This is a genomic window from Marinobacter sp. L-80, assembly GCF_056859395.1.
Map to the genome: position 1 here is coordinate 114259 of NZ_JBSXOI010000056.1, position 87970 is coordinate 202228.

An 87970-nucleotide genomic window follows, 5' to 3' on the forward strand; every position below is an offset into this window, starting at 1 on the left:
GTACCTGCCCTCCCCCGCGCCCATGCTAGGCGCTATTGATCGCAGAATCCCGGTGCCCCTCAAGCAGCTGGCTGCAGAAGCGCCGCTGAATGGCATTTTTGCCCAGGCCATTGATGACGGAGAATTCGATGACTTCGAAGGCCGCCGGATTCGCCTAGAGGTGAACGGCGGACAACCCGGCATCACCATTGGCTTCTGGGCCGGCCGACTCCGGGTGATCGACGGCCCCGGGGAGGCAACCATCCGGGGCTCGCTGACCGCCTTCAGAACCCTGGCGGAACGTCGACAGGACCCCGACCAGCTGTTTTTCCAGAGGAGGCTGGTTATTGAAGGCGACACGGAGCTGGGCCTGGGCGTAAAAAACCTGCTGGATAGCCTGGAGTGGTGTCTCAGTCTGCGAAATCTATTGCGGCAATAGCTCTCTTGCGTTAGCGATGTTTTAGCCATTCGGGAAAGGGCCGCCAACTGGCAACCCATGCTGGCAGCTTTTCGGGCTCCATTGGCGGCGAGATGGCATAGCCCTGTGCGACCTCACAACCAAGCTCCAGCAAGATTTCACCCTGACGAACCGTCTCCACACCTTCCGCAATAAATTGTTTGCGAAATACCCGGGACAACTCGATAACACTCCGGAGTATCGAGTGGTTTTCCAGATCATTTTCGGCGCCAGAAACGAATTCCCTGTCGAGTTTCAGAGTTTCTACTGGCAGCTGTTTAAGATACGACAATGAAGAGTAGCCGGTTCCAAAATCATCGAGTGAGAAAACCACACCCAGAGCCTGGCACGCTGAGATGGTAGCCACGGCCTGCCCCAGATCACCCAGCGTTGCGGATTCAAGAATCTCAAGATCCAGTCGAGAGGGATTGATGTCCGGAAATTCCTTGAGAATATTTGTCAGGGTCTCAGGAAACGCCTCGGACTGCAGATGCAAGGCAGCAATGTTAACGCTCACCTTCAGTTCGAGGTTCTGCTGATCCCAACGTTGCATTTGCCGCAGCGATTCCCGCAGAACCCACTCCCCAACTGAGATGCTCAGATTGTGGTGTTCAATTGCCGGCAGAAACTTGCCCGGAGACATCAACCCTTTGTCCGGGTGTTGCCAGCGTATCAGCGCCTCAGCCCCGACGATCTCGCCCGTTCGCAGGTTAACTTTGGGCTGATACAGGAGCCGGAAATTGTTTCTGGGAAGGGCCTCACGGATTCCTGACAGAATTATCTCTCTGGCACGGTAACGGCCCTGTTCTTCAGCATCCAGATATAGCCAGTCGCCTTTCGCTTCGTGCTTGGCAAGGAACAGTGTCTGGTTCGCTTTGCGAAGCAAACTATCAGCATCCGAAACCGTCTGCTCCACGACAAACACGATACCGGCCGTGAATTCGACGATCACTTGCTGATCATTCAAATGAAAGGCCTGCAGGCCCGATAGGCGCAGAGCTTCGAGCGTGGATTCTATTTCGCTCGTATCTGGTAGTAGCAGTATAAACTCATCGCCCCCTGTTCGGGCGAGGCGGGCTCCCGACGGGATTGAATCAAGCCAACGTCGCGTGAGAAGCTTGAGGAAATAATCGGCGGTGTCTTCGCCGAGCGTGGCATTGATCATCACAAAATCATCAAGATCAATAGCAACCACAGCACCCGACCAGCCCGACCCACTCTGACCTATTCCTTGTAACTGCTTCCTGAGTGCTTGAACGATTCCATTTCTGTTTAACAAGCCTGTCAACGGATCCTCAAATGCGAGCGCTTCCAGTTGTATTTGATATTCGCTGGCCTGATTATCCAAGGCCTCCTTTATTTGCTCTTGCTGAAGACGGTGCAGTTCATCTTCGGTTCGCAGTCGCGCCATTTTTTCCCGCATCAACTGAATGGTGCTTGCAGACAATTTGCCATAGATTTCGAGCAGCGCGCTGACCAGCACAGAAATGGAACCGCTCAACTCGGAATCCACCTTCTCGCTCGCCTCTCCGACCGTTAGCCCCTGATCCATCGCCCGAATGGTAAGCGCCATACGTCGGTCTGATTCAAGAATATGAAAAGCCAGCCACTTGGTAAGATAGTCAAATAGCTCGGTCAGTTTTTCTTCGTGGGATCCAGGCCCTTGCTTGAGCATCTGAATTCGCGCAAAAAACATTTGGTGGTTGTCGTGGTGATTCTTGGCCATTTCCGAATCGCCCAGGGCGCGATCCCAGATCTGCTCTTCAAACTGGAAGTGATAGGATGCATAAGACAGCAGTTCGTCCATTACCCGATCTGCCGTCATTTCCGAAGCATCTGAGGCAAAATGCCACGCTAGTCGATTCAGAATCTCCACCAGGGCTTTATGTTGATCATCAATATCCCCAAACCCGGTCTCAAAATTCCTGTTCCAGGGAAAAATCTCGAAAGTCGTTGATCCGTCAAACTGTGATTTCGCCAACTGATATCACCTCTATCGAAAAGCCGGTAGTCACAGAATAGCGCAAGACGCAGACAACAACCTGCCGAATCGTTCAGCGCGACTAGTCAGTTAAGTCTGCACTTACCCATGATTAGGTGGACCTGTTATGGGTATCGCAACGACGCTGATAGTGGGCGAAAATTAAACAGCAAACTCTGGAACTCAATCTCGTTGAACCGATGAACAGCCTATCCCAAAACTCCCACAGGACGTTACAACCACCCACTTTGGTGGCTGACCGATTACAAACCCCACTCTGGGTTTTTGATATACAACATCTCAACATTGTCTGGGCCAATGCTGCTGGCGTGAGCCTCTGGGGCGCTCTGCTTTTGGCAGATGCTTTGCGAAAAAGGATTAAGGAAATGTCGTTTCCCCTGGTCGGCCATCAGACGATTAGTCTGGGGGTTGCTGAAGTTTCCCCCAATGAGCTGCCGTGCCAAGCTTTAATGCGAGCGGATATGGCGTTGTTCAAGGCCAAAGCCAATGGGCGGGACCGAGTAGAAGCCGCAGCCTAATCTCGCTGAACACTGGTAATTTCTCTGAAAAATTGCAAATAAGCCGCCAACACGAATAGTTGGTCGATTAGCATGTGCAAACTGACGCTATTGACGCCTGGATACGGCAGAGGCTGCATTATCTGAATGCATTTACCGATTCTATAATCCTGCAATGTCAGGTAAGGTTTTCGTTTAATATCAGAATCTCTTCACCGGTGAAACCGACCACGGAGGCTTGGCGGAACCCGCAAACGAGGCAATCAAATGAATAAACACGACAGCGAACTCCCCAAAACTTTCGTTGCCTTCAGCGAACGGTTTCCAGAGCTGCAACAAGCGCATAAACAGCTTGGTAAAGCCCTCGCCGATGCTGGCCCTCTGGATGAAAAAATGCGCGCTTTGGTAAAGCTCGGCGTTTGCGTTGGTGCGGGTCGCGAATCCGCGTTGAAGTCCCACATTCGTCGTAGTCTGGAACTGGGCCTCACACGTGAGGAAATCGAGCACGCGCTGGTGCTGGGCATGAATTCGATAGGCTTTCCGGCGACGGTTGCCGCTTGGCAGTGGGCTCAGGAAGCGCTCAGCCAGGAATAAGGTTCGCCGACAGACCAAGAAGGTGCGAGCGTTTTCAGCAATCTGGACGGCCCAACGGGCCGCCATTCTCCAATGATTCAGAGTTGGTCATTCAAAATATAATCCCGGAGCGCCACAGCATTGTTGTGCTCGGTATCCTTCGCAGCAAACACGAGCGTTATGCGGTCATGTTGCTCAAGCAGCTTCTTAAGTGCCTCAAGATCCTCGCTGGCATCACCTGATGTCAGCTCTTCAAGGTACCGCTCCCGAAACTCCGGCCATTTTTCGGGATCGTGACCGAACCACTTGCGCAGTTCAGTTGACGGCGCCAGACCCTTCAGCCAGTGAGCTATATCCGCATCTTCTTTGGCCACTCCCCGAGGCCAGATACGGTCAACAAGCAGCCGTGGGCCATCTGAGGTTGAGGGTTCTGCATAAGCGCGTTTCAGTCGGATATCCATAAGCGCATTCCTCCCGGATTTTCCAGAGAATAAAACTCGGGATATAGAGCAATCTCAGCAAACGACGCTAACAAAAACCAGCAAAAGTCGCAGGGGCGGTTTATCTATATCAAGTCGGGATCAGGTCCATCCCCGGCTTGCCATACCAGTACCCGTTGCACGGCGGTGCCTCCACCAGTTGCAGCGGGTCGGAGGCTGGCACTTCTCCCCGGCGGACCTGATCAAAGCGTCTGACCACCTCCTCCATGCCCTGATGTTCCGGGCTCAGGCGCACGGTGCTTACCCCCATACGCTCCATATCCGGCAACTCCCGCATCAGGTCGTAACGGGAGCCAGACAAGGTGGAAATGCCGTTGATGCGGAACAGCTCCTGGCTTTCCCGGGAGCGCAACTCCATGCCGTCCGGGTGCTGCAGGCAGCGGAACTCGCAGTTGTCTTTGGGCAGGTTGTAATGGCGGGCGGTAAAGCAACGGGAGGACCAGGCCAGGGGCAGGAAGCCCCAGGAAAACACCTCAGCGGGCAAATCCAGTTCCTCGCCTTTCAGCTCCTTGATGAGTTGCTCGAGGGTTTCCTTGCCCAGCTCCACTGGCAGATTCCAGCCCTGCAAGCCCTGCTTTGCCAGGATTTTCAGGGTAGCGGTATTGTAGATGTTCATGGACGGGCCGGTGACAAACGGAATCCTGTTCCGGATGGCCACCTGCAGGGCGCTCTGATCGTTGGCCTCTACCAGGAATTCATTCTGCTCACAGAACCGGCGCAGGCGACGCAAATCGGCCTCCGACTCAATCAGCGTGAGCGTGGAGAGCACCACATTCTTGCCACAGGCTTTCAGATCACGGGCCAGATCCAGCCAGTCATCCGGTTTCAGTTCCCGCCGGCGGGAACACACCACTTCGCCCAGATAGATGGTATCCACCGGCCACTCGGCGGCATTGACATAGAAATCGAAAACGGTCTGCCTGGACCAGAACCACAGGATCGGCCCCAAGGATAACTTCAGCATGGATGGTGAAACCTTATTTCCATTTGCGATGGTAGGCGCCCAGTGTGGTCAGGCCGCCCTCGGAAAGCCCCGCCAGCGTCTGCTGCCACTGAGGCTCAACAGTAAAGCCGTCGGTGCCGGCCTCAAGATTGTCCAGGGCATGGCGCCAGGTTCTGGCTACGTCTGCGATGTAGGCCGGGCTACGCTGACGACCTTCAATCTTCACGGCACTGATACCCAGTGCCTGAAGCTCCGGCAACAGGTCCAGGGTGTTCAGGCTCACCGGCTCCTCAATGGCGTGATAAACATGACCCTCAACCTCAAAGCGGCCTTTGCACAGAGTCGGGTAGCCGGCGGATTCGCCCTGGCCATAACGGTCAATCAGGACATTGTTGAGGCGGGATTCAAGCCCGTTCGGAGTCTCCTGCCAGCGGACCGCCTTGGCGGGAGAGCAGGCGCCACGGGTATTGGGGGACTCATCGGTCAGATAGGAAGACAGGTAGCAGCGGCCCTCGGCCATGATGCACAGACTACCGAAGGCAAACACTTCCAGTTCCACCGGGCTGTGTTTTGCCACACCACGAACCTGGTCCAGCGACAGAACCCGGGGCAGCACGGCCCGGCGGATATCGAAGTTATCCTTGTAGAAGGAGAGCGCTTCGTGGCTGGTGGCAGACCCCTGAACCGACAGATGCCGGGGGATGTGCGGATATCGTGTGGCGGCATAATCCAGGAGGCCCATGTCGGCCAGGATAATAGCGTCGACGCCGAGATTTGCGGCGCGGTCTACCGCTCCTTTCCACTGCTCCCAGCCATCTGGCTGCGGGTAGGTATTGATGGCACAGAAAACTCGCGTGCCCCGGAGGTGCGCGTACTCGATACCCTCGGCAGCGCGTTTGTCGTTGAAGTTCAGGCCGGCAAACTGACGGGCGTTGGTGCTGTCTTTAAAACCGAAGTAGACAGCGTTGGCACCGTTATCAACGGCGGTTTTCAGGGCCGGGAGGCTGCCGGCCGGGCACACAAGTTCCATGGTTTTTTCCGCCTTGAAGTAACGGCATCGACCATATCGGACACGTCGCCCGGCTACCTTGACCTTTGTCAGCAGGATACTCCCAATCTGCTGAATACCTCTGTGGTAGTACTCTACGCGGTAGTACGGACCCTGTTTTTAATTGATATTTATCAGAAACTTAACAAGCAGAAACATAAGCTTACCTGCCCGTAACTACCTCCACTGCTACTCCTTCACGCTGATAGAGAGCGACCTTGCTATGCCGGGATAATAGCGGCATATCCGACACGGACAGCCAAGGCAGAACGCTATGAAATTTATCAACAATCTCTCCATGCGGGGCAAACTGATCACTCTGGTGGTGCCGGCCCTGCTTGTTATCCTGTTTTTCGCGGCAGAAAGCGTCGTTCTGAATCAAGGCAAACTGGACGACATGCAACAACTGCTCGCAAAGATCGAACTGGCTGAAGCCGGTGATCCTCTCACCGAAGCCCTTCAGAAAGAGCGTGGTCGCTCCGCGGTTTTCCTTGCCAGCAGCCCGGGAAGCGATGCCGCCCGGCAGGCCGAAAGAGATCTTGCGGAACAGCGGCGACAAACCGACACGCGGATTTCAGACTATCAGCGCCACATCAATGCCCTGATGACAGATGCATCGTTTGACAGGACGGTTGAAACAAGCATTCAGTCCGTTCGCCAGGAGCTCGACAACATCGACGCCCTGCGCCGCTCCGTTGACAACCGCAGCGACGTTGCTCCCCGCTACACCGCGATGATCATGGGATTAATCGACCGGATTGGCCTTATTGTCCGGCGCTCAACCGATCCGGAATTGACCCGCGAGGTTAACGGTTACTATGCCCTCGCCAAGGTTGCCGAGATGGCCGGCCGCGAAAGAGCCGCGGGCGCCTCCATGATTCGCGGCGGTGACTTCGATCTGCCCACCATGGCCCGAATTGCGGGTCTCGGCGGGCAGCAGGAAGCCTTTCTCAACGAAGCCATAACAATGCTGGCCGCTGACAATGAGATCCGGGCAACCCTGGAAAACCAGAGCCTCAGCGTTGCAAGCCAGGCGCTGGCGCAGCGTCGTGAAACGCTGTTCAGCAGCCCGTCAGGCATGTATGCACTGGACGCTTCTGACTGGTTCACAACCACCACCCAGCGAATCGGCAACCTCAATCAGGCGAGAAAGGAGATGTTATCCGACGTAATGAGCCTGGCATCAGAAGGCGTTGCCGACGCCCGGAACGACCTGAGGCTGGCCTCCGGCATTTCCACAGGTGCCGTTCTGGCTGTACTGGTGCTGATGCTGGTGATTATCCGTGCCATCAATCTCCAGGTCGGCCGCCTGCTTGATGGCGTTCGGTTTGCCATGGACAACAAGGACCTGACCCGCGAGATTGAAATCTCCAGCCATGATGAGGTGGGCACCATTGGCAAGGCCATTAACGACCTGTTCGGACGCTTTGGCAATGCCCTGCTCCACATCGACAAATCCAGCGTCCAGCTGGCCACTGCTACGGAAGAGACCAGCTCTACGGCCGGCCAGAACGCCAGCCAGGTGAAAAACCAGCAGCAACAGATTGAGCAGGTGGCTGCGGCCACCGAAGAAATGTCGGCCACCTCCGAGGAAATCTCCCGGAACACCCAGCAGGTGGCCGATGCCGCACGCAGCGCCATGGAGAAAAGCCGCAGTGGCGAGCAGGTGCTGCACGGCAGCGTGAAGAGTATTCGCTCCCTGGCGAAGTCGGTTCAGACGGTGAATGAGGTAATCGAAGAACTGGAGAACCGCAGCTCAACCATCGCCGACGTGGTGGACGTAATCCGGAAGGTTGCCGACCAGACCAACCTGCTGGCGTTGAACGCTGCGATTGAAGCCGCCCGCGCAGGCGAGCACGGCCGGGGGTTTGCCGTGGTTGCCGACGAAGTCCGGACCCTGGCACAACAGACTCACGAGTCTACGACCCAGATTGAGGACATTATCAACGGGTTCCAGAGCATTACCGACAGTGCCAGCCGTTCGATTGTGGAAAGCCACAAACTGGCGAACGCCACCAGCGAGCAGGCATCAGAACTGGAGCAGACCTTCGCCGATATCCTGACCGATGTGAACAGCATCTCCGATATGGCCAGCCAGATTGTCACCGCCTCCGAAGAGCAGGTCGCGGTTACCCGGGAACTGGCGGGCAATATGGAATCGGTCAGTGAAGCGGCGATCCTGACCCTCACCGGCTCCCAGGAAATCACCCAGGTGACCGGCGAGCAGGCACGGCTGGCCAGGGTCCTGCAGGACCTGGCCAACGAGTTCAAGGTGCCGGCCTACAGCTGAAACCTGCAAACGAAAAAAGGGGCTGTCCGGTAACGGGCAGCCCCTTTTTTTACTCTGGAAAATAACTGGGGGTCAGAAGAAAGCTTTCTTCTGACCCCCAGTTCGCTATTCCCGTCAGATAATCCGGGAGAACCGCTGGCTGGCACCTTCTTTGCGGTACAGGTCAAAGATCTGGCAGATGGCCCGGATTAGCAGCCGGCCGGCGGGCTGAACCTGAAGGGCATTGCCATCATCAGCAATCAACTCATCCTGAACCATGGGCTTCAGACGGCTGAGCTCATCGGCAAAATAACGGTTCAGATCTTCGTTCCAGACGTCTGCGAACAGCTGGCGATCCAGACGGAACTGGCAGATCAGCTGGCCGATCACCCAGCGGCGGATGCGGTCATCCCGGGTCAGGTTCACGCCTTTGGTGATCGCCAGTTGGCCGGCATCGATGGCCGCTTCCCAGGAAGGCAGGTCGTGATTGTTCTGGAAATAGGCGTCGTCGGTCTGACCAATGGCGGAAACACCCAGGGACACAAGATCGCACTCGGAGTGGGTGGTGTAGCCCTGGAAATTCCGGTGCAGGCGTCCCTCCCGTTGCGCAACGGCCAGGCTGTCATCCGGCTTGGCGAAGTGGTCCATACCGATGTATTCGTAGCCGGCCTCCAGAAGGCGGTTGATGGTGTTGTGCAGGATGGCCAGCTTCTGCTGGGGGCTGGGCAGGGTGTCGCCCTGAATCCGGGTCTGCGGATAGAAACGCTCCGGCAGGTGGGCATAGCTGAACACAGAGAGCCGGTCCGGCGACATCTCGATCACCGCCTCCAGCGTCTCCGCAAAGCTCTCCGGCGTCTGGTACGGCAGGCCGTAGATCAGGTCCAGGTTAATAGAACGGAAGCCGATGCGCCGCGCCTCATTGAGCACGGCTTCGGTCATGGCCCGGGGCTGGATGCGGTTGACCGCTTTCTGAACCTCCGGGTTTACATCCTGTACCCCCAGACTGATCCGGTTAAAGCCGAGGTTCCAAAGGGTTGGCAGGGTATCCTGATCCACTTCCCGCGGGTCAATCTCCACACTGTAATCCCGCTCTTCACCGGTTTGCAGGTTGAACAGCTCCCCGTAACCCGCCATCAGGTGTTCCATCACATCTTTTGGCAGGAACGTGGGAGTACCGCCGCCCCAGTGCAGCTGGGTAACTGGCCGGTCGGCCCCGAACAGTTTTGACTGAATGGCCGCCTCTTTCAGCACCCGCTCTACGTAAGGCATGGCTTTGTCACGCTTTTTGGTGATGACCTTGTTGCAGGCGCAGTAGTAGCAGAGGTGCGCGCAGAACGGCAGGTGGGTGTACAGCGACAGCGGCCGGCCACTGGCCTTGCTGCGAGCTGCGGCTTTGACCATGTCCTCAATCGGGTAGTTCTGGTTGAATTCGACGGCCGTGGGATAGGAGGTGTATCTCGGGCCGCTGAGGTCGTAGCGGCGAATCAGGGCGTCATCCCAGATGAATTCTGGCAGTGTTGAGTCTTGGGCTTTGAGTGCGGGTGTGGAGGTCATAATAGGCGCTCTGGGGTAAAACGGGGGCATCCAGGATTTGCCGGCATTTTAGGGCAATCCTTTGACTGGTTTTTTGATTCGGGTCAGGTGACTGATGGTTTCAGTTTACCAGTCCGGTTACTGAACCACCCTTGGGCTCTTGGCGTACTTGGTTTACCCCTTTGTGGGCATAGCCCGCAGCATACTGACTGGAGAACTCCTCACCATGGCCAACCTGATTCTGATCCTCGGCGACCAATTAACGAGAGACATCAACGCACTCGAAAACGCCGACCGGGACCGGGATCTGGTGGTAATGGCGGAGGTACACGACGAGGCCAGCTACACCAACCACCACAAGAAGAAAATCGTGCTGCTGTTCAGTGCCATGCGTCACTTTGCCCGGCAACTGGAGAGCGATGGCTGGCAGGTTCATTACCAGGCCTATCATCCGGACAACCAACACCAGAGCCTTGAGGCCGTGGTTGGCGAACAGGTGAAGCGGCTCAATGCGGAAAAAGTAATCACCACCGAGTGTGGCGAATGGCGACTGCATGAGCAGATCAGTGGCTGGCACGAACGCCTCGGGGTGCCGGTGGAGATCCGGCCGGATACACGGTTTATTGCATCCAAACAGGAGTTTGCCGACTGGGCAGAGGGCCGCAAGCAGCTGCGGATGGAATTCTTCTACCGGGAGATGCGGCGCAAGACCGGGTTGTTGATGACATCTGAGGGTGAGCCCGAGGGCGGGCAGTGGAACTTCGATGCGGACAACCGGAAGAAATGGACCGGCAAACCGCCGGCGCCGGCGCCATTCCGGATAGAGCCGGATGCCATTACCCGGGATGTGATCGGTCTGGTGGACGAGCATTTCGGCGATCATTTCGGCACCACCGGCGATTTCCATTTTGCTGTAACGGCCGAGGACGCAGAAGCTGCGCTTGAGCACTTCATCGATTTCGCTCTGCCCTGTTTCGGGGATTATCAGGACGCGATTTCCGATACCGAGGACTGGCTGTTTCACTCCATCCTGTCGCCCTATATCAATTCCGGGCTTCTGGACCCTTTGGCCATTTGCGAAGCGGCAGCTCAGGCGTGGTATTCGGGGCGGGCGCCGATCAACGCGGTGGAGGGCTTTATACGGCAGATCCTTGGATGGCGCGAATTCGTGCGGGGCATTTACTGGATGAACATGCCGGGATATGCCAAAGAAAACCGTCTGGGCAACACCCGCGCCCTGCCCTGGTTCTACTGGACCGGGGACACGAAAATGCGGTGCATGCACAAGGCCATTGATGCCACCCGCCGCAACGCGTACGCCCACCATATTCAGCGGCTGATGGTTACCGGCAACTTCGCGCTGCTGGCCGGCATCAAGCCGGAGGAGATCTGCGACTGGTACCTTGCGGTATACGCCGATGCCTACGACTGGGTGGAACTGCCCAACGTGCTTGGCATGGTGATGCACGCCGATGGCGGCTACCTGGGCTCAAAGCCCTATGCCGCCAGCGGCAAGTACATCCAGCGCATGTCGGACCACTGCGCCAACTGTCATTATAAGGTGAACAAGGCCACCGAAGATGACGCCTGCCCGTTCAACGCCCTGTACTGGCATTTCATCGATCGCCATCGGGACGACTTTGCCAAAAACCCGCGTATGGGCATGATGTACCGGAACTGGGACAAGCAGAAGCCCGAGAAACGGGAAGCGCTGCTCAAGCGTGCGGAGAATCTGATCGCCAATATTGAAAAGCTCTAGGTCAGAACTTTGGCGTCCTGATCTTTTGCTCAGGGCGGTCCGACTTCACAGGCCAACACCAGGGCCCAGAACTCCGAGAAGTCATTGACCACCACATCCGGCTTATCCGGGTGTTTGTGGGTACCCGGAAAAATCTTGTTCAGCCAGGGCAGATCCCACTGGGCCCCGTTGAAGAATACCGAGGTCAGGCCCGCGCGCTTGGCGGCAATAACGTCAGTCGTGCTATCGCCCACGTACCACACACTCGGGTCGGGCGGGTAATCCAGTTTCTGGACCGCCAGCAGCAGTTGATCCGGGTGGGGCTTGCGCAGGGGTGTATCGTCGCCGCAGACGTCGACATCAAACAGATGCGTCCAGCCGGTATCCTCCACCGCCGCCAGTTCGTGCTCGAAAAACTCGCGGTCCCGGTTGGTAATGACACCCACCTGGATGCCCAGCCGCCGTAACCCTTCCAGAACTTCGCGCACCTTCGGCTCAAACGCCTTCACGGTACCGTAGTGTTTCCGGTAGTGGTGGTTGAACGCCTGGTGGGCAATCTGCTTGGCTTCCTGGTCATCCCCGAACAACACCTCAAAGATATCGGTTCGGGAAATCTTGCGGTCTGCCTTCACCTTCGGATGCAGCTTCGCAAACTCCCGCACGTAGGCCACCAGCTTCACATCTTCCGGGGTTTTGCTGTCTTCCGGCGCCACCATACGGTCCATAAGCTGCAGCTTGTGGAAATCCGGCAGCATGTCGTCCACCGCGTGGTACATGGCGTCGAGGGTATCTACCAGGGTGGCGTGCCAGTCGAACAGGATGACTGCCGGACGGATGAGCTTGACCACCGCCGGGTGCCAGTCCGGCTCAATTCTTGGCTCGGGTCGCTGTGGCGGCGGAAACGGCCGGGGGCGAACCTCGGCAGGCGTTTGTTCGAAGGCCTCCGGCTGGCTCCGCTCAAGCAGGGCTAAAAGGTCCATGAGGTCCTCAAAGCTGTCCAGAATGGCCGCGGGCGCGTCCCGGTGCGAAAACCAGCTGTCGATCCGGCCGGATTCCCAGCAAGCGCCGTTGTAGAACACGCCCGAGACGCCGGCCTTGTTGGCGGTGAGCATGTCGACGTAGCTGTCGCCGACATACCAGGCCGTTTCATCCGCTGGCAGACCGAGCTTTTCAAGCGCTTTGAGAATCACCTCCGGATCGGGTTTATACTCGGTTACGTCGTCGGCACACACCGTGGCATCAAACAGGTTCCGCCATCGGCCTTCGTCCACCGTCTGTAATTCCCGATCCAGAAACTCCCGGTTCCGGTTGGTGGATACCGCCAGCCGGATACCCATGGCTTTCAGGGCGGAGAGATACTCATAGGCGCCGGGCTGGAACGGTTTTACCTGCCCGAAATAGCGGCGATAGGCCTCGTTGTAGGCCTTGTGAGCGATCAGCTTGGCTTCTTTGTCATCCCCGAAGATGGCGTTGAAAATATCGGTCCTCGACACCCGGCGCTCCGCCAGAATGCGCGGATGCAGGCGCCGGAAGATACGGATGTAACGCACCAGGCGGGCATCATCCGATGTTCGGCATTTATCCTCCGGCAGCAGCCGCTCCACCAGCCCCAGATCCTCCAACTGCGGCAACATGTCTTCCATAGCACTGAACATGGCATCGTGGGTGTCTACCAGGGTGCCGTGCCAGTCGAAAATCAGCACTGACGGCGCTGAAATGGAATCACAGAATCGGGCCATGCTCCGCCTCCATCAGAAGTTTCCTGAAGCCGGCCTTGAAATCCGCCGCCGGGCCGGCAAAACTCGGCGGTACTGACAAGAAAGATAAACCCGGTTTCCAATGCGTGCACGCATCGAGTCTGATCCATGCCAGTATCGAGCTACCTGCTGCCCTATGATTTTTCACCGCTGACCCTGCTCAGTTATATGCTGGTGCTCGGGTTTTATGGTGTCGGGCTACTGAGGATGCCGGAGCAGGACCGGCCGGGATCGGGCCGCATCATCACTTTCACGCTCGGGGTCATGCTCTGTTACGCGGTGATGCAGACCCGATTTGATTACTACTCCCAGTACATGTTTTTCGTCCATCGGGGCCAGCACCTGATTCTTCACCACTAGGGGCCGAGCCTGATTGCGCTGTCCAATCCACTGCCCGTGATGCGATTCTGGTACCAGAAGATCTCACTTTCTGTTCGCTACTGGCTGCAGCCGCTGGGCTGGATTTAGGCCGTCCATCCATTTTGACGCCATGCTCAGCCGGCAGCTGTACTGGATCATGAACTGGAGCATGCTGCTGGACGGCCTGCTGTTCTGGTGGCTGATCTTCGATCCCCGCTCCCCGGCCATCACCAGTGCCCTGGGCTACGGCAAACGTATACTCCTGCTGGCGCTGGTGGCGATCCCCCAGATGATTCTCGGGGCCTGGATCGTGTTTTCCCGCGGCATGGTTTATGACGTCTACGAAGTCTGCGGCCGGGCCTGGCCCATGCCCCCGGAAACCGACCAGTTACTGGGCGGTCTGCTGACCTGGATTCCCCCGGCCATGATGAGCATCATTGGCATCCTGATTGTGCTCCGCCGGGCCATGCATGAAGATGGCAAATTCCCCAAAAGCCGCTCGATGGCAGGAGGAAACGCATGAACAGAACGCTGCCACTATGGCCTGTTTTCGTTGCCCTGATGCTCGCCGGCTGTGCCGGGAATGAGGAAAGCTGGCATGGCAAGGACATCTCGGGCCTGATGCCCAGGCTCCAGTTCCAGCTCCAGGGCACCGACGGAAACACTGTCACTCCCGCAGACTCGCAGGGCAACATCCGCCTGGTGTATTTCGGCTTCACCTCCTGCCCGGATGTCTGCCCGACCACGCTGACTGATCTGCGCCGCTCGGTTCAGCAACTTCCCGAAAAGTATCGGGACGACGTCACCACCCTGTTCGTAAGCGTTGACCCGCGCAGGGATACCCCGGAACGCCTGGCCAGTTACGTGAATTTCTTCGGCGATCGGGTCGTTGGCCTGACTGCAGAAGAACCCGCGCTTCGAAAACTCGCCAAACGCTACCGGACCACCTTCGGTTACGACGAACCCGACGCCAGCGGCAACTACAACGTTTCACACAGCAGCGCCGTTTACGTTTTCGATCGCGACGGCAACGCCCGGCTGCTCCTGCGACCCGGACTGTCGCCAGAGCAGATCAGTGAAGATCTGGCCCAGCTGGCACAGGGATCACGCTCCTGATACCCATACCTGTCGCCGCCTCGGGCGCTGATCCCGCCCTGCGGAGCAGACGTAGAAAGCCCTACATCCCGAATGGAAGACACTGGTGCCCCATAAGAAACTCAATCTCCCGGAGAAAACCTGCCCGGTCTGCCAGCGCCCGTTTGCCTGGCGCAAAAAATGGGCGAAGGACTGGGAAAATGTTCGCTACTGCAGCGAACGTTGCCGGCGCGAGCGGAACGCACTCTCATGACCACCGTGGTGTGGTTCAAGCGCGACCTGCGTACCCGGGATCATGCCCCCCTGGTGGCAGCGGCCAGCCTGGGCGAACCGGTCATACCGCTGTATGTGATCGAGGACGAATACTGGCAACTGCCGGACACCAGCGGCCGTCAATGGGCGTTTATCAGAGACTCCCTGGACGATCTTGACCGGCAGTTGCGAAAGGCCGGCAGCCGGCTCCTGGTGATGAGAGGGTCGGTGATTGATACGCTGAAACAGCTTCAGGCCAGGCAAGACGTCAAACGCGTGTTCTGCCACCAGGAAACCGGCGGGCACTGGACCTTCGAGCGAGACAAGGCAGTCATTGGCTGGTGCTCGGAAAACCAGGTGGAATTCCGCGAGTGGAACCAGTTCGGTGTGGTTCGCCGCTTGGGCGACCGGAATGTCTGGGACAGAGCCTGGACCGAGCTGATGCGTCAGCCGTTGCTAGAGGCCCCAGCAAGAATACCGGAAATGAAAGGCATCGAGGGCGATGCCAGTGGCTACGACAGCCGGGACTTCACACTGCCTGATAGCTGCCCGGACCGTCAGGCCGGAGGCAGCACCCGAGGAGAAAAACTGCTCGCTTCTTTCCTCGACCGCCGCTGCGTCGGCTACCAGTACAACATCTCCAGCCCGAATACTGCGGTCAGGGCCTGCTCGCGCCTCAGCCCGCACATTGCCTACGGCACCGTCAGCCTGCGGGAGATTTACCAGGAGGCCAAGGCCACCGGCAATCACCGCAACACCCTGCCCCGGAAAAAGAAAAGCCTGACCAGTTTCCGGTCGCGATTGCACTGGCACTGCCATTTCATCCAGAAACTGGAGGACGAACCGGAGCTGGAATTCCGGGCCATGCACCGGGAAATGGAGGCGCTAAAAACCGGGCCCAATGATACCGAACGCCTGCAGCGTTGGCAGGAAGGCCAGACGGGCTGGCCCCTGGTGGATGCCAGCATGCGTGCACTTAATCATTCGGGCTGGATCAACTTCCGGATGCGGGCCATGCTGATGGCAATCGCCAGTTATCAGCTGTGGCTGCACTGGCGCGATCCCGCCCTTCACCTGGCCCGGCTGTTTACCGATTTTGAGCCTGGCATTCACTACTCCCAGACCCAGATGCAGTCCGGCCTGACCGGCATCAATGCCCTACGAATCTACAACCCGGTGTTGCAAAGCCGGAAACTGGACCCCGATGGCGAGTTCATCCGGCGCTGGATACCCGAGCTGGCTGGCGTGCCCAGTGAAATGATCCACACCCCCTGGTTAATGACACCGGCCCAGAAAGAGCGTTACGGCGGCAACACCTACATCTCGCCGGTGTGCGATCATGAACAGGCGGCCCGGGTTGCCCGTAAGGCGGTTGGCGACTTTCGCAAGCAGCGTGTTAGCAAGACAGAAACAGATCGGGTGCTGCTACGACACGGCAGTCGCAAGGGACCTGTTCAGAAACGCCCCCGCGTGCCATCGAAGCAGCAATCCGATCAGCTGTCACTGTTCGACTAGACCGCTTACCCGCATCAGTTGCGGTTCAGTTGCCGCTGATGCTCCAGCATTTGCTCCATCATCATCTGCATCTGGTTCATCCGGTTTTCCATCATTTCCAGGCGCTGCTCGTTGTCCATCCCCGGACCACCAGAACGGTTGCCCTGGGCATGGCCAGACTGCTTTTTACCCTGGCCTTGATTGTTCATCATGCCCTGGTTGTTCATCATGCCCTGGCCATTACCCATCATTCCCTGACCATTGCCCATCATGCCCTGGCCCATCATCCCGGGGCCCATCATGCCGCCACGCATCATCTGCATGTGCTCCTGCATGTATTCCATGTGTTGCTCGCGCAGTCTCTGGCGTTCAGCGTTGGAGTCGGCGTTTCGCATTTCCTGCATCATGGCCTGCATGCGTGCCATGTTTTCATTCATCTGCTGCACTTGTTCCTGATTCATCATGCCAGCACCTGGCATTTGCCCGGAGTTGTCCTGAGCAAAAGCAAAGGCAGGCAAGGCGACGAACACGGAACACGCAACGAAACGACCTAATCTGTTCATGAGATCCTCCTTATTGGCTGCAACATTGTGCATCACCATCAGTAAGGACCATGAAACTGAATTGAGGCTGAAAAAGGACTGCGTAATCCGTTTAAGTCCACGCATGTTGATCTGTGTCATCTGAGGTGGGCAGCACATACCAGAAGGTATACCAGGCGTGATTACTGATTTTTTCTGGGGGTTGCTGCTCAACGTAAAGCCAGATCATCGCCAGCACGGTTACCAGGGGCAGGGCTGCAATCAATGCACCCAGTTTGTCACTGCGCTTGGCAACCTCAGAGATCAGGACCACCAGCGCGGCGGTTATCGCGTATTTGGTAATAAGCCATGTCATTTACACTTCCTCTGGCCAGGAAACATTTATTTGTTTTAATTCCTGCAAAACCGAACCGAAATGGTATTCTCTCTTCACAAACTATTCCAATACCCTCTTGCGGGTTAGTGCACGCGCAGAGCCTTTGTTCGAAAGCTGGTTTTTATGATTACGACCATCAAGACCGCCACTCTCATCATGACTCTGGCAACCACTCCCACGAGTCTGCAGACCGGTTGAAAATGCCGGTATTCTCCAACCTGACACCTTCACTCCGGCGCCCTGTTCCCTTTGCTGGAGAGAATCCCCGCAGTTTTCGTTACCGGCTCGACCGCCCGCCGAAGCTCTACAGGATTGTCTGAGCAATGCTGCCTTAGCAGCTGAACGAGAACCCATTCTACGGAGTTACTATGCTGTCAACTTTGCTTGGCAAACCTCGCCACTGGGCGCGGGTTGCTGCCGGCGGAAACCGTTTTTTCTGGATATTCCTGACACTGGGCCTGCTCGGTCTCAGCGCGGATGCGTTGGCCCATGCCGTCGCCCAGGGCGACAAGGGGCGCTGGTACTGCTGGTTACCGTTGTGATGCCCGCGGAGTACGCGCTCGATCCGACCGGAGCCGGTCGCTTGCTGGGATTGACCGAAATGGGTGAAATCAAGGAACAGCTGGCCGAGGAAGCCGCCGCCGACGCGGAGGCCGAGATGGTTGCCGCTCAATCTTCGAGCGCACAAGGGCCTCAGGAAGTCGCGGAGCCGAAATTTTCGTTGACGAACTTGAAGCGGACCCGCTCGCCATACTGCAGGACGATGGGATCGGCGTCCTCATACTTGATGCCGTTGATCAGCGCGGTGAAACCCTGCACATCTTCGATATCCGCTTTCATCATGCGCATATCGCCCCACATCATCCGATCCCGCAACGCTGCCATGAAACCTTTCTCGCCAGACTCCGCGAAGAAATCGCCCACGGTCTGCCATACCTGCAGCAAGGGGACACACATGCGTTTACTGCTCGTCGAAGATGACCGGCTGCTTGCGGACGGGCTGACCAGCCAACTGGAAAGGCGGGATTCAGCGTGGATACCACCTCCTCCGCCAGAGAAGCGTCGCCGCTGGCCCATCGAAGAGCACGACTTGAATGAGGTTCTGGGCAACCTTCTGGACAATGCCGGCAAGTGGTCCGCCAGGTTCGTGGAACTTGGTCTGCACGAGGATGGGAAAGGATTTGCCATCACCGTTGAGGACGATGGCCCCGGAATTCCTCCCGACGCGCTGGACACCCTCGGCACCCGCGGGCTGCGTCTGGATGAACAAACGCCGGGGCATGGCCTGGGGCTGGCCATCGTGCGGGAGATTACAGACCGCTATGGTGGTACCCTGAATTTCAGCTCCGGCTCGACCGGAGGATTCAAGGCAACGGTCCATTTTCCGGGTACTACCGGGGGTATCAGGCAGTGAAGATCGGTGAACTCGCAAAGACAACGGCCATTCCTGTTGAAACCATCCGCTACTATGAAAAAATCGGTTTGCTACCGGAACCGGACAGGGACGCCAGCGGCTACCGCTCGTATCGCAACGCCCATCTGGAACGCCTTCTCTTTATCAAACGCTGTCGCAACCTGGACATGGCCCAGGACGAGATCCGCGAGCTGATCCGGCTGGCCGAGCAACCGGAAGCGGATTGCAGCGAAGTCGATGCCTTGCTGGCTCGCCATCTGAATCACGTGCGCGAACGGCTGAAGGAGCTGGCGAGCCTTGAAGAAACTCTCGAGCAGCTTCAAAAAGCCTGTACCGATGGGCGCACTGTGCGCGAATGCGGCATTCTTGGCGGGCTTAGCACGGAGCTGGAGACTCCAGAGCCCGAAGACCGCCACAACCACGTTCCCCGCACCCATGGGACTCGCCAGAACTGACGAATCTCAAAAATTTCTGCAGCAACTGTTGACCCTGTAGCTACTACAGGGTTTTCAATAAGATCATCTGAACCAAGGAGGTCTTTATGGCGTGCAGTTGCTCCGCCCCCGAACCCAAATCCCCTGCCCCGGGCTTTCGTAAAGCGTTATGGATTGCCTTGTGGGTGAACCTGGCCATGTTCGTGGTGGAAGGCATCGCCAGCCTGTCATCCGGCTCGGTCTCTCTGATGGCGGATGCCATCGATTTCTTCGGCGACAGCGCCAACTACGTTCTGTCTCTCACGGTCCTCTCCATGGGTATGCTCTGGCGCGGTCGCGCAGCCATGGTCAAGGGCATCACCATGACAGTGTTTGGCCTGGTGGTATGGGCCCGTGCCGTCTGGGTGGTTCAGGCGGGCATTACCCCGGAGCCCCTGACCATGGGAGCCGTCGGCCTGCTGGCGCTTGCTGCCAACATGAGCGTGGCCGCCATGCTGTTCAAATTCCGTGAAGGCGATTCCGACATGCGGTCTGTCTGGCTATGCAGCCGCAACGATGCCATCAGCAACATCGCTGTTATGGTAGCCGCCCTTGGTGTGTTCGGCACCGGGACAGCCTGGCCAGACCTGATTGTAGCCGCCATCATGGGCACGCTGGCTATAACGGCCGGTATCAGTGTGGTGCGCCATGCCCGGAGCGATATCGCAGAAGCCAGGGCCAGCGAAGCGGAACCGACGGCGACGCCCTCGAGCAGCCGCTAGTAACCCGACACTAGAACGCCAGCGAAATCATCACCGGGATAAAAGCCAGGGCGAACAGCGTGGTCAGCAAAACGGTGCCCGCGGCCTGCCTTGGCGAAGTATCCAGCAACGTGGCGATAACCACGGTATTGGCGGCAATCGGGGTGATTGAGATCAGGAACATGGCCTTGTGTACCGCCGGTTCATATATGCCCAGAAGCGTTGCATCAACCCACCAGAACACGATGGCAACCAAGGGCCAGACAACGAACTTCCCGAAGAACGCCAGGGCGGTGAAACGGACATTGCCCGCCAGGCCACGAAAGCTGGTGATGCTCATACCGATAATCATCATGCCCAGAATGCTGTAGGCGCCGCGCAGGTTATCGAACAGTGGCACGAAGATATCCGGAATTCCGATGCCCGCGAGGTTCAGGAAAACCGCCGCCAGGAAGGCGTACACAGAGGGAAGCTTCAGCACCCGCCAGACCGAATCCTTGATGCTGTAGCGTCCTCTTGCCGCCAGATAGAAACCCACGGAGTTCTCAAACAGTGTGGTGCCCAGCATGCACACAATGTAGAGCCCAAGGCCTTCTTCCCCGAACAGCAACAAGGCTACTGGCACCCCGAAGTACCCGGTATTCCCGGAGCCCACACACAGGGGAATGATGTTGGCACTGCCGTCAGTGAGCACCCTCTTTGCCAGCTTTAACTGCACAATTCCCAGAACGGACGAGATGCCGAATACCAGAAAGGGCAACAGGATGACTTCCGGAGAAAGCGGTGCGGCCATCACCCCTGAGAACACCACCGATGGTGTCACGATATAAAGCATGATGCCGGCGATATGACGGCCGCTGGCCTCAAGATAGCGACCGGCAAACCAGCCCAGGGCGACCGTTACATAAAGTGGAATAAGCTTGAAGAAAAGGGCAAGGGCTGCGGCCATCGGGGCTCCATGAGGCAAGGGAAAACTTCCAGCGATAGGTGCGGGAGTCTATCACCTACCCCTCCGGAGGTAACTCCCTGGCGCAATGGTGAAATATCCGGCCATGCTTGACAATGATCAACAGTATTATGGATGAATCTTTATATCCTAGCAGGGCAGTCAGGTATTTCACAAAGACCAAGGAGAGAGACCCATGGCCGAGCGCTTTACCAAAAGCATGGCCAGGAACATTTATCTGGGGGGAAGTGCATTCTTCGTCCTGTTGTTTCTGGCACTGACTTTTGACACTCAGGTTCGGGCAATGCCCGAACGGGATAACCGCGACCAACTCACTGACCAGGTGGTGCGCGGCAAGCATGTCTGGGAGAACAACAACTGTGTGGGTTGCCACTCCCTGATGGGTGAAGGTGCGTACTTTGCACCGGAGCTTGCCAATGTATTCGACCGCCGCGGTGGTGGTGACAGCGAGACGTTCAGGGCGTATATGAACGCCTGGATGAACGCCATGCCCACCAATGTGCCGGGGCGCAGGCAAATGCCCAACTTCAATCTGACAGATAAAGAGATTGATGACCTCTCTGCCTTCCTGGAGTGGACATCGAAGATCGACGATAACGACTGGCCGCCCAACATCGAAGGCTGAGGGAACCTACATGAAATACGAATCGCAAAGGGTAGCAATGCCCTACTTCATTTTTGCCCTGATTCTTTTTGTCGGGCAGATAGTATTTGGCCTGATTTTGGGCCTTCAGTACGTGGTCGGTGATTTCCTGTTTCCGGAAATACCGTTCAACGTCGCGCGCATGGTTCATACCAACCTGCTGATCGTCTGGTTGCTGTTCGGCTTTATGGGAGCAACCTATTACATGGTACCGGAAGAGGCGCAAACCGAGCTACACAGCCCGCTGCTTGCGTGGATTCTGTTCTGGGTTTTCGCGGCGGCCGGCACCTTGACCATTCTGGGCTATCTGTTTGTGGACTACGCCACCCTGGCCGATGTCACACTGAATAAACTGCTGCCAACAATGGGTAGGGAGTTCCTTGAGCAGCCCACCATAACCAAGATCGGTATAGCGCTCGTGGTCGTCGGTTTTCTCTACAACATCATGATGACAGCCCTGAAGGGTCGTAAAACCGTCGTCAATATTGTATTGATTACCGGCCTTATCGGCCTGGCCGTGCTGTGGATGTTTTCTTTCTACAACCCGGGCAACCTGGCTCAGGACAAGTACTTCTGGTGGTTCGTGGTACACCTCTGGGTTGAAGGCGTCTGGGAACTGATTATGGGTGCCATCCTGGCCTACGTTCTGATCAAACTGACCGGTGTGGACCGGGAAGTTATCGAGAAGTGGCTGTACGTGATCATTGCCATGGCACTGATTACCGGCATCATCGGCACCGGCCACCACTTCTTCTGGATCGGGCCGCCGGAGTACTGGCTGTGGCTGGGTTCCGTATTCTCTGCCCTGGAGCCTCTGCCGTTCTTCATGATGGTGATCTTCGCCTTTAACATGATTAACCGGCGACGGCGCAATCACCCCAACAAGGCTGCCCTGCTGTGGGCAATGGGGACTGCCGTGATGGCGTTCCTGGGAGCTGGCGTGTGGGGCTTCCTGCACACCCTGGCACCGGTAAACTATTACACGCACGGCAGTCAGATTACCGCGGCCCACGGCCACATGGCCTTCTACGGCGCCTATGTAATGATTGTGCTGACCATTATTTCCTACGCTGTACCGATTCTTCGCGGCCGTCCCTACGGCAACAGCAATACCGCACAGATCGTCGAGATGTGGGGATTCTGGCTGATGACGGTTTCCATGGTGTTCATCACCCTGTTCCTGACAGCGGCCGGCGTACTGCAGGTGTGGCTGCAGCGAATTCCGGAAAGTGGAGAAGCACTGTCGTTCATGGCCACCCAGGACAACATTTCTCTGTTTTACTGGATGCGCACTGTCGCAGGTACCTTCTTCATGGCCGGCCTGATTGTTTACCTTGGTAGCTTCTTCATCAAGGGGCAGGCCGCCCCGGCCGAAGAAGTCCGCGGCCCTGCTCCGCAGGACGCGTAACACTCGCAGGCCGGGGCCATTCGCTCCGGCCTGCCTAACCCTTAACGGATGTTTACCGTGCATGAGCAGAAGCTCCCGAAAAAAGACACCCTTCAGACGAAACGATTGCTGACACGCACCGCTTTCTTCGCTCTGTTTCTGCTTGCGCCGGTCCTCAACATTTTCCGATATGATCTGACCGAAACCCATTTCGTACTTTTCGGATTTCCCCTGTCTTTCAATCTCGAACTGGCCTGGGTCACCCAGAGCTCACCGGCCGAAGTGGCCGGGCAGATCCTGTTCTGGTTCGTGCTGCCAATCACCCTGCTCGTTCCCCTTGTGCTCTGGATTGCCTGGAAGTGGGGACGAATATACTGCGGCTGGTTATGCCCGCATTTCTCTGTAGTGGAAACCATCAATCATCTGATGACCCGAATTACCGGCCGGCCGACTCTTTACGAAGCACTCCGGAAAGGCCGGAGGGGCAAAGCGCTGCACTGGGTCGGGCTGACACTGGCATGTGCGCTGATCGGTTTTTCCTGGGCACTGGCCATGCTGTCTTACCTGTTGCCACCGATCCCCCTGTATACCGATCTTGTCACTGGCAATCTGACCCTGTATCCGGCGATTTTCCTTGTGGTGGCTACATCACTGTTCACCCTGGACTTCCTGTTTGCCCGGCATCTGTTCTGCAAATACGGCTGTGCCTTCGGGGTTGTGCAAAGCATTGCCTGGATGACCAACGGTCGAGGCCGGGTGGTCACGTTTGACGCCAAGCGCGCCGCCGCCTGTCGCGACTGCACCAAAGCCTGCGACGAGGCGTGCCCCATGCGCCTGCCAACCCGAAGCCATAAACGGGCCAAGTTCACCTGTACCCAATGCCTGCAATGCGTCAGCGCTTGCCGGGAGGTACAGAAGGATAACCCGGAGGGCTCCCTGCTGAGCTGGGAACCGGGCGAGCCTGGCAAACAGACGGTGCTGATTCCGGTGCGCCAGGTTGACCCATCTCCACGACGCAAAAGCGCCTGAATCCGGGTGTCTGAAATGGAAAAAGAGTTGAAATGGAAGGAGAGCTAGAATGGAAGAGTGGGTAGGCTTCAAATGGCATGAATACATCACTCGCCAGGCTATGGGCGAGTTCCCGGAGCATGCGGTCCATCTCAAGGATGAAGCCCGCACCCTGGGTGTGTTGTTCCGTGCCATGGGTGGTGACCCGGCATTAAGCCTGGTGACCGCAGAGCCCCGCCATTTCCGTACACGGCGCCGGTTTTTGCAGAAACTGGCAGGTACCCACAAAAAATTCGAGCTGGCCTGGCGGGATGAACAGAGCCTGCGGTTGCCGGAACGCCTGGCGCTGTTTCCCTCGAAACAGGTCAATCGGGATCTGTACCTCTGGCTTGCAGCACTGGCCTCCCACGGCGAGCTCACCGACGCTGACTGGCTGACCGGCAACCAGGCCATGGTTCAGGCCCTGCTGGCCAAATGGCCTGGAATGGAACCGGTCTATCAGCGACTGGTGCGCCATACACTGCAATGGCGTCCGGATCCGGAGAGTTTACCCCCGGCGGAAAGTCACCGCGAGAAGGCCATTCGCCAGGCGCTGATCTTCCCCGGAAGCGTAGAGACACTGCCGCCGGCAGAATCAGACCCCTGGCCGGTTGTGATCTGGCTATATCCTACTGTCGCTTTGGGCAAGGTAACCGGCCAGATCATCGGCGACGATAACCTGACATCAACGCCTGGCGGCCTCGCGAAGAAGCGCAAGCGCCGCCGCGCCGAGCGGGTGGACGCATTCGATAAAGATCAGGGCCTGATGCTGTTTCGCCTGGAAAGCCTGTTCTCGTGGAGCGAATTCATTCCCGTGGACCGGGCCGGTGACGACACAGAGGAAGACGACGCCGACTCAGTGGCGGATGACATGGACATGATTTCTGTCTCCAAGGACCGCAGGGAAGCCTCTTCCGCCATCAAGTTCGACCTGGACCTGCCATCGGAAGAAAACGACGACCTGTATCTGGGCCCGGGCATTCACTTGCCGGAATGGGACTGGCGCAGCAGGAGTTACCGGGAAAAGTTCTGTTGTCTGCAACCCATGCTGAGCAAGGATTCGATGCCGACCGGGCTGCCAGACCACTTGTCCAGGTCTGCCATGCGGTTACGCCGCCAGTTCCACGCACTGAAACCCCTGCGACAATGGGAGCGCCGGCAGACCGAAGGCGAAGAACTGGACCTGGACGCCTGCATGGAGCGGGAAGTCCAGCATCGCAAAGGCACCGGCGAAATCAACCAGAAGCTGTTTCGCCGCTGCAAACAGAACCAGCGTGATCTGGCCTGCCTGATCCTGGCGGACATTTCCATGTCCACCGATACTTTTATCAACAACAGCCAGCGTGTGATCGATATTGCCCGGGATGGCTTACAGCTACTCAGCGAAGCACTCCAGGCCAGCCGCGATCCTTTTGCGATATTCGCATTCTCGTCACGTCGACGGGACCATATCCGGTTTCACCACATAAAATCGTTCGACGAGCCTTACAACGACGTCAGCCGTGGCCGCATACAGGCACTGGAACCGGGTTACTACACGCGCATGGGCGCCGCTATCCGCCAGGCAACAAACCTGCTGAAGGGGCGCCACGAACACCAGAAAATCCTGCTCCTGCTCACCGATGGCAAACCCAACGACCTGGATCTGTACGAAGGCCGCTACGGCGTGGAAGACACCCGCATGGCTGTCCAGGAAGCCCATAAGGCCGGACTGACGCCCTTTTGCGTCACCATTGACGACGACGCCAATGAGTACCTGCCCTATGTCTTTGGCAGCAACCATTTCGTGGTCATCAAGGACCCGACCCAGCTGCCCCTGCAACTACCCAAACTCTACATGAACCTGACCCGCTGACACTCATGGAGACATCAGCCCCGACACGCCATCACCTGCCCGGCGATCTCGCTGTCTGGTTCTTCATTTTCGCGGAACTGGCAGTATTCGGCATCCTGTTCATCGGCTTCGGCGTTGCCCGCAGCCTTGATCCGGATACCTTCAATACTGGCCGGCAGGTATTGCATCCCTGGACCGGCCTGATCAATACCATCGGTTTGATCACTGCCAGCTACCTGGTAGCCGTCGCCGTCCACCGCCTGCGCTACCGCCAGGCCGGTGTCGCACCGCTACTGTGGGCAGCAATTGCGGCTTCGTGCATCTACAGCTTCGGCAAGGTCTGGGAATACGTGGACCTTTATGGCAAAGGCTACAACCTGGGTACCGACACCTTTTTCATGTTCTATTTCTTCCTCACCTTCTTCCACTTCATGCACGTACTACTGGGCCAGATAATCCTGGTGGTTCTGGCGGTAAAGGTGAAAAACGGAGACTACAACGGTGACGACATGAACGGCATGGAGTCCGGTGCCTCCTATTGGCATATGGTCGATCTGGTGTGGCTGGTGTTGTTCCCGATGCTGTACGTTCTTGCCTGAGGAGGCCCGATGCTTGCTGTCTACATCGCATTGATGGTTTGCACCATGACGCCAGTGATTGCCATGCAGGCAGGCGCTGATGCTTCCGTTCTGGTGTGGCTGGCGTTTGCGCTGATACTCGTGAAAGCCGTGCTGCTGGTCGATCATTTCATGGAAATGCGACACGCACCTTGGGGCTGGAGACTAGCTTCGCAAGGCTGGGCCGCAGTCATTGTCGCTGCCTTGGCAGCAATCCGCGGAATCCACTGACAAGCCTGCCCCGACCACGACTTCCACCTAAGCTAACAAATTCAGCAAAAACGTCGCGGAAAGTACGGCGGCTTATCGCCGATCGCCTGGGCCAGCGCAATCATTCCCCAAAGTACAAACGAAGTGTGCAGAACGATGGACCAGACAATAGCACTGATCCAGAAGTTACCGGTGTTGCCGAATACCAGCCAGAACACAGCCACGCCGCCCCCTATAAGCGCCGCTCCCAGTAACGACATGCAGACCGCCGCTTTGGCATGCAGCTTCCGCAAGGAGGACGCATTCTCCGAACGGAGATAGACCCAGAGCAAAGCAGCAAACCCGACAAACGGCAGTAACAACAGATTCAACAGATACCAGGCGACAGGCACCACAGCACCGCTACTGGTTTTCATCTGACTTCCGGAATACGGCATACACCACCTCCATAAGTGCGCTGACGGTTGCTTCGTCATCGGTCAACGGCTCTATCATTCCGGCCCGACAAGCCTCAGTAACCGGCACACCGGCGCGAACCAGGTGAGCGGTGTGAATCAGAAGACGTGTCGATGCCGCCTCCTCCAGATCATGGTCCTTCAGGTTACGAATGGAGCGGGCGAGATTAACCAGTTGTTCCGCCATTTCCCGGTCGGAACCGGATTCCTCGATCACGATGGCCTGTTCGGCGGCCGCCTCGGGGTAATCGAAACTCAGAGATACAAAGCGCTGACGGGTGCTGGGTTTCATGCCCTTCAGAAGGCTCTGATAGCCGGGATTGTACGACACCACAAGCATGAACCCGGGCGCCGCTGTCAGCACCTCGCCGGTTCGCTCAATCGGCAATTCCCGACGATCGTCCGCCAGCGGGTGCAGAACCACGGTGGTGTCCTTGCGGGCTTCCACCACCTCATCAAGGTAGCAGATACCGCCTTCGCGAACCGCCCGTGTCAAAGGCCCGTCCTGCCAGTAGGTTCCATCAGGACCTATCAGGTGTCGGCCCACGAGGTCAGCAGCGGTAAGATCGTCATGGCAGGCTACGGTGTAAACCGGGCGCCCGAGTTTTTCCGCCATGAAACGGACAAAGCGGGTCTTGCCGCAGCCGGTCGGGCCCTTGATGAGAACGGGAAGGCCGTTATCTGCGGCGGCTTGAAACAATCCAATCTCGTTGCCAACCGGTTGGTAAAACGTCATTGAGTTACATCCTCTGAATACTGACTGTTGGGCACGGCAAAGCCATATACCCATTCGGGGAAGATCCTGAACATCTGGGGATCGTCTGCCCGCTGTGTTCTGACCAATGCCTTTTCACAGGCCGTGACTGCCCTGCCCCAGCCAGCCTGGCGGTACCAGCCGGCAGCGTTGACCGGCTCACCGTGCCAGCTCACCACCAGGCTGTTCCTGGCCAGAAAAGGCTTAATAAACCCCAGCTCCGAAACGGCAGCGTGGGTGTTGTTGTGCAGCAATAAACCCAGCGCTGAACTGAAGTCACCGGCTTCATAGAACTGCCCGGGCTCCGGCGTAACGCCTTCATTCTTCAGAGCGGCCAGTGGCAGATCCGCGCCCAAGGGGTCCCTGCCCGCAACCGTTGCGAGGTCACGCCCGTGCAGCTCACTAATGCTTCTCACACCCGCCGGTCTTCGCGTCACCCAAACCGGGACCGGAAGATGGCCATTACGGTTCACCGCTGCCAGCACCGGCGCCGCTGCGAAATCATCCGGAGTGCCCGTAACAAACGCCAGCGCCAGGTCCGATGCTGTGACGTCGAGCCGGATATCCGCATTGCATCCCTGAGCCCGGAGAAACTGCATCAACCGGTAGCGGGCTGCCACGCCGGTGACATTGGCCGCCGGCTCAATCCCGATCTGAACCGGGGTTTCGTCGGCACTGGCGTGCGCGCCTGACAGGATACCCGCCAGCACCACGATACAGAGCGCCAGCCCTGGCTTACAAACCGAGTGCATGAGCCCGGCTGGTGAAGAAAATACCACTGGGCTTTTCCGCGCTGATCTGTGCCACCGGCTCCAGTGTGCGGGTGTTATAAACAGTTACCCGGTTGCTGTCCCGGGCGGACACCCAAACCTCCTCGCCCCGGGGCGCGAACTCCATGTGCAATACTGCCTCGCCCGGCTCCAGAGTGCGGATAATTTCCCGGCTTTGTGAATCAATTACCTGTATCACATCGTTCTGGGGATGGGCAAAGCTTACCCAGATCCTGCGATTATCGGGGCTGGCCATCACGAACACCGGTTGGCCCTGCACAGGAATCCGGTCGGTCAGCGACCAATCGTTCATATCAGCCACGAGCACCTGATGGTGACCAACCGCGGGAACGAAAGCGCGTCCATCGGCGATGGCCCAGCCTTCCAGGTGAGGCATCTTATAAACTGGCAGTTGCTGCTCACCCCGGCCGTAATTTCCCAGAATTTCCGTCACTCCCTGGTCCGGATTCCAGAGATCCAGCAGTGACAGCCCGTCCTCACCGAACAGGCCGGCGATGTAGTAACGACCGTCCGGGGTGATCAGGGCGTCGTAGGGTGATTTGCCCGCCTGAAAACGAGTAATTTCCGCCGTGTCATTGCTCATGTCCAGAGTCCAGATCTCGCCGGCCTCGAACAGACTGAACACAAACAGGTTCCCCGGGGCATCCACCAGGCCGACGGTTTTGGACTGGCCCTGCTCGCCATCTCCGCTGGTGAAAATGGCGGGTACATCTGCCACCAGCTCCAGAGTCTGGCTGTCGAATACCTTCACTCCGCCCGGCTCATAATTGGACACTGCCACGTAGCGACCGTTTTGGGAGATGGCACCACCGATACTGTTACCGGACTGAATAACACGGGCAACAACGGATCGGGTCAAAAGGTCCACCTTGGTAAGGCCACCATCCCGACCGAACACGAAGCCGTAACGGGCATCCCGGGAATAGACTACTGAAGCATGGGAAAGGTCTCCCAGCCCCTCGATACGCCCCAGTACCTCATGACGGGTGGTATTGATAACCAGCACCGACCCGGTCGCCCGCTCGACGATCAGACCAAGGTCGCCGGTGCCCATGAGTTCAGGCCGGGCATCTGTTCCGGAAAGGCTCTGGCAGCCACTCAGGCCCACAACCAAAAGCACAGCAAGTATCAGATTAGCGGGCACCTTGAATGTCAGCTCCATGATTGATTATTCCTCCAGGTCGCCCCTCAGGGCGAAATCAGCGCTCCGGATTTCAGTTGCCGGCTGATCCAGTGAATTTCCTCAGGAGCCAGCAGGGGCTTCCAGGGCGGCATGGCGGAGCCCGGAACACCTTCGCGGATAATCGCTGCGATGGCGTCGACTGGCAGATGGTCGAGGTTCTCCGGCCGTAATGGCGGGCCGAGACCACCACGAAGAGTCAGGCCGTGGCAGGAACCGCAGTCCTGAACGACCAGGTTGGACAGATAGGGCTCATCAACAGGCTGGTCACTGCCGTCGCTGCCAAGAAGTGTTCCGGGGGCTGCGAGTAGCCCGAAAAACAGCGCAATGGCAACTAGCTTTCGCTTTTGTACTTCCAGCCAGAAAGTGTTCAAACGCCCCGTCCTCCCCAGTGTTACCGACATCGTGACGCCCCTTATAAACCCCATCCTTGATATTGGTTAAAAGGAAACTGTAATGCCAGAATTCTTTGTGCATACCCCTGTTTGGGTAGACGCCAGACAAAAATCATACATATGACATTAATCAATGTTCATCAGGTTAAAGAAGAGAAACCTAGAGGCACTCTTAAATCCAAGGAGAGAACCTGATGAGAGTAACCAACCTGTTTTTCAAACCTCTGGCACTGGCAGTGGTTGTTGCGTCCTTCGGCGCACTGACAGCTCATGCCGCCCCCAAGGATCCGGACCCCTCGTCCACAGCCTATAAAGGTACGGCCAGTGCCGTAGACCCCGAATCGGCAAAAGTGGTTCGCAGTCCCGGTGCACCGGACCTGACCGACGCGGAATTTCAAAAAGCCAAGCAGATCTACTTTGAGCGTTGTGCCGGATGCCACGGCGTCCTGCGCAAGGGCGCCACAGGAAAACCACTGACACCCGACATCACCCAGGAACGGGGCATCGACTACCTGAAGGCCTTTGTCAGTTATGGCTCGCCGGCAGGCATGCCCAACTGGCTGACCTCCGGCGACTTTACCGAGGACGAGGTGGAGCTGATGGCGAAGTACATCATGCACGAACCGCCACAGCCCCCGGAATACAGTCTTGAGGATATGAAGGCAACGTGGGAAGTGGTGGTTCCTCCTGAAGAGCGCCCCACCAAGCCGATGAACGACCTCAACCTCAAGAATCTGTTCAGTGTGACGCTGCGGGACGCCGGCCAGGTGGCCCTGATTGACGGCGAGACCCATGAAATCGCCCATATCATCGATACCGGTTACGCGGTGCATATCTCGCGCATGTCGGCTTCCGGCCGTTACGTCTTCGTTATTGGTCGGGACGCCCTGGTCAACATGATCGACCTGTGGATGGAAGAACCCGGCACTGTGGCCAAGATCAAGGTCGGAATGGAAGCCCGCTCGGTGGAAACCTCCAAGTACAAGGGCTGGGAAGACAAGCTCGCGATTGCCGGCACCTACTGGCCGCCACAGTTCGTGATCATGGACGGACAAACCCTGGAGCCAAAGAAAATTGTCGGCACCCGGGGCATGACCGTGGACACCCAGGAATATCACCCGGAGCCCAGGGTTGCCGCCATTGTGGCCTCCCACAAGCATCCGGAATTCATCGTCAACGTGAAGGAAACCGGCAAGATCATGCTGGTGAACTATGAGGATCTGGACAACCTCTCTATCACCAATATTGATGCAGCCCGCTTCCTGCACGATGGTGGCTGGGACAGCAGCATGCGCTACTTCCTGACGGCCGCAAACCAGTCAGACAAGATTGCCGTGGTGGATTCCCAGGACCGTAACCTCGAAGCCATGGTGGACGTGGGCAAGATTCCCCACCCCGGTCGCGGCGCTAACTTCGTGGATCCGGAGCATGGGCCGGTCTGGGCAACCAGCCATCTGGGCGACCCAACCATCCAGCTGATTGGCACCGACCCTGAAGGTCACCCGGACAAGGCCTGGAAAGTGGTCAGAACCCTGAATGGCCAGGGCGGCGGCTCACTGTTCATCAAAACCCACCCGAAATCCACCAACCTCTGGGTTGATACCGCCCTGAACCCTGCTGAAACAGTGAGCCAGAGCATTGCGGTATTCGACATCAACAACCTGGAAGCGGGATATGACGTGCTCCCGATCGCCGAATGGGCCGATCTGGGAGAGGGCCCGAAGCGGGTCGTGCAGCCGGAGTACAACGTTGAAGGCGACGAAGTGTGGTTCTCGGTCTGGAACAGCCAGGACAAGAAATCCGCCCTGGTGGTTGTCGACGACAAGACCCGGAAGCTGAAGAAAGTGATCAAGGACGAACGACTGGTAACACCTACCGGCAAGTTCAACGTCTACAACACCCAGTACGACGTGTACTGACCGGTTCCGGCCCGGGGGAGAGCACTGATGAGACTGGATACCACTGACAAACAACTGATCAACCTTTACCAGCGGGACCTGCCCGTCTGTGACAGGCCCTACCAGGCCATGTCCCGACAGCTGGGCATCGCCGAAGAGGAGGTCATTGAACGACTTCAGTCACTCCAGGACAGCCAGGTTCTCAGCCGGGTCGGACCGGTTTTTGAGCACAGCCGGGCAGGCGCGAGCCTGCTGGCTGCCCTGGCGGTGCCGGACGAACAGATCGATCTGGTGGCCGCCCGGGTGAATCTCGCTCCCGGGGTGAATCACAACTACGCCCGGGAGCACACCTACAACCTCTGGTTTGTCATGACCGCGCCCGATGAGGACACCCTGGAAGAGCGGCTTGATGAACTGGAACACCAGCTCAGGCTCCCCATGCTTCGACTGCCGATGGTGGAGGCCTACCACATTGACCTGGGCTTTGAGATTGACTGGGAGGCCCTGCCGTGAACCTTCGCCACGCCCCGGAATATCTGGCGGTGGTGCCGGAAATCGCCGGGGCCGGGCCGGTCAGTGCCTGGGGATTGCTTCGGCTTCGGCGCCAGCTGGAGCTTGGTCTTCCGCTAACACCACGGCCCTATGAGAAACTGGCTGAGATGACCGGGCTCTCCGAACAGGAAGTGATGACAGCCATCAGACAGTGGCAGGCCCAGGGGCTCATCAAACGACTCGGGCTGGTGGTCCGGCACCGGACGCTGGGTTACGCCGCCAATGCCATGGTGGTCTGGGATGTCCCGGACAGTCAGGTTCAGGATCTGGGCCGCACACTGGCCCGCAAACCCTTCATCACCCTCTGCTATCAGCGCCCTCGCCGACTCCCGGATTGGCCCTACAACCTGTTCTGCATGATTCACGGCGTTGACCGGCAACGGGTCATTGACCAACTGAACATGTTGATCGCAGAGCATGGCCTGGAACAGACACCCCATGCCGTACTGTTCAGCACCAGGGCCTATCTGCAACGGGGAGGCCGTTATGTCAGCAGCAACTGAGCAAACTCAGGCAACTGCCGAATTCACAGAGATGGAACGGGCGGTCATTAACCGTTTGCAAACGGGGCTACCACTGGTGCACCGACCCTATGCCGCGGTCGCCGGCGAACTGGGCATAACCGAGCAGGCGCTTCTGCACACCCTTGAGGACCTTCTGGACCGTCGAATTCTTACCCGTTTCGGTCCCATGTTTCACGCCGGAGAAATGGGCGGCGGCCTCACGTTGGCCGCCATGCGGGTCCCGGAGCAGGACTTTGAAGACGCCACCCGAAAGGTTAACGCCTTCGACGAAGTAGCCCACAACTACCGCCGGGAGCATGAACTGAACATGTGGTTTGTTGTGGCAACGGAGAATCCTGACGACATAGCCCGGGTCATTGCCGGGATCGAATCCGCAACCGGCTATGCCGTCTACAACATGCCGAAAGAGGAAGAGTTCCATGTCCATCTCCACTTCCCGGTCTGACCAGGAATACGTGCTCTGCGAGCTGGACCGGAAACTGATCCTGGCCACCCAGGGCGGTTTGCCCCTGGTGCCGGATCCCTGGGGCACCCTGGGCAAGGAACTGGGGCTGCCGGCCGACGAGGTTCTGGCCCGTTTTCAGCGCATGCAGGACGCCGGCGTTATCCGCCGGGTGGCGGCCGTGCCCGATCACTACCGCCTGGGTTATCGCTTCAATGGCATGACGGTCTGGGATGTCCGCGACGACGCCATCACCGACATGGGCCGGCAGGTGGGCGAGTTGCCCTTCGTCAGCCACTGTTACCGGCGCCCGCGCCACTTGCCCTACTGGCACTACAACCTGTTCGCCATGGTTCACGGCACCAGCCGTGACGAAGTCGAGGCCAAGGCTTCGCAGATTCAGTCAGTGCTCGGAGACACCTGCCGGGGGCACACCATTCTTTACAGCTCGGCCATCCTGAAAAAAACCGGTCTGCGGCTGCGGAAATCATGAGAGAGGAAGCACCATGTTCAGAATGACCCGCTACATCAAGAGCCTGATGAACCCGGCTCCCGTGCGCCCGGTCCCGAAACCGGCCGGGCCGGTGGTAATCTGGAACCTGATTCGACGCTGCAACCTGACCTGCAAACACTGCTATTCCATCTCCGCCGATGTGGATTTCAAGGGCGAACTGAGCACTGATGAGGTCTACACCGTGATGGACGACCTCAAGGCCTTCGGCGTGCCCGTGCTGATCCTGTCCGGCGGCGAGCCGCTGATGCGCCCGGATATCTTCGACATCTCCCACCGGGCCAAAGCTATGGGTTTCTATGTCGGTCTTTCCACCAATGGCACGCTGATCACCGAAGAGAATATCCGGCAAATCGCCGAGGCCGGCTACGACTACGTGGGTATCAGCATCGACGGACTGGAACAGACCCACGACGAGTTCCGCCAGAAAAAAGGCGCCTTCGCGGCCTCCATGAAAGCGGTTGAACTGTGCAAGCAGGCGGGTATCAAGGTCGGCCTGCGCTTCACCCTCACCCAGGACAACTTCCCCCAGCTACCGGACATGCTCAGGCTGCTGGACGACCACGACATCGACAAGTTCTACCTGTCGCACCTGAACTACTCCGGCCGGGGCGGCCGCAACCGTAAGCGGGATGCCTGGTACGAGATGACCCGGGAAGCCATGACCCTGCTGTTCGATCACTGCCACGACGAGCTCCGGCGCGGCATCGAACGGGAATACGTCACCGGCAACAACGATGCCGACGGCCCCTTCCTGCTGCAGTGGGCCGCGGAACACTACCCCGATCAGGTTCCGGCCCTGGAACAACGATTGACGTACTGGGGTGGCAATGCCTCTGGCGTGAATATTTCCAATATCGACAACCTCGGCGAGGTTCATCCGGATACCTTCTGGTGGGACTACAACCTGGGCAATGTCCGGAACCAACCTTTCTCCCGGATCTGGTCCGAAGCCAGCGACCCGCTGATGACGGGTTTCCGCCAGACACCAAGGCCGGTGAAAGGCCGCTGCGCCGACTGCCGTTACCTGGCCATCTGCAACGGCAACACCCGGGTACGGGCCTATAATATTTCCGGTGATTTCTGGGAAGAGGATCCCGGCTGTTACCTCACCAATGACGAAATCGGTGTCCTTGATATGCCCCGGCGCGTCGCCGCCCCGGTTACCGAGATTCCGGTTCACAACCTCTAAGGACAAGCATCATGACAACCAGTCAAAGGAAGAAGTGCCTGGTGGAGTTCCAACTGGCGGAACAACCCTTACGGGCCGGAGAGGTAGCCATCGTGGGAGCCGGCCCGGGAGACCCCGGCCTGCTGACCCTGCGGGCGCTGATGCTGATACAGCAGGCCGATGCCATCGTGTATGACCGCCTGGTGTCGCCCCAGATCATGGAACTGGTGAACCCGGCTGCCGAACGCATCCACGTGGGCAAAGCCAGCGGTTGCCACTATGTACCCCAGGAAGACACCAATGAACTGCTGGTGCAACTGGCCGTAAAACAGCGCCGGGTTGTGCGCCTCAAGGGCGGTGACCCATATATTTTTGGCCGTGGTGGCGAGGAAGCGGAGTTCCTGGTGGACAACCACATCGATTTTCAGGTGGTACCAGGCATCACCTCCGCCGCCGGCTGCGCCTCATACTGTGGCATCCCACTGACGCACCGGGATTACTCCCAGAGCGTGACCTTCGTAACCGGCCACCGCAAGGCCGACCAGTCCCTGGAACTGAACTGGCGTGTGTTGGCAGCGCCGGGCCAGACCCGGGTATTCTACATGGGGCTTCACAATGCCCCGACCATTGTCCGGGAACTCACTGCCCATGGCCTGCCGGGAGACTGCCCTGTGGCCCTGGTGGAGCGGGGAACCACGCCACAACAACACATGGCGGTCACCACCCTGGCAGACCTGGAAGCGACCATTCTCCGTGAAGGTTTCCAGCCCCCGACACTGATCATTGTCGGTGAGGTTGTCCGTCTTGCCGACAAACTGGCGCAACCCTCCACAGCAGGCTGGCATTGCTGCCAGAGTGAGGCCGCTGCAGCCAGTGCGGGGGCCGGCTGACATGATGAACCGAAAAAACGCCCTGCTGATTCTGGCCGCCAGCCTGTTGATGCCAGCCTTGTTACAAGCAGCGCCCTCACCGGAAACCGAGTTGCTGTATCAGCAACACTGCGCCAGTTGCCATGGCCAGGATCGTCTTGGTGGCATGGGCCCGGCCCTGCTGCCGGATAATCTGTCACGGCTGAAAAAGCCCCAGGCCGAAGACGCCATCCGTAACGGCCGGCCTGCCACCCAGATGCCAGCCTTTGCCGATGTTCTCGCCGGGGAATCCATAACGGCACTGGCCGACTTTATTTACCGACCTCTTGCCAGACCGCCGATCTGGGGCCGGTCCGAAATTGTGGGCAGCCATTTACTGCCCCACCCACAAGGCACACTGCCGGATGAGCCGGCTTACCAGGCCGACATGATGAACCTGTTTTTGGTGGTGGAAATCGGCGATCATCACGTCACCCTGCTCGACGGTGACAGGATGGAACCCATCCACCGTTTCCCGAGCCGCTACGCCCTTCATGGCGGACCGAAATACAGCCCTGACGGACGTTACGTCTACTTTGGCTCCCGGGACGGCTGGATAACCAAGTACGACTTGTTCAACCTGAAAGTGGTCGCGGAAGTGCGCGCTGGTATCAACATGCGCAACATCGCCATTTCGGCCGATGGCGACTACGTTATGGCAGCCAATTACCTGCCACACACCCTGGTTCTTTTCGACGCCGGCAATCTCGAACTCATGGACATCATCCCGGTAGAAAACAGCGCGGGCGAAAGCTCCCGGGTCAGCGCCGTGTATGCCGCTCCTCCCCGGAACAGCTTCATTGCCGCCCTGAAGGATATTCCCGAAGCATGGGAAATCAGCGTGCAGGACGGCAACGCAAACGTCCGCCGGATGCAAACCGACACCTGGCTGGATGACTTCTTCTTCGACCCTGGTTACGACCACCTGATCGGCGCTGCCCGCGACGGCAAGCACGGCGTGGTCATCAACCTGGACACCGGCAAAACCGTCGCCGACCTGCCCCTACCCGGCATGCCACACTTGGGCTCAGGTATAACCTGGGAGTATCAGGGCACAAGGGTAATGGCCACCCCACACTTCCGCACTGGTGCGGTTTCCATTATCGACATGGACAACTGGCAGGTGATCAAGACCCTTGAAACAGAAGGTCCCGGCTTCTTTATGCGAAGCCACGTAAACTCCCGCTATGCCTGGGTCGACGTTTTTTTCGGTCCCAACAAGGACAAGGTCCACATCATCGACAAACAGACCCTGGAAATCGTCAAAACGTTACAGCCGGAACCGGGTAAGGTTGCTGCCCATGTAGAATTCGACCGCTACGGTGAAAAACTCTTGCTGAGCATATGGGACAAGGAAGGTGCGGTAGTCGTCTACGACGCAGACACCCTGGAAGAAGAGAAACGGATTCCCATGAACAAACCCTCCGGCAAATATAACGTCTGGAACAAGATCAACTACGAAGAGGGAACCAGTCATTGAGCGTTATCGACTCAGTGAAAAAGCCTTAATGATTTAAGTCATTTCAAAAGATGCTTCTCTGATACCATAATTGACCCGACACTCATAACAGGGTCAATGCCATGAACAGCATCCTCAGGCCAGACGTTTCCTCCGCCCCATGCATGTTGGGGGAAGACAACCCGGAGATTATCCGGCAGGATGCCGCGCCCGAGTCGGCGGCCCTACTGAATGGTCTCAGCCGGGTCTTCGGTATTCGCCTGGCCGGGCACGAAAACGATCCGGACGCCCGGTTTCTTGCCGACCTGGCCCGACTGTTTCATCTTCGAAGGCTTGACCCCGAAACGGCCATGGAGAAGCACGACAAGCCCTGGGCAAACGCTTACCTGGTTCAGTACGGCATCCTGCGCCTGTTCCGGGAAGCCCCAAGCGGCAAGGTGTCGGTGCACCACTTCTTTTCCGAGGGCGATATGGTCTGGCCGGTTTTTGGCCGTAGCCGTACCGTTCGCAACACCCTGTGCCTCACGACAGTAACGCCGGTCACCGTCTGGGTGGCTGACTTCACCGCGTTCCGTTCTGCAATCCAGTCCCACGGGGAAGGGCTTTGGCCCAAGTTCGCCCTGGCCCTGACCGAGGAGCTCGCAGAGCTCACCAGCATGAGAGAGTTCCGCAAGCACACGATGCCAGCACGAGAGCGTTACAAGCTATTGCTTGAGGAATACCCGGAGCTGGTCAAACGGGTGCCGGACAATCAACTGGCATCATGGCTCGGTGTTGTGCCGGCAACCTTCTCCCGGCTGAAAACCGGAGCAGCGAATAACCAGCCGTAAGGCCTGGCAACTGAACATAAAAAAGGGCAGCAAGCTTTCGCCTGCTGCCCCGAAAAACGCTCAACGCTTCGTAACTACCTCAGGTTCAGCCGTGCAGCTTTACCGACAGCTTGGCCACGTGCCTGCCCTGATAGCGGGCAATCGCCAGCTCTTTCTTGCTGGGCTGCCGTGAACCATCACCACCGGCAATGGTCGACGCACCGTAAGGTGTTCCGCCGCTGACCTCAGAAATATCGAAAAACTCCGGAATGCCGTAGCCCAGAGGCACGATTACCATGCCGTGGTGGGCCAGTGTGGTCCAGAAGGAGCTGATGGTGTGCTCCTGTCCGCCACCAGTACCGGTGGAGGTGAACACGCTGGCGACTTTGCCGTGGAGCTTGCCTTCAAACCAGAGCTTTCCGGTCTGGTCGAGAAAATTACGCATCTGGCCGGCCATATTGCCGAAACGGGTCGGTGTGCCAAAGATGATGGCATCGTAATCTGCCAGCTCTGCCGGGTCGGCTACCGGCGCTTCCTGTTCGGCTTTGCCACCTGCGCTCAGGAACGCCTGATCCGCCATGGTTTCCGGAACCCGCTTGATGGTTACCTCGGCGCCGTCGACATCTTTGGCACCTTCTGCAACCGTGTTCGCCATCGTTTCAATATGGCCGTACATCGAATAATAAAGCACAAGTACTTTTGCCATCGGGAGAACCTCCTCTGTCTGTCATCTGATACCAATAGACTAACCAGCGAGGCAGAGAAGCGAAACCGGAAGATTTCAGAGAGGTTGTTCAGTATTTCTGAACAGGGTCACAGGATGTTCATGTCCTGCCATTGCGTACACCTGTACGCTGAAGTATTTTATGGGCATGACTGATACGGACGAACGCTCGATGACGCCAGCACCATCTCCCGCGCAAAACATGCACCATCGCATTGAAGAATGGCTTAACAGTGCCACCCATGGTCTCGCCGCGCTGCTCAGCGTTGTCGGAACCATCGCCCTGATCGTGGGTGCCAGTCAACATGGTGACGCCTGGAAAATTGTCAGTTTCAGTATTTTTGGCGCGTCACTGATTCTCCTGTACATGGCCTCTGCCCTCTATCACGGAGCCCGGCGACCGGAACTGAAGCGAGCCTTCAAAACCCTTGACCACTGCGCCATCTTCTTGCTGATTGCAGGCACCTACACGCCATTCCTTCTGGTGAACATGCGGGGATCCGTTGGCTGGACGCTGTTTGTGGTGATCTGGGCCCTGGCTATAACAGGCGTGGTGCTGAAGGTTATTTTCAAGAACCGCTTCAAGCTTGCCCGTGTCGGCATCTACGTTGCCATGGGCTGGCTGATCACCTTTGCATCTTCAGATCTGGTGGCCAGTCTGAGCGAAACCGCGCTGCATCTCACAATCGCCGGCGGCATCCTGTACACCGCCGGCGTCGCGTTTTATCTGGCGGATCGCATACCCTACATGCACGCTATCTGGCATCTGTTCGTAATCGGTGGCAGCGCGTGTCACTTCAGTGCCATCTATTTTGGCGTTCTGCCCTATACGGTCTGATCAGAACGCCCAAACCATCGCCATCAAGACGCCCCATGCCAGTAGGGAAGATGCCATCACCGTGTAAGTAGCAGACATGACCACCACATCGTTATCGCTTCGTTCGCAGAATGAGCGAACGCCCTGGTAGACCAGCGCACAGGACAGAAACAAGGCGGCAAACACCGCCACCCACGCCAGGAACGGAATGGACAGGTCAAGGCGCCGCAACTCCGACCAGGCTCCATTGCCGGAAAATGGTAGACGGGCAAGCTGTGTAATATTCATGATGCACCTTTAAATTGTTTCCCGCGTTATTTTTACTGATAGTTTCGGTGCGCCGAACGGTCAAGGACACGAGATGACTTCGGACAACTCGGGTAAATCCCGCAAAAACGTTCACGCGTTCTGGCTGTTCTTCCCGGCGGCTGCACTTCTGGCCGCAATAGTTGTCCCCCTCTCCGTTCACAGCGTTCTCTCAGGCTCAGGCTGGCCTCCGGGCTTTCTGGGAGCCGGACACGGACATGAACTGATTTTCGGCTTTGCCCTCGCCCTGATTGCCGGTTATACACTTGGCCCCCAGCCCCGACGTGTTCTGGTGACGTTATTCCTGCTGTGGCTCCTGGCCCGGGTCACCTGGATGCTGGCTCCGGGCAGTTTCGTGGCCCAACTGCTCAGCCCGGCTTTTGCGATTTTGCTTGCCCGCTATGCCGTACCCAGATTCCAGGCCGCCAAGAAATGGCGCAACCGCATGGCCGGCCCGCTTATCCTGGTTCTTTGCCTCCTGTCACTGGCTTTCTGGCTTGCCAATAGCTCCCTGACAGAAGGCCTTCAGCCAGTGCCGGAAACCCGCGTGGTGATGATGGCGGCCATTGTTGGCCTCCTGATGCTGATGACGTTCATCGGGGGCAGGCTCATTGCGCCGGCTGTGGCAGGAACACTGGAGAAACGAGGCATTCCCCTGGCAGCAAGGGTGCAACCGCAGATTGAAGGGGCGCTGCTGATCATTCTGCCGCTGGCACTGGTTTTGATAGTTTTGATGTTTGTGCCGTTCGCGGAACCGGCCGCAGGACTTCTGTTGCTGGTGTCGGCCATTCTGATCGTGGTTCGCACGACTCGCTGGAAACTGTGGCACTGCGCAAACCGGCCGGATCTGCTGGTTCTCGCCCTCGGGTATCTCTGGCTGGCGGTAGGCGCCGGTGCCACCGGTTTCAGTCTTTTGCAGGGAACTGACCCAATTCCCTCCATGCACCTGATCACCATCGGGGCTCTCGGAACGCTCTCCGCCAGCGTAATGCTCCGCCTGGCCTGGCAGCGCGCCAAGAAGACCACGCCACCCTCCTGGCAGGTTGTCGGGATCGCCATCGGCATGACCATCGCAGCGCTCGCCCGGTTTGCTGCAGGCCTTACCCCTTTCGCGAAACCCGGCCTGCTCTGGCTCTCAGCCGCAAGCTGGTCCTGTATCTATTTCATCGTCGCCTTCCAGCTCATCGCTCTATTCCGGCACAGCCAGAATCGCCGGAAATGAATGGCTACCTCCACTGCGCTGACGACCGAAATGCCTACCCATTCCGGGCTATCACCATCGCATCTTATTGAATTAAATACGTTTTAAGAACTGAAAACGCGAAGAAAAAACCACCCAAAAACCGGCCGGAGCGGGCGCCATTTTGTCCTTGAGAAATATCAAGAATGCTCGCCCACCTCGCTTAGCACAATAGTGTCGAGAAGCCCGAGCGCCACCAGAAACGGGGCCGGGGGTACGTTAACCGAGGGAGTCAAAAACATGGCCAAAACCAACGCAGACATCGAAAACTGGGATGTCGAGAGCGAAGAATTCTGGGAGCGGGAGGGCAAGCGAATTGCTTCCCGCAACCTGTGGATTTCCATCCCCAGCCTGCTGATGGGGTTTGCCGTCTGGCTGATGTGGGGAATGATCACCACCCAGATGAAGAACCTGGGTTTTCCTTTCACCATTGATCAGCTGTTTACCCTGTCTGCGATTGCAGGGTTGTCCGGCGCCACCCTGCGAATCCCGGCCTCGTTCATGATCAAAATTGCCGGCGGGCGCAACACGGTGTTCCTGACCACCGCCCTGCTGATGATTCCTGCTGCCGGTACCGGCATCGCCCTGATGAACCCCGACACGCCGTTTATCGTGTTCCAGGCCCTGGCGCTGCTCTCCGGTATCGGTGGCGGTAACTTTGCCTGCTCCATGAGCAACATCAGCACCTTCTACCCGAAAAGCAAACAGGGCTATGGCCTGGGCATGAACGCCGGTCTCGGTAACTTCGGCGTCACTACCATGCAGGTGGTCATCCCACTGGTCATGACCGTGGGTATCTTCGGCGCCCTGGCCGGTGACCCTATGCAGCTGCAGAGCCCCAGCGGCACGCTGATTGGCCGCATTGAGGCGGGTACCGATACCTGGATCCAGAACGCCGGGTTTATCTGGCTGGTGTTTCTGATTCCGCTGGCGTTTGCCGGCTGGTTTGGCATGAACAACCTGAAAGTGGTTACCCCGAATCCGGGCAACCCGCTTTCGGCCTTCGGCAAGATTCTGGGGCTCTATGGCGTGGGTATTCTCGCCTCCATCGCAGGCGTCTGGGCCCTCAGCGTGCTGAACATGTGGCTGGCCCTGCCCCTGACCATCGTGCTCACACTGATTCTTCTGCGGCTGATCCCCGGCGATATCAAGCCCAACATCCAGGCCCAGTTTGCAATCTTCAGCAACAAGCACACCTGGTCCATGACCGTGCTCTACATCCTTACCTTTGGATCATTCATCGGCTTCTCCGCTGCCCTGCCGCTGTCCATTACCGTTATCTTCGGCAACATGATGGAAGTGGCAGCCGATGGCACGGTAACCCGTGTGGTCAACCCTGATGCGCCGAGCGCACTGACCTGGGCCTGGATGGGGCCGTTTGTTGGCGCGCTCATTCGCCCGGTGGGCGGCTGGATTTCCGACAAGGTGGGTGGATCCATCGTTACCCAGATCATCTCGGTTGTGATGGTCGCAGCCTCCGTGGCCACCGGCTACGTGATGATGCTGGCCTACAACTCCACTGATCCGAACGCCTACTTTGCACCGTTCCTGATCCTGTTCATCATCATGTTTGCGGCCAGTGGTATCGGTAACGGCTCCACCTTCCGCAGCATCGGTTTCATCTTCAACCAGCAGCAGAAAGGCCCGGTTCTGGGCTGGACCTCCGCGGTTGCCGCCTACGGCGCGTTTATCGCCCCCAGGGTGATGGGCCAGGAAATCCAGGCCGGCACCCCAGAGGTGGCCATGTACGGCTTTGCGGTGTTCTACGCACTCTGTCTGGTGGTTAACTGGTGGTTCTACCTGCGCAAGGATGCGTACATCAAGAACCCCTGATACAGGGTTCAAGTAACAGCCGGCGTCCGTGAAGGGCGCCGGTTTTTTTATGCCTGCTTTCCATCAAAGGCTACCTCCTTACCTGCACAAAATGACGCGCACGCTGGCAAATGCTAGATTCAGGATATTGGATTTAATCCCAAGAGAACCAGGGAGCCTGCCATGTCCTTCGAAGAGCTATTCGACGCGAGCTACGAGCGTGTCCTACAGACCCCACCCGAGGTGCCTGACTTCTTTGAAGGCTTCTATCGCCGGTTCCTGATGTCTTCTCCCGAGGTCCGGGCACTGTTTCGCAATACCGATATGGCCGTTCAGCGGAGTATGCTGAAGAAATCCTTTTTCAGCCTCGTAGCCTTTTACGCCAGCGGCAACGTTGACGATGTCCTTCATCGAATTGCCTGCCTGCACAGCGCCCGCCATCTGAGCATCAAGCCCTACCTCTACGACCTCTGGCTCGACTGCCTGACGGACACCGTAAGAGCCTATGACCAGGAGTGCAGCGACGATATCGAACTGGCCTGGCGGTTGGTTCTGAGCCCTGGAATCACCTACATGAAATTCGGCTACGACCACTTCTGATCCGTGGTCATAGTAAGACAGGCCTGGCCCCCAAAATGATGTCCCTTCAAACGCAAAAAAGCCGCCGGGCAATGCCTCGGCGGCCTTTTCTTCAACCGTTCCGGGTTAGCTGGTAGCGGCAGCCTGCCGGCGACGCTCTTCCTCTTCGATCTGGAGATCCACAGAGGACACCTGGTATTCGTCGGCAAAGCCTGACTCCGGCTCTTTCAGCCACATGATGCACAGCAACCAACTGACAAACGCGCCACCGGCGATGATGTAGAAGAACTGGGTCGGGGTTACAAAGGTGAAGATAGTGAGGTAAACCACCGCACCCACGTTGCCATAAGCGCCCGCCATGCCGGAAATCTGGCCAGTCAGGCGCCGCTTGATGGAGGGTATGATGCCAAAGGTTGCGCCCTCGGCACCCTGCACGAAGAACGAGGTGAATACGGTAATGCCTACGGCGATAATCAGCGGCCAGTTGGAGTTCATCAGGCCCATCAGCGCGAAGCCCACGGAGATGCCAAACATGTAGCTGAGCATCACAAACCGGCGGTTGCCCATACGGTCTGAAACCAGGCCACCCATTGGGCGCGCCACCAGGTTCACGAAAGCAAAGGAGGCAGCGATAAGGCCGGCTGCGGTCGCACTCAGGCTCCAGGTTTCCTCGAAGAACATCGGCAGCATGGACACCACCGCCAGCTCGGCACCAAAGTTGGCGAAGTAGGTGCTGTTCAGAGCTGCAACGCTGTTGAACGGGTACTTGTCGTCCTCGGGCACACCCTGTTTCAGCAAGGGAATATTAACCCGGAGAATCTGGATAATCTGATAGCAGACAATGGCCACAATCACCGCGTAACAGATGGCGGCTCCGGTGGCACTCAGGTATCCCATGTTCTCGATGCGCCAGACCAGGATGCCAAGCACACCCACCAGGGGAATGGTCCAGAGGATCAGCTTGATCATGTCGCCCCAGCTGCTGACTTCCAGTGCCACGGCCTTGCGCGGCTTGCGATGAACGGTGCCAACAGGGCCGTCGGTAATCGCGAACCAGTAGTAAACGCCGTAAGCCGCCATCACGATCGCGCTTTGGGCGATGGCCCAGCGCCAGCCATCTTCACCGCCATACATTTGCAGGGCGATGGTCGGCAAGGTGATTGCCGCGGCAGCGGAACCGAAATTGCCCCAGCCAGCATAGAAGCCTTCGGCAAAGCCGATGTCTTTCGGTTTGAACCACATGGCGGTCATGTGGATACCCACCACAAAGCTGGCACCAATGGAGCTGAGCACCAGGCGGCTGACCAGGAGCTGGGTCATGGTGTTGCCGAACGCAAATACCAGGGCAGGGATGGCCATCAATACCATTAGTACCGAAAACACCCGGCGGGGGCCGAAGCGGTCCAGGGCCATGCCCACGATAATCCGGGCAGGTATGGTCAGCGCTACGTTGGCGATGGCAAACAGGCGAAGATCATCCGCGGTGAGCCAGTTGACGCTTTTGAGCATACTGGATGCCAGCGGCGCCATGTTGAACCACACGTAGAAAGTTATAAAGAATGCGATCCAGGTCAGGTGCAGAGCCCTGACTTCCGGATTTTTGACGTGGAAAACGTCTGCGACTTTCATGTCAGCCTCCCTGGGCTTTCAGATACAGAAACGGTTATGGCCAGACTCAACGGCTGGGCAGAATAAGAAGCGGGCACTGGATGCGGCGGGCGAGGAAGGAACTCACGCTGCCGAAGGTCATGTAATCCAGTTCGTCCACGAAATAGGTCAGTGAGCGGGCAATGAAGCCACCGTCGGGCTCGTGGCTGTGGCGTGCGATAACCAGCATGTCCGGGTGGACCTTCTTTTCCGCGGCGAATAGCAGCATCTTTCTCGGGTCACCCTCCAGAAGCATGCTTTCGGCGGAGACCTGTTCCTGTTCACACACCTCCATCGCCTCGGCGATGTGCTTTTTCAGATCGGCCACTTCTTCCTGGAACATGTCCTCGTTTCCCGAGGTGATGTCCCGCGGATTCTCGGCAACGGCAACCAGGGTGATCACAGGCTTGAGATCGCGAAACATGGTGATGGTCTGAGCCAGGGCCAACCTGGCATTTCGCGAGCCGTCGTAGGCAATCATGATTTTCATTTTGGGTTCTCCCAGGGCGTTTCGGGCGCCCTTTCAAAGGCCATTTCAAGGGGCATCCATTGATATCTGTCAGCATTAGCCCACACTCCGGTGCCGCCCATAATTGACGTAAATCAACCCTGGCAACGCGTACCCCACGAGAGAAATCAAGGGTCTATCCCCTGCGCCTTAAAAGCCTCGGATTGCCTACCACCACTGCACCCAGCAGGAGGTACCTCCAATGCCCCGCATGGAAAAACCCTGTTTTTGGTATGGTTTAAGAGGTGCTTTCAGACAGCACTCGATGGATATCTGAAAGGAGGGGAAACATGGCTATTAGCCCATCAAAACCCGAGCAATATCGCGCGCTGGGTTTATCCACTTTCGCCTTCACCCTGTGCTTTGCGGTGTGGACCATTTTCTCCATCATCGGGATTCGCATCAGCGAGGATCTCGGGCTGTCGGATACCCAGTTGGGTCTGCTGATGGCCACCCCCATTCTTACCGGCTCGATAAGTCGACTCTTCCTGGGCATATGGACAGACCGGTACGGCGGCCGCTGGGTGTTCGGCATTCTGATGCTCACTACCGCCGCCTGCGTGTACCTGCTCACCTTCGCGACCACGTACCTCATGCTGTTGGCAGGCGCTCTGGGCGTTGGCCTGGCAGGTGGTGCCTTTATCGTGGGGGTGGCTTACACGGCGGCCTGGTTTGAACCGGAGCGGCAGGGCACAGCCCTGGGCATTTTCGGTGCGGGCAACGTGGGCGCGGCAGTAACCAATTTCGGGGCCCCGTTCCTGCTGGTGGCATTCGGCTGGGAAAGCACCGCGCAGATCTACGCCACGGTGCTGGCGATCATGGGTGTTGTTTTCATTCTGCTGGCCAAGGAAGATCCCCTGGCGGCAGAGCGGGCTGGCAGCAAGTCCAAAACCTTCCTGGAGCAGATGGAACCCCTACGGGAGCTGAGGGTCTGGCGCTTTGCCCTGTACTACTTCTTTGTGTTCGGCGCCTTTGTGGCTTTGGCCCTCTGGCTGCCGCACTTCCTGATTGGCGTCTACGGCCTGGACATCAAAACCGCCGGCATCATTGCCGCGCTCTACACCATCCCTGCTTCCCTGTTCCGGATTCTGGGCGGCTGGATGTCAGACCGTTTCGGCGCCCGCCGGGTGATGTACTGGACCTTCGGAGCGTCGGTTCTGTGCACATTTCTGCTGAGCTATCCGCCCACCGATTACGTGGTTCAGGGAATTGATGGTGATATCCGCTTTACCCTGGCCATGAACCTGCCCATGTTCGTGGCGCTGATCTTTATCCTCGGATTCTTTATGTCCCTGGGCAAGGCAGCGGTGTACAAACACATTCCGGTTTACTACCCCATGCATGTCGGCGCCGTAGGCGGTGTAGTTGGCATGATCGGCGGGCTTGGAGGATTTATCCTGCCACTGACCTTCGGCGTACTGAACGACCTTACGGGCATCTGGCAGAGCTGCTTTATGCTGATGTTTGTGATCGTCGCAGCTGCCCTGGCGTGGATGCACTACGCGATCCGCTCTGCCGAGCGGGTGGAGTGGGCCGCCAACGAGGAAAGAACGGATTTGCCGGAACTGGCCTCGCCACAGCTGTTTTATCCACTGAACCGCAAAAAACCCAAAGAACCTCTGGCGCCACCGCCAACAGCCGGCCAATCCTGACGCCGCTTGATTGATTGCCCCTCGTTGCCCCGCACTGCGGGGCTTTTTCGTATAATCGCGGGGACTGGAATGAGGCTGATTCGGTAAATGGGAGAAACATCATGGCCAAGTGGCTGGTTAAATCAGAACCTGCAGAATGCGGCATAGAAGATTTTGCGAAAGCCCCGGACGGTGTGATCCCGTGGGACGGAGTGCGTAACTACCAGGCCCGGAATTTCCTGGCCCAAATGGCGGAGGGCGACGAGGTTTTCCTCTACCACTCCAGCTGCAAGCACATCGGGATTGCCGGCATCGTGACGGTTATTCGCAGCGCCTATCCGGACCCAACCCAGTTTGACCCGGAATCGCCCTACTACGATGGCAAGAGCACCAGGGAAAAGCCTCGCTGGCAGGCTGTCGACATGAAGTATGTCCGCACCCTGCCAAGTTTGATCCCGCTAGAGGAGCTGAAATCCATGGCCGGGCTCGAAAACCTGCCTCTGGTCCGGAAGGGTTACCGGCTCTCTGTGATGCCCGTGGGCGAGGAGGAATGGCAGATCATCCTGAGCCAGGCGGGCTGACACCAGGGATCTGCCATCGGCGCGTCACTCGTCGTGGGGAATTGGATCCGGGCTCCGGTCCCAGCCCACCAGTGCCAGGGTAGCCACCACGCCAATCAACAGCCCCATCCACGGCTCAAAGAACGCCAGCGCGGCGCCAATCAGAACCACCGTACCCCGGGACGCGTTATCCCTCGGAATCGACATGGCGATGTAGGCGCAGGCAAGACCCGTGGCAATTGGCTGCTCAAGCAGAAAGCGTTCGGCGTCATCCACGAAGACCCGCTTGAGCGCCGCAATCGAGGCAATCAGGGAGGCGTGAATCATTGAGAGTGCAACGGCTTCTTCAAAACTCAGGCCAAAGAAGGCGGTCATCACGGGGATCAATGCCAGGCCTGTGGCGGCAGAAACAAACAGCCCCTGCAGGAACTCGGACCAGCACAGGCGCGTGTGGTAAAACGGCACGCGGAAGGTGAACAGCCCCAGCGCCAGCCGGCTAACTCCGGTCTGTCTTCCATGGAATGTCACTCGCTTTTGGTATTGTTGTTTGTGACCTGATTGTGGGAAGGGTTTGCCCATCGCACGAATGAATATTTCTGATCAAGCCGAATAAATCATGCTTATTACTTACGGCCGCTTCGCTGTCAGGGGCGTCCGACCATCATTCAGGCTATCCAATTCCGTCGCAGCCCTTTAGAATTCCGCCCTCCCCCCGAATTATCTGGAGCCGAAGTCTGCCATGTCGTCCCAAATAAGCCCCGCCTCCGGTTTCGAGAAACTCCGCCGCATTGAGTCCAGCAAGGTTTTCCAGGGCGCAGTCATCACCATCATCATCCTGTCGGCACTGACCATTGGCGCCAAAACCTATGATCTGCCGCCCCTGGTGGAGAAGTCGCTCATCGTGATGGACAACGCCATCACCCTGTTTTTCCTGCTGGAAATCCTGTTCCGATTCGGTGTGTGCGCCAACAAGAAACGTTTTCTGTTCGACGGATGGAACCTGTTCGATACCCTGGTGGTCATCGGCAGCCTGATTCCTCTGGATAACTCCGAAGCGGTTCTGCTGGGACGTCTGTTGCGGGTTTTCCGGGTGTTGCGCCTGGTGTCGGTGGTTCCGGAGCTCCGGTTCCTGATCAACTCGCTGCTAAAAGCGATTCCGCGCATGGGCTACATCGCCCTGCTGATGTTCATCATTTTCTATATCTACGCGGCCATGGGGTCGATGTTCTTCGCCAGCGTGGATGAGGAGCTCTGGGGAGATGTGGCCATTGCCATGCTGACCCTGTTCCGGGTGGCTACCTTCGAAGACTGGACCGATGTGATGTACGCCACCATGGAGCAATACCCGCTGAGCTGGGTTTTCTACATCACCTTTATTTTCCTGACTGCGTTTGTTTTCCTGAACATGATGATCGGGGCAATCCTGGAGGTCATGAGCGAGGAGCAGAACGCCAAGCAGGCCCAGAAAGCCCACGATGAGCGGGATGAGATCGCCCGCCAGCTCCAGGCCGTTCAAGTGCAACTGGCGGAGCTGACGAAGCAGATCAGCAATAAGCGCTGACTCAGAATGGCTTGGTCATGGCCAGATGCAGGATGGCGCTCACCTGCACCAGGGCAAGGACCGCCGCGGAAATTCGAACGGGCTTTCCGAGGGTGGTTTTCAGAGCGAACACGCCAGCAATAATGTAGCCGACCAGTAAGACAATTTTGGCAATCAGCCAACCCGGCATGGCCGAAGCGTACCCGGCCACAAAAACCAGAGAGATCGCCGCCACCAGCAAAATGGTGTCGTTGATGTGGGGAATAAACCGCAGCGGTGTCTGTCGCCACCCAGGTCTTCCGACGGCGTCCAGGAGCAGACGCAGGGCAAAGAGTGTGATGGTGAGGTACGCGGTGGTCACGTGCAGGTGTTTCAGAATCATGTACGCGGTCATGAAAGTTCCTTAGTTAACAGGCGTTTTGCCGCATTGTACGCAATCTACCTACAAGCAGGTATGGTTAACGCGGTTGTCAGGGTTTAACATATACACAGAATACATGTATATGGGAGACATCTATGCGGGCCATTCCTACTTCCCCTGAACGGGCGCCGGTCAGCGTCAGCCAATTATTTTCCTACCCCTTTCGGATTTTCTTTCTGTCCATGACCGTTCTGGCCCTTGCCGTCATTCCCCTCTGGGTGATGCAGGTCAATGGTGTTATCAGTCTTCCACTGGCCATGCCCGGGTTATTCTGGCACCAGCACGAGATGTTGTTTGGCTTTCTGTCGGGAGCGATCGCGGGGTTCCTGTTAACCGCAGTGTGTGTTTGGACCCAGACAGAACGAACTCATGGATTCAGATTGGTGCTGCTCTGGGGCATCTGGCTGGCCGGCCGTGTACTGCTGGCAACCGGTGCTGACCTGCCCTTTTGGCTGGTTCAGGGAGTAAACCTGGCATTCCTGCCCCTGGTGATGGTGGATGCCGGCTGGCGTATCTGGCACGCCCGGCAAAAACGACAACTGATGATCATGGTGGTACTCGGCCTGCTTTGGCTGATGCAGATCGGCTTTGTCACCCGCCTCGACATGGCCTTCAGCTATGGTGCCCTGATCATGGCCATGGCACTGATCAGTATTGTCGGTGGCCGCATCACTCCGGCGTTTTCCACCGGCTGGTTGCGCCAGAGGGGACTCGACAGCAACGCTGTAAAGACCATTCCCGCGCTGGACATGGCAACTGTATTCAGCCTGATTCTGCTGATGGCATCCCTGGTGACTGGCTGGCAAACCGTTACTGGTTTGCTGGCGCTGCTGTCCGGTGGGCTTATGCTGGTGCGTCTGGCGGGATGGAAGGGCTGGCTCGTACGCCAGGAGCCCCTGCTCTGGATTCTGCACCTGTCCATCCTGTGGGTGCCGGTGTCCCTGTTCCTGCTCGCGGGCACACTGTTCGCGGGCTGGCCGTCCAACGCGTGGAGTCACGCCGCCGGAACCGGCGCGGTCGCGTGCCTGATTCTCGGGGTCATTGCCCGGGTCGCCCTCGGCCACAGCGGCAGACCATTGGTGCTGCCCAAAGGCATGGTGCTTGCGTTCGTTGCAATTCATCTGGCCGCACTGATACGGGTGCTTACCGCCTTCGAAATCATTCCCTGGCACCCCGGCATTGGCAGCAGCACCCTGCTCTGGTTGTTTGCCTTCGGTATGTTCCTGTACCGCTACACCGGCATCCTCGCCAGCCCCAGACCCGATGGTCGTGAAGGCTGAACCGCTGGTCAGGCAGCCAACTCCTGCCTGACCAGCAACTCGAACCTTGCCCTTGCCTGGCGGAACCGGCTGGCAGGGAAGTGAATACTGATTCCTTCCAATGCCGCCAGAAGCATCTCAAGATGAGCATCCCAGCCCGCACAGGCAATCGGCACCACCTCATCATCAGGCAGTAATAATGTCAGCGACAGGCGGGTTCCCTCGTCGATGGGATCAAGGTCCCATATCAACGGACGCTCAGGGGAATCACCCGAACTCCAGGAATAGGCCAAGCGACGATTCGGCTGGCAATCCGTGACCCGACAATCGATCGGCATACCACTGTTACCGAAATCCAGCTGAACCCGACCGCCGAGCCTGGCATCCAGCTTTCCAGGCGCCAGCCACTCCGCCAGACACACCGAGTCTGTCAGCATTTTCCAGACTCGTTCAGGCAAGTGCCCGGTTTCTCTTTCAAGACGTACCAAAACCCGGTCACCCTCGCGCCGAACCTTGCCTGCGATAATTTCCTCATTCCCGGACATACGCCCTCCTTGCCAGTCTCGAATCTCCGGATGTCACAGAACGGACTTCTGATAGATGATTGTATTCGCGGGGTCGCACAAGCACCTTGATGACCATCAAACGGGATTAACAGACGAGTTCGGGGAACTTCAAACCGGCAATCATCCACTAAAGGTCAATAGCAGCTCCCGAAATTCGAGCTAAAGTATGAGGAAATCATTTTGTAACAGAGACACTGGCACTATGAACCCGGATCATTTTGATAAAGAAGACCTGATCAAATGCGGCCATGGCGAGCTCTTCCCCGGCTCCATGCGCCTGCCCATCAACGAGATGCTGATGTTTGACCGCGTCACGCACATTGCGGACGACGACGGCCTCTACGGCAAGGGCAGCCTGGTAGCGGAGCTCGACATCAATCCGGACCTGTGGTTCTTCAAGGTGCACTTCGTTGATGATCCCGTGATGCCGGGCTGCCTCGGCCTCGATGCCATGTGGCAGCTGGTAGGCTTCTTCCTCGCCTGGGGTGGCGGTGAAGGGAAAGGCCGCGCATTGGGCGCCGGTGAAGTGAAGTTCACTGGCCAGGTCTTGCCGACGGCCAAGAAAGTCACCTACCGTCTGGATCTCAAACGCGTGATCAGGCGCAAACTGACCATGGCAATTGCCGATGGCCGGATGGAAGTAGATGGCCGGGAAATCTACACAGCCAAAGACCTGCGGGTCGGCATGTTCACCTCGACCGATGATTTTTAGGAGTTAACAGGATGCGTCGTGTTGTAATCACCGGTATGGGCATTGTTTCCAGCCTTGGTACCAACCAGAAGGAAGTCGCACAGTCACTCAGGGAATCCCGTTCTGGCATCGGCTTTAGCGAAGAAGCCCGGGACAATGGTCTGCGCAGCCACATCTGCGGCCAGATCAACCTGAACCTGCCCGAATTGATTGACCGGAAACTGTGGCGTTTCATGTGCCCCGCTTCCGGTTACACCTATCTGGCGATGCTTGAGGCTATCGAGCAGGCCGGGCTGACCGATGAGCACATCAAGGCCGACACCACTGGTATCATCTTTGGCCAGGGCGGCGCCTCGACGGTTGAGCTGCTGGATTCCATCGATACCCATCGCGACCGCGGTATCCGCCGTGTCGGGCCCTATCGCGTGCCGCGCACCATGGGCAGTGCGATCAATGCGTCACTGGCAACCGGATTTGGCATTCGCGGCATCAACTACGGCATCACCTCTGCCTGCGCTACCAGCGCGCATTCGATCGGCCATGCCGCCGATCTGATCGCTCTCGGGCGCCAGGATGTCATGTTTGCCGGCGGTGGCGAAGATATCCACTGGACCCTGAGCCTGCTGTTCGATGCCATGGGCGCCCTGTCGACGAAATACAACGACACGCCTGAACTGGCGTCACGCACCTATGACGCGAATCGGGACGGCTTCGTGATTTCTGGTGGTGGCGGTGTGCTGGCCCTTGAAGCGCTGGAGCACGCGGAAGCGCGGGGCGCAAACATCCTGGCAGAGCTCGTCGGCTTCGGTGCAACTTCCGATGGCGCAGATATGGTTGCCCCGAGTGGCGAGGGCGCAGTGCGCTGCATGAAGCAGGCAATGAAGAACCTGGATGGCGAAATCAGCTACGTGAATACTCACGGCACCAGCACCCCGGCCGGAGACATCACCGAGCTGAAAGCATTGAAAGAGACGTTTGGCGACAAGATCCCGCCGCTGAGCTCCACCAAACCCCTATGCGGCCACGCTCTTGGCGCGGCGGGCGTACATGAGGCTATTTACAGCCTGATCATGCTGCGTGAAGGCTTTATTGCTCCATCGGCAAATATCCAGGACCTTGATGAAGGGGCCGAAGGCTACCCGATCGTTCGGGAACGCATGGATAACCAGAAACTGGACCTGGTGATGAGCAACAGCTTTGGCTTTGGTGGTACCAATGCCTCACTGGTGTTCAAAAAAGTCTAATCCGGATCAGGATAGCCTGACAGAGCGGTATTCAGCCGGGGATGTCCCCATCCAGCGCTTGAAAGCCCGGCTGAATGCGCTCAACTCCGAAAAACCGAGCTGCTCGGCAATCTCCACCAGCGGTTTGGTCCTGTCCTGCATGTAGGTCAGCGCCTGCCTGCGGCGAACATCCTCCAGCAAACGGGCAAACGTCAGCCCTTCCCGCTTCAGTTTCTTGTGCAGCGTGTAACGGCTCATATGCAGCTGCGACGCCACGACTTCCACACCAACCTTGCCACGGGCAAGCTGTACACTGATCAGGGAACTCACCCTGAGACTCAGCGAAGCCCGCGCCACCTCTGGCGTCAGAGGCTTTGATCCCATCTGGAACTCCTCTTTTCCGATTCTGTGGCCATATTGGCCGACGCTGTGAGCGTACACTTGTTAGCTGAAAACAATCAATACTACCTTTGAGCAGGATCAAGGGAGCCTCCGGCAGCATACGGCAAAATGCCCCGCTTTCAGAATCGCCCGGAGCCACTATGAACACCCCGGAACTGCTTGCCCCCGCGGGCACCCCCGAACACCTGGAAACCGCCTTCGCCTATGGCGCCGATGCGGTTTACGCCGGCCAGCCCCGCTACTCACTCAGAGTAAGAAACAACAGTTTCAAAGACGTTGCAGCCCTCGGCGCGGGCATTGAACGGGCCCACGAACTGGGTAAACAGTTCTACCTTGTCTCCAACATAGCACCTCACAACGACAAGGTGCGGTCCTATCTGAGGGATCTGGCGCCAGTACTGGAACAAAAACCCGACGCGCTGATCATGTCGGATCCCGGCCTGATCATGCTGGTGCGGGAAAAATGGCCAGACCAACCCATCCATCTTTCAGTACAGGCCAACGCGGTGAACTGGGCCACGGTAGAGTTCTGGCGGCGTCAGGGAATCAGCCGAGTCATCCTCTCCCGTGAACTGGCCCTGAATGAAATTCGCGAGATCCGCGAACGGGTCCCGGAGATGGAGCTCGAAGTCTTCGTTCACGGCGCCCTGTGCATGGCTTATTCTGGCCGCTGCCTGCTCTCGGGTTACATGAACCACCGGGACGCCAACCAGGGCGCCTGCACCAACGCCTGCCGCTGGAACTACAAACAGGTCCAGCACGGCCACGACCAGACCGGCGACCTGATCGCCACCTGCGGCGGCGGCGATGTACAGGAGGTGGCACCGAAAGAAATCCTGCTGGAAGAGCCCAACCGCCCGGGCGGATTCATACCCGCCTATGAAGACGAGCACGGCACCTACATCATGAACTCAAAGGATTTGAGAGCCGTTCAACACGTCGCTGAACTGGCAAAGATGGGCGTTCATTCCCTGAAAATTGAGGGCCGCACGAAGAGCACCTACTACGTGGCCCGCACCACCCAAGTCTACCGTCGCGCCATCGACGAGGCGGTGCAGGGCAAGCCGTTCGACATGAACCTGATGGACGAATTGGAAGCCCTCTCCAACCGGGGCTATACCGAAGGCTTCCTGCGCCGCCATATGCCCCGGGAATACCAGACCTACGAACAGGGCTCCTCATTCCTTGGCACCCAGCAGGTGGTTGGCACCATTACCGGCAAGGATGACCAGTGGCTGACCATAGACGTGAAGAACAAATTCGCCCCCGGCGACCAACTGGAACTGATCAGCCCGGCCGGCAACATCCGGTTCTCGGCTAATGTCATGGAGAACCGAAACGGCCAGGCCATGGACTATGCGCCGGGCAGCGGGCATATCGTGCGGATTCCAAAACCGGCTAATCTTCCACAAACTCTGGAGCACAGCTACCTCACCAGACTCCTGGCTACCGGCGACTAGCAATTAGTCTGAGGCGCCAAGCGGGATTGCCTCCCAAAACCGTGCATTGCCATGGATGGCAATGCCGAGCCCCCAGGGATGGGTTCACGGCGTGTTTTGGGAGGCAATCCCGCTTGGCGTCCTTCTCAAAAACTCCAGTCCTGCAAGAACCTGACTATCAGCCTCATTACCACCCTCTTAGTGCCCCAAAGGCCGATTAAGGTATAATCACCCCACGTTCAAATTAATACCTGACTATTTTACTCTGGTATTGTATAATCGCTGCCCAGAAGCGATGGATTCAAGCTGCTTTTCTGCTTAATTATCAGCATCAGCTTTGGAAATCCGTCATCCAAAAAGCGATTGCAGGGCGTACTCACAGGATGAGCGATCACTGCAACACCCAAACTGATGACATCCGATCGACAGCCCATTCATGAGGCTGCCGGCGACACCAAGGGCACAAGCCCGCGATGAGAGAATACGGAGCGACGATCATGGCGACCACCGACACCGAGGTGAACGAGCTGATCAAACGGGAATACGAATACGGATTTGTAACAGACATTGAATCCGACACATTCGAACCCGGCCTTAATGAAGACGTTATCGCCCGCCTTTCCGGCCTCAAGAAAGAACCGGAATGGATGCTGGAGTGGCGTCTGAAAGCCTACCGTCGCTGGCTCGAGATGGACGAGCCGGACTGGGCCCACGTGGGCTACCCGAAAATCGACTACAACTCGATTTCGTACTATTCCGCGCCCAAGCGGCCGGAAGACATGCCCCAGAGCCTGGACGAAGTGGATCCGGAGCTTCTGAAAACCTACGAAAAGCTGGGCATTCCCCTGCACGAACGTGAGAAGCTCGCGGGCGTGGCGGTTGATGCAGTATTCGATTCGGTTTCCGTAGCAACCACGTTCAAGGAACCACTGGCCAAAGCCGGCGTGATCTTCTGCTCTATCTCCGAAGCAATTCAGGATTACCCGGAGCTGGTCAAAAAATACCTGGGCTCGGTAGTGCCGGCCGGTGACAACTTTTTCGCCGGGCTGAACTCCGCGGTCTTCTCCGACGGTACGTTTGTCTATGTACCCAAGGGCGTTCGCTGCCCCATGGAGTTGTCCACCTATTTCCGCATCAACGCAGCCAACACCGGACAGTTCGAGCGTACTCTCATTATTGCCGAAGACAGCAGCTACGTGAGTTACCTTGAAGGTTGCACCGCGCCCATGCGGGACGAGAACCAGCTGCACGCTGCGGTTGTTGAACTGGTGGCCCTGGACGACGCCCAGATCAAATACTCCACCGTGCAGAACTGGTACCCGGGTGATGAAGAAGGTAAAGGCGGCATCTTCAACTTCGTCACCAAGCGTGGCGCCGCCATCGGCAAGAACTCCAAGATTTCCTGGACCCAGGTCGAAACCGGCTCCGCGGTCACCTGGAAGTATCCGAGCTGTGTCCTGCGTGGCGAAAACAGCGTTGGTGAGTTCTATTCCGTGGCACTGACCAACAACTACCAGCAGGCCGACACCGGCACCAAGATGATTCACCTGGGCAAGAACACCTCCAGCACAATCATCTCCAAGGGTATTTCCGCCGGCAAGAGCTCCAACGCTTACCGCGGCCTGGTGAAATTCGGCCCCGGGGCGGAAGGTGCACGTAACTTTACCCAGTGCGATTCGCTCCTGATCGGCGACCGCTGCGGCGCCCACACGTTCCCTTACATTGAAAGCAAGAACAAGTCGGCCATCGTAGAGCACGAGGCAACCACCTCGAAGGTCAGCGACGAGCAGATGTTCCTTTGCCGCCAACGCGGTATCGACCCGGAACAGGCGGTCTCCATGATCGTGAACGGCTTCTGTAAGGAAGTGTTCAAAGAGCTGCCCATGGAGTTCGCTGTCGAGGCCGGCAAGCTACTTGAAGTTAGCCTCGAAGGGTCCGTTGGTTAACAGGACGGCAAGCACAAAAGTATCGCAGAAGCCGTCGGGCAGGCCCTTCCGGGATCGTCGAAATCAGGGATGATTTCGTCGAGCGTACAGGGATGTATTTACAGCGTATCCCGGAAGGGCCTGCCCGATGGCTGACTCCGCCCAGTTAGGGGCAGGCAACAGAATTCAGACGGTTAAATGAGAGAGACGCTACAAATGCTGAGCATCAAGAACCTGCACGCATCCGTTGAGGGCAAAGAAATCCTCAAGGGCATCAACCTGGAAATCAAGGCCGGGGAAGTTCACGCCATCATGGGCCCCAACGGCTCTGGTAAGAGCACCCTGTCGCAGGTGCTGGCAGGCAACGAAGCATTTGAAGTTACCGAGGGTGAAATCACCCTGAACGGCGACAACCTGCTGGAACTTGAAACTGAAGAGCGTGCCCGCGAAGGCATTTTCCTGGCGTTCCAGTACCCGGTGGAGATCCCCGGGGTGAGCAACCTGCAGTTCCTGCGCACCGCCGTGAATGCCATGCGCCAGCACAAGGGCCAAGACGAGATGAACGCGGCGGAGTTCATGAAGCTCGCCAAAGAAATTTCCAAGCAGGTGGATCTGGATCCGGCGTTCCTGAAGCGGGGCGTCAACGAAGGCTTCTCCGGTGGTGAGAAGAAGCGTAATGAGATCATGCAGGCCCTGCTGCTGCAGCCGAAGCTGGCAATTCTCGACGAGACCGACTCCGGGCTCGATATCGACGCCCTGAAGGTTGTTTCTGACGGCGTGAATGCTCTGCGCGCGGAAGACCGCGCCATCCTGATGGTGACCCACTACCAGCGTCTGCTGAACCACATTGTGCCGGACTACGTGCACGTTCTGGCGGGCGGCAAGATCATCAAATCCGGTGGCCGCGAGCTGGCGCTGGAGCTGGAAGAACGCGGCTACGGCTGGCTGGGCATCAAGGATGAAGAAACTGCCGACAGTTCAGCCAACTAAGGAGGTCGCGGAATGAAACCAGCACCCACTCTTTCCACCGCGTTCCTGCACCCGGCCGGGCAGTCCCTGCCGGAGCCCCTGCTCGCCCTGCGCAAGCAGCGTGGAACCGCTCTGGTCGACATGCCCTTGCCGACCCGGAAAACCGAAAACTGGAAATACTCCAGCAAGTACCTGAAGCTGACCGACGACATGGCCATCTCCCTGCCGGCGGATGGCAAGACCGGCAGCGGCCTGGCAGTGCCCGGCTACAAGGTTGCGTTCCTTAACGGTGTAATGATGCCAGAGGCCTGCGAATATCCGGATCTGGACGGCATCAGCATCAAGAGCTTCGGCGATCTGAGCGATGAGGAAGCCAGCGATCTGGCGGATCGCCTGGACAGCACCCTGGACAACAAGGCGGTTCAGATGGCCCGGCTGAATTCAGCCCGTTTTGAAGACGGCCTGCTGATTCGCCTGAAGCCGGACGCAGTGCTCGACCAGCCGCTGTTCATTGTTCACGAGGTAACGGCCGAGGCCAGCGGTTCGGCTTTCCCGCGCATTTTCGTGGATGCCGGCCGTCATAGCCAGATTACGCTGGTGGAGGAGTACATCTCCAGCGGCTCGGCCCAGGTCATGGTCAATACCGTCACTGAATTCAATGTGGCCGACGGCGCCAACATCACCAGCATTCGCCTGAACATGGAAGGCGAGAACGTCCAGCACATTGGCTCCACCGGCGTCCTGCAACAGCGCAGCTCGCGGTTTGAAAGCCATACCGTTGGGTTTGGTGGCCCCCTGCGCCGGCACGATCTGCAGGTTCGGCTTGAAGGTGAAGGCGCTGAGTGCAAGCTCAACGGGGTAGTTGTTACCCAGGGCAAACAGCACTACGACAACCACACCACCATCGAGCACGTGGCTGCCCACTGCAACAGCGAAGAAACCTATCGGAATATCGCAGCGGACCAGTCCCACGCCGTGTTCAATGGCCGGATTCATATCCATCAGGACGCCCAGAAGTCCAATGCGGATATGAACAACAAGAACCTGCTGCTGTCCAACGGGGCAGAGATTGACACCAAGCCGGAACTGGAAATCTATGCCGATGACGTGAAATGTGCCCATGGCGCGACCATCGGCCAGCTTGACGAAATCTCGCTGTTTTACCTGGTTTCACGGGGTATCGGCCGGCGTCAGGCGAACGTTCTGCTCACCATGGCCTTTATCAACGAGCTGGTCGAGCAGATTCCGGTTGAAGCAGTGCGGGAGACGGTCCAGGGCCGTCTGAACCACTTCTTCGAACAGACATTTCAGGAGGCGTAACCGGTTATGACCGATCTGTCCGTGGCAAGCACCGCCAAGCGCACCACCTTCGACGTGGACGCGATTCGCCGGGATTTCCCGATCCTGTCCCAGCAGGTAAACGGAAAGCCCCTGGTGTATCTGGACAACGGTGCGTCGGCCCAGAAGCCGGAGGCTGTGCTGGATGCCATGGATCGGTATTACCGTGAGATGCACTCCAACGTCCATCGGGGCGCCCATACGCTGGGAGACCGTGCGACCTCCGCCTTCGAGGGTGCCCGCGAGACGGTTCGAAACTTCCTGAACGCCGAAAGCACCCGGGAAATTATCTGGACCCGCGGCACGACCGAGGCCATCAACCTAGTTGCCAATGGGCTCGCCCCGCGCCTGAAGGCTGGTGACGAGATCCTGGTGAGCCACATGGAACACCACGCCAACATCGTGCCCTGGCAGATGATTGCCGAGCGCACGGGTGCGAAAGTGGTGCCTGTTCAGGTGACACCGGAAGGCGAGCTGGACCTCGAGTCCTTCACCAGCCTGCTCAATGAGAAGACCCGGGTGCTGGCAATCACCCACGTTTCCAACGTGCTTGGCACGGTGAACCCGGTGGCGGCCCTGATTGAACAGGCCAAGGCCCACGGCATCATCACCCTGGTGGACGGGGCCCAGGCGGTACCTCATTACCAGCCGGACGTTCAGGCGCTGGGCTGCGACTTTTACGTGTTCTCATCGCACAAGCTGTTTGGCCCCACTGGTATTGGCGTGCTTTACGGTAAGGCCCAGTTGCTGGAGGAAATGCCTCCCTACCAGGGCGGCGGCGAGATGATCGAACGAGTGTCCTTTGAACGGACCACCTGGAATACCCTGCCCTACAAATTCGAGGCAGGCACCCCGGCCATTGCCGAGGCAGTCGGACTGGGAGCCGCCATCGACTACCTGAACGGCCTGGATCGTTCCGCCATGGAAGCGGCCGAGACCGGCCTCCTTGAGCGGGCCAACCAGCTGGTGGAAACCGTACCCGGCATGGAGATTATCGGTACGGCAAAAAACAAAGTGCCGGTTATATCCTTTAAAATTGCCGGCCTGCACCCCAGTGATATAGGCACGCTGCTGGATCAGCAGGGAATCGCAATCCGCACGGGTCACCATTGCGCCATGCCGCTGATGGATTTCTATGGAGTTCCCGGTACAGCCAGGGCTTCATTCGCGTTCTACAACACTCTGGACGAGGTGGATACATTGTTTACCGCCCTGCAGAAAGTCCAGCGTCTGTTTGCCTGATGGAGGTGGAATTATGACAGCCGAAGTCTTCACCCCGACCGTCGCCGTCACCATGACGCCCAGCGCGGTCAAGCACGTGCGCAAACAGCTGGAGAAAAAGCCGGACGCCAAGGGCATTCGGCTGGCCATCAAGAAAAGTGGCTGCTCCGGCTTCAAATACGAAACCCAATGGGTGGAAGACACCGCCGCCGACGACAAGGTGTTTCACATTGATGGCGTCGATGTTTTCGTGAAAGAAGAGCATCTGCCGCTGGTGAACGGCATCGAGATCGATTTTGTGACGGAGGGCGTGAACTCCATGTTCCAGTTCCGCAATCCGAACGCCACCGCAGAGTGCGGTTGCGGCGAGAGTTTTACCGTCGCGTAATCCGATATAAAGATTGAAAAAAGCGAGGCCCGAACAGGCATGCAAGAACGGGAAGTGGTCCTGACCAAACGCGAGGTGGAAGCCCGCCTTGTTCCTTCCGGAACCGAAATCATGATTCCGTCGGACACCTTTGTGACCATCACGCAGTCGCTGGGTGGCACCTTTACGGTCGCTGTTAACGGTAACCTTGCCCGGATTGAAGGCCACAATGCCGACGCGCTCGGCAAGAAACCCCTGGAAAGCAGCTTTGAAACCCCGGAAGACGGCACCGTCAACGAAAACCAGGTCTGGGAAGCCATGCAGAACTGCTACGATCCGGAAATTCCGGTGAACGTAGTGGATCTGGGCCTGATTTACGAGTGCAGGATTGAAAATGGCACCGAAGACGGCAACCATGTGTACGTGCTGATGACGCTGACTGCCGCCGGCTGCGGCATGGGCCCGGTGATAACCGAAGATGTGAAAACCAAGCTCGAGCATGTGCCCAATGTGGACAAGGTGACCGTTGAACTGACCTTCGATCCGCCCTGGAGCAACGAAATGCTCACCGACGAAGCCAAACTCGAACTGGGAATGCTGTAAATGACTGCCAGTGAACAGGACTTTCTGAACAACCCCTTGGGTAAAGACACCACCCTGGATGACGTTCTCGATGGCTTCGAGCTGCTGGACGACTGGGAAGAGCGCTACGCTTTTATCATTGATCTGGGCAAGCAGCTTCCTGCGTTTCCCGAGGAATCCCGGGTTGAAGAAAACTATGTTCATGGCTGCCAGAGCCAGGTCTGGCTGATTCATCATTACGATGAAGACAGTGGCCGGCTGTACCTGTTGATTGACTCCGACGCCATGATTGTTCGTGGACTGGCTGCCATCATCCTGGTCGCCCTTAACGGCAAAACCCCGAGGGACCTGCTGGCCACGGACATTGATGAGTTATTCGAGCAGCTGGACCTGTTCCGGCACATTTCCCCGACCCGCGGCAACGGGCTCAGGGCGATGGTTGGCAAGATCCGCGACATTGCGGCCGCCGAGGTGGCCAACGCCAGCAATTGATGCCCGTCAGCCCTACCAGATAATCGCTATATCATCTCTCTGGATATTCACGATGCCGCCCAGTTGCGGCATGGTACCCCGGCTAAAATGCGGCTGAACTTTTTCGAGCGTCACTGACAAGTCGCTGTCCTGCAATTCTGGTGAGTCATCTGGTGATTCCAGGTAGCGCTTGCTGCGATAGATCTTCAACTCATCACCCGGCCTGAGGCCTGCTGTAGCCCCGGATTCCAGCGTTACAGAAAAGTCGTCTACCCGCGCAATTCTGGTCATGAAGGGCTGACACGCCAATGCATCCGTTACTGCCATCGCCATGTCTGCGATAACATCCTCGACAGCCTGACCGTAGGCGGTTTTCTGGAAGCCGGCAGAGCCGAACCCTGCTGAACTGCCAGGCCCGGCATCCCAATCGGCCGCGGCTTCAAATCTCTGACGATAGACCGGCGCGCCACTGAAGCCGTCGAAGATAACGAGATCAGCCGCAAACCGGCGCCGTTGATCTACCGCCCCGATGCCCCGCTGCATTTTATCCAGCACGGAGGTGCCCCACGCTGACGGATCCGCAACGCCAAGATCCCGGATAACGCCTGTCACTACGAACTGAACGCCCATTTCACGGGCCAGTTCCAGTACATTGGTCAATCGATTGTCGCCCTGTTGTACCGTAGGCGCGTTCAGCAGATCCGTGAACATCCGTGAGGTTGTCGCACCAAAGACCTGCAATCCGCCCTGAGCCACCAAACGCTGCTGGAGTTGTTGCGGCAAGATTTCGCCGGCGTCATCAATCCGCCCGACTCTGGCCTGGTCCGGATACAGGACAGGAAACCCGGTCACTGCGACGCGCTTTTTCAGGCGTCCGGAATCTCCAGATCCACACTGGCTGCGACTCTCGCTGATATCGCCCCGGACAATCACCCGCAACAGATTGCCACTCTGGTACTCATCAATTACCCGCACATTCCGGGCTCTGGCGCTTGACGCCAGATCCATCCGTGACTCAGTGATCACGCCGTTTTTCATGGTGTCGTGCGTGCTAACCCTGGCTTCATACTGCAGGGAAAGGTCCCGGATTGCGGCCTTGCGGGCCTCAGCCCGGGCGGCTTCCAGGTTGCCATTGTGGATATTGGCATGGCCCACGCCTTCCAGAACCACCGCATGGGCGGCAGAAACCACGAAGAGCGCCAGAGCTCCGAGCACAGCCAGTGACAGCAAGCGTTTCATAATTCTCGATACTCCCTACACTCTCTATACTCTCGATCAATCAAGGTAATACAGGGAATCCACGCCTTTGCTCTGCACATCGCCCACGCTGTCATTTTCCTGCGGCATGGGAATCGGGCAGAGATCCTGCACCTGATCATCAGCAACCTTGGCCACACAGGCCCGGAAACGTGGCTCGAGCTTCAGTTCCATCACCGTTTCGAAGACACCGTCGCTGTGCTCGTTGACCGCGACCAACTTCGCGCCGCGAATGTAGCTGTCCACATAGGTTCTGAAGGTGTCGTTGCGCAGCACAAAATCATTAACGGTGGAACTGCCGTACACGACAGTACCGTAGACCCGTTCAACGAGATTCCGGTAGGCGTCCAGCTGGGAGGCCCGCCGGGCCATCAGACGTTTGCGGATATTTGAACGGTCGGCCGCAACATCCTCATAGGTCCCCAGACCGCTCACCCGCACAGTAATTGGCTCCAGCATCGTATCCTGGCGGGACTGGTTGCCGTTATCCCCCTGATAACTGCCAACCGGCGCACAAGCAGCCACCGTTGTTGCCAGCAGAGGCATAAGTATCCAGCGAAGGTTCATTGCGTGTCTCCAGAAAACGTCATTTCCGGTTTCCCATGAAAAAACTACGCCAGTTTTTCTAACTGCCTGATATTCCGATCAACAACTCCCAACCGTATTGTTTTGCAATCCCTATGCGGCAAAAAACTGCCTCTGTTTACACATCAAAAACAAACCGTTACCCCATGCGTCATGAGCTGGATAAGGTTCTGCCTTACCCTTTCAGGTACGTAACATCTATTTTGCCTTTTTACCTGACAGGATTCTTCATGACCGGATATCGCCTGACCAAACTTTCTCTGGCTATTGGTCTTTCCATTGCCACCAGTTCTGCACTGGCCAGCCCGCAGTCGTTTATGTCTGCCCGCTCTTTTGCCATGGGTGGCACTGGCGTCGCTGTAGCAACACCATCATCAGCGCCGATGGATAACCCAGCGATGATGGCCTCCGATCACCACAGCTGGAACGATGATTTTGGGTTGATGCTGCCCTCGGTGAATGCTCGCGCAGCGGATGAGGAAGAAACAGTTGACCAGGTGGATGATATCCAGGATGTAATCACTGATCTTGAATCGCTGGTTTCCGGTTTTGATCCCAATACCGACGACCCACAAAGTATTCAGGACGGCGCCGCCGATCTCAGCGACCGTTTGACCGAATTCGACAGGGACACCATGCGAGTGAACGCCGGTCTAGGGCTGGGCCTGGCTGTGCCGGGACAATCTCTGGCTGTCGGCGTGTTTACCAATGCAAACCTGACAGCAACCGTTCGTGGTGACGTGTCCGATCAGGATATTACCGCACTGAATGCGATTGCCACTGCAGCAACGGCCCAGGACGTTCAGAATGCCGTCGACCAGATCAGTACGAATGGCACCCTGAACCTGACATCACAAGGAAAAATACTGGCATCCGCCGTCGGGGAAGTGGGCATCAGCTTCGCACGGGCTTTTGAGCTACAGGATGGCAACAGCTTCCAGCTTGGCCTGTCGCCGAAATACGTGGAGCTACGCACCTTCCAGTACACGGAAGCGGTTTCCGGTTTCGAAGATGACGAATTCGACGATGACCAGTATCAGACTGAAAAGAGCGGCTTCAACCTCGACGTGGGCGCAGCCTACAGCTTTGGTGATTCCAACCAGTGGAACACCGGAATTGTCGTTAAAAACCTGATCCCCATGGAGCTCGACTCCGCTGCGAGCCGGCCTTTGCTCGGAGAGGAAGTTCGCACATTAAAGCTGGACCCGATGGTTACAGCGGGCATCGCGCACAAGAGCGAATACCACGTTATCACCGCGGAAGTGGACCTGACCAAAAAGGAAGCCTTTGGCTTTGAGGACGACACCCAGTGGGCAGCCCTTGGCGCCGAATTCGACGCCTTCCGTTACGCCCAGTTGCGGGTGGGTGTTCGCCACAACCTGGCCAGCAACGATGACAACGACGGCATTGAAGAGAAAACCCAGTTCACGGCAGGTCTCGGACTGAACATTGTCGGCGTCCGCCTCGATATCGGCGCCCTGTACAGCGATGCAGATGCCGGTGCCGCCCTGGAGCTTGGCACCGCGTTCTGATGGAAAGCTGAAAGTGGGGTCAGATGAAGATTTCATCTGACCCCAAGCTCCAATCAAAGCCCGCCCGGGCAATCCGGGCGGGCTTTTTTATGGCCCTCATGCGTCACAGGTTTGCCTGCCCTGCCCGGGAACCGGATAATCCACCGACACACTCCCGAAAGGAATCAGCGATTTCATGCAGGCCTATCTGGTTGGCGGTGCCGTTCGTGACGAATTACTCGGCCTTGAGGTCAAGGACCGGGATTGGGTGGTGGTCGGCGCAACTCCAAAGGAAATGCTAGCCAACGGCTTCAAGCAGGTGGGCGCGGACTTCCCGGTATTTCTGCATCCCCGAACCCGGGAAGAATATGCCCTGGCTCGCACCGAGCGGAAACAGGGGCGCGGCTACCACGGCTTCACTGTTTACAGCGCGCCCGACGTCACCCTTGAGCAGGATTTGAAGCGCCGGGACCTGACCATCAATGCGATGGCAAAAGCTGAAAACGGCGATCTGGTCGACCCCTTTGAAGGCCGCAGAGATATTGAAGATCGCAAGCTTCGGCATGTCTCGGAGGCCTTCGCCGAGGACCCCCTGAGAATTCTTCGCACAGCCCGGTTCGCAGCCCGCTTTCACCCGCTGGGATTTTCCGTGTGCGACCAGACCATGGCCCTGATGAAGCGCATGGTGGATAGCGGAGAAGTAGACCACCTGGTGCCCGAACGGGTCTGGCAAGAATTCCAGCGGGCGCTGCATGAACAGGCGCCCGAGGCCTTTTTCGAAGTTCTTCGTGACTGCGGCGCCCTTGAGGTTCTTGTTCCGGAATTAGCTTCGGAAAAAGTCTTTCAACTCGCGATGGCGGCACTTGGCTGCGTCCACCGCCGCTTGCACGCCGAGACGGAGGAGCGTTTTGCGGCCCTGCTCTCCCCCCTGGATGCCCCTGTTGCAAAGGACAGGGGCAAAGCCCTGAAGGCACCCAATGACTGTCAGAATCTGGCGCGACTGGTTACTGCCTTCACACCCCAGATCCGGGACATTGATGCGCAAAGCCCGGAAGCCGAAACGCTTCTGGACCTGCTCGACCAGGCGGACGTCTGGCGCCGCCCGGAACGTTTTTCGCAACTCACGAAGGTGCTCGAGTGCGCCTTGCCGGGCGATTCCCTCACACTGGACCTGCTGCGAACCGCCTCGGAAGCGGCGACCGGCGTTGAGCCGAGAACCCTCCTGGCGCAAGGGTATAAAGGCAAGGAACTGGGCAGCGCAATCCGGACTGAACGCCTGAAACGCATCGGCGACGCCGTCGCCCCGACCAACCACTGAGGAGGCACCATGCCGTCCACAACGCCTGTTGCCCTGATCACCGGCGCAGCCCACCGTCTTGGCGCACAGACTGCCCGGACACTTCACGAAAGAGGGTGGAACCTGGTGATTCACTACCGGACCCGGGAAGAGCAGGCGAACTCACTGATTGCGCAGATGAACCGCCAACGGCCCGACTCCGCCTGCGCCCTGCAGGCGGATTTGAGCCAGTTAACTGGAGTGGACCGGCTGGCCAGTGACGCCATCGCACAGTGGGGCCGACTGGACGCGCTGGTGAACAATGCATCGGTCTTCTACCCCACCCCGACCGCAGACGCCACCGAAGACGACTGGAACACAATCCTGAACACCAACCTACGGGCCCCATTTTTCCTGCTTCAGGGATGCCTGGCCGAACTTCGGCGAAACCGCGGCAGCGTCGTAAATCTGATCGATATTTACAGTGAAAGGCCTATCGATGATCACCCGCTGTACTGCGCCACCAAGGCCGGCCTGGCTGCCCTGACGCGCTCCTGGGCAAAAGACCTGGCGCCGGACGTGCGCGTGAACGGCGTATCGCCAGGCGCAATCCTCTGGCCAGAGGGCGAAGCCGAGATGGATCAATCCGCCCAACAGGCAATCCTTCAGAAGACGCCACTGGCCCGCACCGGCAACCCTGACGATATTTCCGAAACCATTGCGTTCCTGATCTGCGATGCGCCCTTTATCACCGGGCAAATCGTCTCTGTTGATGGCGGCCGAAGCCTGAACATGTAGTACAACCCGCGCATGACGGACCTGATCTTTGGCCGGTGACCGCTTTCCGGATACAATGCCAGCAGTTTTCAATCCTGTTCGCGCCGGCCCCAATCCCGCGCGCGCCACTGATCCGGAGAATTCCCATGCGTGATGTCGTTATTGTTGCCGCCCGCCGTACTGCTATCGGAACCTTTGGCGGAGGTCTTTCCAGCCTGAGCGCAGACCAGCTGGGAACCGCCGTCATCAAGGCACTAATGGAAGAAACCGGCGTTGCCGGTGACCAGATCAACGAGGTGGTACTGGGTCAGGTTCTTACCGCCGGTGTTGGCCAGAACCCGGCTCGCCAGTCTGCCATTAACGCCGGCATTCCAGCGTCGGTGCCCGCCATGACCATCAACAAGGTCTGCGGCTCAGGGCTGAAAGCGGTTCACATGGCGGTACAGGCCATCCGCTGTGGCGACGCCGAGATGATGATCGCCGGTGGCCAGGAGAGCATGAGCCAGGCGCCCCATGTGCTGCCCAACAGCCGGAATGGCCAGCGGATGGGCAACTGGTCCATGGTGGATACCATGATCAAGGACGGCCTGTGGGACGCCTTCAACGATTACCACATGGGCATCACGGCCGAGAACATCGTCGAGAAATACGGCATCAGCCGGGACGAGCAGGACGAGTTTGCAGCGGCGTCCCAGCAGAAGGCCGCCGCCGCTCGCGAAGCCGGCTATTTCGATGGGCAGATTGTTCCGGTCTCCATTCCCCAGCGTAAGGGCGACCCGATTGTCGTTGACCGCGATGAAGGCCCCCGTGACGGCGTGACTGCCGAGGGACTGGGCAACCTGCGTGCGGCCTTCAAGAAAGACGGCACCGTTACCGCCGGCAACGCCTCATCCCTCAACGATGGCGCCGCAGCCGTGATGGTCTGCAGTGCCGAGAAAGCGAAAGAACTGGGGCTGACTCCGATCGCCACCATCAAGGCCTACGCCAACGCAGGCGTGGACCCGACGATTATGGGCACCGGCCCGATCCCGGCCAGCCAGCGGTGTCTGAAGCTTGCCGGCTGGAGCACGGAAGATCTGGACCTGGTGGAAGCCAACGAAGCCTTCGCAGCCCAGGCTATTTCTGTAAATCGCGACATGGGCTGGGACACCGGCAAGGTTAACGTGAACGGCGGCGCCATTGCCCTGGGCCACCCCATCGGCGCATCCGGCTGCCGCATTCTGGTCTCCCTGCTGCATGAAATGGTTCGCCGCGATGTTCACAAGGGCCTGGCCACACTGTGCATCGGTGGCGGCATGGGCGTTGCCCTGGCCGTCGAGCGCTAAGCTTCATGCTCCACGTTGTGCTGTACGAGCCGGAGATACCGCCGAACACCGGCAACATCATCCGGCTCTGCGCCAACACCGGTTGCCAGCTGCATCTGATTGAACCGCTGGGTTTTAACCTGGAAGACAAACAGATGCGGCGGGCCGGGCTGGATTACAGCGAGTACGCAACGGTCAGGATCCACAAGAGTTACCAGGACTTCCTGGCCAGCGAGCAACCCGGACGCCTGTTCGGGTTCACCACCAAAGGCAGCGCCCATTACCACGAAGTGAGCTACCAGGATGGCGACTACCTGATGTTCGGCCCGGAAACCCGCGGCCTTCCCGCTGATGTCCGCGAGGGGTTGCTGCCTGAGCATCGCCTGCGGGTTCCCATGCAACCGCATAGCCGCAGCCTGAATCTCTCCAATACCGCAGCCCTGGCGGTTTACGAGGCCTGGCGGCAGCTGGGGTTTAACGGAGCGACATAAAAAAACCGGCCTGAGCCGGTTTTTTTATATCTGATCACAGTGGTTCGGATCAGTGAGTCTGCTGCTCTTCGCTTGCCTCGCCAGCAGCTTCTTCCTGCTTGCGCTTGAGCGCCTGGGCATAGATGGCGTCGAAGTTCACCGGCGCCAGCATCAGGGCCGGGAAGCTGCCCTTGCTCACAATACCGTCGATCGCTTCGCGCGCATACGGGAACAGGATGGTCGGGCAGTAGGCGCCCAGCATCTGGCCCAGCTGCTGGCCTTCGATGCCCTGCACCAGGAACACGCCGCCCTGCTGGATCTCGACGATGTAAGCTACCTTCTCACCCACTTTCGCGGTGACGGTCAGGGAAAGCACAACCTCGTACTGGTTGTCGCTGACCTTGTTGTGAGACGTATTCAGATCCAGATTCACCTGCGGCTTCCACTGCTCCTGAAATACCAGCGGAGAGTTGGGTGACTCAAAAGACAGGTCCTTCACATAGATGCGCTGAAGGGCAAACTGGGGTTGGTTCTGGTTGTCACTGCCTGCTGCGGCTTGCTGATTCTCAGCCATTTTCAATCCTTTCGTTCTCGATCATGGGCTCGGGGCCCGCTGTTATGGGATGTTATGAAGTGTGCTGCCGGGACATTTTACGTTGGCGCCGGGCCGGCTTATGTGAAACAGTGCGGCAGAATGATCTTCAGATCAAGGGCCGCTCTATTTCTTCACCAGCGGAAGATTGCTGGCTTTCCAGTCGGCAACGCCGCCGTTCAGGCGAACCACATTGCTGAAGCCTTCCGCGTTCAGCTGTTTAACCGCCATGGCAGAATGCTGGCCCATCTTGTCGGCAACGATGATCTGTTTGTCCTTGAACTTGCTCAGCTCACCAACCCGGCTCTTCAGGCTGTTCAGGGGAATGTTGATCGAGCCGGTAATGCGGCCCTCACCAAACTCCTTGCGGTCCCGGATGTCGACTACAACGGCTTCATCCTTGTTGATCAGATTGACCGCACCCTGGGCCGAGATCTTGGCACCGCCACGACGGGACTCCAGAATGAGAATGGCAACCAGGAATGCCACGAACAGCGACACAAGAATGTAGTGGTTAACGACAAATTCAAACAACCGGTCCATGAATTTACCCTGATAATGAGTTTGGCGGGATTATACACAGCCTGCTCCCCGGACAGAAGGTGACGAAAGTGGCCAGTAAATGCGAAAATAGATAAACTTGGTTTTCGTTTTAGTAAATTTACTAACATTTTACTTCCGGACTTAATGATGACTGCAATGCGCAAGCCGACTGCACTGATTATCCTGGACGGCTGGGGCCATCGCGACCCGGCTGAAGACAATGCCATCAGCAATGCCAGCACCCCGTTCTGGGACAAACTCTGGCAAAACCAGCCCAAAACCCTGATCAATACATCGGGTATGTTTGTTGGGCTGCCGCAAGGGCAAATGGGTAACTCGGAAGTTGGCCACATGAACCTGGGCGCAGGGCGCGTGGTCTATCAAAGCCTTACTCGTATCGACAAAGATCTGGAAGAAGGCACTTTCCAGCAGAACGAAGTGCTCTGCTCAGCGATCGACAAGGCTGTCCAAAGCGGCCGAGCCGTTCATCTCATGGGTCTGATGTCGCCCGGTGGTGTACACAGCCACGAAGACCACATTATTGCCGCTGCCGAACTTGCCGCCGCACGTGGCGCGAAGGAAGTTTACATCCACGCCTTCCTCGATGGCCGTGACATGCCGCCCCGCAGCGCAAAACCATCCCTGGAGAAGGCCGCGGCCAAATTGAAGAGCCTCGGCGTCGGCCGCGTTGCCTCGATCGTGGGCCGCTACTATGCCATGGATCGCGACAACCGCTGGGACCGCGTGGAAGCGGCCTACAACCTGATGACCCAGGGCACCGCGGAGTTCACTGCGGCCGATCCGGTATCCGGGCTGGAACAGGCTTATGAGCGCGGGGAAAACGACGAGTTTGTAACGCCAACCCGGATCCACGCTCCGGGCGAGCCCGAGGGAACGATCAACGATGGTGACACGGTGCTGTTCATGAATTTCCGTGCCGACCGTGCCCGGGAAATGACCCGCACCTTTGTGGAGAAGGACTTCGACGGATTCGAGCGCAAGAAGCACCCCGAACTGGCCGACTTCGTGATGCTGACCGAGTATGCGGCGGACATCAAAACTTCCTGCGCCTACCCGCCCGAACAGCTTACCAATGGCCTTGGCGAATACATGGCGAAGCAGGGCAAGACCCAGTTGCGCATCGCCGAAACAGAGAAATACGCCCACGTAACCTTCTTTTTCAATGGCGGCCTGGAAACACCGTTCGACGGTGAAGAGCGCATTCTTGTGCCCTCCCCCAAGGTGGCGACCTACGATCTGCAGCCCGAAATGAGCGCACCAGAGGTAACCGACAAGCTGGTGGAAGCGATCAAGAGCGGCAAGTACGATCTGGTTGTTTGCAATTATGCCAACGGCGACATGGTTGGTCACACCGGCAAGCTGGACGCTGCAATCAAGGCGGCCGAATGCCTGGACGAATGCGTGAAACGCGTTGTCGAGGCCCTGGATGAGGTAGGCGGCGAAGCTCTGATCACGGCTGACCACGGCAACTGCGAACAGATGACCGATCCGAATTCAGGCCAGGTTCACACTGCCCACACCATCGGCCCGGTGCCACTGGTATACACCGGCCACCGCAAAGTTGTGTTGAAGAACGACGGCAGCCTGAGCGACGTTGCGCCCTCTCTCCTAGCCCTGATGGGAATGGAGCAACCAAAGGAAATGACCGGGCACAGCCTGGTCGAGATCGGCTGATCCGGGAACGGAACCAACCTTTGCGATTTACCGCAACTCTGGCGCTCACCCTTCTACTGGGTGCAGCGCCGGCACTCGCCCAGCAGGAGGTCACCCCGGCCCAGATCGAGGAACTCAAGGAACGCATTGAGGACATCGACGACTGGCTGGAGGATGCCGAAGAAGACCGCTCCGCCCTGGAGCGGCAGCTTGCTGCGACCGAAAAGAACATCAGCCGCCTGACCCTTGAACGCCGCTCCCTGCGCCAGCAGGCAGAGCGACAGCAGCAAAGACTCCGGGAGCTGGAGAAAGAAGCCCAGGAGCTCACCCGCACACTCAACCGCCAGCGGGACAGCCTCAAGACGCAGATCCGCGCCGCCTGGATGGAAGGGGATGCACCAGCCGTAAAGGTTCTGCTCAATGAAATTGATCCGGACAAGATTGCCCGGACCATGACCTACTACGAATACCTTAGCAAGGACACAGTCGACCGCCTGGAGGCATTCAGGCAAAGCCTGCAGGAACTCAGGAGCACCCAGGCTGCGGTTCAGTCGACCAGGGTTGAACTGGCAAGAACCGAGGAAAACGTAGCCAAACGCCAACAGGACCTGACAGCGTCCAGACAGGAACGCCAGCAGACGCTGGCCGCCCTGAATGCCGATATCCAGAACCGTCGCAGCGAACGGGAAGAGCTGGAATCGGATCGCAAACGGCTGGAAAACCTGCTTGAGGAAGTCCAGCAGGCGATCAACAACATCCCCTCGCCCAATGAATCCCAGCCCTTCGCGTCATTGCGCAACAAGCTGCCCTGGCCAGTGAAGGGCCAGGTGTTGAGCCGCTATGGCGAGCGCTATGCCGACGGCAAACTCCGGCGCAACGGCCTGCTTATAGCCACCGGAGACGACGCGGAAATTCGCGCCATACACTACGGTCGGGTCGTGTTTGCCAACTGGCTGAGGGGATTTGGCCTGATCACCATCATTGATCACGGCGACGGCTACATGACACTGTATGGCCACAGCAGCAGCCTGTTCACCAGCCCGGGAGACTGGGTGGCCGCTGGTGAGCCCATCGCCCAGGCCGGCCGCACCGGCGGCACCGATTCCCCGGCGCTGTATTTTGAAGTCCGGCACAATGGCAAGCCCGACAATCCGGGCCGGTGGCTGGCAAACTGAGAAGCCCCGGGAGGGCTGACAAACGCCGCAGGTAACGCCATACTGTTCGGAGTCAGGGAAACCAGTCCAACTATCGGAATAAAAACGGGATATGTGAATGAAACGGGTCAGAAGTACACTCCACGCCTTGCCATTACGCAGCATTGCTCTCGCTACCTGTTTCGCAACCGCTTCCGGACTGGCCTGGGCCCAGGATAAAGACGCCGCCACCGAGCAGCTGCTGGAAGGCATCCAGAACGGCGAACGCGTGGAAATAAGCCTGCCGGATCCGGAGAAGCAGCTGCCACTGGAAGACCTCCGCAAGTTCACCGAGGTATTCAGCCGCATCAAAGATGCGTACGTCGAGGAAGTAAGCGATCGCAAACTCCTCGAAAGCGCCATTAAAGGCATGCTGTCAGACCTCGATCCTCACTCCACCTACCTGGCACCCAAGGACTACGAAGAGCTCGAAGAGAGCACCTCCGGCGAGTTCGGCGGGCTGGGCATTGAAGTGGGCATGGAAAACGGCTTTGTGAAAGTGATTGCCCCCATCGACGACACGCCAGCGCAGAAGGCAGGGGTTCAGGCGGGGGACCTGATCATCAAGCTGGATGAAAAACCGGTTAAAGGCATGAGCCTGGAAGAGGCTGTCCAGCTAATGCGGGGCAAACCCGGCTCGATCCTGACGCTCACCATTATGCGTGAGGGGGAAAGCGCTCCCATCGAAATCGAAGTGGAACGGGACGTTATCAAGGTCACCAGCGTGAAATCCCGAATGCTGGAAAATGGTTACGGTTATGTTCGCATTACCCAGTTCCAGGCGGATACCGGCTCGCAGTTCAAGGATGCCCTCAACGGACTGGAAGACGAACTCGGACGCGATCTTGACGGCCTTGTTATCGACCTGCGCAACAACCCGGGCGGGGTGCTGCAGGCGGCCGTAGAGACCGCAGATGCCCTGCTTGATGACGGACTGATCGTCTACACCGAGGGCCGCATCCAGAGTTCCCGCCTGCGCTTCAGCGCGCGATCGGGCGACATCATGGAAGGCACGCCTATTGTCGTGCTGATCAACGGCGGCTCCGCCTCTGCTTCAGAAATCCTCGCCGGCGCGCTTCAGGACCATGAGCGCGCTGTGGTGATGGGCACAAAGTCCTTTGGCAAGGGCAGCGTCCAGACGGTCATTCCGCTGGATGAGACCCACGCCATCAAGATGACTACCGCGCGCTATTACACACCGGATGGCCGCTCCATCCAGGCCACCGGCATCAAACCCGATATTGAAGTACGGCCGGCGGAACTCAAGGAGCTCGACAGCAAGCCGTTCTTCACCGAAGCGGATCTGAGCGGGCACCTTGAAGGGCAGAACGAGGGGCAGGACCAGGATGGAAACGATGATGCCCAGAACGCAACCGGTTCTCTTGCCGACCGGGATTATCAGCTACGCTCGGCACTGAACCTGCTCAAGGGAATCAGGATTCTGAACCCGAACAAGAGCGCCAAGGCAGAAGGAAGCGATCAGTGAGAGTAGTCAGTACTCTGCTGGCCGTAGCATTCTGTTTTACCGCCGGCACGGTGTCCGCGGAGCCGGCCCGAAAAGCACTGCCGCCCACCATTGCCATCATTATTGATGACATGGGCCACAGCCTTGTTGAAGGTGAGCGACTGGCAAACCTGGATCAGCCGCTCACGCTGGCTTTTCTACCGTACCGTCCACACACGGACAGCCTGGCCCGGCTCGCCTATAAGCAGCACAAGGAAATCATGCTGCACGCCCCCATGGCCAACACCCGCAACTATGGCCTGGGCCCGGGCGGCCTGACCCCCGAGATGGACGAACAGAGCATGGTGACCACCCTTCGCCGTGCCTTGCAGTCGATTCCCCATGTCCAGGGCGTGAACAACCACATGGGCAGCCTGCTGACCCAGCAGCTGCAGCCCATGGACTGGGTCATGAAAGAGCTGTTCCGCTACCCCGTGTACTTTATCGACAGCCGCACCATCGCCTCATCCGTGGCCGGTGATGTCGCAGCGGCGTACCGCATTCCGACCATGACCCGGGACGTGTTTCTCGACCACGAACAGACCGAAGAGTTTGTGGACCGCCAGTTCAAACTGCTGATCAAGCGCGCCAAAGAAAACGGTAGCGCCATCGGCATTGGCCATCCTCACAAAGTCACCGTGGATTACCTGGAGAAGCACCTACCCAAACTGGATGAGCAAGGCATCGCCATTGCCACGGTCAGCGGCCTTTGGGCCATGCGCAACGGCAATCGGGAGATGTTTGCGGAAGGAGAAAAGCAGGCCATTCGACCTGCTTTTGCAAAGAAGGATTAATCGCGGACTTCTATGCCCTGAGCCTTCATGAAGGCCTTCGCTTCAGGAATGGTGTGCTGTCCGAAGTGAAAGATTGACGCCGCCAATACCGCATCGGCACCGCCCTGAGTCACGCCATCAGCCAGGTGCTGCAGCTCTCCGACACCGCCTGAGGCAATCACCGGCACAATCACAGCATCGCTGATGGCTTTGGTCAGCCCGAGATCAAATCCGATCTTGGTGCCGTCCCGGTCCATGCTGGTCAGCAGTAACTCACCAGCGCCCATTTCCACCATCTTGCGGGCCCATTCCACGGCATCCAGCCCTGTGGGCTTGCGGCCACCGTGGGTAAAGATTTCCCACCGGGGCTCCTCGCCCTGTTCACTCACCCGCTTGGCATCAATGGCCACCACGATGCACTGGCTGCCAAAGCGGTCCGCCGCTTCCCGGACAAACTCCGGGTTGAACACGGCTGCGGTATTGATCGACACCTTGTCTGCGCCGGCATTCAGGAGCTTGCGTATGTCATCCACGGTACGCACACCACCGCCGACAGTCAGCGGAATGAAGACTTCCGCCGCCATTCGTTCAACGGTCTCGTAGGTGGTGTCACGGCTCTCATGGCTGGCCGTGATGTCGAGGAAGGTGATTTCATCGGCACCCTGCTCATTGTAACGACGGGCCACTTCCACCGGGTCGCCGGCATCGCGGATATCAACGAAATTGACGCCCTTCACCACGCGGCCTTTATCGACATCGAGGCAGGGAATGATGCGTTTCGCCAGAGCCATAAGCCGCCCTTACCCCTTCAGACCGTCGCAGAAAGCCTGCGCTTCAGCGACATCCAGGGTGCCTTCATAGATCGCACGGCCCGTGATGGCACCAAGGATGCCCTTGTCCGCCACGGTAGCCAGGCGTTTCAGATCATCCATATTGGTCACGCCACCAGACGCGATAACCGGAATACCACCCTCTTCTGCCAGTGCAGCAGTCGCCTCCACATTGACGCCCTGCATCATGCCGTCTCGGCTGATATCGGTGTACACAATCGCGTCCACGCCATCGTTGGCAAAGCGCTTGGCAAGATCGGTAGCCATCACTTCCGAGACCTCCGCCCAGCCATCGGTGGCTACGCGGCCGTCTTTGGCGTCCAGGCCGACGATGATGTGACCCGGGAATTTTTTGCACATCTCAGTGACAAATTCCGGCTCTTTCACGGCCTTGGTGCCAATGATGACCCACTGCACACCGGCCTTCAGGTAGGCTTCGATGGTTTCTGCCGACCGGATACCGCCACCGATCTGGATGGGAAGATCCGGGTATTTACGGGCAATGGCCTGGACAATCTCGCCGTTGACCGGCTCACCGGCAAACGCGCCGTTCAGGTCAACCAGGTGCAGCCGGCGGGCGCCGGCTTCCACCCAGCGAGTGGCCATATTGACAGGATCGTCACCAAACACCGTGGAGTCGTCCATCCGGCCCTGACGCAGGCGTACACATTTACCGTCTTTCAGATCGATTGCAGGAATTATCAGCATTTTCCAGTCCAGTTTGTAAAATTCTCGAGCAACTGCAGGCCCGCCCGGGCACTTTTCTCCGGGTGGAATTGCACTGCAAAAATATTGTCTCGCGCGACTGCTGCCGCAAGGTCCACCCCATAGCGGGTGCGGCCTGCCATATCGGCGTTGCCCTCGGCTTCTGCGTAGAAGCTGTGCACGAAGTAGAAACGGTCACCCTCGGGAATGTTATGCCAAAGGGGGTGATCAATGGTCTGCTGCACCTGGTTCCAGCCCATGTGGGGCACTTTCAGGCGCTCGCCGTTTTCCGTGAGGTGGTCACCGAAATAGCGTACTTGCGAAGGAAACAGGCCGATGCAGTCAACGCCGCCGTTCTCTTCACTGCGGGACATCAGGGCCTGCATGCCCACGCAGATGCCAAGAAACGGGCGATCCTGAGAGACCTCACGAACCAGATCCACTACCCCGACACGATGCATTTCGGCCATACAGTCGCGAATGGCACCAACGCCAGGGAGGATGACACGATCGGCTTCACGGATTTTTTCGGCGTTGTCGGTGACCAGCACGGTGGTGTCCGGGGCAACGTGCTCAACTGCTTTTTTGGCAGAGTGAAGATTGCCCATGCCGTAGTCGATAATGGCAACGGTTTTCATGGTTGTTGCGGTGTCCTTGATTGACCGGTCAAACATGACCGGTTAAAGCGAGCCTTCTGACGACGAGGCGTTTACAGCGAACCCTTGGTAGACGGTGTAATACCGGCCATCCGCTCGTCCATTTCAATCGCCATACGCAGGGCACGGCCGAAGGCCTTGAACACGGTTTCAATCTGATGGTGGGTGTTTTTACCCTTCAGATTGTCGATGTGCAGGGTCACCATGGAATGGTTCACGAAGCCGTGGAAAAACTCCTCGAACAGGTCGACGTCAAAGCCACCCACGGCACCGCGAGTGTACGGCACATCCATCATCAGGCCCGGGCGACCGGACAGATCGATAACGACTCGGGAGAGCGCCTCATCCAGCGGGACATAAGCGTGGCCGTAGCGGCGAATGCCCTTTTTGTCGCCAACCGCCTGTTTGAAGGCCTGGCCAAGGGTTATGCCGATGTCTTCCACGGTGTGGTGGTCATCAATGTGCAGGTCGCCCTTCGAAACGATATTCAGATCCACCAGACCGTGGCGGGCGATCTGGTCCATCATGTGCTCCAGAAACGGCACGCCGGTATCGAAACTGGATTTGCCGGTTCCGTCGAGATCAATCTCAACGGTGATCTGGGTTTCAAGGGTATTTCTCTCTACCCGAGCCTTGCGTTCGGCCATGGGGACTCCGTGACAATTGAGCGGCATAAAGCCGGAAAAATTCGATCCGGCGATTATACCTTTTATGTCGGCTGGAGTCCCACAACCGGTTTAATCGCTACGATAGCGAAGTGCAGGTATATGGCAGAAAGGGCTGCGTCAGAACGCCTTCTTCAGATTGTTCATGTAAGTGTCTACGAGGCTGTTGAACTCGTGCTTGATAACCGGGCTGATGGCCAGCTTGAGCAGGCTGGGCAGGGGCACAGTCAACTCTGCGCTGGTCTGGAACTTCACGGCGGTGGCATTATCGCCCTTGGACTTGATGGTCCAGGAACCACTCACGACGCCATTGCCCTCGCCCTTCACCGGCTCCCAGGTAATCTTGCCGGCGTCTTTGTCCGAGTGATATTTGCAAGCGTACACCGACTGGATGGCATGTTTGTCGACGCCCACTTTTTCCATTTCCCAACGGTAGGCGTTATCGCCAAGGTCGGTAAGTTTGTGGACTTTCGGGAAGTGACTGGCTGAACGTGGCACATCCGCCAGCAAATCGAACACTTCATCATAGCTGCCCGGAATCTCAAGTTCGCGGTTCAGCTCAATCGAAACGGTAATAGCCACGGCCAACTCCTTCTTGTGTTTATAGGTATCAATGTAGTCCGAAAATCAGGGTCGTGTATTTTGGCCCAACACTACCGCATTGTCATACTCCCGCGCTGTTAATTTGTTAACCCTGCGTTATCCTTTGGGTCATTAGCGTCGGTATTCACAGCGAATACTGCAAGCTCCTAAAAATAGGAAGGAAGCCTGAATCATGAAAGCCGTCCGTTATGTGCTGATTGCCATCGTTGCACTGATCGTTCTTGCCGTGGCTGCCGTTGCCATCGCCATGGCCGTGATCAACCCCAACGATTACAAACCGCAGATTGAACAGGCCGTTGAGGATGCCACGAACCTGGATCTGGTCCTTGAAGGCGACATCGGCTGGTCTTTTATTCCACTTGGCCTTGAGCTGAATTCCGTAGAGGCCACCCTGGAAGGTGACCGCTTTGTTGCCCTTGAGCAACTGGTGGCCCAGATTGATTTCTGGTCACTGATTGCCATGTCCCCGAGGGTGAATACCTTCGTACTGGACGGGCTGGACGCCCGACTCGAAGTGGACGAACAGGGCAACGGCAACTGGACCCGCATTATGCCCGAGAAGGCGGCGGGAGCGGCAACCGAGGAAACGGCCGGAACCCAGGATGAACAGGCACAAGAGAGCGAGGGCGCCGGCGGCGAGCCTCTGAACTTCAACGTTGAAAACGTTCAGATCAGCAACGCCCAGGTGCACTACACCGACAAGAGCACCGGCCAGTCGGTCACGCTGGAGAACTTCACCGTCAACGCCAGCAACATTACTCTGGGCTCCGAGTTCCCGCTGGAAATCGGGTTCCGGGTAGCCACCACCCAGCCCACGTTTGAAGTGGATGGCAATATCAGCGCCCGCCTCGCCGCCAACGAGGCTCTCAACGAGTTCGCCGTATCCGGTCTGAATGCCGTGTTTGACATGACCGGAGAGCCGTTCGGTGGCAAAGAGGTCACGGCTGAACTGGCGGGCTCTGCCAGGGCGAACCTGGAAAACGAGACCGCTAACCTGAGCGGCTTTACCGCCAGCCTGGCCAACCTGAACTTGTCGACCGATCTTGACGTTACCGGATTCGGCGACAAGCCAACCCTGAGCGGCGAGATCTCCATCGCCGAGTTCTCGCTGAAGGATCTTCTGAACAACCTCGGCCAGCCCCCGGTGGAAACCAGCGATCCGGACGTACTTGAAGCCATCGCCTTCTCCACCGGTATTGGCGGTCCGGCCGGCAAGGTGGAGCTCACCGACCTGACCATCAAACTGGATGACACCACCTTCACTGGTTCCGGCAGTTACAACCTTGCCGACACAGGCGTTGTCTTCCAGCTCCAGGGCGACCAGTTGAATGCCGACCGATACCTGCCACCAAAAGCGGAAGGAGAGGCGGAGGAAGCACCCGCATCCCAGGAAACCGCTGCAGCCGGACCCGAAGGCGACCTTCTGCCCCTGGAGACCATTCGCAGCCTGCTGCTGGATATTGATCTGGGACTCGGCCAGCTGATCGTCAGCAACCTGACTATCAACGAAATCAAAGCCAGCACCACCGCGAAAAACGGCCTGCTCAAGGTTGATGAGTTCAGCGGCAAACTGTACGAGGGCAGCTTTGGTGCCAACGTGACCATCGACGCCCGCAGCGACAATCCGAAATGGACCGTTGGCTCAGACGTAACCAATGTACAGACCCTGCCTTTGCTCACCGATCTGGCAGAAGTGGATATGCTCGCCGGCGGGGCAAATCTCAAAGTGAACGCCAACACCTCTGGCAACCGGATCTCGGCACTGCGCAGCAATGCTGACGGACAGATCAGCTTCAACCTCGCAGAGGGCGAGTTCCGCCGAATGAACCTCACACGCATGGCCTGCCAGGGCATCGCTCTGGTCAACCAGGATGAGCTGACGACCACCGATTGGGGCACTACCACGCCGTTCAACGACATGCGCGGCACCCTGGAAATCAACGGCAACAGCCTCAACAACACAGATCTCGTGGCGGCGCTGGCCGGCATGCGCCTCGAGGGCAATGGCACGGTGGATCTGACCCAGAGCGAACTGGATTATGAGGTTGGGCTAAGAGTCGTTGGTGAAATCCACCGGGACAACGCCTGCCGCGTTACCGAATATGTAGAAAACGCGGTTATTCCCGTGGAGTGCCGTGGCAACTTCGCCGAGGATCCGGCAGGACTTTGCTCCTTTGACGGCTCCCGCTTCCGGGACACCCTGAAGACCATCGCCGAAAATGCCGCCAAGGCGAAAGCCCGTGAGGAAGTGGACAAGGCAAAAGCCAAGGCGGAAGAGAAGGTTAAAGAAAAGGTGCAGGAACAGATCGGCGACAAACTCAAAGGACTGTTCAACTGATGCCGGACAGCTTCGCCAACAAACTGCTCCAATGGTACGACTGCCACGGCCGGCATGACCTGCCGTGGCATCACAACCGGAATGCCTACCGTGTGTGGGTTTCCGAAATCATGCTGCAGCAGACACAGGTAACCACGGTTATCCCCTACTTCGAAGCGTTCATGGAACGCTTCCCGGACGTTCATGCCCTGGCCGAAGCGCCGGTGGATGATGTGCTCAGCCACTGGTCCGGCCTTGGTTACTACGCCAGGGCCCGCAACCTGCAGAAAGCCGCCCAGACGGTGGTGCGCGAGTTCGATGGTGAGTTCCCGCAAACCCAGGAGGAGCTTGAATCCCTGACCGGCATTGGCCGCTCCACAGCCGCCGCCATATTGGCCCAGGCCTTCGGCATTCGCGCCGCCATACTGGATGGCAATGTGAAACGGGTGCTGGCACGCTACCATGCCATCCCCGGCTGGCCCGGCCAGACAGCCGTGCTTAACCAGCTGTGGCAACGGGCCGAAGAGCACACTCCGGAACAGCGGGTGCGCGACTACACCCAGGGCATTATGGATCTCGGCGCCATGGTGTGTACCCGCAGCCGCCCGGCCTGCGAGAGCTGCCCGCTGCAAGAGGGCTGCAGAGCCTACGCCCAGGGTGAAACCTCACTCTACCCCGGCTCCAAACCGAAAAAGGCCAAGCCGGAGAAATCCACCTGGATGGTGATTCTTGAGGATGGCGAGGGGCGCATTCTGCTTGAGCGTCGCCCGCCCAGTGGCATCTGGGGCGGCCTCTGGAGCCTGCCGGAACTAGACCCGGCCTACGGAGCCGATGAGCTTCAGGAAGCCTGCGAACAGAGCCTGGGGCTGGATTGCGCAGAACCAGAGCTTATCAACGGCTTTCGACATACCTTTTCCCATTACCACCTGCACATACAGCCCGCCCGACTAAACGTCACCGGCGGCGCCAACACCGTTGCAGACAAGGATCATCTGAAATGGCTACACCGCCATGAAGCCCTGAACCTCGGCCTGCCTGCTCCAATCCGGTCGCTGCTTACCGAACCGGAGCAAGCAGCTCTGCTTTGATCCAGTGCGCTGGCCCCCTCAGCCGCAACGATCTGTTATCATCACCGCCAGCAACATTTGCCAACAGGAGCCATCATGAGCCGTACTGTTTTCTGCCGCAAATACCAGAAAGAACTGGAAGGCCTGGACTTCCCGCCCATGCCCGGCGCCAAGGGCCAGGACATTTTCGAGAACATCTCGAAGCAGGCCTGGGAAGAATGGCAGGCCCAGCAGACCATGCTGATCAACGAAAAACACCTGAGCCTGATGGACCCCAACACCCGCAAGTACCTGCAGGCGCAGATGGAACATTTTTTCAACAACGAACCGTTCGACAAGGCCGAGGGCTACGTTCCACCGGAACAATAACCCCGGATTGATCAAAGCCTGAGCATGCCTGAAAAGATTCAGAAATTTTTCCGGCCTAGCCTTGACTCAAAACATCGAAACCGGTTTAATAGCGCCCCGTTGCACAGCAGTAGCGCAACATGCCCGGATAGCTCAGTTGGTAGAGCAGGGGATTGAAAATCCCCGTGTCGGTGGTTCGATTCCGCCTCCGGGCACCATAAGATTCAATGACTTAGCCCGCTTTTAAGCGGGCTTTGTTGTTTTTGGGGAATACTGCGGGACACTCATGGGGCATTTAGGCAAAAACTTTCTCGCAGAAGCGATTCCAGCCCATGCCAGAAACAATTCACCAGCTCACAGAGAACCTTTGAACCGGAAAGCTACATTCGACGCTTTTTGGAAACAGTTGCCTTTAGGGCAACAGCGCTCCATTTCTCAAAAAGATCAATCGACCCTTGCTACCCACCCCTTCAATTGAAACTCCGCTGGCGAGCCAGTAAATCGATCATGCACCTCTTGATGGACAGCTAAAGCTTTTTTGCGCATTTCTTCGAGCTCAGAGAGATACTCAGGTTTAGCACCCAGACCTTCATAGATTCGCGCCACTTCGCCTAAGCTACCAAACAGCCTGGGAGGGCTCTCTCTAATTCTGAACATTTCCTGCTCCATGAGTTTATCCATTACGAGCTTCAAATCCTCCCGACCTTTTTCTCCGACTTCGTCCTCTATCATTCCTTTAACATCAAGGAGTCTTCTGGCGCGAATGACCGCATTAATGTCCATCGGCAAAAGGCCAAGAAGTTTTTCGCTGTATCGCCCCTTTCCGAGCCAGAGAATTATGTCACGAGGCTCTTCGAGGATACCTTCAAGCAGCTCATTTATTCTCAAGAAAAAATCATCCAACCGCTGTAGCGTCTCAGCCCTCTCAAATACCTTCTGCCAAGCCTGCCCCCGCCAATCCCCAACTCGTGAAATCTTAAAATCTAACAGTTTCTCGAACGCACTCTCCAAGCTTGCGTCGGGAAGTTCTTCGACGACTTTCGCCAGCTCATTCTCTTTGTCAAGGTTTGCGACTTCATAGAATGCAGCCGGATGCAAGGGATGCTCTGGCTCTCTAGCCAACTCTCGAATTAGCCTCTCCCAATGAGGATTACCCGAATGGTGAGTTCCATACCACCAGAGCGGTTGAGGCCATCCCAAATACACATGAACGCAAGCACTCAGCAATTCTTCGCCTAATATTTTCTCTATCTCATCAAGCGGAAAATCAAGTAAGTTACCCGGATAATCAAACTCTTCGAGTATTTCGGCAGGTATAACTCGCCTGGTCAGTACCGACGCCAACAACCAATTTCTATCCTCACCAGCGTTTCTTAGCTTTTCTTTCAGAAGCTCCCGCTCTGGATTTTCAAGGTCGTCCCAGCTCATCACTAGCCATTTAATAAAAACAACTTTCGCTCCAGTGTCTCGGACCTTTAGGAGCTTCCCAAGAATTGGCAGCCGAAACTCAATACCCCCGCTTTTCATAAGTGGTTCGATAATACTCAGCTCAAACTCATCCAACGTATAGCTATCAATGCGCTGCAGTAGCCGATCAGCCCATGCTTCGATTACAGGAAGGAGCTGTTCAGCTGAGACTTCCTGACTAGCATCATCAATAACGGAATTTAATCGCCCATCATGAAAGGAAACACTAATCGGGAGATGAGCTATTACGATTGGCATTAGTTTGCTGAAAATTTCCCAGGGCGGGTTCTCACCGTAGCTTTCCGAACGATTGAAAAGCACCAGACGGCTAAACAGAATAGTTGCAGAGCTCAGAGAGTTGCTTTGTTTAGCCAAAATGCCCAGAACCCTTTTTCTTCTCGAAAGAGATATTTCGCCCCAACATCGGACAAGACCGTACAGAAGAGCTTTGGCCATGCCTGGAGCAGAGTCATTGCTAAGCAGTTCTAAGATATCGTCGTCTTTTTCTCTCGGAAGCATTGTCCAAAGCTCAGCGGCCTCTGCACGAACTAGCGCCTCATCAGCACGCATAAAACGTTGCATCGCAGAGCTCGTCAAAGCCCCAGGATCCCTCCTAAGGCTCTGCAAGAGACGACGGGATAGTGCAAGATCGAGAGCCAAATCGTCTCCCCTTTCAATGGCGTCAAGGTAGGGCTGCACTTCCTCTATTGACGAGACTTCACCCAGCCAATCATAGGTACCAGAGATGAATCCAACACCATGAGATGTATTGATGCGGCCTAGCTCCATCACCATGTTTTCAGACAAACCCGGCAACTTTTCTTTGAGCTCTTTTGGCAATGAGTTTGCGAACTCCACCAGAAACTCGAAGCAGCAATCTCTCGTTGCTGGGAACAAAGATCGCAGCCCCAGGTGAGCAATTCCAAAAACAGTGCTAGTGTCGGTATCTCGAAGAGCGTGTCGCGCCCAGCGCAGGTTTCTGGATGCAGCAAGCGATGTCACTGGAGAAGGACAAGCAATGGCACGCTTAAGCTGCCGTAAAACTCGCTTCAAGTCTGATGGGATATCCGGCGTGGTTAAAGTTTGTGCTCCAGCACGCAAATATGGATGGGTGAAATTGAAAAGAGAGCCTTGCTCAGCTATGACGCGACGCCGCTGAAGCACCTCAAGCCCATGTTCTTGGGCGCTATCAAAACATGGCTCGATTTCGTAAATTGGCGGCAATTCTGAAGACGTATCACCAAACAGCTCTACCACTTGGAGCTCTGGAGCGAGCCCGGGCAACTCTTCGTCGCCGTTTATAATGAAGGCCAGCTCAGCTGCAGCTGCAGCTTCTGACTCTGTAGTAGCCAATGAACAGGCCATTAATAGCTCCCGCACCCGTGGCACTCGCTCGGCAAGCGCTTGAGCAAAGCTTGATGCGTCACTTCTTGCCTGCAAAATAATTTCTTCGTCTAAAGGCTCCCGATGCAGCTCTGTCCATGTTTGAGCAAGATATGCGATGGCCCCAGGTTCTCGCAGCCCTTTCTCTTTCTCTAGCAACCCTACAACCCGATCAATTGAGGATTTAGAGATGTTCTGAGCTCTTGCAGCAGAGTTCCAGATGTCTTTAGCCACGTCGACTGTTAATGGTTCAATGCGCTGCCAACTTTTGCTTCCCACCCTAGCCCTTCTGACGTCAGGCACGGCCCTCACTTGCAACATTACCTGCTCAGATTGCGCAACAATTAGTCGCCGATTTGGGGGGATCAACTCGCAAAGTCCGCTCAAAGCAGCTAGCCGGGCACTCGCATCGATATGAGGCTCACGTGAACCTAACGGATCATCCAGCACATATAAACGTTCACCTCCGACGGGCTCCGTCAAAAAGCGTTGAGCTTCTTCGACAAACGCACCTCGGCGGATCTCGAACCCCCGCACCTGAAAACGGCCCGCTATGGCTCGCGCTGTCCAACTTTTTCCCGAACGAGGCGGCCCTGTAATCAACAGAACTGAGTCTTTTGACAGCAAGTTTTCGAAGCGATCTTCCAAGTTGCGCTCATGATAACCTTGTGGCCGAACTGCTGTAGGAGCACGCTCCCGAAGTTCCTTTAATATCGGGAAAAGGGCATCAGACTGGCCTCGCTTTGCCGCGGCCAGAATATCACTGAAGTGAGCAAGAACACCGCGTATAGATAGACTGTCAAAGCGCTCCGCGCGCAATATTGAGTGCAGATTGACTTCAATGGATTCGGCGGTTTTTTGATCTAGGATGCTGACCTTTTTAAGCGCCTTTTCGAAGTCATTAACCGAGCGTTTCGACAATCTCTCTATATCGCGCCACCTATTCAAGGAAAGCTTACTTGGGGACTCTGGAGGATGTGCTACCCTCCTGCCCAGTTCTTCTTTAAGCGATTTCGATAAATCTTCGGAAATGACTCGCGAGGAATCAAAAACATCACTCGGGTGATCAATCGTAATTGGCAATAGCTGGTCGGCACACCTTGCAGTCAATACAAAAAGTGCACATCGACTATTTTCATCCATGAGCCTTTGGAGGAGCGACCCTTCGTGCTTTCTTGAGGGATAATGAAGTAGATACTCCGCCAATGACCGTACATCAGCTATCCCTTTTGCCCCTTTAACCTGAACTTCAAGCAATAAATCTCTTGGGCTTGTCCATTTGATTGAGGCATCCTCGCCTCCGGCAGGCTCAGGGACCAACGACAGGATTTCAGTGGATCGGTAACTCAGCGCTAGATCAATACAGACCATATCCTGAAATGCGAACTTCTCAGGCCCGATAATCGCAATATCCAACTATTTATCTCCTAAAGTTTTCTTATCGTCCTTTTCTATTTTTGGACTCTAACGATCCCAGTACGACGGCTTTATTTCACGAGGCCTAACTGGAGATAGCACAAAATCCTTCCCCCAAAGAGTTATTGTCAAATCTGGTGTATGACCATCAGGCAGCGCTCCTGTCAGATTGATCCTCCACCGGTATTCCATCCTGAAACTGCACGTTGTCCACGACCAGCTTCAGTTGGTTGAACCCCTTGATCCGCTTCCAGCGTTT

The 87970-nt window shown here is 57.5% G+C and carries 86 protein-coding genes, 1 tRNA gene and 4 pseudogenes (1 of these 91 cut by a window edge); 58 read left to right on the top strand and 33 right to left on the bottom strand.

All coding sequences use genetic code 11. The features are described 5' to 3' along the window. Nucleotides 1-418, top strand: the 3' portion of a protein-coding gene (gene ubiT / locus AC13E3_RS07830; protein WP_288366612.1) for a ubiquinone anaerobic biosynthesis accessory factor UbiT. Its footprint begins 74 nt before the window's first position; 418 of the gene's 492 nt are visible here — the last part of the coding sequence; its start codon lies beyond the left edge, outside the window; its stop codon occupies nt 416-418. A 10-nt stretch (nt 419-428) separates the two neighbouring features. Here the strand turns inward: ubiT and AC13E3_RS07835 are convergent, their stop codons facing one another. Next, entirely contained in the window at nt 429-2417 is a 1989-nt protein-coding gene (locus AC13E3_RS07835) for a putative bifunctional diguanylate cyclase/phosphodiesterase (protein WP_482901885.1), read from the bottom strand. A gap of 785 nt (nt 2418-3202) precedes the next feature. Between AC13E3_RS07835 and AC13E3_RS07840 the strand changes: the two genes are divergently transcribed. Next, nucleotides 3203-3529 (top strand): carboxymuconolactone decarboxylase family protein, encoded by a 327-nt coding sequence (locus AC13E3_RS07840; RefSeq protein WP_081467548.1) that lies wholly within the window; start codon nt 3203-3205, stop codon nt 3527-3529. A gap of 77 nt (nt 3530-3606) precedes the next feature. Here the strand turns inward: AC13E3_RS07840 and AC13E3_RS07845 are convergent, their stop codons facing one another. The 3 genes from AC13E3_RS07845 to ubiU form a co-directional block, all read right to left on the bottom strand. Beyond that, nucleotides 3607-3969 (bottom strand): DUF488 domain-containing protein, encoded by a 363-nt coding sequence (locus tag AC13E3_RS07845; protein ID WP_008175419.1) that lies wholly within the window; start codon nt 3967-3969, stop codon nt 3607-3609. Between the two features lie 109 nt (nt 3970-4078). Continuing rightward, the gene (locus AC13E3_RS07850) at nt 4079-4972 is read right to left on the bottom strand and encodes a U32 family peptidase (protein ID WP_288366616.1); all 894 of its coding nucleotides are present in this window, start codon (nt 4970-4972) and stop codon (nt 4079-4081) included. A 13-nt stretch (nt 4973-4985) separates the two neighbouring features. Further along, complete coding sequence (ubiU, locus tag AC13E3_RS07855) at nt 4986-5981, bottom strand: ubiquinone anaerobic biosynthesis protein UbiU (RefSeq protein WP_482901886.1); 996 nt, start codon at nt 5979-5981, stop codon at nt 4986-4988. A 292-nt stretch (nt 5982-6273) separates the two neighbouring features. Here ubiU and AC13E3_RS07860 point away from each other — a divergent pair, with 292 nt between their 5' ends. Next, a complete protein-coding gene (locus AC13E3_RS07860; protein WP_008175425.1) occupies nt 6274-8289 on the top strand; it encodes a methyl-accepting chemotaxis protein in 2016 nt (671 codons plus the stop codon). A gap of 114 nt (nt 8290-8403) precedes the next feature. On the opposite strand, the gene hemN is transcribed toward AC13E3_RS07860, so the two are convergent. Continuing rightward, nucleotides 8404-9822 (bottom strand): oxygen-independent coproporphyrinogen III oxidase, encoded by a 1419-nt coding sequence (hemN, locus tag AC13E3_RS07865; RefSeq protein WP_273093612.1) that lies wholly within the window; start codon nt 9820-9822, stop codon nt 8404-8406. Between the two features lie 205 nt (nt 9823-10027). On the opposite strand from hemN, the gene AC13E3_RS07870 reads away from it, so the two are divergent. Beyond that, a complete protein-coding gene (locus tag AC13E3_RS07870; protein ID WP_474545807.1) occupies nt 10028-11560 on the top strand; it encodes a cryptochrome/photolyase family protein in 1533 nt (510 codons plus the stop codon). A 29-nt stretch (nt 11561-11589) separates the two neighbouring features. Here the strand turns inward: AC13E3_RS07870 and AC13E3_RS07875 are convergent, their stop codons facing one another. Then, nucleotides 11590-13278 carry an HAD family hydrolase gene (locus AC13E3_RS07875; protein ID WP_008175430.1) on the bottom strand — a complete coding sequence of 563 codons (1689 nt, stop codon included), beginning with the start codon at nt 13276-13278 and terminating at the stop codon, nt 11590-11592. 126 nt (nt 13279-13404) lie between these two features. Here AC13E3_RS07875 and AC13E3_RS07880 point away from each other — a divergent pair. The 4 genes and pseudogenes from AC13E3_RS07880 (at nt 13405) to AC13E3_RS07895 (ending at nt 16518) form a co-directional block, all read left to right on the top strand. Next, nucleotides 13405-14179, top strand: a pseudogene (locus AC13E3_RS07880) (cytochrome c oxidase assembly protein). After that, nucleotides 14176-14772, top strand: coding sequence for an SCO family protein (locus AC13E3_RS07885; protein ID WP_008175432.1), 597 nt, complete (start codon nt 14176-14178; stop codon nt 14770-14772). The pseudogene AC13E3_RS07880 and the gene AC13E3_RS07885 overlap by 4 nt, the downstream one beginning before the upstream one ends. 85 nt (nt 14773-14857) lie before the next feature. Continuing rightward, nucleotides 14858-15004, top strand: coding sequence for a DUF2256 domain-containing protein (locus AC13E3_RS07890; protein WP_008175434.1), 147 nt, complete (start codon nt 14858-14860; stop codon nt 15002-15004). Next, a complete protein-coding gene (locus AC13E3_RS07895) occupies nt 15001-16518 on the top strand; it encodes an FAD-binding domain-containing protein (RefSeq protein WP_008175436.1) in 1518 nt (505 codons plus the stop codon). The genes AC13E3_RS07890 and AC13E3_RS07895 overlap by 4 nt, the downstream gene beginning before the upstream one ends. Nucleotides 16519-16532: 14 nt before the next feature. On the opposite strand, the gene AC13E3_RS07900 is transcribed toward AC13E3_RS07895, so the two are convergent. Further along, nucleotides 16533-17060 (bottom strand): hypothetical protein, encoded by a 528-nt coding sequence (locus tag AC13E3_RS07900; RefSeq protein ID WP_039882108.1) that lies wholly within the window; start codon nt 17058-17060, stop codon nt 16533-16535. Between the two features lie 124 nt (nt 17061-17184). Next, a pseudogene (locus AC13E3_RS07905) lies at nt 17185-17394 on the bottom strand (DUF3147 family protein); the annotation flags it as partial. A gap of 389 nt (nt 17395-17783) precedes the next feature. Between AC13E3_RS07905 and AC13E3_RS07910 the strand changes: the two are divergent. Beyond that, a complete protein-coding gene (locus tag AC13E3_RS07910; RefSeq protein ID WP_273086068.1) occupies nt 17784-17957 on the top strand; it encodes a hypothetical protein in 174 nt (57 codons plus the stop codon). Between the two features lie 151 nt (nt 17958-18108). Here AC13E3_RS07910 and AC13E3_RS07915 read toward each other — a convergent pair whose 3' ends face one another. Then, on the bottom strand, nt 18109-18372 hold the full coding sequence (locus tag AC13E3_RS07915; protein WP_273086070.1) for a hypothetical protein: 264 nt from the start codon (nt 18370-18372) through the stop codon (nt 18109-18111). 109 nt (nt 18373-18481) lie between these two features. Between AC13E3_RS07915 and AC13E3_RS07920 the strand changes: the two are divergent. From AC13E3_RS07920 to AC13E3_RS07930, 3 genes and pseudogenes are all read left to right on the top strand, one after another. Then, nucleotides 18482-18829, top strand: a pseudogene (locus AC13E3_RS07920) (ATP-binding protein); the annotation flags it as partial. After that, nucleotides 18826-19284, top strand: a complete 459-nt coding sequence (gene cadR / locus AC13E3_RS07925) for a Cd(II)/Pb(II)-responsive transcriptional regulator (protein WP_482901887.1) — start codon at nt 18826-18828, stop codon at nt 19282-19284. The pseudogene AC13E3_RS07920 and the gene cadR, both read left to right, overlap by 4 nt. Nucleotides 19285-19370: 86 nt before the next feature. Continuing rightward, the gene (locus tag AC13E3_RS07930; protein ID WP_273093596.1) at nt 19371-20024 is read left to right on the top strand and encodes a cation efflux transmembrane domain-containing protein; all 654 of its coding nucleotides are present in this window, start codon (nt 19371-19373) and stop codon (nt 20022-20024) included. Nucleotides 20025-20034: 10 nt separating this feature from the next. Here AC13E3_RS07930 and AC13E3_RS07935 read toward each other — a convergent pair whose 3' ends face one another. Then, complete coding sequence (locus AC13E3_RS07935) at nt 20035-20952, bottom strand: AEC family transporter (protein WP_482901888.1); 918 nt, start codon at nt 20950-20952, stop codon at nt 20035-20037. Nucleotides 20953-21145: 193 nt separating this feature from the next. Here AC13E3_RS07935 and AC13E3_RS07940 point away from each other — a divergent pair, with 193 nt between their 5' ends. Genes AC13E3_RS07940 through AC13E3_RS07965 form a run of 6 tightly spaced genes read left to right on the top strand, consistent with a single transcriptional unit; the run spans nt 21146 to nt 26729 of the window. Continuing rightward, complete coding sequence (locus AC13E3_RS07940) at nt 21146-21595, top strand: c-type cytochrome (protein WP_286810385.1); 450 nt, start codon at nt 21146-21148, stop codon at nt 21593-21595. 10 nt (nt 21596-21605) lie between these two features. Next, nucleotides 21606-23021 (top strand): cbb3-type cytochrome c oxidase subunit I, encoded by a 1416-nt coding sequence (locus AC13E3_RS07945; RefSeq protein WP_286810387.1) that lies wholly within the window; start codon nt 21606-21608, stop codon nt 23019-23021. Nucleotides 23022-23078: 57 nt separating this feature from the next. Further along, the gene (locus AC13E3_RS07950; RefSeq protein WP_482901889.1) at nt 23079-24029 is read left to right on the top strand and encodes a 4Fe-4S binding protein; all 951 of its coding nucleotides are present in this window, start codon (nt 23079-23081) and stop codon (nt 24027-24029) included. Between the two features lie 49 nt (nt 24030-24078). Continuing rightward, on the top strand, nt 24079-25902 hold the full coding sequence (locus AC13E3_RS07955) for a nitric oxide reductase activation protein NorD (protein ID WP_338354534.1): 1824 nt from the start codon (nt 24079-24081) through the stop codon (nt 25900-25902). A gap of 5 nt (nt 25903-25907) precedes the next feature. Further along, entirely contained in the window at nt 25908-26480 is a 573-nt protein-coding gene (locus AC13E3_RS07960; RefSeq protein WP_286810392.1) for a cytochrome c oxidase subunit 3, read from the top strand. A gap of 9 nt (nt 26481-26489) precedes the next feature. Further along, on the top strand, nt 26490-26729 hold the full coding sequence (locus AC13E3_RS07965) for a cytochrome C oxidase subunit IV family protein (RefSeq protein WP_286810394.1): 240 nt from the start codon (nt 26490-26492) through the stop codon (nt 26727-26729). Between the two features lie 41 nt (nt 26730-26770). Here the strand turns inward: AC13E3_RS07965 and AC13E3_RS07970 are convergent, their stop codons facing one another. From AC13E3_RS07970 to AC13E3_RS07990, 5 genes are read right to left on the bottom strand one after another with little or no spacing between them, the layout of a single operon-like run. Beyond that, complete coding sequence (locus AC13E3_RS07970) at nt 26771-27124, bottom strand: hypothetical protein (RefSeq protein ID WP_286810396.1); 354 nt, start codon at nt 27122-27124, stop codon at nt 26771-26773. Continuing rightward, nucleotides 27111-27899: a CbbQ/NirQ/NorQ/GpvN family protein gene (locus AC13E3_RS07975; RefSeq protein WP_286810398.1), complete on the bottom strand. Its 789-nt coding sequence runs from the start codon at nt 27897-27899 to the stop codon at nt 27111-27113. Before AC13E3_RS07975 ends, AC13E3_RS07970 begins: the two co-directional genes overlap by 14 nt. Then, a complete protein-coding gene (locus AC13E3_RS07980) occupies nt 27896-28669 on the bottom strand; it encodes a hypothetical protein (protein WP_286810399.1) in 774 nt (257 codons plus the stop codon). The genes AC13E3_RS07975 and AC13E3_RS07980 overlap by 4 nt, the downstream gene beginning before the upstream one ends. Then, nucleotides 28653-29870 carry a cytochrome D1 domain-containing protein gene (locus tag AC13E3_RS07985; RefSeq protein ID WP_286810400.1) on the bottom strand — a complete coding sequence of 406 codons (1218 nt, stop codon included), beginning with the start codon at nt 29868-29870 and terminating at the stop codon, nt 28653-28655. Before AC13E3_RS07985 ends, AC13E3_RS07980 begins: the two co-directional genes overlap by 17 nt. Nucleotides 29871-29896: 26 nt before the next feature. Continuing rightward, nucleotides 29897-30292, bottom strand: a complete 396-nt coding sequence (locus AC13E3_RS07990) for a c-type cytochrome (RefSeq protein ID WP_482901890.1) — start codon at nt 30290-30292, stop codon at nt 29897-29899. A 185-nt stretch (nt 30293-30477) separates the two neighbouring features. Between AC13E3_RS07990 and AC13E3_RS07995 the strand changes: the two genes are divergently transcribed. The 9 genes and pseudogenes from AC13E3_RS07995 (at nt 30478) to AC13E3_RS08035 (ending at nt 38578) form a co-directional block, all read left to right on the top strand. Then, nucleotides 30478-32202, top strand: a complete 1725-nt coding sequence (locus AC13E3_RS07995) for a cytochrome D1 domain-containing protein (RefSeq protein ID WP_482901891.1) — start codon at nt 30478-30480, stop codon at nt 32200-32202. Between the two features lie 27 nt (nt 32203-32229). Further along, nucleotides 32230-32694 carry an AsnC family transcriptional regulator gene (locus AC13E3_RS08000; protein WP_117618289.1) on the top strand — a complete coding sequence of 155 codons (465 nt, stop codon included), beginning with the start codon at nt 32230-32232 and terminating at the stop codon, nt 32692-32694. 41 nt (nt 32695-32735) lie between these two features. Beyond that, nucleotides 32736-33236, top strand: a complete 501-nt coding sequence (gene ahbB, locus AC13E3_RS08005) for a siroheme decarboxylase subunit beta (protein ID WP_482901904.1) — start codon at nt 32736-32738, stop codon at nt 33234-33236. Then, the gene (locus AC13E3_RS08010; RefSeq protein ID WP_482901892.1) at nt 33220-33702 is read left to right on the top strand and encodes an Lrp/AsnC family transcriptional regulator; all 483 of its coding nucleotides are present in this window, start codon (nt 33220-33222) and stop codon (nt 33700-33702) included. Before ahbB (AC13E3_RS08005) ends, AC13E3_RS08010 begins: the two co-directional genes overlap by 17 nt. Then, a complete protein-coding gene (gene ahbB / locus AC13E3_RS08015) occupies nt 33677-34192 on the top strand; it encodes a siroheme decarboxylase subunit beta (protein ID WP_482901893.1) in 516 nt (171 codons plus the stop codon). The genes AC13E3_RS08010 and ahbB (AC13E3_RS08015) overlap by 26 nt, the downstream gene beginning before the upstream one ends. A gap of 13 nt (nt 34193-34205) precedes the next feature. Then, nucleotides 34206-35402: a heme d1 biosynthesis radical SAM protein NirJ gene (gene nirJ / locus AC13E3_RS08020; RefSeq protein ID WP_117618292.1), complete on the top strand. Its 1197-nt coding sequence runs from the start codon at nt 34206-34208 to the stop codon at nt 35400-35402. Between the two features lie 38 nt (nt 35403-35440). After that, a pseudogene (cobA, locus tag AC13E3_RS08025) lies at nt 35441-36271 on the top strand (uroporphyrinogen-III C-methyltransferase); the annotation flags it as partial. Between the two features lies 1 nt (nt 36272). Next, a complete protein-coding gene (locus AC13E3_RS08030; RefSeq protein WP_482901894.1) occupies nt 36273-37769 on the top strand; it encodes a cytochrome D1 domain-containing protein in 1497 nt (498 codons plus the stop codon). Nucleotides 37770-37870: 101 nt separating this feature from the next. Further along, complete coding sequence (locus AC13E3_RS08035) at nt 37871-38578, top strand: Crp/Fnr family transcriptional regulator (RefSeq protein WP_286810408.1); 708 nt, start codon at nt 37871-37873, stop codon at nt 38576-38578. 85 nt (nt 38579-38663) lie between these two features. Here the strand turns inward: AC13E3_RS08035 and wrbA are convergent, their stop codons facing one another. Continuing rightward, nucleotides 38664-39263 carry an NAD(P)H:quinone oxidoreductase gene (gene wrbA, locus AC13E3_RS08040; RefSeq protein ID WP_286810410.1) on the bottom strand — a complete coding sequence of 200 codons (600 nt, stop codon included), beginning with the start codon at nt 39261-39263 and terminating at the stop codon, nt 38664-38666. Nucleotides 39264-39429: 166 nt separating this feature from the next. Between wrbA and trhA the strand changes: the two genes are divergently transcribed. Then, complete coding sequence (trhA, locus tag AC13E3_RS08045) at nt 39430-40119, top strand: PAQR family membrane homeostasis protein TrhA (protein WP_286810418.1); 690 nt, start codon at nt 39430-39432, stop codon at nt 40117-40119. Here the strand turns inward: trhA and AC13E3_RS08050 are convergent, their stop codons facing one another. Beyond that, entirely contained in the window at nt 40120-40386 is a 267-nt protein-coding gene (locus AC13E3_RS08050; protein ID WP_286810412.1) for a hypothetical protein, read from the bottom strand. It lies immediately after the preceding gene. Between the two features lie 73 nt (nt 40387-40459). Here AC13E3_RS08050 and AC13E3_RS08055 point away from each other — a divergent pair, with 73 nt between their 5' ends. The 3 genes from AC13E3_RS08055 (at nt 40460) to AC13E3_RS08065 (ending at nt 44056) form a co-directional block, all read left to right on the top strand. Then, on the top strand, nt 40460-41626 hold the full coding sequence (locus AC13E3_RS08055; protein WP_286810414.1) for an NnrS family protein: 1167 nt from the start codon (nt 40460-40462) through the stop codon (nt 41624-41626). A gap of 258 nt (nt 41627-41884) precedes the next feature. Continuing rightward, on the top strand, nt 41885-43477 hold the full coding sequence (locus AC13E3_RS08060) for an MFS transporter (RefSeq protein WP_482901895.1): 1593 nt from the start codon (nt 41885-41887) through the stop codon (nt 43475-43477). Nucleotides 43478-43639: 162 nt separating this feature from the next. Next, the gene (locus AC13E3_RS08065) at nt 43640-44056 is read left to right on the top strand and encodes a globin (protein WP_053112978.1); all 417 of its coding nucleotides are present in this window, start codon (nt 43640-43642) and stop codon (nt 44054-44056) included. A gap of 105 nt (nt 44057-44161) precedes the next feature. On the opposite strand, the gene AC13E3_RS08070 is transcribed toward AC13E3_RS08065, so the two are convergent. After that, complete coding sequence (locus AC13E3_RS08070; RefSeq protein WP_273086072.1) at nt 44162-45664, bottom strand: MFS transporter; 1503 nt, start codon at nt 45662-45664, stop codon at nt 44162-44164. A 46-nt stretch (nt 45665-45710) separates the two neighbouring features. Then, on the bottom strand, nt 45711-46172 hold the full coding sequence (locus AC13E3_RS08075; RefSeq protein WP_053112980.1) for a universal stress protein: 462 nt from the start codon (nt 46170-46172) through the stop codon (nt 45711-45713). Between the two features lie 308 nt (nt 46173-46480). Between AC13E3_RS08075 and AC13E3_RS08080 the strand changes: the two genes are divergently transcribed. Beyond that, complete coding sequence (locus AC13E3_RS08080; RefSeq protein ID WP_482901896.1) at nt 46481-47842, top strand: MFS transporter; 1362 nt, start codon at nt 46481-46483, stop codon at nt 47840-47842. 101 nt (nt 47843-47943) lie between these two features. Beyond that, on the top strand, nt 47944-48402 hold the full coding sequence (locus AC13E3_RS08085; protein WP_273044840.1) for an EVE domain-containing protein: 459 nt from the start codon (nt 47944-47946) through the stop codon (nt 48400-48402). Nucleotides 48403-48426: 24 nt separating this feature from the next. Here the strand turns inward: AC13E3_RS08085 and AC13E3_RS08090 are convergent, their stop codons facing one another. After that, the gene (locus AC13E3_RS08090) at nt 48427-48909 is read right to left on the bottom strand and encodes a hypothetical protein (protein WP_273069452.1); all 483 of its coding nucleotides are present in this window, start codon (nt 48907-48909) and stop codon (nt 48427-48429) included. A 211-nt stretch (nt 48910-49120) separates the two neighbouring features. Here AC13E3_RS08090 and AC13E3_RS08095 point away from each other — a divergent pair, with 211 nt between their 5' ends. Then, nucleotides 49121-49942 carry an ion transporter gene (locus AC13E3_RS08095; protein ID WP_482901897.1) on the top strand — a complete coding sequence of 274 codons (822 nt, stop codon included), beginning with the start codon at nt 49121-49123 and terminating at the stop codon, nt 49940-49942. Nucleotide 49943: 1 nt separating this feature from the next. On the opposite strand, the gene AC13E3_RS08100 is transcribed toward AC13E3_RS08095, so the two are convergent. After that, nucleotides 49944-50315 carry a SirB2 family protein gene (locus AC13E3_RS08100; RefSeq protein ID WP_008169360.1) on the bottom strand — a complete coding sequence of 124 codons (372 nt, stop codon included), beginning with the start codon at nt 50313-50315 and terminating at the stop codon, nt 49944-49946. A gap of 122 nt (nt 50316-50437) precedes the next feature. Between AC13E3_RS08100 and AC13E3_RS08105 the strand changes: the two genes are divergently transcribed. Beyond that, a complete protein-coding gene (locus AC13E3_RS08105) occupies nt 50438-51622 on the top strand; it encodes an NnrS family protein (RefSeq protein WP_482901898.1) in 1185 nt (394 codons plus the stop codon). Between the two features lie 8 nt (nt 51623-51630). Here AC13E3_RS08105 and AC13E3_RS08110 read toward each other — a convergent pair whose 3' ends face one another. Further along, nucleotides 51631-52146: an SRPBCC family protein gene (locus tag AC13E3_RS08110; protein ID WP_008169356.1), complete on the bottom strand. Its 516-nt coding sequence runs from the start codon at nt 52144-52146 to the stop codon at nt 51631-51633. Between the two features lie 223 nt (nt 52147-52369). On the opposite strand from AC13E3_RS08110, the gene fabA reads away from it, so the two are divergent. Continuing rightward, entirely contained in the window at nt 52370-52879 is a 510-nt protein-coding gene (gene fabA / locus AC13E3_RS08115) for a bifunctional 3-hydroxydecanoyl-ACP dehydratase/trans-2-decenoyl-ACP isomerase (RefSeq protein ID WP_008169354.1), read from the top strand. Nucleotides 52880-52890: 11 nt separating this feature from the next. Continuing rightward, entirely contained in the window at nt 52891-54102 is a 1212-nt protein-coding gene (gene fabB / locus AC13E3_RS08120; RefSeq protein ID WP_008169352.1) for a beta-ketoacyl-ACP synthase I, read from the top strand. A gap of 6 nt (nt 54103-54108) precedes the next feature. Here the strand turns inward: fabB and AC13E3_RS08125 are convergent, their stop codons facing one another. Beyond that, on the bottom strand, nt 54109-54465 hold the full coding sequence (locus AC13E3_RS08125; RefSeq protein WP_008169350.1) for a helix-turn-helix transcriptional regulator: 357 nt from the start codon (nt 54463-54465) through the stop codon (nt 54109-54111). Nucleotides 54466-54623: 158 nt separating this feature from the next. Here AC13E3_RS08125 and trhP point away from each other — a divergent pair, with 158 nt between their 5' ends. From trhP to AC13E3_RS08165, 8 genes are all read left to right on the top strand, one after another. Then, on the top strand, nt 54624-55943 hold the full coding sequence (gene trhP, locus AC13E3_RS08130) for a prephenate-dependent tRNA uridine(34) hydroxylase TrhP (protein ID WP_008169348.1): 1320 nt from the start codon (nt 54624-54626) through the stop codon (nt 55941-55943). A 476-nt stretch (nt 55944-56419) separates the two neighbouring features. Then, nucleotides 56420-57868, top strand: coding sequence for a Fe-S cluster assembly protein SufB (gene sufB, locus AC13E3_RS08135; protein ID WP_008169346.1), 1449 nt, complete (start codon nt 56420-56422; stop codon nt 57866-57868). Nucleotides 57869-58063: 195 nt separating this feature from the next. Next, complete coding sequence (gene sufC, locus AC13E3_RS08140; protein ID WP_008169344.1) at nt 58064-58837, top strand: Fe-S cluster assembly ATPase SufC; 774 nt, start codon at nt 58064-58066, stop codon at nt 58835-58837. 12 nt (nt 58838-58849) lie between these two features. Further along, entirely contained in the window at nt 58850-60136 is a 1287-nt protein-coding gene (gene sufD / locus AC13E3_RS08145; protein WP_008169342.1) for a Fe-S cluster assembly protein SufD, read from the top strand. Between the two features lie 6 nt (nt 60137-60142). After that, nucleotides 60143-61396, top strand: coding sequence for an aminotransferase class V-fold PLP-dependent enzyme (locus AC13E3_RS08150; protein WP_008169340.1), 1254 nt, complete (start codon nt 60143-60145; stop codon nt 61394-61396). Between the two features lie 13 nt (nt 61397-61409). After that, nucleotides 61410-61763, top strand: coding sequence for a HesB/IscA family protein (locus AC13E3_RS08155; protein WP_008169339.1), 354 nt, complete (start codon nt 61410-61412; stop codon nt 61761-61763). A 39-nt stretch (nt 61764-61802) separates the two neighbouring features. Beyond that, the gene (gene sufT, locus AC13E3_RS08160; protein WP_008169336.1) at nt 61803-62345 is read left to right on the top strand and encodes a putative Fe-S cluster assembly protein SufT; all 543 of its coding nucleotides are present in this window, start codon (nt 61803-61805) and stop codon (nt 62343-62345) included. Further along, a complete protein-coding gene (locus AC13E3_RS08165) occupies nt 62346-62816 on the top strand; it encodes a SufE family protein (protein WP_008169334.1) in 471 nt (156 codons plus the stop codon). It abuts the gene before it with no gap. A gap of 12 nt (nt 62817-62828) precedes the next feature. On the opposite strand, the gene AC13E3_RS08170 is transcribed toward AC13E3_RS08165, so the two are convergent. Both AC13E3_RS08170 and AC13E3_RS08175 read right to left on the bottom strand, forming a co-directional pair. Beyond that, nucleotides 62829-64034 (bottom strand): flagellar assembly protein T N-terminal domain-containing protein, encoded by a 1206-nt coding sequence (locus AC13E3_RS08170; protein ID WP_014578231.1) that lies wholly within the window; start codon nt 64032-64034, stop codon nt 62829-62831. A gap of 36 nt (nt 64035-64070) precedes the next feature. After that, nucleotides 64071-64619: an LPP20 family lipoprotein gene (locus tag AC13E3_RS08175; RefSeq protein WP_092032100.1), complete on the bottom strand. Its 549-nt coding sequence runs from the start codon at nt 64617-64619 to the stop codon at nt 64071-64073. 248 nt (nt 64620-64867) lie between these two features. Here AC13E3_RS08175 and traF point away from each other — a divergent pair, with 248 nt between their 5' ends. The 5 genes from traF to trmL all read left to right on the top strand — a co-directional run bounded on the left by traF (nt 64868) and on the right by trmL (nt 69996). After that, nucleotides 64868-66169, top strand: a complete 1302-nt coding sequence (gene traF / locus AC13E3_RS08180; protein ID WP_008169329.1) for a conjugal transfer protein TraF — start codon at nt 64868-64870, stop codon at nt 66167-66169. A gap of 175 nt (nt 66170-66344) precedes the next feature. Then, nucleotides 66345-67466 carry a tRNA nucleotidyltransferase/poly(A) polymerase-related protein gene (locus tag AC13E3_RS08185; RefSeq protein WP_092032103.1) on the top strand — a complete coding sequence of 374 codons (1122 nt, stop codon included), beginning with the start codon at nt 66345-66347 and terminating at the stop codon, nt 67464-67466. Nucleotides 67467-67475: 9 nt separating this feature from the next. Next, nucleotides 67476-68222: a pteridine reductase gene (locus AC13E3_RS08190; RefSeq protein ID WP_008169327.1), complete on the top strand. Its 747-nt coding sequence runs from the start codon at nt 67476-67478 to the stop codon at nt 68220-68222. Nucleotides 68223-68347: 125 nt separating this feature from the next. Further along, nucleotides 68348-69526 carry an acetyl-CoA C-acetyltransferase gene (locus AC13E3_RS08195; protein WP_092032106.1) on the top strand — a complete coding sequence of 393 codons (1179 nt, stop codon included), beginning with the start codon at nt 68348-68350 and terminating at the stop codon, nt 69524-69526. Between the two features lie 5 nt (nt 69527-69531). Further along, nucleotides 69532-69996 carry a tRNA (uridine(34)/cytosine(34)/5-carboxymethylaminomethyluridine(34)-2'-O)-methyltransferase TrmL gene (gene trmL, locus AC13E3_RS08200; RefSeq protein WP_008169325.1) on the top strand — a complete coding sequence of 155 codons (465 nt, stop codon included), beginning with the start codon at nt 69532-69534 and terminating at the stop codon, nt 69994-69996. A 49-nt stretch (nt 69997-70045) separates the two neighbouring features. Here the strand turns inward: trmL and secB are convergent, their stop codons facing one another. Further along, nucleotides 70046-70549 carry a protein-export chaperone SecB gene (gene secB, locus AC13E3_RS08205; RefSeq protein WP_008169324.1) on the bottom strand — a complete coding sequence of 168 codons (504 nt, stop codon included), beginning with the start codon at nt 70547-70549 and terminating at the stop codon, nt 70046-70048. 144 nt (nt 70550-70693) lie between these two features. Continuing rightward, nucleotides 70694-71110, bottom strand: coding sequence for a rhodanese-like domain-containing protein (locus AC13E3_RS08210; RefSeq protein ID WP_008169323.1), 417 nt, complete (start codon nt 71108-71110; stop codon nt 70694-70696). 147 nt (nt 71111-71257) lie between these two features. On the opposite strand from AC13E3_RS08210, the gene gpmM reads away from it, so the two are divergent. From gpmM to AC13E3_RS08230, 4 genes are all read left to right on the top strand, one after another. Continuing rightward, nucleotides 71258-72805 (top strand): 2,3-bisphosphoglycerate-independent phosphoglycerate mutase, encoded by a 1548-nt coding sequence (gpmM, locus tag AC13E3_RS08215; RefSeq protein WP_008169322.1) that lies wholly within the window; start codon nt 71258-71260, stop codon nt 72803-72805. A 20-nt stretch (nt 72806-72825) separates the two neighbouring features. Then, nucleotides 72826-73959 carry a murein hydrolase activator EnvC family protein gene (locus AC13E3_RS08220; RefSeq protein ID WP_092032109.1) on the top strand — a complete coding sequence of 378 codons (1134 nt, stop codon included), beginning with the start codon at nt 72826-72828 and terminating at the stop codon, nt 73957-73959. Between the two features lie 97 nt (nt 73960-74056). Then, a complete protein-coding gene (locus AC13E3_RS08225) occupies nt 74057-75463 on the top strand; it encodes a S41 family peptidase (RefSeq protein ID WP_008169320.1) in 1407 nt (468 codons plus the stop codon). After that, complete coding sequence (locus AC13E3_RS08230; RefSeq protein ID WP_008169319.1) at nt 75460-76275, top strand: divergent polysaccharide deacetylase family protein; 816 nt, start codon at nt 75460-75462, stop codon at nt 76273-76275. Before AC13E3_RS08225 ends, AC13E3_RS08230 begins: the two co-directional genes overlap by 4 nt. Here AC13E3_RS08230 and hisF read toward each other — a convergent pair. The 5 genes from hisF to AC13E3_RS08255 form a co-directional block, all read right to left on the bottom strand. Next, on the bottom strand, nt 76272-77045 hold the full coding sequence (hisF, locus tag AC13E3_RS08235; protein WP_008169318.1) for an imidazole glycerol phosphate synthase subunit HisF: 774 nt from the start codon (nt 77043-77045) through the stop codon (nt 76272-76274). The two genes, AC13E3_RS08230 and hisF, sit on opposite strands and share 4 nt — an antisense overlap. A 9-nt stretch (nt 77046-77054) precedes the next feature. Continuing rightward, nucleotides 77055-77792: a 1-(5-phosphoribosyl)-5-[(5-phosphoribosylamino)methylideneamino]imidazole-4-carboxamide isomerase gene (hisA, locus tag AC13E3_RS08240; protein ID WP_008169315.1), complete on the bottom strand. Its 738-nt coding sequence runs from the start codon at nt 77790-77792 to the stop codon at nt 77055-77057. Continuing rightward, the gene (gene hisH / locus AC13E3_RS08245; protein WP_008169314.1) at nt 77786-78427 is read right to left on the bottom strand and encodes an imidazole glycerol phosphate synthase subunit HisH; all 642 of its coding nucleotides are present in this window, start codon (nt 78425-78427) and stop codon (nt 77786-77788) included. The genes hisA and hisH overlap by 7 nt, the downstream gene beginning before the upstream one ends. Before the next feature lie 71 nt (nt 78428-78498). After that, nucleotides 78499-79092, bottom strand: a complete 594-nt coding sequence (gene hisB / locus AC13E3_RS08250) for an imidazoleglycerol-phosphate dehydratase HisB (RefSeq protein ID WP_007153401.1) — start codon at nt 79090-79092, stop codon at nt 78499-78501. Nucleotides 79093-79230: 138 nt separating this feature from the next. Next, nucleotides 79231-79692 carry an SRPBCC family protein gene (locus AC13E3_RS08255; RefSeq protein WP_008169307.1) on the bottom strand — a complete coding sequence of 154 codons (462 nt, stop codon included), beginning with the start codon at nt 79690-79692 and terminating at the stop codon, nt 79231-79233. A gap of 193 nt (nt 79693-79885) precedes the next feature. Here AC13E3_RS08255 and AC13E3_RS08260 point away from each other — a divergent pair, with 193 nt between their 5' ends. The 4 genes from AC13E3_RS08260 to AC13E3_RS08275 all read left to right on the top strand — a co-directional run bounded on the left by AC13E3_RS08260 (nt 79886) and on the right by AC13E3_RS08275 (nt 83663). Continuing rightward, complete coding sequence (locus AC13E3_RS08260) at nt 79886-82051, top strand: AsmA family protein (RefSeq protein ID WP_482901899.1); 2166 nt, start codon at nt 79886-79888, stop codon at nt 82049-82051. Continuing rightward, nucleotides 82051-83118, top strand: coding sequence for an A/G-specific adenine glycosylase (gene mutY / locus AC13E3_RS08265; protein ID WP_008169303.1), 1068 nt, complete (start codon nt 82051-82053; stop codon nt 83116-83118). Before AC13E3_RS08260 ends, mutY begins: the two co-directional genes overlap by 1 nt. Before the next feature lie 75 nt (nt 83119-83193). Beyond that, entirely contained in the window at nt 83194-83466 is a 273-nt protein-coding gene (locus AC13E3_RS08270) for an oxidative damage protection protein (RefSeq protein WP_008169302.1), read from the top strand. A 121-nt stretch (nt 83467-83587) separates the two neighbouring features. Continuing rightward, nucleotides 83588-83663: transfer RNA gene (locus tag AC13E3_RS08275), tRNA-Phe, on the top strand. A 226-nt stretch (nt 83664-83889) separates the two neighbouring features. Here the strand turns inward: AC13E3_RS08275 and AC13E3_RS08280 are convergent. Further along, on the bottom strand, nt 83890-87711 hold the full coding sequence (locus AC13E3_RS08280; protein ID WP_482901900.1) for an nSTAND3 domain-containing NTPase: 3822 nt from the start codon (nt 87709-87711) through the stop codon (nt 83890-83892). Nucleotides 87712-87970: the final 259 nt, after the last annotated feature.

Bases quoted from the DNA above. Each gene is read 5' to 3' on its own strand.
- AC13E3_RS07840 (WP_081467548.1), top strand. From the start codon at position 3,203: ATGAATAAACACGACAGCGAACTCCCCAAAACTTTCGTTGCCTTCAGC.
- AC13E3_RS07845 (WP_008175419.1), bottom strand. From the start codon at position 3,969: ATGGATATCCGACTGAAACGCGCTTATGCAGAACCCTCAACCTCAGAT.
- AC13E3_RS07850 (WP_288366616.1), bottom strand. From the start codon at position 4,972: ATGCTGAAGTTATCCTTGGGGCCGATCCTGTGGTTCTGGTCCAGGCAG.
- ubiU (WP_482901886.1), bottom strand. From the start codon at position 5,981: ATGGAACTTGTGTGCCCGGCCGGCAGCCTCCCGGCCCTGAAAACCGCC.
- AC13E3_RS07860 (WP_008175425.1), top strand. From the start codon at position 6,274: ATGAAATTTATCAACAATCTCTCCATGCGGGGCAAACTGATCACTCTG.
- hemN (WP_273093612.1), bottom strand. From the start codon at position 9,822: ATGACCTCCACACCCGCACTCAAAGCCCAAGACTCAACACTGCCAGAA.
- AC13E3_RS07870 (WP_474545807.1), top strand. From the start codon at position 10,028: ATGGCCAACCTGATTCTGATCCTCGGCGACCAATTAACGAGAGACATC.
- AC13E3_RS07875 (WP_008175430.1), bottom strand. From the start codon at position 13,278: ATGGCCCGATTCTGTGATTCCATTTCAGCGCCGTCAGTGCTGATTTTC.
- AC13E3_RS07885 (WP_008175432.1), top strand. From the start codon at position 14,176: ATGAACAGAACGCTGCCACTATGGCCTGTTTTCGTTGCCCTGATGCTC.
- AC13E3_RS07895 (WP_008175436.1), top strand. From the start codon at position 15,001: ATGACCACCGTGGTGTGGTTCAAGCGCGACCTGCGTACCCGGGATCAT.
- AC13E3_RS07900 (WP_039882108.1), bottom strand. From the start codon at position 17,060: ATGAACAGATTAGGTCGTTTCGTTGCGTGTTCCGTGTTCGTCGCCTTG.
- AC13E3_RS07910 (WP_273086068.1), top strand. From the start codon at position 17,784: ATGCTGTCAACTTTGCTTGGCAAACCTCGCCACTGGGCGCGGGTTGCT.
- AC13E3_RS07915 (WP_273086070.1), bottom strand. From the start codon at position 18,372: ATGTGTGTCCCCTTGCTGCAGGTATGGCAGACCGTGGGCGATTTCTTC.
- AC13E3_RS07930 (WP_273093596.1), top strand. From the start codon at position 19,371: ATGGCGTGCAGTTGCTCCGCCCCCGAACCCAAATCCCCTGCCCCGGGC.
- AC13E3_RS07935 (WP_482901888.1), bottom strand. From the start codon at position 20,952: ATGGCCGCAGCCCTTGCCCTTTTCTTCAAGCTTATTCCACTTTATGTA.
- AC13E3_RS07940 (WP_286810385.1), top strand. From the start codon at position 21,146: ATGGCCGAGCGCTTTACCAAAAGCATGGCCAGGAACATTTATCTGGGG.
- AC13E3_RS07945 (WP_286810387.1), top strand. From the start codon at position 21,606: ATGAAATACGAATCGCAAAGGGTAGCAATGCCCTACTTCATTTTTGCC.
- AC13E3_RS07955 (WP_338354534.1), top strand. From the start codon at position 24,079: ATGGAAGAGTGGGTAGGCTTCAAATGGCATGAATACATCACTCGCCAG.
- AC13E3_RS07960 (WP_286810392.1), top strand. From the start codon at position 25,908: ATGGAGACATCAGCCCCGACACGCCATCACCTGCCCGGCGATCTCGCT.
- AC13E3_RS07965 (WP_286810394.1), top strand. From the start codon at position 26,490: ATGCTTGCTGTCTACATCGCATTGATGGTTTGCACCATGACGCCAGTG.
- AC13E3_RS07970 (WP_286810396.1), bottom strand. From the start codon at position 27,124: ATGAAAACCAGTAGCGGTGCTGTGGTGCCTGTCGCCTGGTATCTGTTG.
- AC13E3_RS07975 (WP_286810398.1), bottom strand. From the start codon at position 27,899: ATGACGTTTTACCAACCGGTTGGCAACGAGATTGGATTGTTTCAAGCC.
- AC13E3_RS07980 (WP_286810399.1), bottom strand. From the start codon at position 28,669: ATGCACTCGGTTTGTAAGCCAGGGCTGGCGCTCTGTATCGTGGTGCTG.
- AC13E3_RS07985 (WP_286810400.1), bottom strand. From the start codon at position 29,870: ATGGAGCTGACATTCAAGGTGCCCGCTAATCTGATACTTGCTGTGCTT.
- AC13E3_RS07990 (WP_482901890.1), bottom strand. From the start codon at position 30,292: ATGTCGGTAACACTGGGGAGGACGGGGCGTTTGAACACTTTCTGGCTG.
- AC13E3_RS07995 (WP_482901891.1), top strand. From the start codon at position 30,478: ATGAGAGTAACCAACCTGTTTTTCAAACCTCTGGCACTGGCAGTGGTT.
- AC13E3_RS08000 (WP_117618289.1), top strand. From the start codon at position 32,230: ATGAGACTGGATACCACTGACAAACAACTGATCAACCTTTACCAGCGG.
- AC13E3_RS08010 (WP_482901892.1), top strand. From the start codon at position 33,220: ATGTCAGCAGCAACTGAGCAAACTCAGGCAACTGCCGAATTCACAGAG.
- ahbB (WP_482901893.1), top strand. From the start codon at position 33,677: ATGTCCATCTCCACTTCCCGGTCTGACCAGGAATACGTGCTCTGCGAG.
- nirJ (WP_117618292.1), top strand. From the start codon at position 34,206: ATGTTCAGAATGACCCGCTACATCAAGAGCCTGATGAACCCGGCTCCC.
- AC13E3_RS08030 (WP_482901894.1), top strand. From the start codon at position 36,273: ATGATGAACCGAAAAAACGCCCTGCTGATTCTGGCCGCCAGCCTGTTG.
- AC13E3_RS08035 (WP_286810408.1), top strand. From the start codon at position 37,871: ATGAACAGCATCCTCAGGCCAGACGTTTCCTCCGCCCCATGCATGTTG.
- wrbA (WP_286810410.1), bottom strand. From the start codon at position 39,263: ATGGCAAAAGTACTTGTGCTTTATTATTCGATGTACGGCCATATTGAA.
- trhA (WP_286810418.1), top strand. From the start codon at position 39,430: ATGACTGATACGGACGAACGCTCGATGACGCCAGCACCATCTCCCGCG.
- AC13E3_RS08050 (WP_286810412.1), bottom strand. From the start codon at position 40,386: ATGAATATTACACAGCTTGCCCGTCTACCATTTTCCGGCAATGGAGCC.
- AC13E3_RS08055 (WP_286810414.1), top strand. From the start codon at position 40,460: ATGACTTCGGACAACTCGGGTAAATCCCGCAAAAACGTTCACGCGTTC.
- AC13E3_RS08060 (WP_482901895.1), top strand. From the start codon at position 41,885: ATGGCCAAAACCAACGCAGACATCGAAAACTGGGATGTCGAGAGCGAA.
- AC13E3_RS08065 (WP_053112978.1), top strand. From the start codon at position 43,640: ATGTCCTTCGAAGAGCTATTCGACGCGAGCTACGAGCGTGTCCTACAG.
- AC13E3_RS08070 (WP_273086072.1), bottom strand. From the start codon at position 45,664: ATGAAAGTCGCAGACGTTTTCCACGTCAAAAATCCGGAAGTCAGGGCT.
- AC13E3_RS08075 (WP_053112980.1), bottom strand. From the start codon at position 46,172: ATGAAAATCATGATTGCCTACGACGGCTCGCGAAATGCCAGGTTGGCC.
- AC13E3_RS08080 (WP_482901896.1), top strand. From the start codon at position 46,481: ATGGCTATTAGCCCATCAAAACCCGAGCAATATCGCGCGCTGGGTTTA.
- AC13E3_RS08085 (WP_273044840.1), top strand. From the start codon at position 47,944: ATGGCCAAGTGGCTGGTTAAATCAGAACCTGCAGAATGCGGCATAGAA.
- AC13E3_RS08095 (WP_482901897.1), top strand. From the start codon at position 49,121: ATGTCGTCCCAAATAAGCCCCGCCTCCGGTTTCGAGAAACTCCGCCGC.
- AC13E3_RS08100 (WP_008169360.1), bottom strand. From the start codon at position 50,315: ATGACCGCGTACATGATTCTGAAACACCTGCACGTGACCACCGCGTAC.
- AC13E3_RS08105 (WP_482901898.1), top strand. From the start codon at position 50,438: ATGCGGGCCATTCCTACTTCCCCTGAACGGGCGCCGGTCAGCGTCAGC.
- AC13E3_RS08110 (WP_008169356.1), bottom strand. From the start codon at position 52,146: ATGTCCGGGAATGAGGAAATTATCGCAGGCAAGGTTCGGCGCGAGGGT.
- fabA (WP_008169354.1), top strand. From the start codon at position 52,370: ATGAACCCGGATCATTTTGATAAAGAAGACCTGATCAAATGCGGCCAT.
- fabB (WP_008169352.1), top strand. From the start codon at position 52,891: ATGCGTCGTGTTGTAATCACCGGTATGGGCATTGTTTCCAGCCTTGGT.
- AC13E3_RS08125 (WP_008169350.1), bottom strand. From the start codon at position 54,465: ATGGGATCAAAGCCTCTGACGCCAGAGGTGGCGCGGGCTTCGCTGAGT.
- trhP (WP_008169348.1), top strand. From the start codon at position 54,624: ATGAACACCCCGGAACTGCTTGCCCCCGCGGGCACCCCCGAACACCTG.
- sufB (WP_008169346.1), top strand. From the start codon at position 56,420: ATGGCGACCACCGACACCGAGGTGAACGAGCTGATCAAACGGGAATAC.
- sufC (WP_008169344.1), top strand. From the start codon at position 58,064: ATGCTGAGCATCAAGAACCTGCACGCATCCGTTGAGGGCAAAGAAATC.
- sufD (WP_008169342.1), top strand. From the start codon at position 58,850: ATGAAACCAGCACCCACTCTTTCCACCGCGTTCCTGCACCCGGCCGGG.
- AC13E3_RS08150 (WP_008169340.1), top strand. From the start codon at position 60,143: ATGACCGATCTGTCCGTGGCAAGCACCGCCAAGCGCACCACCTTCGAC.
- AC13E3_RS08155 (WP_008169339.1), top strand. From the start codon at position 61,410: ATGACAGCCGAAGTCTTCACCCCGACCGTCGCCGTCACCATGACGCCC.
- sufT (WP_008169336.1), top strand. From the start codon at position 61,803: ATGCAAGAACGGGAAGTGGTCCTGACCAAACGCGAGGTGGAAGCCCGC.
- AC13E3_RS08165 (WP_008169334.1), top strand. From the start codon at position 62,346: ATGACTGCCAGTGAACAGGACTTTCTGAACAACCCCTTGGGTAAAGAC.
- AC13E3_RS08170 (WP_014578231.1), bottom strand. From the start codon at position 64,034: ATGAAACGCTTGCTGTCACTGGCTGTGCTCGGAGCTCTGGCGCTCTTC.
- AC13E3_RS08175 (WP_092032100.1), bottom strand. From the start codon at position 64,619: ATGAACCTTCGCTGGATACTTATGCCTCTGCTGGCAACAACGGTGGCT.
- traF (WP_008169329.1), top strand. From the start codon at position 64,868: ATGACCGGATATCGCCTGACCAAACTTTCTCTGGCTATTGGTCTTTCC.
- AC13E3_RS08185 (WP_092032103.1), top strand. From the start codon at position 66,345: ATGCAGGCCTATCTGGTTGGCGGTGCCGTTCGTGACGAATTACTCGGC.
- AC13E3_RS08190 (WP_008169327.1), top strand. From the start codon at position 67,476: ATGCCGTCCACAACGCCTGTTGCCCTGATCACCGGCGCAGCCCACCGT.
- AC13E3_RS08195 (WP_092032106.1), top strand. From the start codon at position 68,348: ATGCGTGATGTCGTTATTGTTGCCGCCCGCCGTACTGCTATCGGAACC.
- trmL (WP_008169325.1), top strand. From the start codon at position 69,532: ATGCTCCACGTTGTGCTGTACGAGCCGGAGATACCGCCGAACACCGGC.
- secB (WP_008169324.1), bottom strand. From the start codon at position 70,549: ATGGCTGAGAATCAGCAAGCCGCAGCAGGCAGTGACAACCAGAACCAA.
- AC13E3_RS08210 (WP_008169323.1), bottom strand. From the start codon at position 71,110: ATGGACCGGTTGTTTGAATTTGTCGTTAACCACTACATTCTTGTGTCG.
- gpmM (WP_008169322.1), top strand. From the start codon at position 71,258: ATGACTGCAATGCGCAAGCCGACTGCACTGATTATCCTGGACGGCTGG.
- AC13E3_RS08225 (WP_008169320.1), top strand. From the start codon at position 74,057: ATGAAACGGGTCAGAAGTACACTCCACGCCTTGCCATTACGCAGCATT.
- hisF (WP_008169318.1), bottom strand. From the start codon at position 77,045: ATGGCTCTGGCGAAACGCATCATTCCCTGCCTCGATGTCGATAAAGGC.
- hisA (WP_008169315.1), bottom strand. From the start codon at position 77,792: ATGCTGATAATTCCTGCAATCGATCTGAAAGACGGTAAATGTGTACGC.
- hisH (WP_008169314.1), bottom strand. From the start codon at position 78,427: ATGAAAACCGTTGCCATTATCGACTACGGCATGGGCAATCTTCACTCT.
- hisB (WP_007153401.1), bottom strand. From the start codon at position 79,092: ATGGCCGAACGCAAGGCTCGGGTAGAGAGAAATACCCTTGAAACCCAG.
- AC13E3_RS08260 (WP_482901899.1), top strand. From the start codon at position 79,886: ATGAAAGCCGTCCGTTATGTGCTGATTGCCATCGTTGCACTGATCGTT.
- mutY (WP_008169303.1), top strand. From the start codon at position 82,051: ATGCCGGACAGCTTCGCCAACAAACTGCTCCAATGGTACGACTGCCAC.
- AC13E3_RS08270 (WP_008169302.1), top strand. From the start codon at position 83,194: ATGAGCCGTACTGTTTTCTGCCGCAAATACCAGAAAGAACTGGAAGGC.